The organism is Paraburkholderia sp. CNPSo 3076 (genome assembly GCF_026343935.1).
GTDB lineage: Bacteria > Pseudomonadota > Gammaproteobacteria > Burkholderiales > Burkholderiaceae > Paraburkholderia > Paraburkholderia nodosa.
On record NZ_JAPMAL010000023.1, the window covers coordinates 1 to 113,663 of the forward strand.

Sequence of the window (113,663 nt, forward strand, 5' to 3'; positions counted from 1 at the left end):
GCCCGCGACCTCACGCGCCGTGACGCCCCCGGCGCCGCCCACTGCACCCGCCGGGACCGCTGTGGCGCCCGCGACGGCGCCTGTCACCCAGGGCGCTGTCCAGTGGGAGCTGCAGGTCATGCGCGACGGCCAGCAAATCGACGCGTTCAATGGCACGACCTCGATCGGCCAGGCGCACACGGACACGCATCACAAGGTCGTCTCGCACAGCGTGGGCTGCAAGGATCAGCCTGCAGGCAGCATCGATCTGTCGCGCACGATCACCGTTTCGCCGCTGCAGGTGCGCGCGAACCTGGTCGTCCTGTCGGTCGAGGCGCAGGAAACGCTCGAAAACGACGCCGCGCCGACTACGCCCGAAGGCTGCCGGCTGCCGCCGCAGCCGCGCCAGGTGAACGCGAACCATCCGGGCCTGATCGTGCCCGACGGGCAGTGGGTGACCTGGCAGATCGTCGACCAGAACCCCTCGCTTGCGTACCGGGTGCGCGCGACGCTCGCGCCGCCATCCGCACAGTGACCGCTCCGATCCAACACACGACCCGGCGTGACCCAATCTGTTAGAAAAAACGCATGCGAAATCCCGAACAACCGCTCATCGACACCTCACTGAGCAAAGACTTCGTCGCCGTGAGCTGGAATCTGCACAAGGGCCGCTCGCCGCTGGGCTTCGAGGCCTGGGAGGCCATGCGGCGCTGGGTGCAGTCCACCCATGCCGACGCGTGGTTTCTGCAGGAAGCGATGGCCCGCCGCTTGCCGCAACCGGTGCTCTCCTCGGCCTTCGGCGCGCAGCTGGGCGACCCGCTCGACGACGTCTGGCACTGCCAGGCCACTGAAATCGCCACCGCGCTCGAATTGCAGATCGCCCTCGGACCCAACGTGTTCAAGCCTTCATGGCGGCACGGCAACGCGATTCTCTCGCCGCATCCGCTCGATCTGGGCGGACGCTGGGACATCTCCGCGCACCGTTTCGAGCGGCGCGGGCTGCTCGTTGCGCGCGCAAACGTCGCCGGACAGTCCGTCACGCTGCTGTGCGCGCACCTTGCGCTCACGCGCAGCGCGCGGCTGCGGCAGATGAACTGGATCGCGCACTGGATCGTGAAGGAAGCGCCGCAGGGGCCGCTCGTGCTGGCGGGCGACTTCAACGACTGGCGCAACGACTCCGTGCCGCTCTTCGCGGAGCACGGGCTGCAGGAAGTCGCGACGCTGCTCGGCGAGCCGGCGCGGACCTTTCCGGCCTTCTCGCCGGCGCTCGCGCTCGACAAGATGTTCGTGCGGGGCCTCAAGCCCGTCGAGCTGATCCAGCCCGCGCAGGAGACCGCCTGGCTCTCCGATCACCTACCGTACATGGCGCGCCTGCGGCTCGAAGACTGACGCGCTGGGCAGCGGCGCGCGGGTCACCCGAAGCATCCGCGCGACACTCATCCGATCGCGGCCACTGGCGCGCGCAAGCCCGCGCTAATATGTCGCGTCGCGCGCGCCGCGCGTTTCGTCAGGTGTCCTCAGATGCATTACCTCGCCACGTTGCTGCAGATCGTTGTCGTCTATCTGTTTGCCCTCATCAGCCCCGGCCCGAACTTCTTCATGGTCACGCAGCTTTCGCTTGCCGGCCGGCGCGGCCTGGGTGTCGCTTCGGCGGCGGGCGTGGGCGTTGGCTCGACGCTCTGGGCGGCGCTCGCCATGCTCGGCTTCGCGGCCGTGCTGCAGCACATCGACTGGCTCTACAACGGCGTACGCGTGGCGGGCGCGCTCTATCTCGTCTGGTTCGGGCTCAAGCTGCTGCGCTCCGGCGTGCGCCGCGAGCTGGCCGCCGCGGCGCACGCCGCCGTCGCACCGCCGCCTGTTGCCGACCGGCGCGCGTGGCTGCGCACCTGGCGCGCGGGACTCATCACTTGCCTCACGAACCCGAAGTCGTGCGTATTCTGGACCAGCGTGTTCGCGGCTGTGTTTCCGGCGCATCCGCCGCTCTGGTTCTATGGCGTCGCGCTCGCCACGGTCGCCACGATGTCGTTCGGCTGGCATTGCAGCCTCGCCTTCCTGTTCGCCGACGACCGCACCCAGCGCGGCTACCGGCGCCTGCGCCGCCCGATCGACGCGTTTTGTGGCGCCGCGCTGATCGGGCTCGGCGTGAAACTCGCGGCCGACCGCTAAGGGCGCGCTCATGCGCCTCGCGCGCCGCGGCGCACCGTCGCACCACCGTTGCAGCGTCGAAAATGGCGCCATTGCGCGCGCATCGGCGCCTAAAAGCCGCGCCTAAAAGCCGCGCCGAAACTGCCCCGTCAGCAGGGTCAATGCTGCGGGCTGTCAGACCTTCCGGTATCATTTAGCCGAAAATTCGCACACGCCGATCGCGTTTTCGCAATCTGGTGCGTGTCGCCAGCGGCAAGAGAACCCGCTCTCGCGGGTCCTGGCAAGGTCCGCTCCGGCCCGCGAGGCCGGGCGAAGTTTGACCCGCCCTTTTGCCGCCGCCAGCAGACCCCGCCGTTGCGTGTTGCGCCCGCGCGCGGATGCCAGCACACCGCCGCAGCGAGCCACCCTCCCTTGCCGCGCAGGGGGACCCAACCCGGTCCAGGCAGATCGACAAGCAGGATCGACCGGGTCCTTGCGGCTCGAGCGCGGTAAAATGGCGGATTGCGCCTCGTTCGCAGCGGGGCGAACTGGCAAAACAACAGGGACTTGCCTGCCGTGGCGTAAAGCCTGGCCGCCGGGTCCCGGGCATATCGTCAAAGCTACGCTGTACTGGACAGCAGGCCGGCAGGATCGCCGCAGTCAGGCGGCGCTTGTTTCGCACTTCAGGAACCATGAGCAAATTCACCGAAGAAACCGTTCTGAGCGTCCATCACTGGACCGACACGCTTTTCAGCTTCACCTGCACGCGCGACCAGGCCCTGCGTTTCGACAACGGCCAGTTCACCATGGTCGGCCTCGAAGTGGACGGCAAGCCGCTGATGCGCGCGTACTCGCTCGCGAGCGCCAACTACGAAGAGCATCTGGAGTTTCTCAGCATCAAGGTGCCGGACGGCCCGCTCACGTCGCGCCTGCAGCACCTGAAAATCGGCGACAAGGTGCTGATCGGCAAGAAGCCCGTCGGCACGCTGGTGGCCGACAACCTGCTGCCCGGCAAGGTGCTGTGGCTGCTCTCGACCGGCACGGGCCTCGCGCCGTTCATGTCGATCATCAAGGACCCGGACATCTACGACCGCTTCGACAAGATCGTGCTCACGCACACCTGCCGTTTCGTCGACGAACTCGCGTACAAGGACTTCATCACCGAGGAACTGCGCGAGCATGAATACCTCGGCGAGATCGTGCGCGAGAAGCTGGTGTACTACCCGACCGTCACGCGCGAAGTGTTCGACAACCGCGGCCGGATCACCGAGCTGATCGACACGAAAAAGCTGTTCGAAGACCTCGATCTGCCGTCGTTCTCGCCCGAGCGCGACCGCATCATGCTCTGCGGCAGCACGCACATGCTGCGCGACACCGTCGAGCTGCTCGAAAAGGCCGGCCTCACGGAAGGCAGCAACAATCAGCCGGGGCATTACGTGGTGGAAAAGGCGTTCGTCGGTTAAGCGCCCGCGCAAAGTCGCTCGCAACGCGAAGAACCGGAGCCCGGCGCTCCGGTTTTTTTTCGCCTGCGCATTTTTATTTGGCCGTTTATTTTGTCGTTGATGCAGTTACAGTTGTCACACAAATGAGATACCTTTCCTGTCAGTATTTTTCCTACATGACAAGGACACGCGACCTCATGCTGCATCTGAAGTTTGACCGCTAACCCTTGTCCAGCCTGAAGTTTTTCTTTTTTTAAGATATTATCGCAGCGCAACATTGGACACACTGATACGTTTCCAGGGGCAGAGCCAGGTTGTTACTGGTTGTAAATTTCGTTACGCTGCGCCGTGCTGTTCACCGTCACGCCGGGGAGGCCAAATCCCGACGGACGTCTGACAGCAGGAACCGGTTCCTGAACGGGGGAATGATGGATACGTCGAGATACGCCGCGCCGCACGCGCGCACGCCCGTCGGCGATGCGCCGCGCGCCGCTCATGGCGTCGACGGCCTCGCCTTCCTCGCATGGTCCGCTGCCGCCGACGAGGCGGCCACAGTGGCCGCGCTCGAAGACCTCAACCGCGCGCATCGGCAGATTGCCGCGCCGGCGCGCGGCGCACGCCGGCGCGGGAGCCGCGCGCTTGCCCACGGCAGCGCCGCCCAGTCCATTCACGCCGACGAAGCCGCCCGCCACCGGCTCGCGCGCGATCTGCACGACAGCGTGGGCGCGGAACTCGCCGCCACGCACTTCGCGCTCGCCAACGTCCGCACCTGGCTGCCCGCCAACGCCCCGCCGCAATGCGCCGAGGCGCTAGCGCTCGTCGCCCGCTCGCTCGAAGCCGCCACCGGCGCGATGCGCCAGGTGCTCGACGGCCTGCATGCGCCGCACCTCGACGCGGGCCTGGCGCCCGCGCTCTCGTGCTGGGTGCGCGGCTTCGCGGCGCGCACGGGCCTCGCCGCCCGCGTGGCCGGCGCCAGCGACGACGCGCGCCTCGCCCGCCTGCCCGCCGAGGCCGCGCTCGCAGTGTTCCGCGTCGCCCAGGAGGCGCTCGCCAATGTGGCGCGCCACGCGCAGGCCACGTGCGCCGAGGTGCGGCTCGAAAGCACGGCGCGCCACCTCACGCTCACCATCGCCGACGACGGCATCGGCCTCGCGCGCGTCGCACCCCGCACGCGCCGCAGCCTGCCAAGCGCTCACGGCGACGACAACGCCGACAAGCTTGAGAGCCGCTCCGGCCACTACGGCCTCGCCGGAATGCGCGAGCGCTGCGCCGCCTTCGGCGGCTCGCTGCGCGCCGTCAAGGGCGGCATCGCGCGCACGCATCACGACGACGTCCAGCAGGAAGCCGCTCCGCGCGGCACGACCGTGCGTGCGCGCTTCGCGTGGGACGCGCTGCTCGCCGTCTCCCAATCCGCCTCGCCCCTCCTCAACAAAGAAGGCGCCCGCTCATGACCCATCGCATCCTGCTCGTCGACGACCACGCCGTCGTGCGCCAGGGCGTTCGCCAGTTGCTGCTCGACCGCGGCATTGCCGCCGAGGTGATCGAGGCGCAAACGGGCGCCGAGGCGCTCGCGGCGATCGCGAAGCATGTGTGCGACGTGGTCCTGCTCGACATCTCGCTGCCGGACATGAACGGCGTGGAGGTGCTCAAGCGCGCCAAGAAAAAGGCGCCGCGCGTGCCGGTGCTGATGTTCTCGATGTATCGCGAGGATCAATACGCGGTGCGGGCGCTGAAGGCGGGCGCAGCCGGCTATCTCTCGAAGACGGTGGACGCCGCGCAGATGACCGCCGCAATCCAGCAGGTCGCCGCGGGCCGCAAGTACGTGAGCCCGGCCATGGCCGAAGCGCTTGCCGACTACGTGCTGGTGGATGGCGAACAGCTGCCGCACGAGAAGCTCTCCGACCGCGAATACCAGACGCTGTGCATGCTAGCCTCGGGCAAGCGTCTCACCGACATCGCGCACGCGCTCTCGCTTTCGGTGAAGACGGTGAGCGTCTACCGCACGCGCCTGCTCGAAAAGATGAAGCTCACCAACAACGCCGAGCTGACCTTCTATGTGATGAGCAACCGGCTGGTCGACCTCTCGCCTACTGTCAGCGCCTGAGAATCCGGCGCCCCCTGCGGCATCAAGGCGGCCCTCTCGCCACAACCCGTTGATCCGGAAATGAACTTCGCGGTTTGCGCAGGTCCCGGCAAGGATCGCGCTCGGGCGTCGCGGATTGCGGCGGAATCGTCCGCGTCAAACGAGCGTTTCCGACCCTGCTCGACCGGTCTCGCGCACGACTTCCGCTAAAATTAAGGGTTTCCCCCAAAGACATCCGGCACGCGAAGCCAGCGCAGGCGGGCGTGGGTCAACCACGGCTCCAGTTCCTCGCCTTCGCGCGTTTTACGTGGAGTTCCCCGCCAAATGTCCCTCTTTCGCAAGAAGAACGTCGAGCACATGTTGCAGGCGAGCGCCCAGGGCGCTGGCCTGAAAAAAGCACTCGGCGCGCTCGACCTCACCTTTCTCGGCATCGGCGCGATCATCGGCACCGGCATTTTCGTGCTGACCGGCACGGGTGCCGTGCAGGCCGGCCCGGCGCTCATGGTCTCGTTCCTGATCGCGGCCGTGGCCTGCTGCTTCGCCGCGCTCGCGTATGCCGAGTTTGCCTCGACCATTCCCGTGGCCGGCTCGATCTACACCTATTCGTATGCGACGCTCGGCGAGCTGGCCGCGTGGGTGATCGGCTGGGACCTGATGCTCGAGTACGGGCTCGCCACCTCCGCGGTCTCGGTGGGCTGGTCGGGCTACCTGCAGTCGCTGCTTTCCGGCTTCGGCCTGACGCTGCCCGCCGCGCTCTCGGCCGCGCCCGGCGCCGTGCCCGGCGTGCACACGCTCTTCAATCTGCCCGCCTTCCTCGTGATGATGGCGATCACGGGGCTGCTTTCCGTGGGCGTGCGCGAATCCACGCGCATCAACAACATCATGGTGGCGATCAAGGTGACCGTGGTGCTGCTCGTGATCGCCGTGGGCGTGTTCCACGTCACCCCCGCGAACTGGCATCCGTTCATGCCCAACGGCTGGCGCGGCGTGTTCGGCGCCGCGGCCGTGATGTTCTTCGCATTCATCGGCTTCGACTCGGTGTCTTCCGCCGCCGAGGAAGTGAAGAATCCCAAGCGCGACCTGCCCATCGGCATCATCGCCTCGCTCGCCGTGTGCGCGGTGCTCTACGTCGCCGTGGCGGCGGTCGTGACCGGCATCGTGCCCTCGCCGCGCTTCGCCCATGTCGGCCACCCGGTTTCGTTCGCGCTGCAGGCGGTGGGCGAGAACTGGGTCGCGGGCTTCATCGATCTGGGCGCCGTGCTCGGCATGCTCACCGTGATCCTCGTGATGAGCTACGGCCAGACCCGCATCATCTACGCGATGTCGCGCGACGGCCTCTTGCCCGCCAAACTCTCGAAGGTGCATCCGCGCTTCGCCACGCCGTTCTTCACGACCTGGCTCGTCGGCGTTTTCTTTGGCCTGATCGGCGCGCTCGTGCCGCTGAACGTGCTCGCCGAGTTGATCAACATCGGCACGCTCGCCGCATTCTCGATGGTGTCGATCGCCGTGCTCGTGCTGCGCCGCACGCACCCGCACCTGCCGCGCGCGTTCCGCTGCCCGGGCGTGCCCGTGGTGCCGATTCTCGCGGTGGGTTCGTGTCTGTTCCTCATGATCAACCTCCAGCCGCTCACGTGGATCGCGTTCCTGGTCTGGACCGCGTTCGGCCTCATCGTCTACTTCGGCTATTCGCGCCGCCATTCGCGTCTCGCGCACGCACCTCACGAGCACGTGCATCACGACTGATACGCGCGCGATCTTCGCGGCGCTCCGATCCCGCTTCGATCCCGCTTCGATCCCGCGTCGATCCCCTTTTGAACGCTGCACTGCAACGCAACGGCCCGCCCCGAGTCATCGAGGCGGGCCGCTTTTTTCACTTGCTGCAAGCCTTCTGGAGGGTAAAACCCCGCGCAGCGAAATTCGGCAAATTGTGCTCTACTGTCCGGGCGTCACCCCAAAGGCTTCACTGAACAGCAAGGCACCAGCCGGACCCAGATTCCGCTCCACCCGTATTTGTCCGATCCACCCGAAGCGCCCCGCGTGGTTTGCGTGGCGCCGTGCGTTGCGCGCGCAAAGAGGCGCAACGCGTTAGACGGGCGAGTTTGACTGCGGGCGGTTATGGCGGTCGATTCAGTGTGAAAAAGCGGGCCCAGGCAGGTCTCTATCCCATCATCTGGTATGGGACCGGAGCCACGCGCAGCGCCGTGCTCCGGTCGACATTGGAGACAATCAATGGCGATCAGTATTAGCCTCACGGTCAACGGCGCGCCCGTGACCGCCGAGGTCGAACCTCACACGCTTCTCGTCCAGTTCCTGCGCGAACAGCAGCGTCTCACCGGCACGCACGTCGGCTGCGACACCGCACAATGCGGAGCCTGCACCGTCCACCTGAACGGCCGCGCGATCAAGTCGTGCAACCAGCTCGCGGTGCAGTGCGACGGCATGGAGGTGACGACGATCGAAGGCCTCGCGAAGAATGGCGAACTGCATCCCATGCAGGCCGCGTTCCGCGAATGCCACGGCCTGCAATGCGGTTTCTGCACGCCCGGCATGGTGATGTGCGCGACTGCGCTCGCCGCGGCCAAGCCCGACCTCACCGAAGCGGACGTGCGCGAAGGGCTCGACGGCAACTTCTGCCGCTGTACGGGCTATCACAACATCGTGAAGGCCGTGGTCGCGGGCGCGCAGGCAATGCGCGCGGGCGCCCCCGCTGCCGCCACGACCGCGTGACTCGGGAGGCCACCATGAACGCACCCGAACCCAATCGCATGATCGGCGCGCCCGTCAAGCGCAAGGAAGACTACCGCTTCCTTACCGGCGTCGGCCAGTACACCGACGACGTCGTGCTGCCCGCACAGACCTACGCCGTGTTCGTGCGCTCGCCGCACGCCCATGCGCGCATCAAGCGCATCGACATCGACGCCGCGAAGGCATCGCCCGGCGTCGTGGCCGTCTTCACCGGCGCGGACCTCGCGGCGGAAAACGTGGGCGGCCTGCCATGCGGCTGGCTCATCCACAGCATCGACGGCACGCCCATGAACGAGCCGCCGCATCCGGTGATCGCGCACGAGAAAGCGCGCCACGTGGGCGACCAGGTCGCGCTCGTGATCGCCGATTCGGTCAAGGCGGCGAAGGATGCCGCCGAACGGGTCGAGGTCGATTACGAAGCGCTGCCTGCCGCCGTCGACACGGCGCACGCCGCCGACGCGGGCCAGCCGCTCGTGCACGACGGCGTGCCGAACAACACCTGCTACACGTGGGGCCACGGCGACAAGGCCGCGACCGACGCCGCCTTCGCGCAGGCCGCGCACGTGACGACACTCGATATCGTCAACAACCGGCTCATACCGAACGCCATCGAGCCGCGCGCCGTGAACGCGAGCTACGCGCAGCACGACGACAGCTACACCGTGTACGTGGCGAACCAGAACCCGCACGTCGAGCGCCTGCTCATGGCCGCGTTCGTGCTCGGGCTGCCGGAAACGAAGCTGCGCATCGTCGCACCCGACGTGGGCGGCGGCTTCGGCTCGAAGATCTTTCTGTATGCCGAAGATGTCGCGCTCACGTGGGCCGCGAAGAAAATCCGCCGCCCGGTGAAGTGGACCGCCGAACGATCGGAGTCCTTCGTTTCCGATGCGCACGGCCGCGACCACGTGACCAAAGCCGAACTCGCGCTCGACAAGGACGGCAAGTTCCTCGCCATGCGCGTACACACCACGGCGAACATGGGCGCGTATCTCTCGACGTTCGCCTCGAGCGTGCCGACCATCCTCTACGCCACGCTGCTCGCGGGCCAGTACACCACGCCCGCGATCTACGCCGAGGTAAAGGCCGTGTTCACGAACACGGTGCCCGTGGACGCGTACCGCGGCGCGGGGCGCCCGGAAGCGACCTACGTGGTCGAGCGTCTGGTGGAAACGGCCGCACGCGAGATGAACCTCGACCCGGCCGAAATCCGCCGCCGCAACTTCATCACGAGCTTCCCGTATGCCACGCCCGTTGGCCTCACCTACGACACCGGCGACTACGAAGCGTGCCTCGGGCGCGCGCTGGAACTCGCCGACGTGAAGGGCTTCGCCGCGCGCCGCGACGCATCGAAGGCCCGAGGCTTGCTGCGCGGCCTTGGCTACTCGTGCTACATCGAGGCGTGCGGGCTCGCGCCGTCGAACATCGCGGGTGCGCTTGGCGCGCGCGCGGGCCTCTTCGAAGCCGGTGAAGTTCGCGTGAACCCGACCGGCTCCGTCACCGTGTTCACGGGCTCGCACAGCCACGGCCAGGGCCACGAGACGACCTTTGCGCAAGTCGTGGCCGATCGCCTCGGCGTGCCGATCGAACAGGTCGAGATCGTTCACGGCGACACGGGCCGCATTCCGTTCGGCATGGGCACCTATGGCTCGCGCTCGATCTCGGTGGGCGGCTCGGCCATCATGAAGGCGCTCGACAAGATCGAGGCGAAGGCGAAGAAGATCGCCGCGCACATGCTCGAAGCGGGCGTGGAGGACATCGAGTTCGCCGACGGCGTGTTCCGCGTGGCGGGCACCGACCGCACGAAGACCTTCGCTGAAATCTCGCTCGCCGCGTACGTGCCGCACAACTATCCGCTGGAGACGCTGGAACCGGGCCTCGACGAAAGCGCGTTCTACGATCCGACCAACTTCACCTATCCGTCGGGCGCGTATCTCTGCGAAGTCGAAGTCGATCCCGAGACGGGCGAGACGCGCATCGAACGCTTCACCGCGGTGGACGATTTCGGCAACGTCATCAATCCGATGATCGTCGAAGGCCAGGTGCATGGGGGGCTCGGCCAGGGCATCGGCCAGGCGATGCTCGAACAGTGCGTGTACGACAACGAGAGCGGTCAGTTGCTCTCGGGCTCGTATATGGACTACGCGATGCCGCACGCGTCGGATGTGCCTTCGTTCACGGTGGAAACCGCGAAAGGCACGCCGTGCACGCACAATCCGCTTGGCGTGAAGGGCTGCGGCGAAGCCGGTGCGATCGGCTCGCCGCCCGCCGTCATCAACGCGATTCTGGACGCACTTGGCTCCCTGGGCGTGAAGGACCTGCAGATGCCGGCCACGCCGCATCGTGTATGGCAAGCGATCCAGGCCGCGCAGGCCCCTTCACAACCTTGAGCGGAGGCGCTCCATGTACGCATTCGACTATCAGCGCGCAAGCGACGCGCAAGGCGCCGTGAAATCCCTCGCGGCCGACGCCGACGCCAAATTTCTGGCCGGCGGCCAGAGCCTGCTCGCGGCGATGAAGCTGCGGCTCGCCCAGCCCACCACGCTCGTGGACGTCACGCGCATTCCCGAGCTGAAAGCCGTGCAGGTGGACGGCAAGGTGGTGAAGGTGGGCGCGGCCGTGTGCCATGCCGACGTCGCCGAAAACGCGCAGATCCGCAGCACGCTGCCGGCGCTCGCGGACCTGGCGGGCATGATCGGCGACCGCCAGGTGCGCGCGCTCGGCACGCTGGGCGGCTCGCTCGCCAACGACGATCCGGCCGCCGACTATCCGGCAGCGGTGCTCGCGCTGAACGCGACGGTGGTGACGGACCGGCGGCGCATCGCAGCGGACGACTTCTTCCTCGGCATGTACGAAACGGCGCTGGAACCCGACGAGTTGATCGTGTCCGTCGAATTCCAGGTGCCCGAACGCGCGACCTACGAGAAGTTTCGCAATCCTGCGTCGCACTTCGCGCTCGCGGGCGTGTTCGTCGCGAAGTACGCCGGTGAGACGCGTGTGGCGGTCACTGGCGCCGGGCCCTCGGTATTTCGCGCGAGCGCGCTGGAAAGCGCACTGAAGACGAACTTCGCGCCCGAAGCCGCACGCGCGGTGAAGATCCCCGCCGACGACCTCAACACCGACCTGCACGCGAGCGCGGCATACCGCGCGCACCTCATACCGGTGCTGGCGGCGCGCGCGGTGGCGAAGGCCAACGGCTAGGCTTGTCCCGAGGGCGAGCGCTCCCATGTGGACGTGGGAGCGCTCGCCGCCTTTGATTCGCGTTGACAGAAGCCCGAATGCAATCCGCCTCGATCGACGACACCCTCGCACAACTCGAAGCGCGCGGCTACTTCGCGAGCCGCGAACTCGCCACGGCGCTCTTTCTTGCGCTGCGCATGGAACGGCCGCTGTTTCTCGAAGGCGAGCCGGGCGTGGGCAAGACCGAACTCGCAAAGGCCGCGGCGGCAATGCTCGGCACGACGGTCTTGCGCCTGCAATGCTACGAAGGACTCGATACGGCGAGTGCGCTGTACGAGTGGGACTATCCGCGCCAGATCATGGCGCTGCGACTTGCCGAAGCCGCCGGCGAAAAGCCCCGCAACGACACGCTCTATCGCGACGAATTTCTGCTCAAGCGCCCGCTGCTCCAGGCGCTGCAACCCGACCCGCACAGCCCGGGCGCGCGCCGCGTGCTGCTGATCGACGAAATCGACCGCGCCGACGAACCGTTCGAAGCCTTCCTGCTCGAACTCCTTTCGGATTTCCAGGTATCGATTCCCGAATACGGCACCGTGCGCGCGAGTACGCCGCCGCTCGTCGTGATCACGTCGAACCGCACGCGCGAAGTGCACGACGCGCTCAAGCGGCGCTGTCTTTATCAATGGCTCGGCTATCCGGACCGCGCGCGCGAACTCGCAATCGTGGCCACGCGCGCGCCGGAAACCGCGCCGGAACTGCAGCAGCGCGCCGTGGCGTTCGTGCACCAGTTGCGCACGATGGACCTCTTCAAGGCGCCCGGCATTGCGGAAACGATCGACTGGTGCCGCGCGCTTAGCGCACTCGCCGTGACGGAACTCGATCCGCAGTCGGTGCAGGACACGCTAGGCGTGCTGCTGAAGTACCAGGACGACCTCGCGCAGCTCGACGCGCAACGCATCGCGCAAACGCTCGCGCTCGCGGAGTGAGCACGATGCCCTCCGCCCTATCGTCCCTGTCGCCCGAAACCCGCACGACATCGCCCGCCGCCATGCCCGCCCTCGCGCCCGTGTTCGCGCGCAACGTCGTGCATTTCGTGCGCGTGCTGCGCGGCGCAGGCCTGCCGCTGTCGCCTTCGCGCGCCGTCGATGCGATCGAAGCGCTGCGCCACATCGACCTCGGCCGCCGCGACGACGTGCATGCGGCGCTCGCCGCGCTCCTGACGAGCGCGCCCGACGAGCGCGAGATCTTCGACGCCGCCTTCGCGCTCTTCTGGCGCGATCCGGATTTCGAAGGCAAGCTGCGCGCGCTGTTGCTGCCGAAGGTGCAAGGCGGCGTACCGCCGCCGCGCCGCAACAACCGCCTCGCCGACGCGCTCGCGGCGCGTCCTGCCCATCGCCCCGGTGCCAGGCCCCCCCCCTCGCACGAAGAACACGAGTTGCGCGCACACGCCACGTTCAGCGCCGAAGAGCGCCTGCGCCAGCGCGACTTCGACACGCTCACCGCCGACGAATGGCGCGCGCTGCGCCACCTGATCCGCGCGCGCCGCCTGCCGCTCGCCACCGTTCGCACGCGGCGCCTGAAGGCATCGTCGCGCGGCACCCACGCCGATCTGCGCGCGAGCGCGCGCCACGCGGTGCGGGCGGGCGGCGACTGGACCGTGTGGAAATATCGCGCGCCCGTGGAGCGCAAGCTGCCGCTCGTGCTGCTGCTCGACATTTCTGGCTCGATGAGCAGCTACTCGCGCGCGGTGCTCTACTTCTGCCACGCGCTGCTGCAGTCGCGCGAACGCCTGCAGGTGTTCCTGTTCGGCACGCGCCTGACGCACGCCACGCGCGCGCTGCGCGAACGCGACCCCGACGTCGCGCTCGCCCAGCTCGCCACCCAGGTCGCGGACTGGTCGGGCGGCACGCGCATCGGCGCCACGCTCGCGGAGTTCAACCGCCGCTGGGCGCGCCGCATGCTCGGCGGCCGCGCGACGGTGCTCATCGTTACCGATGGGCTCGATCACGATGCATGCAGCCTGCTCGGCGAGGAGATGGCGCGTTTGCACCGCTTCGCGCATCGCGTGGTCTGGCTCAATCCGCTCTTGCGTTACCGCGATTTCGCGCCCAAGGCGCGCGGCGTGCAGGCGATGCTGCCCCACGTCGACGCGCACTACCCCGTCCACAATCTCGACAGCCTCGAAGCGTTCGCGCGCAGCCTGTGCGAAGCCGCGCCGATTGGGCATGCGCCTCGAACGGCACCTCATCTGGCAAAACCGGCACGCGCATTGCACACGTCGCAGGAGCGCCCGGCACAAGGAGAAACACGATGGAGCTGACCGAAAGCCACACGCTGCCGGTGCCGCAACAGCGCGCCTGGGAAGCGCTCAACGACACGGCGATCCTCAAGGCGTGCATACCGGGCTGCGAAAGCATCGAAGCCGACGGCGAGAACGCCTATGCCGTCGCGCTGACCGCCGCAGTAGGCCCGGTGAAGGCGCGCTTCAAGGGCCGCATGCAGCTCGCCGATATCGACGCACCGAATAGCTACACGATCGTCTTCGAGGGTCAGGGCGGCGCAGCGGGCTTCGGCAAGGGCGACGCGCACGTGAAACTCGAATCTGCCGGCGACGAGTCGACCACGCTCACTTACACCGCGAATGCCCAGGTGGGCGGCAAGCTCGCGCAGATCGGCTCGCGGCTCGTGGACGGCGCGGCGCGCAAGATCGCCGGCGAGTTTTTCAAGCGTTTCGGGGAACAGCTGGGCGGCGAGGCGCAGCAAAATACCGGCGAAGCGGCGGCACTTGCCGCCAGCGACGCACAAGCCCAGCCGCAAGGCGAAGGCGCAGAGGAAACACCGAAGAGGAAACGATCATGGACAGCGTGGATCTCGAAGTCCTGAAATCCAGCGTGCACTGGCTCGACGCAGGACACCGCGCGCTGCTGGTGACAGTGGTGAAAACGTGGGGCTCGTCGCCGCGCCCCGAAGGCGCGATGCTGGTGGTGCGCGACGACGGCGTCGTGGTCGGCTCCGTTTCGGGCGGCTGCATCGAGGACGATCTCATCGACCGCGTGCGCCGCGAAGGCGTGACGATCACCAGGCCCGAAGCCGTGAAGTACGGCATCACGGCAGAAGAGGCGCATCGTTTCGGACTGCCATGCGGCGGCACGATCCAGCTCGTGCTCGAACCGCTCTCCGAAGCCTCGGGCATTCGCGAACTGCTCGAAACCGTCGAGCGCGGCGAACTCGTTGCGCGCACACTCGACATGCCGACCGGGCGCACCACGCTCGGCCCCGCGAAAGCGACCGATGGCGTGGACTTCGACGACGCGCGCCTGCTCACGATCCACGGGCCGCGCTACCGCATGCTGGTGATCGGCGCGGGGCAGCTCTCGCGCTATCTCTGCCAGATCGCGGTGGGGCTCGATTACCAGGTGACCGTGTGCGACCCGCGCGAGGAATACACCGACACCTGGGACGTGGCCGGCACGGCGCTCGTACGCACCATGCCCGACGACACGGTGCTCGACATGAAGCTCGACGAACGCTGCGCCGTGATCGCGCTCACGCACGACCCGAAGCTCGACGACCTCGCGCTAATGGAAGCGCTCAAGACGCCCGCGTTCTACGTGGGCGCGCTGGGCTCGCGGCGCAACAACGCGGCGCGGCGCGAGCGGCTCAAGGAGTTCGACCTGAGCGAAGCGGAACTCGCGCGGCTGCATGGACCGGTGGGCATTTACATCGGCAGCCGCACGCCGCCGGAAATCGCGGTGTCGATCCTCGCGGAAGTCACGGCGGCGAAGAACGGCGTGTCGCTCCCGACCATTCTCCAGGTGGAAGGCGCAAAAGCCGCACGCGAACAGGCGGCAGGAGCGGGATCGACGTGCGATGTGTGAGGCCGCTTCGCTGCTGCCTTCACGCGTGAGGCGAGCGCCCGTCGTGGTCGACCTCGCGCCGTTGCTCCCGGTCTTTCCGGCGTTCACGTCTTAGCATCGACGCGCGCAGCGATCTGAGCATGCGCGTCCATCCCGAAGGCCGCGGATCGGCCAGCATGCTCAACGCGCGCGCATAGTCGAGCGTGAGTCCCGGCGTCCACGCCATCGCGCTCACCACGAGCGCCGCCATCACGCCGCGCCAGCGCTCGCGCAGATACTCCACGCCCAGCAGGATCATCATGAGCCGCACCATCGCCCGTCTCCGGCAGCCGCGTATGAAAACGCATCGTACTGCGGTGCGGCGAGGGATCGCCCCGAACGTGCGCGGCCAATGCGGCTTCGAGCGCCTGACTACGCGCCCCAAAAAAAACTGCGGGCCGCGACTTTCGTCGGCGGCCCGCAGTACGGGTTGCTTCGATGGGCGGCTCACGCCGCCTCGCTTCACTCGAGCGTCACGGCATCAGCCGAACAGCTTCATCGCCTGCGCGAGCGTGTTGGTCACGCCCCATACGAGCGGCACCAGCACGTAGAGCCAGAAGACCGCCATCAGCGCCTTGTTCGACGATTTCGGGGCAGCTTGAATAGACATTGCGCGTTCCTCCTTATTTACCGGCGGCGAGTTGCGTCTCGCTCATGTGATGCTTCGCCTCCACGCGGCGCACGAGCAAATTGCAGATGAAGCCGATCACGAGCAGCGAAGCCATGATGTGCACGGTCATCGTGTACGCGTCGGCCTTCGCCACGCCGTGCGCGACCTGGTACGCACGCACGTAGTTCACGAGCACCGGGCCCGCCACGCCCGCCGCGGCCCACGCGGTGAGCAGACGGCCGTGAATGCCGCCGACGAACGCCGTGCCGAACATGTCCGCGAGATACGCGGGCACGGTCGAGAAGCCCCCGCCGTACATCGAGAGAATCAGGCAGAACGCGAGCACGAAGAACACGATGTTGCCGCTCTGCGCGAATTGCGGCACCGCGTAATAGAGCACCGCGCCGAACACGAAGAAGATGAAATAGGTGTTCTTGCGGCCCACCCAGTCGGAAGCCGAAGCCCACACGAAGCGCCCGCCCATGTTGAAGAGCGAGAGCAGGCCGACGAAGCCCGCCGCCGCGCCGGCGCTCACGGTGTCCTTGAAGCTTTCCTGGATCATGACCGAGGCCTGGCCCAGAATGCCGATGCCGGCCGTCACGTTGAGGAACAGCACGAGCCAGATCAGGTAGAACTGCGGCGTCTTGAGCGCCTGGTCGATATGCACGTGCTGGTTAGACACGAGCTTCTTGGCCACGACGGGCGGCGTCCAGCCCGCGGGCTTCCAGTCCGGCGCGGGCACGCGGATGGTGATGGCGCCGATCGTCATCGAGATGAAGTACGCCACGCCGAGCACAACGAAGGTCTGGGCGACGCCCACGCTCGTGTCGCTCGCGAAATGCTTCATCAGCATGACGGAGAGCGGCGCGGCGATCATCGCGCCGCCGCCGAAGCCCATGATCGCGAGGCCGGTTGCCATGCCGCGGCGGTCGGGGAACCAGCGGATCAGCGTCGAAACCGGCGAGACGTAGCCGAGCCCGAGGCCGATGCCGCCGATCACGCCGTAGCCGAGATAGAGCAGCGCGATCTGATGCAGATACACGCCGAGCGCGGAAACGAGGAAACCACCGCCAAAGCAGCACGCGGCGGTAAACATCGTGCGGCGCGGGCCCACACGTTCGAGCCACTTGCCGCCAAACGCGGCGGAAAGGCCGAGAAAGACAATGGCCAGCGAGAAAATCCAGCCAAGCGTGGTGAGCGACCAGTCATCGGACGCGGACTGCGTAATGCCGATCACCTTCGTGAGCGGCGCGTTGAACACGGAAAACGCGTAGGCCTGGCCGATGCACAAATGCACGGCCAGCGCGGCGGGCGGCACCATCCAGCGCGAAAAGCCCGGCGGGGCGATGGTCGCCTCTTTGGAAAAGAAAGGTGCGCTTTGCGCACCGCGCGTCGAATCTGCAACGCTGCTCATGGGATCTCCCGAGTCGACCAGAGGTTGAGCGCGCGGGGTGAGCGCTCGCTCTGGTCGCATCCAAAATGGCTGTTGGTAGGCGTGGTCTTTCGTGCTCTTTTTATGCGCAAACGCATAGAACACTTAATTGCCGCTTGACGGCTGCACGAACCTTAGTCCCCAACCGTCGCCTTGGCAATATGAGGTAAACATACATATGCCATACAACGGCCCGCGCGACGCCGTGTTTCCTCGATTGTTGCGTGCGCAGCAAATCAGCGGGGACGCCGTATGACGCCGTGGAGAACCATGCGGGCGGCCATTTCGTTGCGCGGCCCAGAATTTAGACTCAATGCTCGATACAGGGTCCCCTGCGGGCGGTGTGCGGGCCATCCGCTTGACAAGCGGGTTACATGACTTTTAAGTGGCAGGAGTAGCGCCTATCCGCGACCCGCCACCTGCCGAGCCCCCCATGCGCCTCGCTCTCGCTCTTTGCCTAGCCGTGCTCGGCCCCGCCACGGGAACCTTCGCCGCCGACCTGCGCCCGGGCGTGGCGCAGCTCACCCCGGTGCCCCTCGAAGCGGGCACGCTGAATCCGGCAGGCAGCGCCGCGCAGGCGCCCTACACCAACGAAGCGGAAACGCAGACCTTCACCGTCAATGCGGACGGCTCGTACACCAAGCTCGACTCGCTCACCCTGCGCGTGAACACGGAGGCCGGCATTGCGCGCGCGGGCCAGTATTACGTGTGGTTCAACCGCGAGATGGCCCACGTGGACGTGCTCGAAGCGTGGACCGAGGACGCCCAGGGCGGGCGTCACGACGTGCGCCCAGAGCAGATCCGCGACGTGCAGGAAGTGCGCTCGTTCGACGCCCCGATGTTCCAGGACGTCCAGGACAAGGTGATCGTGTTCCCGGCCGTGGAGCCGGGCGCGCGCGTGCATCTCACGTGGCGCAAGTTCCAGCGCGTGCCGCTCGTGCCCGGCTGGTTCAGCGACTTCACGCCGCCCGACCTCGCGCCCACGCACAACTTCCGCGTGATCTACGACCTGCCCGCGAAAGTCCCGCTCTACGCCGACGCGCGCGGCCTCATCGTGCTGCCGCCCGCCACGGTGAACGGCCGCACACGCTACGAGTACCGCTACGACAAAGCGAATTTCGAGCGCCTCGAATATGGCTCGGTCGCCTACGTGAGCTACGGCGACCGGCTGATGGTGTCCACCTTCCCCGACTACGCGGCCTTCGCAAAGGTCTATCGCGAGGCGGCGGCGGATCCAACCGTGCGCGACCCGGCCATCGTGCGCCTTGCGCAGACACTCACGGCGCACGACGACACCCCGCGCGCCAGGGCGCAAACGCTCTACGACTGGGTGCGCCGCAACATCCGCTACGTGGCGATGAATATCGGACGCGGCGAGATCGTGCCGCACCGCGTAACCGACGTGCTCGCGAACCGCTACGGCGACTGCAAGGACCACGTCGCGCTCTACGGTGCGCTGCTCGGCGCCGTGGGCATCCGCAGCGTGCCGGCGCTCGTGAACAGCGGCACGGTCTACTCGCTGCCGAGCGTACCCGGCTTCGGCGTGATCAATCACGTCATCACCTGGCTGCCCGATTTGCAGATGTTCGCGGATTCCACGGCGAGCAACATCGAGTTCGGCTATTTGCCGTCGACGGACATGGACCGCGAGGCCGTGCTCGCCGGCGACGGCACGCAGGTCCGCACGCCCGCCACGGCCACGACCACGCGCGAGAGCGATCTCGACATCACGGTCGCGCCCGACGGCTCGGCGCGCTTCATCTACCGCTTGCAGGCAGAGGGCTGGTCCGCCGAACAGACGCGCAGCGTGCTGCGCCTGCAAACGCCGGCGCAGCGCGAAGAGTCGCTGCAATGGGAGCTGCGCAACGCCAATCTGCGCGGCAGCGCCACGCTCGCCTCCAGCCCGCTCGAGGCCACGGCGGGTCCGCTCGTGCTCACGCTCACGGGCACCTTCGACGGCTTCGTCGACCCTGAAATGACCACGCCCGTGCCCACGCTCACGAGCTTCGTGGGCGGGCTCGACGCGAATCTGCGCTACTGGCTCGGCGAATCGCGGCGCACGCAGCCCTTCGTGTGCCGCAACGTGGTAATGACCGAGCGCACGCGCATCGTGCTGCCGCCGGGCATGCGCGTGCTCGACGTGCCCATGCCGCAGCACGCCGACAACCGTTTCATCGATTTCACTTCGCAGTACGCGCTCGACCCGCAGGCGAATGTGCTGCGCGTCACGCGCACCGGTCAAACGCATTTCGCGAGCGATGTATGCAGCGCCGACGATTTCGCGCAGATGCGCCCCGCGTTCGAGACGATGGCACGCGACCTGCGCGCGCAGTTGATCGTCAAGCCGTCGGCCCAGGGCGCCGCGCTGGATAGTCCGGCAAGCGCGCAGTGAGCCGGCGCACGACGTTCACACGGGCCAGAGCGGCCCTTCCTGCATCGCGCCGATCTGCTCGCGCAGTTCGAGAATGCGCTCTTCCCAGTAGCGCTGCGTGTTGAACCACGGGAAGGCGGCCGGAAACGCGGGATCGTGCCAGCGGCGCGCGAGCCAGGCCGAGTAGTGGATGAGACGCAGCGTGCGCAGCGCTTCGACGAGATGCAGCTCGCGCGGCTCGAAATCGCAGAAGTCCTCGTAACCGGCGAGCAAATCCGCCATCGCACGCGAAGCGCCTGCGCGATCGCCGGGCAAAAGCAGCCACAAATCCTGGATAGCGGGACCCATACGGCTGTCGTCGAAGTCCACGAAATGCGGCCCGGCGTCGGTCCAGAGCACGTTGCTCGGATGGCAGTCGCCGTGCAGGCGCAACGAGCGCGTTTCGCCTGCCCGCTCGAATGCCGCCTCCACGCCTTCGAGCGCGAGCGTCACCGCGGTCCGCCACGCCTCGCGCAGGTCCTCGGGCACGAAACCGTGTTCGAGCAGATACGTGCGCGGCTCGTAGCCGTAGGTTTGGATGTCGAGCGTGGGGCGTGCCTGGTACGGCTGGGTCGCGCCCACGGCGTGAATGCGGCCGATGAAACGGCCTAGCCATTCGAGCGTGTCGCTGCGGTCGAGATCAGGCGCGCGGCCGCCGCGCCGCTCGAACAGCGAGAAGCGAAACCCGTCGAACTCGTGCAGCGTGCGCCCTTCGAAGGCGAGCGCAGGCACGGCTGGAATCTCGCGCGCGGCGAGTTCGGCGACGAATGCGTGCTCTTCGAGGATCGCCTCGTCGCTCCAGCGCCCGGGGCGATAGAACTTGGCGATGAGCGGCGGCCCGTCTTCCACGCCCACCTGGTACACGCGGTTCTCGTAGCTGTTGAGCGCGAGCATGCGGCCATCCGTGCGGTGCTCGGCTGGGATCAGCACGCCATCGACGGCGTCGAGCACGCATTCGGGCGTGAGGCGCGCGTAGGGCGCGGCTTGCTGGTCGCCGGGACCGGAAGGGCCGCCCGGGACAGGTGAAGGATCGTAATTCATACCCGCAATTGTGCCTCTTGCGGGCAGTGCCGGCGAGCAATCGGTGCACACGGCAGACACGATGAATACAAACGCGGGGCACAACCCTGCGACGAGACGCAGCGCCTCGTCAACGTGTCACAGGGCCCAGGCTCAGTGGATCTGCGCGCCGGCGGGCATGACGTGCTCGCCCGTATCGATCAGATCTTCAAGAAAAAAGGGCTCGGTGTTGAGCTGCGCCGACGTGCCGGGCTCCCCGGCATACCACGTCACCATCGCCATGTCGCCGAGAATGCGCATCACGATGCCGCGTGCGCCCTGGGGCACGGCGATATGAACGGTACGGACGATAGAACCGATTTGCATGATGTTTCCCCGTTACCTCGCTACCTTCGCCAGTTCCCTCGAAGGAAGACCGGTCGGCATGCTGACAAAAAAACCGATGCGCACCATCGGTTGCGCGCGCATCCAAACTCGCCTCGGGCGACCCGCTCGCGCCGCGCGCTTAAGCACGGCCGGACCCTTGGCATCCCCATTGTTGCTTGTTTGAGCGCGCGAGCAAAGCGAAAAAATAGGGGGGTGTATCAACGGCGGCGGGCTCACGGCGCCCTGTGCCGCCACAGCCCCGCCCCGCTTCGCTCACGCATCTTACGAAAACCTGACTGTAACAGATGGTAAACCCCATTCTTCGCAACCTTGCTAGGGCAGTCCCTGAAAAAGTACGCTGATGCAGGGGGACTGGCGCTATAGTCCTGTCCCAACCGTGCACCACAAAGGCCCGGCGCAGCACAGGCAAAGACCTCACGCGCGCCATGATAGCCGGCCACGATACCGATAACCTGAACGCTCGCCACCGCGGCCAGACCAGCCGCGCGAGCCAGACTCCGCCACCAGCGAAGGAACCCGCCGTTCCATGTGGATCGTTCGACTCGCGCTCAAGCGCCCGTACACGTTCGTCGTGCTCGCGTTGCTGCTTTTGATCGTCGGGCCGCTGACGATCCTGCGCACGCCCACGGACATCTTCCCGAACATCGACATTCCGGTGCTCTCGGTGATCTGGACCTACACGGGTCTGCCCGCCGACGAGATGGAAAAGCGCATCGTGCTCAACTACGAGCGCGGCCTTTCCGTGGCGGTGAACGATATCGAGCACACCGAATCGACGTCGCTGAACGGCATCGCGGTCGTGAAGATCTTCTTCCAGCCGCATGCCAATATCCAGGAAGCGCTCGCCGAAGTCACGGCGCTGTCACAGGCGCAGCTGCGCTCGCTGCCGCCCGGCATCCAGCCGCCGTTCATCCTGCGCTACAACGCCTCGACGGTGCCGATCCTGCGGCTGTCGCTTTCCTCGCCGCAGCTGACCGAGCAGGCGTTGTTCGACTACGGCAACAACTTCCTGAAGACGCAGCTCGCGACCGTGCCGGGCGCCTCCGCGCCGCTGCCCTATGGCGGCAAGCAGCGGCAGATCATGGTCGACATCAACCAGCGCGCGCTGCAGCAGCACAATCTCTCGCCCATGGACGTGGTGAACGCGATCACCGCGCAGAACCTCATCCTGCCTTCGGGGACGGCCAAAATAGGCGCGACCGAATATTCGGTGACGATGAATGCAAGCCCCGACAGCTTGGCGGGCCTGAACGACATTCCCGTGAAAACCACGGCGAGCGGCACGATCTACATCCGCGACGTGGCACACGTGCGCGACGGCTACGTGCCGCAAACCAATATCGTGCGCGTGGACGGCCAACGCGCCTCGCTGCTCACCATCAACAAGAGCGGCAATACGTCCACGCTCGAGATCGTGGACCGCATCAAGGAGATGATGCCGACGCTGCGCAATCTCGTGCCGAGCTCGCTCAATATCGATCCGGTCGCCGACCAGTCGGTCTTCGTGCGCGCCTCCGTGCAGGGCGTGCTGCGCGAAGCGCTCATCGCGGCGGCCCTCACGGCGCTCATGATCCTGCTGTTCCTCGGCAACTGGCGCGCCACGCTCATCATCGCGATCTCAATTCCGCTTTCGATGATCACCTCGGTGATCGTGCTCGCGGCGCTCGGCGAGACCATCAACATCATGACGCTCGGCGGGCTCGCGCTCGCGGTCGGCATTCTGGTTGACGACGCAACGGTCGCGATCGAGAACATCAGCCAGCAACTGGAACAAGGCAAGACGCTGGAACAGGCGATTCTCGACGGCGCGCATCAGATCGCGATTCCCACGCTCGTCTCCACGCTCTCCATCTGCATCGTGTTCGTGCCGATGTTCCTGCTCACGGGCGTGGCGCACTACCTCTTCATTCCGCTCGCGGAAGCCGTGGTGTTCGCGATGCTGGCGTCGTACTTCTTCTCGCGTACGCTCGTGCCCACGCTCGCGAAGTACCTGATGCGCCATCATCACAAGGCCGCCGACCTGCATCACCTGCATGGCACGACGCGCAATCCGTTCATGCGCGTGCACCTCGCGTTCGAGCGCGGCTTCGAGGGGCTGCGCGAGCGCTATCGCGTGTTTCTCGCGGCGCGGGTGAAGCATCCTGTGTGGTTCGTCGTGGCGTTTCTCGCCTGCTGTGGCGCGTCGCTGCTGCTCATGCCGTTCCTCGGGCGCGACTTCTTTCCGCAGGTCGATGCGGGCACCATCGCACTGCACGTGCGCGCGAAAACGGGCATGCGTGTCGAGGAAACCGCCGTGCTCGTCGACCGTATCGACAAGCGCGTGCGCACGCTGATTCCGCCGGGCGAGCTGCATTCGATCATCGACAACATCGGCCTGCCGGTCTCGGGCATCAACCTCTCGTACAGCAACACGGGCACCATCGGCACGTCCGACGCCGACGTGCTGATCTCGTTGAACGAGGACCATCATGCCACCGCCGGCTACGTGCGCCTCTTGCGCCGCACGCTCAACGACGAGTTTCCGGGCGTGCAGTTCGCCTTCCTGCCCGCCGACATCGTGAGCCAGACGCTGAACTTCGGCATGCCCTCGCCCATCGACGTGCAGATTGTGGGCCGCGACGTGGCCGGCAACCGCGCGTTCGCGGCGACGCTGCTCGCGCGGCTACGCGGCGTGCCCGGTTTCGCCGACGCGCGCATCCAGCAGCCCGCGGACCTGCCGCGCATCTTCATCGACGTGGATCGCACGCGCGCGCAGCAGGCGGGCTTCACGCAGAAGGACGTGGCAAGCGACCTGCTCATCACGCTCTCGGGCAGCCAGCAGACCACGCCCACGTTCTGGCTCAATCCGATCAACGGCGTGAGCTACAACGTCGTGACCGAAGCCCCGCAATACACGATCGATTCGCTGCAATCGCTCGCCAACATTCCGCTCACCGCGAACGGGCGCAGCAACATACTCGGCTCGCTCGCGAGCATGCAGCGCATATCGGGCGACGCGGTGGTCACGCACTACAACGCGCAGACCACCATCGACATTTACGGCACCGCCGACGGGCGCGATCTGGGCGCCGTTTCCGACGACATCGCGAAGATCATCGACCAGACGCGCAGCGAACTGCCGAAGACGTCGAGCATCAAGCTGCGCGGCCAGGTCCAGACGATGAACGATTCGTTCTCCGGACTGTTCGGCGGGCTCATCTTCGCGATCGTGCTCGTGTATCTGCTGATCGTCGTGAACTTCCAGTCGTGGCTCGATCCGTTCATCATTATCACGGCGCTGCCGGGCGCGCTCGCGGGCATTGTCTGGATGCTGTTCCTCACGCACACCACGCTGTCCATTCCGGCGCTCACGGGCGCGATCATGTGTATCGGCATCGCCACGGCGAACTCCATTCTCGTCATCAGCTTTGCGCGCGAGCAGTTGCGCCTGCACGGCGACGCGGCGCGCGCCGCGATCGAAGCGGGCTACACGCGCTTTCGCCCGGTGCTCATGACGGCGCTCGCCATGGTGATCGGCATGGTGCCGATGGCCATCGGCCTTGGCGAAGGCGGCGAGCAGAACGCACCGCTCGGGCGCGCGGTGATCGGCGGCCTCGCGGTGGGCACGCTCGCCACGCTGATCTTCGTACCGGTGGTGTTCTCGCTCATCTACCGCAAGCTCGGCGAGCGCCGCCAGCGCGCCAGTGAAAACGTGGTGCCCAAATCATGAATACCCTGTCATGACGAATCATTCGCAAACGCCTTCGCCGCAAGAGCCGTCGCCTCATAAACTGCGGCGCTGGCCCATCGTGCTCGTCGCGCTCATCGTGCTCGGCCTCGCGGCGCAGGGCATCTGGTCGCGCCACAGCGCGCACGCGGCGCTCGAACGCGAGGCAAAAACCGCGAGCACGCTATCCGTCCAGGTGGTCACGCCGCAGCGCTCGACGCGCGCGCTCGACCTCGTGCTGCCCGGCAATGTGCAGGCCTTTCTCGATACGCCGATCTACGCGCGCACGAGCGGTTACCTGCGCAAGTGGTACTTCGACATCGGCGCGCACGTGAAGGCGGGCCAGCTGCTCGCCGAAATCGACGCGCCCGAAGTGGACGACCAGTTGCGCGCCGCGCGCGCCGATCTCGCCAACGCCGAAGCGAACTACGCGCTCGCGAAAACCACGGCCGACCGCTGGACGCAGATGCTGCAAACGCGCTCGGTGGCGAAACAGGACGCCGACGAGAAAGTCGGCGACATGCTCGCGAAAAAGGCCACGCTCGACTCCGCGCGCTTCAACGTTTCGCGGCTCTCGCAGCTGCAGTCGTACGAACGCGTGACGGCGCCCTTCGACGGCATCGTCACGGCGCGCAACGTGGACGTGGGCGCGCTTATCGACGCCGGCAACGGCGGCACCTCGCAAAAGGAGCTGTTCCATCTCGCACAGGCCGACCGTCTGCGCGTGTACGCGAACGTGCCGCAGGCTTACGCGCAGCAGATCCGCGTGCAGCAGCACGCGTACCTCACGCTCAACGAGGAGCAGGACAAGCACTTCCCTGGCGTCGTCGCGCGCACGGCGGGCGCGGTCGACGCGCAGCAGCGCACCATGCTGGTCGAAGTCGATGTGGACAACCGCAGCGGCGAGCTGCTGCCCGGCGCCTACGCGCAGGTCCACTTCGCGCTCGACGGCTCGGCCACGCCGATCACGCTGCCCGGCAACGCCTTCCTGTTCCGCCCCGACGGCGTGAAGGTGGCGACCGTCGATGCGCAAGACCGCGTGAAGCTCGTGAAGGTCACGCTCGGCACCGACTTCGGCACGCGAGTGGCGGTGGCGGCGGGGCTCACGGGCGACGAGCGCGTGATCGTCAATCCGCAGGACGCGATCGTCGACGGCACGCCGGTGCGCATCGTGCAGCAGCACGGCGAGCACGAGGCCGGTGCGGCGCATGGCGCGAGCGGTGCGGGCAGGAACATGGGCAACAACGCGCTGGCGCAGGGCGAATGATGAAGCACGCGCGGATTCGGCTGTTCGCGTTGGCCATGCTTGCGGCGCTCGGCGGCTGCAAGGTAGGCCCCGACTACGTGCGCCCGACGATGCCCGTGGCCGCGACGTTCAAGGAACTCGAAGGCACAGGCTGGACGCTTGCGCAGCCCGCTGATAGTGCGTCGCGCGGCGCGTGGTGGACGATCTATGAGGACGCCAGGCTCGACGCACTCGAAGTCCAGGTCGAAAGCGCGAACCAGAACGTGCAGGCCGCGCAGGCGCACTTTCGCGCGGCGCGCGCGAACGTTGCGCAGCAGCGTTCGCGCTTTTTCCCGCTCGTGACGGCGAGCGGCGACTTTTCGCGCTACCGCACCTCGCAGAATCTCCTGTACACGTCGAAAGCCGGTCAAACGATCAACGACTACTCCGTGGGTATCGACGCCACCTGGGAGCCCGACATCTGGGGCCGCGTCGCGCGCAACGTCGAGGCCGCGAAAGCGAGTGCGCAGGCGAGCGCCGCCGACATGCAGGCCGTGCTGCTTTCGATGCAGGCCGAAGTCGCGACCGACTACTTCGAGCTGCGCGGCATCGACCGCGAACGCCAACTGCTCGACGACACGATCAAGGCCTACCGCGAATCGCTCGAACTCACGCAGAACCGCTACGCGGGCGGCATCGCCACCGACGCCGATGTGGGCCAGGCGCAAACGCAGCTGCAGACTACCGAGGCGCAGGCGATCGATCTCGGCGTGCAGCGCGCGCAGCTCGAGCATGCCATCGCCATCCTCATCGGACAGTCGCCTTCCACGTTCACGCTCGCTGCCGCGCCGAAGGAGGCCTACGCGGTGCGCGCGATCGCGAGCCCGCCGGGCGTGCCCTCGACGCTGCTCGAACGGCGCCCCGACATCGCGGCGGCCGAGCGCCGCGTCGCCGCTGCGAACGCGCAGGTGGGCGTGGCGACGGCGGCGTTCTTCCCGAGCCTCATGCTCGCGGTCACGGGCGGCCTGGAGGCGACCAACTTCAGTCAGTGGCTCGTCGCCCCCGCGCGCTTCTGGTCGCTCGGGCCGACGCTCGCGGGCACGCTGATCGACTTCGGCGGACGCGAGGCGGTACGCAACGAAGCGCGCGCCCAGTATGACGAGAACATCGCGCAGTATCGCCAGACGGTGCTCGACGCCTTCGGCGAGGTCGAGGACAACCTCGCGGCGTTGCGCGTGCTCGAGCAGGAGGCGACGGCCCAGGACCGCGCGGTGGATGCCGCGCAGCGCACGCTCGTCACCATCAACAATCGCTATTTGAGCGGAGCGATCACGTATCTCGACGTGGTGGTCGCGCAAACCACGGCGCTCACCAACGAACGCCAGGCCGTGGCGATCTCGCGCCGGCGCATGGCGGCGAGCGTCGCGCTCGTCAAGGCGCTGGGCGGCGGCTGGAGCGCGGCGGATTTGCCGGGCGACGCGGCGCTGGTCCACCCGGACGATGCGCAAAAAGCGCAGCCCGCCAGCGGGCCGCAAGGCGCTTCGCCAAGCGCGGCTCGCAGCACGCAGCCGGCCGCCTCGCGCGCGCCGGGCTAACCAGTCACGCAGTCGCATCAGGCACCCGGCCTGCGGCGCTCGACAACGCCATTTGCCCAACAGGCGTATCGTTGCGCCTTTGCAATATTGCTGGAGATCCTGTCGTGACTGCATCACCGGGCGCCCCGCGCACTTCCGCGCCCTCCGCCGTTCCGTACATCGAACGCGGCACCCCCGGATTCTGGCGCGCAAGCCTCGCGCTGCTGTTCGCCGGCTACGCCACCTTTTCGCTTCTCTACTGCGTGCAGCCGCTCCTGCCCGCGTTCTCCGAAACCTTCGGCGTGAGTCCGGCGCAGAGCAGCCTCTCGCTCTCGTTCACGACGGCCGCGCTCGCCATCGCGATCTTCGTCGCGGGCTTCGTCTCCGAAGGCTGGAGCCGGCGCGGCATGATGACCGCGTCGCTGTGCGCCTCGTCGCTGCTCACGCTCGCCACCGCCTTCGTGCCGCACTGGCACCAGCTGCTCGTGCTGCGCACGCTCCAGGGCATCGCGCTCGGCGGTGTGCCCGCCGTGGCGATGGCCTGGCTCGCCGAGGAAATGCACCCGGACGGCCTCGGCCTCTCGATGGGCCTCTACGTGGGCGGCACGGCGATCGGCGGCATGGCGGGACGCGTAATCACGGGCATCGCCACCGACCTGTTCGGCTGGCGCGCGGCCGTGGCCGTGATCGGCGTGCTCGGGCTCGCCTCCATGTTCGCGTTCCGTTCGCTCCTGCCGCCCTCGCGCCACTTCGTGCCGAAGAGCGGCCTCGGTTTCGCGCATCATCGCGCGGCGCTGCTGCGCCATTTCGCGCGGCCGGGCCTGCCCATGCTGTTCGCCATGGGCTTCGTGCTGATGGGCAGCTTCGTCACGCTCTACAACTACATCGGCTATCGCTTGATCGCGGCGCCTTATCACATGAGCCAGGCGGCCATCGGCGCGATTTTCCTCGTCTATCTGACCGGCGTGGTCGCCTCGCCGTGGTCGGGCCGCATGGCTGACACGTTCGGGCGCGGCCGCGTGCTGATCGCCAGTCTCGCGCTGATGCTCACGGGCGTCGTGCTCACGCTGTTCACGCCGCTCTCGGCGATTGCGGCGGGCATCGCCTGCCTGACCATCGGCTTCTTCGCGGGGCATGCGGTGGCGAGCGGCTGGGTCGGCCGGCTCGCGCGCGAAGCGAAGGGCCAGGCCGCGGCGCTTTACCTGCTCGCCTATTACCTCGGGTCGAGCGTGATGGGTTCGATCGGCGGACACTTCTGGGCCGTCGCGGGCTGGGGCGGTGTGGCCGGCCTCGTGATCGTGCTGCTGGTCGTGGGGCTCGCGCTGGCGCTCACATTGCGCGCGCGCGAGCGGGCCGGAGCGGCCTGAGCCCGCTAAGCCGCCCGCGCGGCATGCAACGTGCGCACTCGCACCTTTGTGTGGCGCGCGCGATTGCAATCGAAAGATGTTCGTAATATTCAGACGACTCGCGAATTGCGGTCCGTGCGCATCGCACCGCAGCGGAACGCCGCTTCTGGCGGGCTTTTGCGACGCGGCATGAGATTCACGGCGAGCACGGCGGCGCATACGCGCGCCGCCGTGCTCGCGGCCCTCACCTATACTCGATTTCAGGCTTGGGGCCGCAGCGTCATGCGACTGGCATGGCGACGAGAACGACAACCACTGCGAGCCTTCGTCGCCCATACGATAAGGAGACGAGCATGGAAGGTTATTTCACGATCGGCGATTTCGTGATGATCATCCCGATGGCCCTCGCTGGCGCGCTCTTTCTTGGCGCCGTGCCGTGCGCGACGGAATTCAGACACAACACGCTGCGCGTGATCGGCGCGCTGATCGGCGTACTCGCGGCCGTTGCGCTCGTCGAGACACTGCCGGCGCTGATGTAGCGGACGTTTGCCGTACGCTTCGTACGCACGGCGGCTCGTGATGCGCCGGCGCGCGAGGTGACGAAGCGGCAGCCTCGCGGCTCGAAGCGCCGCGGCTTGCGCGCACGCGCCCCACTCGCACGCCCCCCTCCCTCTCAGCCGGGCTCGACGCCCGGCTGCAAGCCCTTGAACTGACGCAGCGCAGCGGCCAGATAGCCCGTTCGCGCGGCAGCGCCTGTGGCCTCTTCGGCGTGCACGAGCGCGGGCAGCGCCGTCCACGGCAGCGTCGGACGCAGATGATGCTGGCGATGCAGATGATGATTCATCAGCAGCACGCCCAGCGCGCGCGGCACGCGAAAATCCCGCGCGCGTCCCGGTTCGTCGAGCGCGACGCCGTAGTGCGGCAGGTTGTCGGCAAGCGAGAGCCACAGTCCGCGCAGGTACATCGCCGCGAGTAGCACGGGCCAGGCCTTGCCGTAGAGGGCGAACGAAGCCGCATAGAGGGCGAGCGACGCAAGCCAGTCGCGCCGCGCGCGGCGGCGCCTCACAGGATCGGCGGCGTGGTTCGCGAAGAGCCGCTGCACCTGCACGCCTTCGCGGCCGTGCGTGCCCACGCTGCGCGCAATGACGGCGCGCGCGAGCCGCACCGGCACAAACGCCAGAAGCGGCAGCAGCAATTCGGCAAGGTACAGGCCGCCCATCAGCCGCCCGTAGTACGCCACGCGCCGCCGCCAGCGCGGGCCGCTCGCGTGGTGCGTGTCGTGCACATCGGGCCGGTCGAACGGCTCGCGCGTGAAGCGGTGATGCATCAGGTGTCCGAAACGCACGGCGTCGAACGGCATCGCCAGACCAATCGAGAGCGCGCGGGCGAGCCACTCGTTCACGCGCCGGTCGCGCGCCAGTTGTCCGTGTATGCCTTCGTGAATGAGACCCCAGTGGATCGGCGTGGCGAGCACGACGGGCGCAAGCGTCGCCAGCAGCGCGAGGGTCGGTCCGCCCGCCGCGTCCAGCAAGAGCGGCAATCCGATGAGTTCGTGGCTAAGCGCCGTGAACGCGAACGCGATCAGCGCGGCGTTCATGCGGGCCGCCGTTGCGGGCTGGGGTGGGTGGGTTGGCCGCCTGGCGGGTTCAGCGCGGGTGGCGGACGGGGAAAGCGCTTCGGATTCGGCGCTCAAGGACTCCATGGTGATTCCTCGCGGCAAAGGCTGCCGCGACGTTAGCAGGGCCACATGACAAAGCGAAGAACGGCGCGCCGTGCGGCCATGGCCGATCTGCGCCCGATCGTTCGCGCATAAAAAAACCGTCTCGCGAGGAGACGGTTCTTTGCACCGGGAAGCGGGCAGAAGCGTGCCGCTCAGACGGGCTGATCGGTCGACGGCTTCTCCCACAGGTTCACGCCGCCTTCGGTCGCATAACGGTCGATTTCCGCGAGTTCTTCCTGCGAAAACTCGAGGTTCTTCAACGCCGCGACGTTCTCGCGCACCTGGTCCGCGCGGCTCGCGCCGATCAGCGCCGAGGTCACGCGGCCGCCGCGCAGCGTCCAGGCGATCGCCATCTGCGCAAGGCTCTGGCCGCGGCGCAGCGCGAGGTCGTTGAGCTTGCGCACGTGCTCGATGTTCTGCTCGCTCAGGTGCTCGCTCTTGAGCGAGCCGCCGCCCGGGCGGTTCACGCGCGCGTCTTCGGGCACGCCGTTCAGATACTTGTTCGTGAGCACGCCCTGCGCGAGCGGCGTGAACGCAATGCTGCCCGTGCCCAGGTCCTCGAGCGTGTCGAGCAGTTCTTCCTCGACCCAGCGGTTGAGCATGTTGTACGACGGCTGGTGAATGAGCAGCGGCACCTTGTATTCGGCGAGCAGCCTCGCCATTTCGCGCGTCTTCGCGGGCGAATACGACGAGATGCCGACATAGAGCGCCTTGCCCTGCTGCACGGCCGTGGCCAGCGCGCCCGCGGTTTCTTCGAGCGGCGTTTCCACGTCGAAGCGGTGCGAATAGAAGATGTCGACGTAGTCGAGGCCCATGCGCTGCAGGCTCTGGTCGAGGCTCGCGAGCACGTACTTGCGCGAGCCGCCGCCCTGGCCGTACGGACCCGGCCACATGTCCCAGCCGGCCTTCGACGAGATCAGGAGTTCGTCGCGGTAGGGACGGAAATCGTCCTTGAAAATGCGGCCGAAGTTGGTTTCGGCGCTGCCATACGGCGGGCCGTAGTTGTTCGCGAGGTCGAAGTGCGTGATGCCGAGATCGAACGCGGTGCGCAGGATATCGCGCTGGGTCGAGATCGGCGTGGTGTCGCCGAAGTTGTGCCACAGACCGAGCGACAGCGCGGGCAGCTTGAGCCCCGACTTACCGCAAAAGCGGTACTGCATGTCCGAATAGCGTTCTGAGGCTGCTTCGTAAGCCATGGTCTGAATCCTCGGCGAAAACGGGAAGTGAGCGATGGGATGGGTGCGACGCGCCGTGGGGCGCGACGCTCACGTGAGGCAGCTATGTTAGCCAATCCGCCCAAGCCGTGCAGATGCCCACTATGCGGGAAAGGGGATGGACAGCGCGTGTCAGGCCGGTGGAAAAACCGCACCCTGGACGCGCCGCGGCCACTCGCCTACACTGCGGCGTCCATCCTTTGCGAGAGGTTGTTCATGGCCAAAGCGATTTCGATCGCGCTCATCGCCTGTGGCGTCGTCCTGTTGTACTTCGGCGGCCAGTCGCTCCATTCGTTCGCGAACGACATGTCGCGTCTCTTCACCGGCGCGCCCACCAACCGCACGATCCTGCTGATTGGGGGCGGCATCGCCGCGACGCTCGCGGGCATCACCGGGCTCGCGATGTCGGGGCGCCGGCGCTAGGCGCAAGCACGGCGGCGTCGGCTCAGAACCTCACCTCGGGCTTCGACGCCGAGCGCGTGCCCGGCAGCGGCACGTTGCTCGCGCCGTGATAGGTGTACACGAGCGAAAACTTCACCTGATCGCTCTGGTTTTGCCCCGCCGAATGCAGCGTGTTGCAGTGGAAGAAGACCACATCGCCGGCGGCGAGCGTCGGGGCGATGGCGCGATCGATCCACATCTTGTTCTCGGGCAGGTCGGCGCGGAAAAATTTCGCGGCGTCGAACTTGTCCGAGGTGAACGGCGCGTCGTGCGAGCCCGGCACGAACCACAAGCCGCCGTTTTCCATCTTCTCCGGCCCGAGCGCGAGCCAGACCGACACGAGGTCATCACGCTCGAACGACCAGTAGCGCGCGTCGCGGTGCCAGCCCGTGAGGCTGCCGTAGTGCGGGTGCTTCGTCATCATGCAGTTGTGATGCGCGCACGAGAGGACCGGCTCCTCGCCGAAATACAACTCCATCCACCCCGCAATTTCCGGCGACGTGGCCCATTCGCGATACAGCGCGTGGCGCGAGTACGCGTCGAGCAGGCGCCGCACCGTATGGCCACCAGGGGCGTCCTTCGATTCGGGCGCGCCGGGGTAGCGCAGATCGGCTTCGAATTCGAGCGGCGCGGCGGCCGCGTGCAACTGCTCCTGCGCAACCCGCTTGATCGCCTCACAGCGCTCGGGCGAGACGAGCCCCGGCACGACCACGAAGCCGCGCTCGCGCAGCGCCTGCACCTGTTCTTTCTTTGAATGGACTGACATGGGACTTCCGTTATGCGATCTCGATGCGAGCAAGGGCCGCAGCCTGCGTTCGTCGCTTCGTTAAGCGACCAGGGCTGAGGCGTCGGCGCGCGCCGACTCATCGATTGTAAAGCGTGCCGGCACGGCGGGAAGGACCACGCGCTCACACGAGGTGGCTCCATGCGCGCCGCAAATCGAGCTGCACGCGAATGGCGCGCACGCACCGCGATGAGGACAAAGGGCGGGATCGTGTGCATCAAAGACGCGCAGGGCCGGGTATTAACCGACTTTCTGCCGTCATGATTCGCGTGTAGCCTGCCGTGATGTTGTTTTACTTTGCCGAATTCTCATCGCACGCACGGATCGCCGTGAACGCCTTGCCACCCAAGGCGCTCCAACAGAAGAATCCGTCGCGTCGCGTCTTACGCCGCGCCATGCGGCCTGTCTCCCGTCCACCCAGATCGTGACGCCCTGAAAGACAGGCACGTTTGCTGCTCGATGCAAAGCGTCGCGCAAGGCGCACCTCGAACCCGATTGATCAACCGCCATGCATACCCTCTTCGATACTCAACGCATGACCCACGCCGCCCACACAGCCCTGAAAGCGGCACGCCCCGCCCGCCGTCACCTGGTGCGCGCACTGCGACACCACGCCGCCCGCACCCGCGCGCTCACGCAACAAGTGCGCGAAGTGAAGCCCGTCGACAATATGCGCAGCTGGTTCCACTCGTTCTTCGCCGTGCTGCGCATGCGCTCGGGCACGCGTCACTTCTCGCTGCGCACGCTGCTCTATCGCCCGAATGCGCCGCTGCGCACGCTCGCCGCGCCTTCCACGGTTCATGTGGCGCGCAGCACGCGCAAGCCGCGCCGGATGGCCGCGAGCAGCGCGGGCTGGTTCGGCTTCGCGATGCGCTGAGACCCACGCCGCGCGATCCGCAGAAAACAAAAACCCCGCATGGGCTTGCGCCCTGCGGGGTTTTTCTTAGCTCGAGCCGGCGCGAGGCCGGCTTTTGCGAACGCTTACGCGACGGCTGCGCTGACCGGCTCCGTGCCGGCGGCTTCGGCGAGAGCCAGCGCCTTGTCGGTCGCTTCCCACGAGAATTCCGGCTCTTCGCGGCCGAAGTGGCCGTAAGCGGCGGTCTTTTCGTAGATCGGACGCAGCAGGTCGAGCATCTGGATGATGCCCTTCGGACGCAGGTCGAAGTGTTCGCGCACGAGCTTCGTGATGGTCGCGTCCGACACCTTGCCGGTGCCGAACGTGTTGACCATGACCGAGGTCGGCTCAGCGACGCCGATTGCGTACGACACCTGGATCAGGCAGCGCGACGCGAGCCCGGCGGCCACGATGTTCTTCGCAACGTAGCGGCCAGCATAGGCTGCCGAGCGGTCCACCTTCGACGGATCCTTGCCCGAGAACGCACCGCCGCCGTGCGGGGCTGCGCCGCCGTAGGTATCGACGATGATCTTGCGGCCCGTGAGACCGCAATCGCCCTGCGGGCCGCCGATCACGAAGCGACCGGTCGGGTTCACGAGGAACTTGATGTCGCCCTTGATCAGCTCGGCCGGCAGCACCGGCTTGATGACTTCTTCGATCACGGCTTCGCGCAGCGTGCCGAGGTCGATGTCCGGCGAATGCTGCGTGGAGAGCACGACGGTGTCGATGGCGTGCGGCCTGCCGTCGACGTAGCGGATCGTGACCTGCGACTTCGCGTCCGGACGCAGCCAGGGCAGACGGCCGTCGCGGCGCAGGTTCGACTGGCGCTCGACCAGACGGTGCGACAGGTGGATCGGCAGCGGCATCAGCTCGGGCGTTTCGTCGCACGCGTAGCCAAACATCAGGCCCTGGTCGCCGGCGCCCTGGTCGAGGTTGTTGTCGTGCGCGCGGTCCACGCCCTGGGCGATGTCCGGCGACTGCTTGTCGTAGGCGACGAGCACCGCGCAGCCGCGGTAGTCGATGCCGTAGTCGGTGTTGTCGTAGCCGATGCGCTTGATGGTGTCGCGCGCGACCTGGATGTAGTCGACGTTGGCCGTCGTGGTGATTTCACCGGCGAGCACGACGAGACCCGTGTTGCAGAGCGTTTCCGCTGCAACGCGCGAGTACTTGTCCTGCGTGAGGATGGCGTCGAGGATCGCGTCCGAGATCTGGTCGGCGACCTTGTCCGGATGGCCTTCGGAGACGGATTCGGAGGTGAAGAAATAGTCGTTTGCCACTTGTCTAGCTCCTTGTAGCTGGTGACGGTTGAGTTCACGTAGCCAGCTTCGGGAGCTTTGAAGCGGCGACGCTTTAGCGGAATTGCTGCCCGGCTGCCATGATTCGCGATCGATCACGCGTAGTTCACAGCCCACCGGCTTCGCCCCGCAAGTTGTCTATTAACTCGGCGAAGCCCTTATTATAGCGACTTCCTTAAATTGTCGCAGAGTACCCTCGCGTGCCGTTCGTCGCCTTCTCCACAGTTCGCAAGCCCTGCCGCGGAGTTGCCGCATGCTAGGCAAACTCGGCTCCCGTTTCGCCATCGGCTTGCTCAAGCTGTTCGCGATCCTGCCCTATGGCTTCGTCGCGCGTCTGGGCGACGGCCTCGGCTGGCTGCTCTACAAGATCCCGAGCCGGCGCAAGCGCGTCGTTCATACGAATCTGCGCCTGTGCTTCCCCGAGTGGAGCGACGAAAAGCGCGAGGAAGTGGCGGGGCTGCACTTCCGTCACGCCATTCGCAGCTACATGGAGCGCAGCGTGCAATGGTTCGCCTCGGCGAAGAAGCTCGAAAAAATCGTCGAGCTCGACAGCGAGATCGATCTCACCGATCCGAACCTGCCGCCTACGCTCTTCCTCGGCCTGCATTTCGTGGGTATCGAGGCGGGCTCCATGTTCCTCAACTACTCGCTGCACCGGCCGTGCGGCTCGCTCTACCAGCCGTTCTCGAACCCAGAATTCGAGGCCGCGGCCAAGGCGGGACGCAGCCGTTTCGGCGCGGAAATGGTGAGCCGCGCGGACAGCGCGCGCGCCGTGCTGCGCTGGCTGCGCGACAAGAAGCCCGTGATGCTCGGCGCCGACATGGATTACGGCATGCGCAATTCCACGTTCGTGCCCTTCTTCGGCGTGCCGGCGTGCACGCTCACGGCGGTGGGGCGTCTGGCGAAGGTGGGTCATGCGCAGGTCGTACCGTTCATCGGCGAGGTGTTGCCCAATTACAAGGGTTATCGGCTCAAAGTGTTCAAACCTTGGGAAAATTATCCAACCGGCGACGACGACCTCGACGCACGCCGCATGAACGCCTTCCTCGAAGAACAGATTCCGCGCGTTCCCGAGCAGTACTACTGGGTCCACAAGCGCTTCAAGACGCGGCCGCCAGGCGAGCCGAGCGTATACAGCTGAACGTCGCACACACGATCGAGGCCCGGGTTTTCGCCCGGGCCTCGCTTACAATAACGGCATGAAACTCAAATTCACCAAGATGCACGGCGCGGGCAACGACTTCGTCGTGCTCGACGGCTACAGCCAGGACCTCGCGCTCACGCCCGAGCGCGTGCGCGCGCTCGCCGATCGCCACTTCGGCATCGGCGCGGACCAGTTGCTGCTGGTCGAGAAGCCGACCGTGGAAGGCGTGGACTTCCGCTATCGCATCTTCAATTGCGACGGCGGCGAGGTCGAGCACTGCGGCAACGGCGCGCGCTGCTTCGTGAAATTCGTGCGCGACCGCAAGCTCACCGATTCGAACCGCGTGCGCGTGCAGGTACAGAAGGGAACGATCACGCTCGTCGTGCAGGAAAACGGTGAAGTCGTCGTCGACATGGATCGCCCCGAGTTCGAGCCGGCGCTCGTGCCGTTCAACGCGAACGGCCTCGAAGGCCGCCGCGAAGGCAACGACACGCTCTGGCCGCTCGACGTGAACGGCGCACGGCGCTGGGTGTCAGTCGTCTCGATGGGCAACCCGCACGCGGTGCAGGTCGTGGACGACGTCGAGGCGTACCCGGTGAAGGCTGAAGGCGCGGTCATCGAAACGCATGCGCGTTTCCCGAACAAGGTGAATGCCGGTTTCATGCAGATCGTTTCGCGCCACGAAGTGAAGCTGCGCGTATTCGAGCGCGGCGCGGGCGAAACACTCGCGTGCGGCACGGGCGCGTGCGCGGCCGTGGCGGCGGGTATTCGCCGCGGGCTGCTCGACACGCCCGTGAAGGTGCATACCCACGGCGGCCTGCTGACCATCGCCTGGGACGGCGCGCGCAACGAATCCGCCGCGCTCACCATGGCGGGCCCGGCCGCCACGGTGTTCGAAGGCGAGATCGAGCTGGCCGACTAGCGCGCACCATCGGCGTCGTGCGGCGTGCGCAACGAGAGAACGTCGCGCCGCACGAATACGCAAAAACAATCAACCGCATGACAGCCTGCGCGCCGCAGTGCGCGCCTCACAACTACAACGCGTCCACAACATGAACGATCGCGAAGTTGCCGACTATCTGCTCGCCCACCCCGATTTTTTCGTTGAGCACGCCGAACTGCTCGCGACGATCAAGCTAGGCAATCCGCACGGCAAGGCTGCCGTCTCGCTGCAGGAACGCCAGATGGAAATGCTGCGCGAGAAGAACAAGCATCTCGAGCGGCGTCTTTCGGAGCTGCTTCGCTACGGTCACGAGAACGATTCGATCGCCGCGAAGTTCAACCGCTGGACCACGCGCATGATCGCCGAGCGCGATCCGTACGCGCTGCCGCGCTCGATCACGCAGAACCTGCGCGACGTGTTCGACATGCCGCAGGCCGCGCTGCGCGTGTGGGACGTGGCCGAGGCCTACAGCCAGGCCGATTTCGCGCGCCATACCGGCGAGGAAGTGCGCATCTTCGCGAACAGTCTCGACACGCCGTATTGCGGCGCGAACACCGGCTTCGAGGCCGCGCAATGGCTCGACTCGAGCGACGGCGCCGCCGAATCAGTCGCGATCATCGCGCTGCGCGCCCCCGCTGTGGCCTCGAACGACGCGCCAGTGGGCGAAGCCTTTGGCCTGCTGGTGATGGGCTCGCCCGACGCGCGCCGCTTCCACGAAGGCATGGCCACCGACTTTCTCACGCAGATCGGCGCACTCGCGAGCGCAGCGCTCTCGCGCCTGCTGCCGCACTGACACCCGTCCAGGCCGCACGACGTGAACCCAACCGATCCGATCGCCGACTACCTCGCGACGCTCGAACACGAGCGGCGACTCTCGGAGCACACGCTGCGCGGCTACACGCATGAACTCGACGAGCTGAAGAAGCTCGCCAACGGCAAGCCGCTCGAAACGCTCACCCCCGCGCAAGTGCGCGGCGCGGTGGCGCGCGCGCATGCGGGCGGTCTCTCGGCGCGCTCGATCGCGCACCGGCTATCGGCGTGGCGCGCCTTCTATCGCTGGCTCGCGGGCCGCATCGAAATGGACGCGAATCCCGTGGCCGCCGTGCGTGCGCCCAAGCGCGCCAAAACACTGCCGAAGGCACTTTCCGTCGACGACGCCGCGCATCTCATGGAAGCGCCCGCCATCGCCGGCGCGCAAGAAGGCGGCCCCGAGGCGTTGCGCGACCGCGCGATGCTCGAGCTGTTCTACTCGTCGGGGCTGCGTCTCGCCGAACTCGTGGGACTCGACGTGCGTTACGTGAAGCGCGATGGCTACGAATCGGCGGGTTGGCTCAAGCGCGACGCCGCCGAAGTCGAGGTACTGGGCAAGGGCAACCGTCACCGCATGGTGCCGGTCGGGCGCAAGGCGCTCGACGCGCTCGACGCCTGGCTCGCCGCCCGCAGCGCCTTCGTGAAGCACGACGACGCCCCGCTCTTTCTCTCCGTGCGCGGCAACCGCATGGCGCCGGGCGTGGTGCGCGAGCGCGTGAAGCGCGCCGCCATCGCGGCGGGCATCCCGGCGAACGTGCACCCGCACGTGCTTCGGCACTCGTTCGCCACTCATCTGCTGCAGTCGAGCGGGGACCTGCGCGCCGTGCAGGAACTGCTCGGCCACGCGAGCATCTCGGCCACCCAGGTCTATACGTCGCTCGACTTTCAGCATCTCGCGAAGGTCTACGACACCGCGCATCCGCGCGCCAAGAAGCGCGATTGATACGCCACGGCGCTCGCGCAACGCTGCGCGACACCAGTGCCGTTACCCTGCATCGAACCCATCATGAATATCGTCACCCTCAAGCCGTCCAAAGAAAAATCCCTGCTGCGGCGCCATCCGTGGGTCTACGCGAACGCGATCGACCGCGTGGAAGGCAAGCCCGCGCCAGGCGCCACCGTCATCGTGCGCGCGGCCGATGGCCGCTTTCTCGGGCGCGCCGCCTACAGCCCGCATTCGCAGATCCGCGCGCGCGTGTGGAGCTTCGACGAAAACGAGCCGATCGACCACGCGTTCTTCAAGCGGCGCGTGCAGCGCGCCGTGGCCGACCGCCGCGCGATGGTGAGCGGCACCGGCGCGGTGCGCCTGATCTTCGGCGAGGCCGACGGCCTGCCTGGCCTGATCGTCGACTACTACATCGAGGATGGCGGCGACGGCCGCGGCCAGCTCGTGTGCCAGTTCATGGCGGCGGGCGTCGAGGCGTGGAAGGAGGCGATCGTCGCCGCGCTCACGTCGGCCACGGGCTGCCCGAACGTCTACGAGCGCTCGGACGTGTCGATCCGCGAGAAGGAAGGGCTCGAACAGATCACCGGCCTGCTCGCCGGCGACGAACCGCCCGCAACGATCATCACGAGCGAGAACGGCGTGCGCTATCACGTGGACGTGCGCAACGGCCACAAGACCGGCTTCTACGTGGATCAGCGCGACAACCGCGCGCTCGTGCAGACGTACGCGCGCGAGCGCGAGGTGCTCAACTGCTTCTGCTACACCGGCGGCTTCTCGCTCGCGGCCATGAAGGGCGGCGCGAAACGCGTGGTGTCGATCGACTCCTCGGGCGAAGCGCTCGCCACGGCGCAGAAGAACGTCGAGGCGAACGGCTTCGACGCAGCGCTCGCGGCCTGGCTCGACGCCGACGCCTTCAAGACGCTGCGCCGCCTCTACGACGAGGGCGAGCGCTTCGATCTCGTGGTGCTCGATCCGCCCAAGTTCGCGGCCTCGCGCGAACACGTGGACCGCGCCGCGCGCGCCTACAAGGACATCAATCTTACGGGTTTCAAGCTGCTGCGCCCGGGCGGTCTGCTGTTCACGTACTCGTGCTCGGGTGCGATCGATTCGGCGCTGTTCCAGAAGATCGTGGCCGGCGCCGCCGCCGACGCCAGGGTGGACGCGCGTATCCTCAAGCGCCTTGGCGCGGGTGTGGATCACCCGCTGCTCACGGCGTTCCCGGAAGGCGAATATCTGAAGGGCCTGCTGTTGCAAATCGCCTGAGACGGCCTTACTTGAGCTTTTTCGGCGGCGCGCTGGAGCACCTTTCGAACCGGGCGTTCGCGCCCCGATTGGGTCTCGCGCCCGGCCGCCGCATGCGGGCGCAGCGCAGATATGTTTCAATAGGAAGTTATGTTGTAACACTCGAAGGCAGCGACAGCACGAAGCGGCGCGCCTGAACGTACCCCTCGAACACCTACCAGGCAGACAGCATGGCAACCAGCATGATTCCCGTCACCATCCTGACCGGCTTTCTCGGCAGCGGCAAAACCACGCTGCTCAAGCGCATCCTGAACGAGAAGCACGGCATGAAGATCGCCGTGATCGAGAACGAGTTCGGCGAAGAGAACATCGACAACGAAATCCTCGTGCAGGACAGCACCGAGCAGATCATCCAGATGAGCAACGGCTGCATCTGCTGCACGATTCGCGGCGACCTCGCGCGCGTGCTCGGCGACCTCGCGCAACAAAAGCGCGACGGCAAGCTGGACTTCGACCGTGTGGTGATCGAAACCACCGGCCTCGCCAATCCGGGCCCGGTCGCGCAGACGTTCTTCATGGACAACGAGATCGCCGACGAATTCCTGCTCGACGCGATCATCACGCTCGTGGACGCCAAGCACGGCAACCATCAGCTCGACGAGCACGAAGTGGTGCAGCGCCAGGTGGGTTTCGCCGACCGCCTCTTCATCACGAAGGCCGACCTCGTCGACGAAAACGAACTCGCCGACCTGCGTCATCGCGTGCTGCACATGAACCCGAAGGCGCAGATCCGCCAGGTGAATTTCGGCGAGGCCGACATCAAGGAAGTGTTCGACCTGCGCGGCTTCAACCTGAACGCCAAGCTCGAAATCGACCCCGACTTCCTCGCCGAAGACGATCACGCTCACGCGCATCACGATCATGACCATGATCACGCGCATGATCATGACCACGCCGATTGCGACCACGATCACGGCCAGTGCAACCACGAAGGCCACGATCACGCCCACCACCATCACGCGCACCACGACGACAAGATCAAGTCGTTCGTCTACCGCAGCGACCGTCCGTTCGATCCGAACCGCCTGGAAGACTTCCTCGGCGGCATCCTGCAGATCTACGGCGAGCGCCTCTTGCGCTACAAGGGCGTGCTCTACATGAAGGGCGTGGACCGCAAGGTGGTGTTCCAGGGCGTGCATCAGATGATGGGCAGCGACCTCGCCGCCAAGTGGCTGCCGATCGAGAAGAAGGGCAGCAAGATGGTGTTCATCGGCATCGAACTGCCGCAGGACCTCATCACCGACGGGCTCGACGCCTGCCTCGCCTGACAGACTTCCCCGCTTTTCCCGATACGCCCGGCCCGCTGCCGGGCGTTTTCGTCTGGAGTTTGTGCACTGCGACGCGGCCCGGGACTGAGTTTGCGGCCCGCGCAAAGAATTCTGCCGGTTTCGTGCGTCAAATAACGTACCCGACCATCGCTTTTTCACGATTGGCGCGTTATATTTTCTGGATATCGACCGGTTCACAAACGGCCTGGTGACAGGCGGGCCACCGCAGGGATTTCCCGCTTGCGGCGCGAGTTTGCGGTTCGGTTACAATACGGCCCCACTGGAAGAGAGGTGCCCCGGAATTCAGCCGAGGGACGCCCCGCCGGCAGCGCATCGCGTCGCAGCGCGCAGTCGGTACGATATATGCCTCAGGAGCATCTGATGACCGGTTTCCAGAGGAGTTCGGCCCCGCAGCGGCGCTTCGGGCGTCACGACAGTTCATCGTCCGTGCCCGCCAGCGCGCATATAACGGCGCGGTAACTGCGCCTGGCAAAGTGGTAAAGGTTGGTAAAGGCCACCGCGGCCACTGCGGGCAACACAAAAGTGCAGGCAAGATGTGCCAGTTTTGCCTCACTCATTGAAGAAGCAAGCCAGATGACGACGAAACGACTCTTGACCGAAGCCGAAATCCTGAAGATGAGCGACAAGGATTACATGAACGAGGATCAGCTCGCCTTCTTCAAGAACCGGCTCGAACAGCTGCAGGCGGAAATCCTCCGCAATGCGGGCCAGACCACCGAGAATCTGCGCGAAACCGTGATCGTTCCCGATCCGGCCGACCGCGCGACGATCGAAGAAGAGCATGCGCTCGAGCTGCGTACGCGCGACCGCGAACGCAAGCTGCTCAAGAAGGTGCAGCAATCGCTCGCTCGCATCGATTCCGGCGACTACGGCTGGTGCGAAGAAACGGGCGAGCCGATCGGCATCCCGCGTCTGCTCGCGCGTCCGACCGCCACGCTCTCGCTCGAAGCGCAAGAGCGCCGCGAACTGCGCCAGAAGCTGTTCGGCGATTGAGCTTTTTTCTGGCCGCGCAGCCCTGCTTGCGCGGCTAGCGACTTGCCTTCCCTGTCGAAGCGCACGGAGCCCCGTGCGCTTTTTTCTTTTGCGCGCGCCGTTGCACGCCCGGCCGCCGTGCCGTTTTCTGTGCCCGCGGGCCTTGATATGCCCATCGCCGCCCTAAACTCCAGGTGATATGCGCTCGCGGCGCCCGAGAGGCGCGCGCAGCGCACCCGGATTCAGGGCGGCGGCGCCCGCAGCGCGCACGACGCGCGGGCACCGCGGCGCCCACCCAAAAGCGGCAGGCACACCACCTTCGCATCCAACCCGGCATCAACGGTAAAAAGGAACGCACATGGAGCAATTTCACGGCACGACGATCGTATCCGTGCGGCGCGGCGACAAGGTCGCGCTCGGCGGCGACGGCCAGGTCACCCTCGGCAACATCGTCATGAAGGGTGGCGCGAAGAAGGTCCGGCGCATTTACGGCGGCAAGGTCATGGTCGGCTTCGCCGGCGGCACCGCCGACGCGTTCTCGCTGCTCGACCGCTTCGAAGCCAAGCTCGAAAAGCATCAGGGCAACCTCACGCGCGCCGCCGTCGAACTCGCCAAGGACTGGCGCACCGACCGCATGCTGCGCCGCCTCGAAGCCATGCTGATCGCCGCCGACCCGACCACCACGCTCGTGATCACCGGCAACGGCGACGTGCTCGATCCCGAAGAAGGCATCTGCGCGATCGGTTCGGGCGGCGCGTATGCGCAGGCCGCGGCCCGCGCACTCCTGGAGAACACCGAACTCTCGCCGCGCGAGATCGTCGAAAAATCGCTCGAGATCGCGGGCGACATGTGTATCTACACGAACCACAATCGCGTGATCGAAACCATCGAATAACTCGCCAACCGACCGCACAGACGAGAAGGAATCAGGATGAGCACCATGACCCCCGCCGAGATCGTCTCGGAACTCGACAAGCACATCATCGGCCAGGCGAACGCGAAGAAGGCCGTGGCCGTCGCGCTGCGCAACCGCTGGCGCCGCCAGCAGGTCGCCGATCCGCTGCGCCAGGAAATCACGCCGAAGAACATCCTCATGATCGGGCCGACGGGCGTCGGCAAGACCGAAATCGCGCGCCGTCTCGCGAAACTCGCGGACGCGCCGTTCATCAAGATCGAAGCGACCAAGTTCACCGAAGTGGGCTACGTGGGCCGCGACGTGGACAGCATCGTGCGAGACCTCATCGAAATCTCGGTGAAGCAGACGCGCGAAACCGAAATGCGCAAGGTGCGCAGCAAGGCCACGGATCAGGCCGAAGACCGCATCCTCGACATCCTGCTGCCGACGGCGCGCCCGGTAGGCTTCGGTTCGTCCGATGCGGCGAGCCACGCCGAAAGCGGCGACAACGCCACGCGTCAGACCTTCCGCAAGCGCCTGCGCGAAGGCCAGCTCGACGACAAGGAAATCGAGCTGGACGTCGAGCAGCCGCAAGTGGGCATGGACATCATGGGCCCCCCGGGCATGGAAGACATGACCGAGCAGATCCGCTCGATGTTCGCCAATCTGGGCGGCGGCAAGAAGACGCGCCGCAAGCTCAAGGTGAAGGAAGCGCTCAAGGTCCTCACCGACGAAGAAGCGGCGAAGATGCTCAACGACGAAGAGGTCAAGCAAAAGGCGGTACAGAACGTCGAGCAGAACGGCATCGTGTTCCTCGACGAAATCGACAAGATCGCCTCGCGCAACAACGAAGGCAGCGGCGGTGAAGTTTCGCGTCAGGGCGTGCAGCGCGATCTGCTGCCGCTCGTGGAAGGCACGACCATCAACACGAAATACGGGATGGTGAAGACCGATCACGTCCTGTTCATCGCGAGCGGCGCGTTCCATCTTTCGAGGCCGAGCGATCTGATTCCCGAACTGCAGGGCCGTTTCCCGATTCGCGTGGAACTCGACTCGCTCTCCGTGAAGGACTTCGAAGCGATTCTGGTCGCGACCGACGCGAGCCTCGTGAAGCAGTATCAGGCGCTGCTCGCAACCGAGGACGTGCAACTCGATTTCGCCGAAGACGGCATTCGCCGCCTCGCGGAAATCGCCTTCTCCGTGAACGAGAAGACCGAGAACATCGGCGCGCGCCGTCTCTACACGGTGATCGAAAAGCTGCTGGAAGATGTGTCGTTCGCGGCCGGCAATCACGCGGGCCAGAGCGTGAGCATCGACGCAGCCTATGTCGACAAGGCGCTCGGCGAAGTGGCGCAGGACGAAGACCTGTCGCGTTACGTGCTCTAAACGTTACGCATGGCGCATGAAAAAGGGACCCCGCGGGGTCCCTTTTTTTTTGCCGCGCCGGGCTGTGCTTACTGGCGCACCGGGCGCTTCGCGAGCTTGCGCTGCAGCGTGCGCCGGTGCATGTTGAGCGCGCGCGCCGTGGCCGAGATATTGCCGTTGTGCTCGGCCAGCACGCGCTGGATGTGCTCCCATTCGAGGCGCGCGACCGAGAGCGGCGCCGGGTGCTCGATGGCCTCTTCGGCCTGCATGGCGCTCGCATCGCTTTGGAGTGCCGAGAGAATCATCTCGACGTTGGCGGGCTTGGCCAGATAGTTGTCCGCGCCATCCTTCACGGCCTGCACCGCCGTGGCGATGCTCGCATAGCCCGTGAGCACGAGCATGCGTGCGTCCGGCTGCAGCTCGCGCAGCGGCGCGATGAGCGACAGGCCTGAGTCGTTGCCGAGATGCAGGTCCACGGTGATCTGCGAGAACTTCTGCTGGTTGGCGCAGCGAATCGCCTCTTCCGCATTGTGTGCCTGCTTCACCTCGAAGCCGCGCCGCGTGAGGCCGCGCGTGAGGATGTCGGAGAACACTTCGTCGTCGTCGATGACCAGAAAACTCATATCGCTCATGCCTGATTCTCCGTGTTGTTACGCGGCGTCGGGCCGGGTCGGCCCCTCGCCTGATCCAATCTCCGAACCCGCGGGCGCTGCGCCCTCGCGCGCCGCCGCCGCGGGGCTCGCCTGACCCACCTTGACCTGCTTCGCCGGCAGGCGCAGCACCGCACGGGTGCCACGCGGGCGGCGCGGGCGCATGCCGCTGCCGGTTACGACGCCGGCCGGCGTCTCGTCGTCCGCGCCGCTCACTTCGCCCGACGCGCTGCCGGGCGGCGTGACGTCGTTGAGCTCGATCGAGCCGCCAAGCCGCGCCGCCGACGAAAACGCCAGATACAGCCCGACGCCGTGACCGCCCTGGGTGCTGTCCACGGGCGCGGCGCCCAGCGAGGCACGCAGCGATGACGGAATGCCGGGCCCCGCGTCGCAAACTTCGAAATCGACGTAACCGGCTCGCGCGGCCGCATAGGCGCGCAGCGTCACGAAATCGCGGCTGGCGCGCGCGGCGTTGTCGAGCAGGATGGTGAGGATCTGGCCGACGGCGACGGTGTCGTCGAGGGCGAAGTCGCCCGGCCCATTGTCGAGGACTTCGAACTTCACGTGCGGATGGCGCAGGCGCCATTGCTCGACGAACGGCCCGAGCCATTCGCTCACGACCTGGCGCGCGCCCGTGGACGACGCGCGGCTCCTCAGCCGTGCGAGCGCCGAGGTGCAAAGCGAGATCTGCTTGTCGAGCAGTTCGAGGTCGGCGGCATACGGTTCGAGGCCCTCGTCCGTTCGCGCGACGTCGCGCAGCTCCTCGGTGAGCATGGCGATGGTCGAGAGCGGCGTGCCGATCTCGTGCGCCACGGTGGCGGCCTGCACGCCCAGCGCCACGGCGCGCTCGTCGCGCAGCAGGCGCTGCTGCGCGTCGCCGAGCGCCGTGTCGCGCTGGCGCAGCGCACGCGACATACGCGCGACGAACCACACGATCAAGCACACGCTCACCATGAAGTTCACCCACATGCCCGCGCGATAGTAGTCGAACAGGTTGGCGGGATTGTCGAGATTGAGCGGCACGTTGTCGAAGCCGAGCAGCACATAGCAGGCCACTGCGAAGGCCGCGAGCCAGGCAGTGAGATACCACGGCAGCACGGCGGCCGCGATGGCGAGCGAGGGCAGGTACAGCGAGACGAACGGATTGGTCGTGCCGCCGGAAAGAAAGAGCAGCGCGGAAAGCGCGCCGAGATCGACCCAGAGCTGGCCGAACAGTTCGAGATTCGACTCGGGACGATCCTGCGTGACGCGCAGCCAGGTCACGCCGTTGAACGCCACTTCCATGGCGATCACGAACAGCATGGCGGGCAGCGGCAACTGCACGCCGATGAAGAGCTGCACGAATGCGATCGTACAGAGCTGGCCGATGATGGCGAGACTGCGCAGCCAGAACAGATGGCTGAGATTGACACGAGCACTGACGGTTATGCGATGCATGCTGTCAGTTTACCGGTTAAGACTTATCTGATTCATCATCTTGAAAGGGTTTGCTTCAATCTATGTCATCCGCCGACCACATTCGCCTCGGCGCTTTCTGACAAGCAAGACGGAACAATGCAAGCCTCGCCTCCTGACGTACTTCACACTGTGCGCAATCTCTTTCTCGATTTCATCGACGCTGCCACCGCCAGTGGAACCGACAAGGCGACCGATGCGTCCGCACACGAATTGCTGCCCGCCACGCGCGCCAAGCTGCGCGGCCTGGACAACGACACGCTCGTGCTCATCGCCGCTCGCGCACAGGACAGCGCCCTGGCGCAAGAAGCCGTACGCCTGAGCGCCGCGATCGCCCGGCTCGCACCGGAGCGGGCCGCCGCGTGGTTCGCAGCGGGCCTCGCGCTGCAGTTTGCAAACCGTCACGCCGAAGCGGTAGAACCTTACCGCCACGCGCTGGGAATCGCGCGTACGTTTCCAAATCTGCGCAACAATCTTGCAACAGCTTTGATGCAGATCAATTTTGGAGACCGCGAGATTCTGCCGCTGCTCGAAGAAACGGTCGCCGAAGAGCCCGACAACGTCAACGCCTGGATCAACCTTGCCCGCGTGTTCGCAACCGATACCGACACGGCGCGTCCACTCCGCGCCAGCTGCCGCGCGCTCGACCTCGCGCCGCAAAGCCCGCTCGCCCTGAACAATCATGCGATGGCCTGCAAGGAAACGCAGCAGTGGGTCGAGGTCGAACGCGCCGCGCGCGCCGCCTGCCAGTATGCGCCCAACGACGCATCGCTACGCTTGAACCTGTCGATGACCCAGCTTCTGCGCGGCAACGATGCCGAAGGCTGGCCCGGACACGAGATGCGCTGGCAGGGGTCGAGTGAGCTGGCCATGGGCCCGCCCGGTGTTCCCGAAGCCCGAGTGGCGAGGCGAGCCGCTCGCGGGCCGCACATTGCTGGTATGGGGCGAACAGGGCATGGGCGATCTGCTGCAATTCTGCCGCTACGTGCCCATTTTCGGCACCGAGGAAGCCACGATCCCGGGCCCCACGGGTTATCTCAAGGCCGATCCCGAGGCGGCGGCGCGCTGGCGCGAACACCTTGCGGGTGAAAAGCGCCTGAAGGTCGGGCTCGCGTGGACGGGCAGCCTCACGCACAAACGCAACCCGTTTCGTCGCGTCGGGCTCGAGCGGTACGCCCGGCATTTCGGCGGCATCGAGGGTGTGGCGTTCTATTCGCTGCAGCCCGGCGTAGGGCAAGACATCGCCGCGGCGCGCGACGCGGGGTTCGGGGTGGCCGACTTCAGCGCTCAGCGGAAGACCTTCGACGACACCGCCGCGTTCGTCGACGCACTCGACCTGGTGATTTCCGTGTGCACGTCGAGCGCACACCTTGCGGGCGCGCTCGGCAAGCGCGCCTGGGTGCTGCTGGACGTGAATCCGCATTGGGTTTGGCTGCTGGATCGGCGCGACAGTCCGTGGTATCCGAATACCCGGCTGTACCGTCAAAAGGCGTTCAGACAGTGGGAGCCCGTGCTCGACGAAGTCGGCGCCGATCTCGCGGCGCTCGCGCAGAGTGCGCAACGCAGCGCGTAAGTCAGCGCGCACTTCATGGCATAGCGCTCCTGCCCTTCGGCGCGGCGCCCGCCGCCGGAGCCGCCGCGGCCGCGAGGCATTCGGGGCAGAGGCAGCGCCCGCGCGGGTCCAGCTCGCTCGCGGGCAACGCGGGCAGCGACTTGCACCAGCAATCGAAGGGTTCGGTGTTCCTGCCGCAGTCGAAGCTGTTCCCGCAGCGCGGGCAGCGGGCGCTTTTCATGCCGGTGGCGGGCACGGCGGAGGCGGTCATGGCGCGCACTCCTCTCGAAGCCATGGGTTGGCGACAAGAAGATGATGCCACAGCCCGCGCGTGCGTCCTGCGCCTCGCTTTTCAGGTCTGCCATTTCCTGCCGATTTCGCCCCGTTTTGCGGCGCTGCCGATGCGCCCGCGCCCGTGTTGCGCATGTGCCTCGCCGAGCGCGAGATGCGCGTCGTTTTCCCCGCCCTTTTCTCTGCTGCACCGCGCCAGTCCTGTACAATCCGGCCTGTTTCGACCGTTTTGCCGCCGCGTATTTCGTCCGCGGATCTTCGTCCGCGAGTTTCGTCTGTTTTTCGTCCAGCCTCCGCCGCCATGTCCGAGCCCATCGACCTTTCGCAGATCGCCCCCACCCTGAAAGCCGAAATTCTGGCCGAAGCGCTGCCTTACATTCGCCAGTATCACGGCAAGACCGTCGTCATCAAGTACGGTGGCAACGCGATGACCGAAGAGCGGCTCAAGCAGGGCTTCGCGCGCGACGTCATCCTGCTCAAGCTCGTGGGCATCAATCCGGTCATCGTGCACGGCGGCGGCCCGCAGATCGACACGGCGCTCAAGAAGATCGGCAAGCAAGGCACGTTCATCCAGGGCATGCGCGTGACCGACGAAGAAACCATGGAAGTCGTCGAGTGGGTGCTCGGCGGCGAGGTGCAGCAGGACATCGTCACGCTCATCAACCACTTCGGCGGCCACGCGGTCGGTCTGACCGGCAAGGACGGCGGCCTGATCCACGCGCGCAAGCTGATGATGCCGGACCGCGACAACCCCGGTCAGTACATCGACATCGGCCAGGTGGGCGAAGTCGAGGCCATCAACCCGGCGGTCGTGAAGGCGCTCCAGGACGACGCGTTCATTCCGGTGATCTCGCCGATCGGCTTCGGCGAAGACGGCCTCTCGTACAACATCAACGCGGACCTCGTGGCGGGCAAGCTCGCGGTGGTGCTCAACGCCGAAAAGCTCGTGATGATGACGAACATCCCGGGCGTGATGGACAAGGCGGGCAATCTGCTCACCGACCTCTCGGCGCGTGAAATCGACGCCCTCTTCGAAGACGGCACGATCTCGGGCGGCATGCTGCCAAAGATCTCATCGGCGCTCGACGCGGCCAAGAGCGGCGTGCGCTCGGTGCACATCATCGACGGCCGCATCGAACACTCCGTGCTGCTGGAAATCCTGACCGAACAGCCGTTCGGCACGATGATCCGCTCGCACTAAGCCCCTTCCTCCCGGCGGCGGCGCCGTGCCGCCGCCGCGTCTCACGTCCGCGATGACCGACTCCAGCCTTCATGCCACGCGAGCCCGGCGCCGGCCGCGCCGCGTCGCCCGCACAGCGGGCGGCCCCAGCTATGGCGCCCCCACCTTGCGCGGCCCGGTCTGGCTCTTCGACCTCGACAACACGCTGCACAATGCGTCGCGCGCGATCTTCCCGGCCATCAACGCCGGCATGACGCAGTACATCGTCGACGCGCTCGGCGTGAGCCGCGACGAAGCCAATCATCTGCGCACGAGCTACACGCGCCGCTACGGCGCGACGCTGCTCGGCCTCACGCGCCATCATCCGATCGATCCGCACGACTTCCTCAAGGTCGTGCACACCTTCGACGACCTGCAGGGCATGCTGCACGCCGAGCGCGGCCTCGCCCGCACGCTCGCCGCCCTGCCCGGACGCAAGATCGTTCTCACCAACGGCCCCGAGGACTACGCGCACGCGGTGCTCGCGGCACTCGGCATCGAGCGGCTCTTCGAACGCGTGATCGCCATCGAAGGCATGCGCTCGCGCAGCCACTGGCGCGCCAAGCCCGACTGCGCGATGCTGCGCGGCACGCTGCGCCGGGCGGGCGTGGCGCTCGCCGATGCGATCCTGATCGAAGACACGCGCAGCCACCTCAAGCGCTACCGGCGCCTCGGCATCCGCACCGTCTGGATCACCGGGCATTTGCCGCCGCACCTGCCGGGCACCGGCAGGCCTCACTATGTCGATCGTCGCATTCGTTCGCTAAAATCCCTGAAACCAGGCCTGCAGTCGGGACGCTCGAAGTAAAACGGGGGAGCGCACACCCAGAGGCCAACGCCAGGGACGATATCCATGCAGCCGACACAAACGCGTGAAGCAGTCGAAGCAGCAGATTCGCCGGGCGCGGCCCGCCGCGCCCCCCGCCCGAAACCGGGCGAACGCCGTATCCACATTCTCCAGACGCTCGCCAGCATGCTCGAGGCGCCGCGCGGCGAAAAAATCACGACCGCGGCGCTGGCCGCGCGCCTGGGGGTTTCCGAGGCCGCGCTGTATCGCCATTTCGCGAGCAAGGCCCAGATGTACGAGGGCCTGATCGATTTCATCGAGCAGACGCTCTTCGGGCTCATCAACCAGATCGTCGAAAAAGAGCCGAGCGGCGTCCTGCAGGCGCGTGCGATCGCCCTGATGCTCGTCAATTTTTCGACACGCAACGCCGGCATGACCCGCGTACTGACCTGCGAAGCCCTCGTGGGCGAGCACGAGCGCCTCGCCGAGCGCGTGAACCAGATGCTCGATCGCGTCGAGGCGTCGCTGCGCCAGTGCCTGCGCGTCGATCTCGCGCAGGAGGCCGAGCGCAAGGCGCTTTCGGGGTCTGACCATGTCAACGCGAAGCCTGCCGCCAAGGGATACGATCCAACGGTCCGGGCGAATCTGGTCGTGCGCTATGTGATCGGTTGCTGGCATCGCTATGCGCAAAGCGGCTTCACTCGTTCACCGAGCGAGCACGCCGACGAGCAGATCCGCATCATTCTTCAATAGCGCGACCGCGCGGCGTCTTTCCGCGGCGGTGGCTCGCGTCGCTACCAGGAGAACCGTCGCATGAACCGTCCCGTTCCTCCCCTCGGCCTGCCGCCCATCCTGATGGGCCTGTCCGCCCATTGGGGCTGGCTCGTCGCGCGCGGCAGCGCCGCCATCATCTTCGGCGTGCTCGCCTTCTCGCTGCCCGGTCTCACCGTGCTCACGCTCGCCATCGTCTGGGGCGCCTACGCCATCGTCGACGGCGCGTTTGCGCTCATCTACGGTGCGCGCGGCGGCGGCAGGCGGCGCTGGACCTACGTCATCATCGGTCTGATCGGCGTGATCGCGGGCCTCGTGGCGTTCTTCTGGCCCGGCGAGACCGCCATCGTCCTCGTGATGATCATCGGCGTGTGGGCGTTCTTCACGGGCATCTTCGAAATCGTCTACGCGATCCAGTACCGGCACGCCATCGCGCATCCGTGGGCGGTCGGGATTTCGGGGCTGCTCTCGGCCACGGTGGGCTTCTTCTTCGCGATGTTCCCCGGCGCGGGGGCGCTCTCGCTGATCTGGGTGATCGCCGCCTATGCGGTCCTGTACGGCCTCCTGATGATCATCGCGGCCTTGCAGCTGCGGCGCTGGCGCAACGCGCATCCTTCTGCGCCCGGGAAGTGATAAGGCTTCGCAGCCTCGCGCGGTGCGCGGGCACGTGAAGCGGCGGTGCCAAGGCGCCGGGCGGCAGCGCGGCGCCCGGCCCGCCTTGCCCGTGCGCCGCGTCGCTTTGCACTTTTTCCGATATACTCTGCGTTCCTTTTGCAATACCCACGCGCCGATTTGCTGACTCGATTGCGGGCGCGTGAACTCCAAAGGCCTGGGCCCCGGAGTTCGATATAAATGCGGCTAAAGAGGTCGTCAGCTGCGCCAATCCTTTCGCACTCCGCGCCCGCCGACACCGTTTAGCCGCCCGAAAAACCAAGGCGGAACGAATGGAATCGATCGGCATCGTCGCTCCTCAAACACTGCATTTCGACGAGCCTCTGCAACTGCAGAACGGCACGGCACTGGCTGGGTACGACCTCGTGGTCGAAACCTACGGCACGCTCAACGCCGCGCGCAGCAACGCGGTGCTCGTCTGTCACGCGCTCAATGCGTCGCACCACGTGGCGGGCGTCTACGCGGACGATCCCAAAAATGTGGGCTGGTGGGACAACATGGTCGGCCCGGGCAAGCCGCTCGACACCAATCGCTTCTTCGTGATCGGCGTGAACAATCTCGGCTCGTGCTTCGGCTCGACCGGCCCGATGAGCATCGACCCGGCCACCGGCCAGCCTTACGGCGCGAAGTTTCCGGTCGTGACCGTCGAGGACTGGGTGGACGCCCAGGCGCGCGTGGCCGATCGCTTCGGCATCGAGAAGTTCGCCGCGGTGATGGGCGGCAGCCTCGGCGGCATGCAGGCGCTCGCATGGAGCCTGCGCTATCCGGATCGCCTCGGCCACTGCATCGTGGTCGCCTCCACGCCCAAGCTCTCGGCGCAGAACATCGCGTTCAACGAGGTCGCGCGCTCGGCTATCCTCTCGGACCCCGACTTCCATGGCGGCGACTACTACGCCCACCACGTGAAGCCGCGCCGCGGCCTGCGCGTGGCGCGCATGATCGGCCATATCACCTATCTGTCCGACGATGACATGGCCGAAAAATTCGGCCGGGCGCTGCGTCGTGCCGAAGGCGCCGAGAACGCATACAACTTCAACTTCGACGTGGAATTCGAAGTGGAGTCGTACCTGCGCTATCAGGGCGACAAGTTCGCCGACTACTTCGACGCCAATACCTACCTGCTGATCACGCGCGCGCTCGATTACTTCGACCCCGCCAAGGCGTATGACGGCGACCTCACGCGCGCGCTCGCGCACACGAAGGCGAAATATCTCGTGGCGAGCTTCGCGACCGACTGGCGTTTCGCGCCCGCGCGCTCGCGCGAACTCGTGAAGGCGCTGCTCGATCACAAGCGCCAGGTGACCTACGCGGAAATCGACGCGCCGCATGGTCACGACGCCTTCCTGCTCGACGACGCGCGCTATCACAATGTGGTGCGCGCTTACTACGAACGTATTGCTGCTGAGGTGGGCGCATGAACCAGAGCGCTTTCGACAGTCTTTCCGCCCGTCCCGACTTTCGCACCATCGCGCGCTGGATCGAACCGCGCGCGAAGGTGCTCGACCTCGGCTGCGGCGACGGCTCGCTGCTTTCGCTGCTCACCGAGGAGCTGGAGTGCACGGGCTACGGCATCGAGATCAACGACGCGGGCGTGCTCGCTTCGGTGAAGAACGGCATCAACGTGATCCAGCAGAATCTGGAAGACGGCCTGCGCCTGTTCGAGGACGCGAGCTTCGATTTCGCGGTCCTCTCGCAAACGCTGCAGACCATTCACCAGACGGCCGCCATCCTGCGCGAGACGGCGCGCGTGGGCAAGGAGTGCATCGTCTCGTTCCCGAACTTCGGCTACTGGCCGCACCGGCTCTCGGTGCTGCGCGGACGCATGCCGGTTTCGAAGTCGCTGCCCTATCAGTGGCACAACACGCCGAACGTGCGTGTTCTCACGGTGAAGGACTTCGAGGCGCTCGCGCCCGAGGTGGGCATCGAAATTCTCGACCGCGCCGTGCTGCATGGGGGTCAGACCGTTCGATGGGGTGTGAACTGGCGTGGTAGTCTTGCGGTCTATCGCGTGAGAAAAAAATGACGCCGTGCGCGGCGTCGCGTGTTTTTCTGCCCGACCGGTTCGCGAGGAACCGCACCCAACACCGCCGCCGCTAACGACGACATGCAGAATCCGCCCCACGAGGCACCCGCTCTTACCGCTCACGAATCCCACCCCGGCTGGCGTGCGTATCTGAATACGCACATGCTGATCTGCGTGTTCCTCGGCTTTACCTCCGGGCTGCCGCTCTTCACGCTCGTCTATCTGGTGCAGGCGTGGCTGCGCTCGGAGGGCGTCAATCTCAAGGAGATCGGCCTCTTCGCGCTGATCCAGTTCCCCTACACCTGGAAGTTCGTCTGGGCGCCGCTCATGGACCGCTACGTGCCGCGCCTGCCCGGCTGGCGCCCGGGGCGGCGGCGCGGCTGGATGCTCGTCACGCAGATTCTCGTGGCGCTCGCCATCGGCACGCTCGGCTACGTTTCGCCGAAAGACTCGATCTGGACCGTGGCCGCGCTCACCGCGCTGGTGGCGTTCTTCGGCGCGAGCCAGGACATCTCCATCGACGCCTATCGGCGCGAACTGCTGACCGATACGCAGCAGGGCCTCGGCAACGCCGTGCACGTGAATGCCTACAAGATCGCGGCGCTCGTGCCGGGCTCGCTCGCGCTGATCCTCTCCGACCACCTGCCGTGGAGCACCGTGTTCGTCGTGACGGCGGTGTTCATGATTCCCGGCATGATCATGACGCTCGTGGTGAAAGAACCCGAAGTGCACGGCGCGCCGCCCAGGAACCTGCGCGAAGCGATCGTGCAGCCGTTCGCCGAATTCGTGCGCCGCGATGGTCTCGCCGCGGCACTGTTTGTGCTCGCCTTCATCTTCCTCTACAAACTCGGCGACACGATGGCGACCACCCTGTCCACATCGTTCTTCCTCGACATCGGCTATTCGCGCACCGAGATCGGCGTGATCGCCAAGATGACGGCGTTCGGTGCGAGCCTCGCGGGCGGCATTATCGGCGGCGTGGCGCTCGTGAAGATCGGCATTGGGCGCGGGCTGTGGATCTTCGGTTTCCTGCAAATGATTTCTACTCTGGGTTTCGCGTGGCTCGCGCAGCTCGGCGCAGGGTCGCCCTCGCTCGCCGCCATCTACGATGCCGTGCTCGCCGTGAGCCACGCGGTTTCGTGGGCCGCGAGTCTCTTCGGCGCCACCGTGCAGTTCACGCTCGACCCGCGCGCCGTTGCGCTCGCGCTCGTGTACGGCTTCGAGACCTTTGCAACGGGGCTCACGCTCGCCGCGTTCACTGCCTATATTGCAAGCACGACCGATCCGCGTTACACCGCCACGCAGTTCGCACTCTTCACGAGCCTCGCCTCCGTGCCGCGCACGCTGGCCTCCGCCGCAAGCGGCTACGTGGTCGCGAAGATCGGCTGGTTCGACTATTTCATCGTCTGCACGGTGCTCGCGGTACCGGGTATGCTCCTGCTCATTCGTATTGCCCCGTGGAGAATCCGGTCGTGAGCACGCATGAGACCGCCGCGCAAAGCCAGCGTGCGCTGCAGCGCAGCGGCGCACGCGCTCGCGCACTCGTGCTGGCGCTCGCCGCGGCATTGCCGGGCCTTTCTGCATGGAATGCGCGGGGTGCCGAGAACCCGGCCGCCACGAGCGCCCCGGCGGCCTTGCCGGGCAACCCTGCCACGCCGCCAGCAGGCAGCGCCGCGAGCGCAGGCAATGCCGCAACCAATCAGGCGAACGGCGCGGCGAACAACGCGAACGGCGCAACAAACAGCGGCGCGAACGCAAGCGCCTCGCCGGGCAGCGTCGCCCCCGGCGCGCCGAACACCGGCCGCGTGGTGCGCTTCGGCAACGCCGCCGTATATCGCAACCTGATTCCTTCGCCGATGCTCGAAGCGCAGGCCACTGCCGAGTTCAACGAGATCGTGCGCGGCGCGGCCCATTCGAACCGCCTCTATGCCGAAAGCGATCCGCACGTGCAGCGCGTGCGGGCGTTCGTCGACCGGCTCGCGCCTTACTCGTTGAAGTGGAGCGATCGCGTCAAGAACTGGAAGTGGGAAGTGGCGGTGATCCGCTCGAACGACATCCGCATGTATGCGCTGCCGGGCGGCAAGATCGTCGTGTACGGCGGCCTGCTCGACCGCGTGAAGCTCAACGACAACGAGTTCGGCATGCTGCTCGGCCACGAGATCGCACATGCGGTGCGCGAGCACGTGCGCGAGCGCCTTGGCGAACAACAGGCCGCGCAGATCGAATCGGGCTCCGTGCCGCAGCTATTCGGGCTCGCGGATCTCGGCGTGTTTCCGCTCGGCATCGGCTCGCAGCTCGTGGAGATGCACTACGCCCACGCCGACGAAACCGAAGCCGACGTGATCGGCAGCGATATCGCCTCGCGCGCGGGCTTCGATCCGCGCGCGGCGCTCACGCTGTGGGACAAGCTCGCGGTGGCGACGCGCGCCGACCGCGACCAGGGCTTCATCTACGTGCATCCGTACACGCCCGCGCGGCGCGCCGATATCGCCAAGCGCCTCGCCGACATGATGCCGCTCTACGCAAAGGCCATCGGCAAGCCGCTCGACGAGTTGCCCGACTACCAGGGCATCCCGGCGGTGCAGAAGCGCAAGGTGGTGTCGGCGCCCTGAAAGCGGTTTCACAGCGCGGCGCGGTGAGCGTCAGCTCTTGACCTTGTAGTCGTAGTCGATGGTCAGCGGCGCGTGGTCGCTGAACTTGATGTCCTTGAAGATCGACGTCTTTTTCGCCTTGTGCGCAACGCCGGGCGTCGCGATCTGATAGTCGATACGCCACCCCACGTTCTTCGCATACGCCTGGCCGCGATTGCTCCACCACGTGTATTGCTCGGGACGCGGGTCGAGCGTGCGGAACACGTCCACGTAGCCCACGTCGTCGAAGAGGCTCGTGAGCCATGCGCGCTCTTCGGGCAGGCAGCCGGAGTTCTTCTGGTTGCCCTTCCAGTTCTTGATGTCGATTTCCTTGTGGACGATGTTCACGTCGCCGCACAGGATCACTTCGCGCTCACGCTTGAGTTCCGCGAGATGCGGCATGAATTCGTCCATGAAGCGGTACTTCGCGGCCTGACGCTCGTCGCCGCTCGAGCCCGAAGGCACGTACACCGAAATCACCGACAGCTTGCCGAAGCGCGTTTCCACATAGCGCCCTTCCGGGTCGAACTCCTCGCTGCCAAAGCCGATGATGACGTCGTCGGGCTCGTGGCGCGAATAGACGCCCGCGCCGCTATAGCCCTTCTTCACCGCATGCTGGAAGTAGCCTGTGAAGTCGTGCGGGGCGAGGAATTCGGGCGTCATGTCGTCCTGCGAGCACTTGATTTCCTGCACGCAGAGCACGTCGGCCTTCTGTTCGCCGAACCATTCGAAAAAGCCCTTCTTCGCCGCCGAGCGGATGCCGTTCAGATTCGCGGTGATCACACGCAACATGTCTTCTTTCCTCTTGATTGTGCGTTGCCTCGCACGGCGCGCCGAACCGGACCTGCGCTGCACCCCGCGAGGGAATTGGGTCGGCCTCAGTCGATCTTGAGACCCTTGAGTTCGGCCTTGGCCGGCGGAAATTCGAGCTTCAGACTTTCCATCAGGCGCAACAGCAGTTCGGCGACCATGAGGTTGCGATGCGACTTCGAGTTCGCGGGAATCACGTACCACGGCGCGTATTCCGTGGAGGTGGCCGCGAGCGCGTCGTGGTATGCGGCCTGATAGGCGTCCCAATGCTTGCGCGCTTCGAGATCGGATACGTCAAATTTCCAGTGCTTGGTGGGGTCGTCGATGCGCGCCTGGATGCGGCTGCGCTGCTCGTCCTTCGAGATGTGCAACATGCACTTGATGATCGACGTACCGCTCTGCGCGAGCAGCGCCTCGAAATGGCGAATCTGCCGGTAGCGGCGCTCGCACTCGGCCGTGTCGATCTGGCCGATCACGCGCGGCACGAGCACGTCTTCGTAGTGGCTGCGGTTGAAGATTGCCAGTTCGCCCGCCGCGGGCACCTGCAGGTGCACGCGCCAGAGAAAGTCGCGCGCGGCCTCGATGGGCGTCGGCGCGCGAAACGGCACGATGCGCAGGCCGAGCGGATCGACCTCGTGAAACACGCCGCGGATCGTGCCGTCCTTGCCGCTCGTGTCCATGCCCTGCAGCACGAGCAGCACGCGCTGATGGCGCTGCGAATGCAGGCGCTCCTGCAACACGTCGAGCTTGTTGCCGATCTCGGCGAGCCGGTTGCGGTCGCCGTCCTTGCTGCCGCTCGAAAACGGTTTCACGGCGGGGTCGAGCGCGCTCAGCGAGAACGTCTCCGGCTTCTTGTCGCTGAAGTACGGCACGCGGTAATCGTCGAGACTCGGGATATGGGACATGCGTTGTTCTCCTCTCTCTCGTGAATTTGACGGCGCCAGCGCCGTTGCCGGCCTGAAGCGGCAAGGCGGCGCCGCACTGCTACGCACGACGCCGCCTCGCAAGCATGCCCGAATCAGGCCGGCTTAAGTCAAACTCAGCCCAGCTTCTTCTTCAGCAGCTCGTTGACCTGCTGCGGATTCGCCTTGCCCTTGGTGGCCTTCATGGCCTGGCCGATCAGCGCGTTGAACGCCTTTTCCTTGCCGGCGCGAAATTCTTCCACCGACTTCTGGTTAGCGGCGAGCACCTCGTCGATGATCGCTTCGAGCGCGCCGGTGTCCGAGATCTGCTTGAGGCCCTTCGCTTCGATGATGCGGTCGGCAGCGTCGACGTCCGCGGCCTTCTCGTCCCACATCGCCTGGAACACTTCCTTGGCGATCTTGTTCGAGATCGTGCCGTCGGCGATGCGCGCGAGCAGCACGGCGAACTGCGCGGCCGATACCGGCGAAGCGGCGATGTCGAGGCCTTCGCGGTTGAGCTGCGACGAGACTTCGCCCATTAGCCAGTTGGCGGCGGCCTTGGCTTGCGCCGCGCCCGCCTTCGCCACGACCGCTTCGAAGTAAGCCGCCATCGCCTTGCTCGACGTCAGCACGTTCGCGTCATACGGCGTCACGCCATACTGCTCGATGAAGCGCGTTTGCATCGTCGCGGGCAGCTCGGGCAGCTCGCCCTTCACGCGCTCGACCCACGCGGCATCGATCACGAGCGGCATGAGGTCGGGGTCGGGGAAATAACGGTAATCGTGCGCGTCTTCCTTGCTGCGCATCGAACGCGTCTCGCGCTTGTCCGGATCGTAGAGGCGGGTTTCCTGCACCACCGTGCCGCCGTCTTCGATCAGCTCGATCTGGCGGCGCACTTCATACTGGATCGCCTCTTCGAGGAAGCGGAACGAGTTCAGGTTCTTGATCTCGGCGCGCGTGCCGAATTCCTTCTGGCCGACCGGACGCACGGACACGTTCGCGTCGCAGCGGAACGAGCCTTCCTGCATGTTGCCGTCGCAAATGCCGAGCCACACGACGAGCGTGTGCAGCGACTTCGCGTACGCAACCGCTTCGGCGGCGCTGCGCATTTCGGGTTCCGTGACGATTTCGAGCAGCGGCGTGCCGGCGCGGTTCAGGTCGATGCCCGTCATGCCCGCGAAGTCTTCGTGCAGCGACTTGCCCGCGTCTTCTTCGAGGTGCGCGCGCGTGAGGTTGACGGTCTTCTCGTAGGCTTCCTTGCCGGCCTTTTCGTTAGCCGGGACCTGGATCGTGATCTGGCCGCCCTGCACGACCGGAATCTCGTACTGGCTGATCTGATAGCCCTTCGGCAGGTCCGGATAGAAGTAGTTCTTGCGCGCGAAGATGCTGCGCGGCGCGACCGTCGCGCCGATCGCGAGGCCGAACTGGATCGCGCGCTCAACGGCGCCGCGGTTCATCACCGGCAGCACGCCCGGCAGCGCGAGATCGACGGGGCAGGCCTGCGAGTTGGGCGCGGCGCCGAACTGCGTCGATGCGCCGGAGAAGATCTTCGACGCCGTCGACAATTGCGCGTGCGTTTCGAGACCGATAACAACTTCCCACTGTGTTGCCATGTTCATACCCCTGCCGGCGCCTTGCGATGCCAGTCGGTCGCGCGCTGGAAGGCGTCGGCGACCTGCAGCATGCGGGCCTCGTTGAAATAGTTGCCGACGATCTGCAGACCGACGGGTCGCTGCGCGTTCACACCCGCGCCGAAGCCGCACGGCACGCTCATGCCGGGCAGGCCCGCGAGGCTCGTGGAAAGCGTGTAGATGTCCGCGAGGTACATCTGCAGCGGATCGTCGCCCTTCGCGCCGAGGTCCCATGCCACGCTCGGGGCGACCGGCCCCATGATCACGTCGCACTGCCTGAACGCTTCCTGGAAGTCTTGCGCAATGATGCGGCGAATCTTCTGCGCTTGCAGGTAGTACGCGTCGTAGTAGCCATGCGAAAGCACGTAGGTACCCACCAGAATGCGGCGTTTCACCTCAGGGCCGAAGCCCTCGGCGCGCGACTTCTTGTACATGTCGAGCAGATCGCGGTATTCGGCCGCGCGGTGGCCGAAGCGCACGCCGTCGAAGCGCGAGAGGTTCGACGAGGCTTCCGCCGGGGCGATCACGTAGTACACGGGAATCGACAGCTCGGTTTTCGGCAGCGTGACTTCCACAAGCGTGGCGCCGAGCGACTCGTACGTCTTCAGCGCGGCGTCGATGGCAGCGCGCACGTCGTCGGCGAGGCCCGCGCCGAAGTATTCCTTCGGCAGGCCGATGCGCAGGCCCGCGAGCGGCTTGTCGGCGCTGGCGTCCTGGCTCCACGTCTGGCCGACGAAGCGCGTGTAGTCCTCGTGCTCGTGCGTGAGGCTGGTCGAGTCGCGCTCGTCGAAGCCGCCCATGGCGTTCAGGAGCAGCGCGCAATCGCTGGCGCTGTGCGCGAACGGGCCGCCCTGGTCGAGCGACGAGGCGAACGCGATCATGCCGTAGCGCGAGACGCGGCCGTAGGTGGGTTTGATGCCCGTCACGCCCGTGAACGACGCCGGCTGGCGAATCGAGCCGCCGGTGTCGGTGCCGGTCGCGGCGGGCGCGAGGCGCGCGGCGACGGCCGCGGCGGAGCCGCCCGACGAGCCGCCCGGCACGGCCTTCGTGTCCCACGGGTTCTTCACGGCGCCGAAATGCGAGTTCTCGTTGGACGAGCCCATCGCGAATTCGTCCATGTTGGTCTTGCCGAGGCAGACCATGCCCGCGCGCTCGAGCCGCTCGACCACGGTCGCGTCGAACGGGCTCACGTAGTTTGCAAGCATCTTCGAGCCGGCGGTCGAGCGCCAGCCGCGCGTGACGAACACGTCCTTGTGCGCGAGCGGAATGCCCGCGAGCGGGCCGGCGTGGCCCGAGTGCAGGAGCGCGTCGGCGGCCTTGGCCTGGGCGAGCGTCAATTCGGGATTGACGTCGACGAAAGCGTTCAGGTCTTGATGCGCATCAATCCGGTCCAAAAAGTGCTGGGCCAGCTCGACTGCGGAGCACTCCTTCGCAGCCAGTGCGGCGCGCAGTTCGGTCAAGCTTTTGTCATGCATTGCGTGATTCCTGGAAGAACGTCACGGCGTGGTCGAAATCAGATCGTTGCGCCGTCCGGAAGCGGCTCGACCGACGTTGGCAAACGTGTCGGCCACTGCTCGGAAAACCCCGGAAAACTCGGGAGTCCGTGCCTTTTCGAACGGTTCCGACGACTCGAAAGGATTCGAAAAGGGCGAAAAAATCCTGCGCGTTTACTCAATCACGCGCGGTACAAGGTAAAGTCCGTCCTGCACCGCGGGCGCGGGACGCTGCAGCGCTTCACGGTCCACGATTTCGGTCACGGCGTCCTCGCGCAGACGCAGCGCGACGTCCTCGATCTGCTCGATCGGGTGGGCAAGCGGGGCAATGCCGGTCGTGTCCACGGCCTGCATCTGCTCGACGAGGCCGAAGAAGTCGTTCAGGCGTTCGAGCGTATTGCCGGCTTCGGCGTCGGCCAGTTCGAGGCGCGCAAGATGCGCGATGCGCTTCACATCGTTCAGGGTCAGGGCCATGCGGTCACCGGAAAAAAGGGGCTGCGGCAGTGCGGAAATTCGGTGCTGCAACAGCGGTTTATCGCGCCGGATCCGGCTCTGGAGGAAAGCTTCGATGAGGTCAAAAACTGCCTTCCGGATCCTGCAAAACAGGCAAAATTATAAGGTATCATTACGCGTTCGACCCAAACCCGGACCGCCTTGCATCCGCCTTTCAGTTCTGACCGCAGCACAATGCGGCCAGACAAGATCAAACGGGCGGCGCAGCCAGGCTGCCTCCGGTAACCATCCCCGCAGTCTCAGGCCCCTCGTGGCGCCCCTTGCGACGCCCTCCGCCGTGATTTCGGAGTGCTCTCGCGGCGGAGCATGTCGCCCTGAGGCTGTTAATTTTTCCGCTGCCGCCCTCGCCCACGAAGCTGGAAGGACGGCCACAAGCGAGACAGGATTTTTGAATGTTCGGTTTTCTGCGTAGCTACTTCTCCAACGACCTGGCGATCGACCTCGGCACCGCCAACACCCTGATCTACATGCGCGGCAAGGGCATCGTCCTCGACGAGCCCTCGGTCGTCTCCATTCGCCAGGAAGGCGGCCCGAACGGCAAGAAGACGATTCAGGCAGTCGGCAAGGAAGCCAAGCAGATGCTCGGCAAGGTCCCGGGCAACATCGAAGCCATCCGCCCGATGAAGGACGGCGTGATCGCCGACTTCACCGTCACCGAGCAGATGATCAAGCAGTTCATCAAGACGGCGCACGAGTCGCGCATGTTCTCGCCGTCGCCGCGCATCATCATCTGCGTGCCGTGCGGCTCGACCCAGGTCGAGCGCCGCGCGATCAAGGAAGCCGCGCACGGCGCGGGCGCCTCGCAGGTCTACCTCATCGAAGAACCGATGGCCGCCGCGATCGGCGCGGGCCTGCCGGTTTCGGAAGCCACGGGCTCGATGGTCGTCGACATCGGCGGCGGCACGACCGAAGTGGGCGTGATCTCGCTCGGCGGCATCGTCTACAAGGGCTCGGTGCGCGTGGGCGGCGACAAGTTCGACGAAGCGATCGTCAACTACATCCGCCGCAACTACGGCATGCTGATCGGCGAACAAACCGCCGAAGCCATCAAGAAGGAAATCGGCTCGGCCTTCCCGGGTTCCGAAGTCAAGGAAATGGAAGTGAAGGGCCGCAACCTGTCGGAAGGCATTCCGCGCAGCTTCACCATTTCGAGCAACGAAATTCTCGAAGCGCTCACCGACCCGCTGAACCAGATCGTCTCGTCGGTGAAGATCGCGCTCGAACAAACGCCGCCGGAACTGGGCGCCGACATCGCCGAGCGCGGCATGATGCTCACGGGCGGCGGCGCGCTGCTGCGCGACCTGGACCGCCTGCTCGCCGAAGAAACCGGTCTGCCGGTGCTCGTGGCCGAAGATCCGCTCACCTGCGTGGTGCGCGGCTCGGGCATGGCGCTCGAGCGCATGGACAAGCTTGGCAGCATCTTCTCTTACGAGTAAGCGCGCCGCGCACCGCTGCGCTCGCCCGCGGCGCGGTTTCGGCGTCGCCGTGCCACTGATGGCGTGGCGGCGCGCGCGCCGCCACGGCGCCCGCAACGGGGCGTCCTTCGGGGCGCCGAAGTTTCACGCTTCGTTGTGCCCTCCGTTACACCCTCTGTTTCACCGAACCGCACACGCCCCCGGCGCCGACCATGGAATACAGTCCGCCGCCCCTCTTTAGACAGGGCCCATCGGCACTCGCACGGCTGATTTTCTTCGTCGTGCTGTCGCTCGCGCTCCTCGTCTCCGACGCGCGTTTCAAGACGCTCGAAATCGTGCGCGGCGTGCTCGGCGCGGGCCTCTACCCGTTGCAACGCGCGGCCCTCGTGCCGCGTGACTTCTTTATGGGCGCCGCCGATCTGGCCGTGACGAGTTCCACGCTGCGCACCGAAAACACCCAGCTGCACGCGCGCAACCTCCAGCTCTCGCAGCAGGCCAACGAGGCCGCTTCGCTCGCAGCCGAAAACGCGCACCTGCGCGCGCTTCTGCAGCTCTCGCAGCGCATCGGCGCGCAAACCACGCCAGCGGACATCCAGTACGACACGCGCGACCCGTTCACGCAGAAGGTCGTGATCGGCGGCGGCGCGCAGCAGGGTATCCAGAACGGTTCGCCGGTATTGAGCGAGGACGGCGTGATCGGCCAGATCACGCGCGTGTTCCCCATGCAGTCCGAAGTCACGCTCGTCACCGACAAGGACCAGGCCGTGCCGGTCGAAGTCGTGCGCACGGGCCTGCGCAGCGTGATCTACGGCACGGCGAAGGGCGACCTGCTCGATCTGCGCTTCGTGCCGATCAGCGCCGATCTGCAAGTCGGCGACGAACTCGTGACGAGCGGACTCGACGGCATCTATCCGCAAGGTCTGCCGGTCGCGAAGGTGTTGCGCGTGGACAAGCAGGCCGACACCGCGTTTGCGCGCGTGGTCTGCCTGCCGCTCGCCGCCGTGCGCGGGGCGCGCCAGGTGCTCGTGCTGCACTATGTCCCGCAGGTGCCGCCCAACCCGATCGCCGCCGAAGAAGCCGCAGCGGCCGCCGAGGCGAAGGACGCGAAGAAGAAGCCCGCCAAGGTCGCGGACAAGAAGAGCGACAAGAAAGCCGAGGACGCGAAGGCGAAACCCGCCGCCGCTGCATCCGGCGCGGCGCCGGCCCCGGCGCAGCAGGCGAAGCCTGCAGCGAACGCAGCCGCAGCCGACACCAGGCCGGCGGAGAAAAAGCAGCTCGAAAGAAGGCCTAGGGAGAGCCTGCGGGAAGAGGCAGCGAAGGCCGTCGAGAAAGGGGGCCATTGATGCCGCGTCCGCAATACATTCTGCAGCCGGTCAATCCGTACTTCATCGTTTTCAGCCTCGCGGCGGCGTTCCTGCTGAACCTGCTGCCCTGGGGCAAGCTACCCGGCGTGCCCGACTTCGTCGCGCTCGTGCTGCTGTTCTGGAACATTCACCAGCCGCGCAAGGTCGGCATGGGCGTCGCGTTCTTCCTCGGGCTCCTGATGGACGTCCACAACGCGAACCTGCTCGGCGAGCACGCGCTCGCGTACACGCTGCTTTCGTATGGCGCGATCACCATTCACCGCCGCGTGCTGTGGATGTCGATCGGCCTGCAAATGTTCGCCGTCACGCCCATGCTGGTCGGCGCGCAGGTCGTGCCGTTCGTGATCCGCCTGCTGATGGGCGCGTCGTTTCCTGGCTGGGGTTACCTCATCAGCGGCTTCGTCGAGGCCATCCTCTGGCCGATCGCGAGCGTGCTGCTGCTCCTGCCGCAGCGCCGCCCCGTCGATCCCGACGACACCCGGCCCATTTGAGCGGCGCGCCGCTCGCCGCTGGAAGACTCGCTTGACTACCTCTTACGCACCCCGGCCCGCCGTTCCTCGCGATTGGAACCGCGGAGCCTGGGTCTGACAGCATGACCGAATTCAAGGACACCCAGCAGCAGCTCACGAAGTTCCGCCTGCGCGTCGCGGCGGCAGGGCTGTTCGTGTTCGTCTGCTTCGGGCTGATCGCGTTCCGCTTCCTCTATCTGCAGGTCTGGAACCACAGCAAGTACTCGCTGCAGGCGGACGAAAACCGCATTTCCGTCGCGCCGATCGTGCCGAACCGCGGCATCATCACCGACCGCAACGGCGTCGTGCTCGCGAAGAACTACTCGGCGTACACGCTCGAAATCACGCCCTCGAAGCTCACCGACACGCTCGACGACACGATCGACCAGCTTTCGACCGTGATTCCGATCGATGCGCGCGACCGCCGCCGCTTCAAGAAGCTGCTCGAAGACTCGAAGAACTTCGAGAGCCTGCCGATCCGCACGCGCCTCACTGACGACGAAGTCGCACGCTTCACGGCCCAGCGCTTCCGCTTCCCCGGCGTGGAAGTGCGCGCGCGCCTGTTCCGTCAGTATCCGCTCGGGCCCACGGCCGCGCACGTGATCGGCTATATCGGCCGGATTTCGCAGCGCGACCAGGAGCGCATCGACGATCTCTCCGACAAGAACGACAGCGATCCCGAGCACTACGATCCGCGTCTTGACGCGAACAACTACAACGGCACCGACTACATCGGCAAGATCGGCGTCGAGCAAAGTTACGAGACCGAACTGCACGGCCTGACCGGCTTCGAGGAAGTGGAAGTGACGGCGGGCGGCCGCCCCGTGCGCACGCTCTCGCGCACCCAGGCTACGCCCGGCAACAACCTCGTGCTGTCGATCGACATTGGCCTGCAACAGGTGGCCGAGCAGGCATTCGCGGGCAAGCGCGGCGCGCTCGTGGCGATCGAGCCGTCCACGGGCGACGTTCTCGCGTTCGTCTCGGCGCCGAGCTTCGACCCGAACTCGTTCGTGGATGGCATCGACCAGCAGACCTGGGACGAACTCAACAACTCGCCCGATCACCCGCTCCTGAACCGTCCGCTGCACGGCACCTACCCGCCGGGCTCGACCTACAAGCCGTTCATGGCGCTCGCCGCGCTCACGCTGCACAAGCGCACGCCGCAGTGGGGCTTCTCGGACCCCGGCTACTACATGTTCGGCGGCCATCGCTTCAACAACGACGTGCGCTCGGGCCAGGGCTGGATCGACATGAACCGCGCGATCATGGTGTCGAACGACACCTACTTCTTCATGCTCGCGCACGACCTGGGCGTGGACAACATCGCGAACTTCATGAAGCCGCTCGGCTTCGGCCAGCTCACCGGCATCGACATCGCGGGCGAGGCGCGCGGCATCCTGCCCTCCACCGAATGGAAGCGCAAGGCGTACCGCAAGCCCGAGCAGCAGCGCTGGTACGAAGGCGAGACGGTCAGCCTGGGTATTGGCCAGGGCTACAACTCGTTCACGATCCTGCAGCTCGCGCACGCCACGGCCACGCTCGCGGACAACGGCATTCTGATGAAGCCCCACCTCGTGAAGGAGATCGAGAATCCGATCACGAAGCAGGAGCGCCTCACGGTGCCGAGCGAAAGCGGGCGCCTGAACGTGAGCCAGGCCGATATCGACGTGGTGAAGCGCGGCATGGAAAACGTGACGATGAATCCCTCGGGCACGGCCTACCAGGTGTTCCGCAACGCGCCGTACACCTCGGCGGGCAAGACCGGCACGGCGCAGGTGTTCTCGCTGCAGGGCGGCAAGTACAAGGCGCATGCGCTCGCCGAAAATCTGCGCGACCACGCGCTCTTCATCGCGTTCGCGCCAGCCGAGAAGCCGCAGATCGCCGTCGCGCTGATCGTCGAAAACGGCGGCTGGGGGGCGCAGGCCGCAGGCCCGATCGCGCGCCGCGTGCTGGATTACTACCTCGTCGATCGCTTGAAGCCTGGCGTCGAACAGGCGGCCGTGAACGCGGCGGCTTCGGCCACGGAGGACGCGTCCGCGCCCGTGATCGGCGCGCCGCCCGACGCGGCGTCGGCGGCGTCGGCGGCATCGGCGGCGTCTGGGGCCGCCTCGGCCACGCCCGCCGTGCAGCCTGTACGGGTCGCCGCCGGCTTCACGCCGCTGCCGATTCCCGGCGCGGCATCTGCGGCCGCGGCGGCTTCGGCGGCGGCTTCGCAAGCCTCGGGCGCGGCCGCTGCTGCGCCTGCCTCCGCTGCCGGTCCGGCTACGGCCTCCGGCGCGGCGGCGCGGCCCACGCCCGCCACGGGCGCCGCCCGCCCCGCGCCCGCTTCCGTGCCCCGCCACTTCGGCCCTGGCCCCCATCGCCCGCGCCGCCCCGCCAGCGCGAGCGACGCGGCCACGCTCGCACCGCCGCCCAAGCCCGCAACGGGCGGCATCGACGAGTAAGGAGTCACTATGCCTTTCCTCCAGTTCGACAAGATCGACAAGCGCGCCGTGCTCGACACGCTGCGCAAGATGTTCCTCGGCTTCGACCGCCCGCTCGCGCTCACCGTGTTCCTGCTGCTGTGCGTGGGCATCGTCACGCTGTACAGCGCGAGCCTCGACGTGCCGGGCCGCGTGGAAGACCAACTGCGCAACATCATGCTCACCTTCGTGCTGATGTGGGCGCTCGCCAATGTGCCGCCCAACACGCTCATGCGCTTCGCGGTGCCGATGTATACCTTCGGCATCGCGCTGCTCATTGCCGTGGCGTTATTCGGCCTCACGCGCAAGGGCGCAAAGCGCTGGATCAACGTGGGCGTCGTGATTCAGCCCTCGGAAATCCTCAAGATCGCCACGCCGCTCATGCTCGCCTGGTACTACCAGCGCCGCGAAGGCGTGATGCGCTGGTACGACTTCGTCGTCGGCTTCGTGATCCTGCTCGTGCCCGTGGGGCTCATCGCCAAGCAGCCGGACCTCGGCACCGCAGTGCTCGTGTTCGCGTCGGGCCTCTTCGTCATCTATTTCGCGGGGCTCTCGTTCAAGCTGATCGTGCCGGTGCTGATCGCGGGCGTGATCGCCGTGGCCTCGATCGCGGCGTTCCAGGACAAGATCTGCCAGCCGCAGGTGAACTGGCCGCTCATGCACGACTACCAGAAGCACCGCATCTGCACGCTGCTCGACCCGACCTCCGATCCTCTCGGCAAGGGCTTCCACACCATCCAGGCCGTGATCGCGATCGGCTCGGGCGGCCCGCTCGGCAAGGGCTGGTTGAAGGGCACGCAGTCGCACCTGGAGTTCATCCCCGAAAAGCACACCGATTTCATCTTCGCGGTGTTTTCCGAAGAGTTCGGCCTGGCGGGCGGCCTCGTGCTGCTCACGCTCTACATGTGTCTGATTGCGCGCGGGCTCTATATCGCCGCGAACGGCGCGACGCTGTTCGGGCGATTACTGGCCGGTTCGCTCACGATGGCGTTCTTTACCTATGCGTTCGTCAACGTCGGCATGGTGAGCGGCATCCTGCCCGTGGTGGGCGTGCCGCTGCCATTCATGAGTTATGGCGGCACGGCGCTCACCACGCTCGGCGTGGCGATCGGACTCATCATGAGCGTGGGACGCCAGAAGCGTTTGATGCAGAGTTGAGGGCACGGCGGGCGGCTATGCCCGCTCGATCGCAGTACTTCAAAAAAAACGCGCCGGCATTGTCCGGCGCGTTTTCGTTTCGGCGGTCGCTTTCTGGCGCTTACTGCGTGGGCACCGACTTCATCAGCTGCGCGCTCAACTGCTGATACTTCAGGCGCGCCACGGGATCGCCCTGGGCCGCCGCCGCGGCATAGTACGCGCGTGCGACGTTGAGGTTCTTCGGTACACCGTCGCCGCCGCGCTCGTAGAACGAGCCGGTTACGTATTGCGCGGTCATGTCGCCGCCCTCGGCGGCCTTCTTGTACCAGTAGAACGCCTGCTTGTTGTCGCGCGTGGTGCCGCGACCGTCCAGGTACTGGTTCGCGAGCGCAAGCTCCGCCTGCACATGGCCCTGCTTGGCCGCCTTGAGGAACCACTGGTGCGCCTGCACGGGATCGCGCTCGACGAAGTCGCCGTCGTCGTACATCTTGCCGTACACGTACTGCGCATGCGACATGTTCGCGTCCGCCGCCTTGCGCAGCCACTTGCGGCCCTCGCCCACGTCGGCGGCCCCGCCTTCGCCGTTCACGAGCATCATCGCGTAGTTGAACTCCGCCAGCCGGTTGCCGCGCTCGGCCGCCGCCTGGAACTCGGCGCGCGCCGCGCTGAGATTGCCCGCGTTGTAGTCGGCAACGGCGTTGGCCGTTTGCGGATCGGCTTCCGCGCCCTCGGTGGCGCTAGCGGCGTCGGCGGCTGCCGCCACTCCGCTCACGCCGAGCGCCGCGGCCGCGAAACAGCCGATGGCGAGCGCGCGCGCGATCCGTTCAAAATGCCGTTCGAAATGCCGCCCCAAAAGCGCTTTCGGACGCTTCATGATCTCGCCTCCTGGAGCGCCTGGCGTGTCGCGCGCACGAGCCACATCACGTCGGCGGCCAGGGCGATGAAGCTGAAGCCCATCTCGCGATACTGCCTGGCGCCGGCCGCATCCATTGCGAAGATGCCCGCTGCGACGCCCGCCTCGCGCGCGGCCGCGACGATGCGCTGCACGGCGGCAACCACGTCCGGATGCTTCGAGTCGCCGAGATGGCCGAGGCTCGCTGCCAGATCGGCGGGACCCACGAACAGGCAGTCGACGCCCGGCACCTGCGCGATCTTCTCGACATCGGCCAGCGCCGCCGCCGACTCGATCTGCACGATCGTCGCGATCTGCGCGTTCGCGCCCTGAAGATAATCGCGGCGCATGCCGTAGGCCGCCGCGCGTACCGCGCCCGCCACGCCGCGCTGGCCGCCGGGCGTGCGCGCATCGGGGTACTGCGTGAGGCTCACGGCGCGCGCCGCTTCTTCAGCCGAGGCCACGTTGGGGAACATCACCGTGCGCGCGCCCGCGTCGAGCACGTGCTTCACGAGCCACGGCTCGCTGTCGGGCAGACGCACCACGGGCTCGGTGGGCAGATGCGCGGCGGCGATGGCGCGCAGTTGCGCGATGGTGTCGGCGCTGTCGTTGGGGGTGTGCTCCATGTCGATCAGCAGCCAGTCGAAGCCGGCGTGCGCGAGCGCCTCGGCGGCGGTCTCGCTGCCCATCGACAGCCATAGGCCGAATAGCGGGTCCGCCTCCTTGAGGCGTTCCTTGAGGGGATTGGTGAAGGTGCTCATCGCCGTGCTCCCGGCGAGACTGCGGGGCGCACGCGCCAGGCGCGGGCGGTGTCGCCCGGCAGCGCGGCAGCCGGCAGGTCTCGCTCCGTTATGTGTTTGTCGGGCCGCGCGCGGGGATGCGCAGGCCTTGCGGCAATGATCATACCGCGACAAAAACCTGGCGGTCGGCACGGAAAACCCGCCTTGCGCGGGCCGCCGGAGCGAGGGTGAGGCGGGGCCCTGCGCGCGTCAGTCGCGCGTGACTTCGGCCCAGCAGTTCGGCGTCTCGTACAGGCGCAGCTTGTGCAGGCGCAGATTCACGCCATAGTGCGCGTCGTACACGTTCGCGAGAATGTCGAACGCGATGGCGGCGAGGTTTTCCACGGTCGGAATGCGGTCGATCACGACCGTCTTGTGGCCCGGCAGCGTTTCGAGAAAGCCGCGCACCTGCGTGTCGCCCGCGAAGACGAGGAACGCGTGATCCCACAGATCGACGAGATGCTGGTTCGCGAGCGACTTCACATCGGCGAAGTCCATCACCATGCCGCGGTCGGGCGCGCCCTCGGTTTCGACGAGGTCGCCTTCCAGCGTGATTTCGAGCACGTAGCGATGGCCGTGCAGATTGCGGCACTGGCTGCGGTGGTCGGGGATGCGGTGGCCCGCGTCGAATTCGAGTTTTCGGGTGATCGTCAGCACGGCGCTTCTTCAGGTAAATTCGCGTGAATCAGGGAATGTTCAGGTATTTGTGGGTCTGCATCGACAGGCGCCATTGCGGATGGCGCTTGCACCAGTCGATGGCGAGCTTCGTGTTGAGGTCGCGCGAAGGGCCGTCCATGGGCTGCACGAGAAAATACTCGAAATCGAGCTTCGCATAGTCGGCGAGACGCTGGTTTTCCTGCGGCACGACAACCTTCAACTCGTTGCCCTTCGTGACGACGAGCGGCGCGTCGGCCTTCGGGCTCACGCAGATCCAGTCGATCGTTTCCAGCACCGGCAGCGAGCCGTTCGTTTCGATCGCGATCTCGAAACCGGCGGCGTGCAGCGCGTCGACGAACGGCGCGTCGATCTGCAGCATCGGCTCGCCGCCCGTGCACACCACAAAGCGGTTGCCCTCGCCTTCTGGCCACAGCGAGGCGATCTTCGCGACGAGCTCTTCCGGCGTGCGGAATTTGCCGCCGTTCTCGCCATCGGTGCCGACGAAGTCGGTGTCGCAGAAGCGGCAAACGGCTTGCTCGCGATCTTCCTCGCGGCCCGACCAGAGATTGCAGCCGGCGAACCGGCAGAACACGGCCGGACGCCCGGCGTTCGCGCCCTCGCCCTGCAACGTGTAGAAAATTTCCTTTACCGCGTAAGTCATCGTGCAGCCTGGTTCTGGCTCATGCGCGCAAGGCGCGTGCAAAGCCGGTTGGTCTCGGGCGCGAAATCATCGTGTCGGCGGGGGGCGCGCCGCCCGCGCGCGGCCCTGGCCATATTCTTCACCGCGAAAGTCACGCGTGCGGCCCGAGGCTCACGCTCAGACCGGGGCTTCCGTCACGTTCTCGCCGGCGAGATACGCTTCATAGCCGCGCTTGCGCAACTTGCACGCCGGGCACTCGCCGCAGCCGAAGCCCCACGCGTGAAGCTCGGCGCGCTCGCCCACGTAGCAGGTGTGCGTTTCCACGCGGACCATGTCCACCAGCGCTTCGCCGCCCAGCTGTTCGGCGAGCCGCCATGTATCGGCCTTGTCGAGCCACATGAGCGGCGTTTCCAGCACGAAGCGCGTGTCCATGCCGAGATTGAGCACCACTTGCAGCGCCTTCATCGTGTCGTCGCGGCAGTCGGGGTAGCCCGAGAAGTCCGTTTCGCACATCCCGCCCACGAGCACCTTGAGCCCGCGACGATAAGCGATCGCCGCAGCGATCTGCATGAACATCAGGTTGCGGCCCGGCACAAAGGTGTTCGGCAAGCCGCTCGCGGCGGTTTCGATCTCGATTTCGCGCGTCATGGCCGTGTCGCTAATCGAGCCTAGCACCGACAGATCGATCATGTGATCGTCGCCGAGACGCTCGCCCCATTCGGGGAACGTGCTGGCGATCGCCGCGCGAAAGCCCTCGCGGCATTCCAGTTCGACGCGATGACGCTGGCCGTAATCGAAGCCGAGCGTTTCGACGCTCTCGTAGCGGTCGAGCGCCCATGCAAGGCACGTGGCCGAATCCTGGCCGCCGGAAAACAGTACGAGCGCGCCCTTGGCTTCTGTTCGAGTCACCGTGAAACTCCGTGTATGAGGTTTCCGCGCGAATGCCTTCGTTGCTGGCTTGTGTTGCTCGATGCGCCCGAGCGGACCGGCAGGGACAACCCCCGCGCCGGCTCATGCAGTATAGGCCGGGGCCTCTACACGGGCATCGGCGCACCCTTATACCCTGGATACCGCCGATGTCTGGAATGCGAACCGCAAGACAATGAGCGCAACGAAAAAGCCCCAGGAATCGAACGATCTCCTGGGGCTGCATTCTGGTGGCCTGGGACGGAATCGAACCATCGACACGCGGATTTTCAATCCGCTGCTCTACCAACTGAGCTACCGGGCCAACGAAGAAAAAAGATTATAGCGATGAATGTGGCGTTTGCCAAGTGGCTTTCACAAAATTGATGCGTCTGGCCACGCCGCTTACTTTCATACGTTCATTCGCCCTTGCTCTTGCCGAGGTCCACGCCGAGCTGCTTGAGCTTGCGATACAGGTGCGTACGCTCAAGCCCCGTTTTTTCGGCCACGCGCGTCATGCTGCCGTTCTCGCGCGCGAGGTGGTACTCGAAGTAGGCGCGCTCGAACGCATCGCGCGCATCACGCAGCGGGATGTCGAACGAGATCGATGCGGTTTGCGTGGCCGCGCCCGCCTGCATGCCATGCACGCCGTCGGCGCCCAGCACCGGCAGCGCCGCCGCCGATGCCACGACCGCCGGTCCGCCCGCAGCCGTCTTCCCCGCCGCCGCCGATGTGGCCGGCGCGACCGGCGCGGCCGTGCCGCGCGCGAGCCCCTGCTCGACCGCCTTCAACAGCTTTTGCAGCGCGATCGGCTTTTCGAGGAAGTTGAGCGCGCCAATCTTCGTCGCCTCGACGGCGGTGTCGATGGTCGCGTGCCCCGACATCATGATGACCGGCATCGTGAGATGCCCCTGCGCGGCCCATTCCTTGAGCAGCGTCACGCCATCGGTGTCCGGCATCCAGATATCGAGCAGCACGAGGTCCGGCACGTGGCGCTGCCGGAAGTCGCGCGCCTGTTGCGCATCTTCCGCGAGCTCCACGACGTGTCCTTCGTCGCTGAGGATCTCCGAGAGCAATTCCCGGATGCCCATTTCATCATCTACCACCAGGATGGTTGCCATTTACGCTGCCCTTGTCTGCACTGTTGCTTTTGACCCCTGCTCCGCTTCGGCACGCGCCTGCCCCTCCCCGGATCGGCCGGGTCCGGGCGTGGCGGCATCGTCTGCCAACTGGAGAAAGAGAATCGAGATCTGCGCGCCTTCGATCGCGTCGCCCGCTCTCATTCGATTGCGGATGTCGATGCGCGCGCCGTGCTCGTCGACGATCTTCTTGACCATCGCAAGCCCGAGTCCTGTTCCTTTGGCCTTGGTCGTCACATAGGGTTCGAACGCGCGCGTGAGGATGCGCGCCGGGAAACCCGGGCCGTTGTCCGATACCGTGAGACGCACCGCCACGTGCGTGCGGCCTTGCGCGTCGGGGTCTCCGTATTCTACGGCGCGGGTCTCGAGCGTCACGCGAGGATTCTGCGTATCGGCCACTGCGTCCTGCGCGTTTTGCAGCAGGTTGTGGATCACCTGGCGCAATTGCGTCGCGTCGCCGCGTATCACCGGCAAGTCGGAGAGCTCGACCTTGATCGCGCTCTTGCCTTCTTCCGCGCCGTAGAGCGTGAGCACTTCGCTCACGAGATCGTTGAGCTGCAGATGCGCGAGCACGGCCGGCGGCGTGCGCGCGTAATCGCGGAAGTCGTCGACCATCTGCTTCATCGCCGCGACCTGATTGACGATCGTGGTCGCGCCGCGCCTGAGCACTTCGGCGTCGGTTGGCGCGAGCTTGTCGGTGAGCTTCATCTGCAGGCGTTCGGCCGAGAGCTGGATCGGCGTGAGCGGATTCTTGATCTCGTGCGCAAGACGCCGCGCGACTTCGCCCCACGCGACCGAGCGCTGCGCCGAGATCACGTCAGAGATGTCGTCGAACACCACCACGTAGCCCGAGGTCTGCATGTCGCCCGCGTCGCGGCCCGTGTCGGATACGAGGCGCGCGCCGCGCACGAGCAGCGTGAGCGGATCGGTCTCGCCCGGAATCGGCACGGAAAACTGCTGCTGCCAGTGGCCGCGCCCCTGATCGCCATCGCCGCGCGAAGCTTCCTGATCGGCGAAGGCCTTGCGCACCATCGCGCCGAACTCCGTGAGCGCGCCGATATGATCGAGCGCGACGCCGAGCTCCGTCTGGAACGGCTGACGGAAGATGCGCTCGGCACCGGGGTTCGCCGTCGTGAGGCGGAACTGCCGGTCGAACACGAACACGCCCGCCGTGAGGTTCGCGAGAATGCTTTCGAGGTACGCCTTCGAATGCTCGAGCGCGACGCGGTTCTTCTCCACGGCCTGGCGAGCTTCGGAAAGCTGGCGCGTCATCGCGTTGAACGACTGCGTAAGGAAGCCCAGTTCGTCGCGCGACTTGATTTCGCGCTTGGGCGTGTAGTCGCCCTCCGTCACTTCCTTCGTGCCCTGCGCGAGCAGGAAGAGCGGCCTCGCAAGCTGGTTGCCGAGCGCGAGCGCGAGCATCATCGCGACGAAGGTGGCGAGGAAGAGCGCGAGCGTGAGCGTGCCGATATACATCTTGCGCAGGCCCGTGCGGCCCAGCGCCTTCTCCTGATACTCGCGATACGCGCGCTGCACGGCGTCGGCATTGCGCGCGAGCGCGGACGGCACCGGCTGCTCGAGCTGCAGGAAGCGCTCGACCGGCTGCAGATCCGTTGTGTTCGCATCGGGAATGCGCGTGACCACGCGCAACCGGAGCGCGCCCTTCGAGCCAAGCTGATGCGGGTCGCCATCCACTTCGCCCTCGATCGCCGCATAGCCGCGCCCACGTGCCTGATCGATCATGAGCGACGTGGGCATGTCGGCGGGCATGAGCGACGAGAAGTTGCTCGACGCCTGCGCCACCACGTGCATGTCGGGCGCCGCGCCCGACATGCTGCGCACCGGCTCGACGATCATCGCGTCCTGCACGCCGAACTGGTCGCGCGCGCGCAGGAGCGTGAGCGTCGTGCCCGCGGCGTCGCCGCTCGCGATCTGCTCGGCCATCAGACGGCCCTTGGTTTGCAGGTCGGAGAGCGAGGCGTCGAGCATGCCGCGGCCGAGATTCAGGCCGGCGGTGAGCGCGGTTTCCACGTTCACGTCGAACCACGACTCGATCGAGCGCGAGACGAACTGATACGAAACGATATAGATGATGCCGCCCGGCACCACGCCCACGAGCGCGAAGAAGAACGCGAGCTTGGCGAGCAGCCGCGTGCCGAACTTGCCGCGCCTCAAGCGCACGACGATCACGATCATGAGCGCCGTGACCACCGACAGGAAGATCAGCGCGACGATGATATTGGCCGCGTAGAGCCAGCCGTAGTAGCGGTCGAAGAACTCGGTGTTCGCGCTCGCCGCGGCGAGCAGGACGAGCAGCAGCGTCGCGGTGAACGCGACGGTGGAGACGAGCAGCTTGACGACGACGCTGCTGAAGCTGGTGGCGCGGCGTACTTTATCTAGCACGTTCGGTCACCGTGAAGTTGAAGCGCTTCCAGTCGGAAGCGAGGTTCCAGTCGCGGTTGTTCACGGCGTCGATCTGGAACGGCTTGGGCATCAGCGCGACGTCGAGCTGCATGCGCACCGAGGCCGTGTACGTTTCGCCGGCATGCACGTCGTTGCGGTCGATCACGTGCCACGAGGTGACGTGCTTGATGACCGCGAGCGCGTCCGCGAGCGTCGAGAAGCCGAGCTGCAGACCGCCGCTCGACACGCGGTACTCGCGCGTGAGCGGCTGGAACGACAGGCGAATGCTTTGCGAAATGCTCACCGGCTGTTCGTCGAACCAGTACCAGCGCGCGCGCGTGAGCTCGAAGTCGGTGGTGAAGTAAAGCGGAATGCCCTTGTTGACCGCGTCTTCCAGGCTGCTGTTGAGGTCGAAGTCGAAACGGGCGTCGAGGCTCCAGCCGTTGCTGTCGGCCTGGAGCGACGCGCGCTGCACCGAGATCGAGTCGGCGCGAGCCGGCGCGGCGGCCACCAGGCCGACGACGGCAAGCATCAGCCAGATCAGGGCCGCGAGCCGCAGCGGGAAGAAGCGTTTGATGGTCACCGTTTCTGAAAGCGCGCGTAGAAGAATCCGTCGTGATCTGCGGTGCGATCGGGAACGGGAAAGCCAGTTGTCGTCACTTCGGCCGTTGCAGCGGCCTCGTGCCGCGCCTCGCCGGCTGCGCCGTCTTCTGGCCCACGGGCCGGCGCGCCGAACGCCTCGGGCAGCAGCTGCCCCGGGGCGTCCAATCGTACCGCATCCGCATGGGTGCTTTCAAACCGGCGCGCCTGCGCCTCGCCTTCCTCGGGGAAGATCGAGCAGGTCACGTAGAGCAGTTCGCCGCCCGGCTTCACGAGCGGCCACAGCGCATCGACGATGCGGCGCTGCTCGGCGGCAAGCGCCGCGATGTCGCTCTCGCGGCGCAGCCAGCGAATGTCCGGATGGCGGCGCACGATGCCCGAGGCCGAGCACGGCACGTCGGCGAGGATGCGATCGAAGCCTTCGCCGTCGTGCCACGCGGCAGGATTGCCCGCGTCGCCGACCACGATCTTTGCGCGCCGCATGGGGTGCGCGGGATCGTCTTGCGGAAAACCGAGGCGCGCGAAGTTTTCGCCGATGCGCGCGGCGCGCGTGGCGTCGCTTTCGAGCGCAACCAGGTCGATGTCGGCAAGCTCGAGCAGATGGCCGCTCTTGCCGCCGGGCGCCGCGCACGCGTCGAGCACGCGCATGCCGTCACGCACGTCGAGGATTTGCGCGGCCACTTGCGCGCCGGCGTCCTGCACGGACACGTCGCCCGCGAGAAATCCGGGGATGCGATCCACCGGCAACGCAGCGGCGAGACGCACGGCGTGTTCGCCGATCTGCGTGGCGGCGATGTTTTCAGCGGCGAGCCGCCGGACGTATTCGGCAGCGCTCGCACGGCGCGCGTTCACGCGCAGCGTAAGCGGGCCTTGCGTGTTGCCCGCGGTGAGAATCGCCTGCCACTGGGTGGGCCACGCGGCGCGCACCGCGTCGATCCACCAGCGCGGATAGTTCCAGTAGGCGGTTTCATCGGCCCCTGCTGTGGCAAGCGCGGTGTCGCGCTCGCGCAAAAAGCCGCGCAGCACCGCATTGACGAGCCCCTTCGCGAACGCGACCTCGCGGCGCGCAGCCACGGCGCGCACGGCCTGATCGACGACCGTAAACGGCGTGTAGGCCGCGCTCGCCTCGTCTTCGGCGAGCAACGCCAGCGCGCAGGCCAGCAGGTTCGCGACGAGCGGCGGCGGCGCCTTGCTCACGCGCTGCCGGATCAGCCAGTCGACCGTGCCGAGCCGCCGCATCGTGCGGTACGCGATGTCCTGCACGGCACCGCGAGCCTGCGGCGCGAAGTCGGCAGGCAAGGCGGCGAAGGCGCTCGCGAGCGCGGCGGGCAGCGCCGCACCGGTGCGCACCGCGCCGATCGCATGCGCGGCCTGGTCGAGCGCAAAGCCCAGCGATTCGGGGGCCAGGTGCACGGCGTGGCTGCGCGCCGGCGCTGCGCCCGGCTGGCGCGAGGGCGATGCGGAACTCTTTTTGCCGTGAGACGGCTTGCTGGGTCGCCGGGATGGGCTCGATGTCATGAAGAAACCGGATGCGGGCCGCGGTGAAGTGCGGCGTCAATGATGCACAAGCGAGCCATTGTAGCGTGGCGAGCGCGCAACACTGCCAGCCGGCGCGATTCCCGTTGACGGTACCGCGCCCGCAGGCAAACGGCGGCGAAAAGCGCAGAGATACATATTGGCGGATACCGACTAACGGCTCGCCGCATGATGGCGACAGAAAACGCCCCTCCCCCTGCGTCGTAGCGGCCATCATGAAACTACTCGGGAAGAAACAAGACTTCGCGTTCCTCGCCTTCGTTGCGCTCTTTTCCGTGTACCAGCAGGGACGCGGAAAGCTGTTCTCGCCCTTCTGGGACTACAAGGTGTACGCGTACGCGCTGGATCAGTTCAAGCGCGGCGCGAACCCGTATACCCCGCACGGACTTCCCTTCGTCTATCCGCCCCTCTTCCTGAATCTCTTTTCGCGCATGCCGTTTCACTGGCTCTATCTGGCATTCGTTGTCGCGTCGCTGATCTATCTCGCCTACAGCATCCGGCATGCGGAATTCGTCGTCGCGGGTGCGTTGGGGTTTCTGACCGGCGGCGCAGGCGTGGGCGGCATCCTCACGGGGAATTTTGCGATCTTCGGCCACTTGCTGATCATTGCGCTTTTTTATGCGGCTTCGCGGAACGCTTCACCGCATTCTTCGCAGCAAAGCGGCAACGCGACGGCAAAGTATTGCGCGCTGGCTTTTTTCATCGCCCTGTTTGCCTCCATCAAGATCTATTTCCTGACCTACGCCGTCGTGTTCTTTTTTATCCCCAAAGGCACGCGTTACTTCTTCGCCGTGCCCTTGTGTGTTGCGCTCGCAACCATCGCGCAGCTCGCGCTGGAACCGCGTCTGTGGACCGATTTCGAAACCCTGCTGCGCTGGCAGATGCTCGCCCAGAACGATTCCGGGCTCGTGCTGTTCGGGATACTCGAACAACACGTGCGCGCGTTATCGACCCTGGAGGACGTCCTGTTCTACGAACTGGTGGTCGTGGCGCTGTTCGCGTACGCGGTCAATCCATTGCGCGGGCGACGGCTCATGGTTGCGGAAAACGAAAGCGTGCCGGGCAGGCTGTTCTATGTGCTCGCGTTCTGTCTTGCGCTGAATCCGAGAATGAAGGAATACGACATCGCGCCGTTTTTTGCGTGCTGCTACGTTTCGCTCTTCCAGAGCAGCAACGACGCTAACCGGATGGATCGCGTGTTTTTCTACGCCGTACCACTGACGTTCATCGCCGCGTGGATCGTCGTCAAGTTCGGGCACGTGTACTACGCGCTCGACGTGTCCTGGTTCATCGGCGTTTATTTCGTGTTCTTCGTGGTTTCGCTGCGTCAACGGGCATTGCGGGTTTCGGCCCGAGCGGTCGCTCGACACGTGGACGGCGACGCCGCGGCGACAGGCTGAATAAAAAACGCCTCCGAAGAGGCGTTTTTTTGTTACCCGTCACCGGTCGTCGCTTTAGCGTCCGCCGCCAGCAGCCATCTCCATCAAGCGGCGGATGCGCTCTTCCGTGGCCGGGTGCGTGCTAAAGAGGTTCTGCAAGCCGCCGCCGGAAAGCGGATTCATGATCATCATCTGCGCCGTGGCCGGATGCTGTTCGGCCGCCGGGAACGGAATGCCCTGCGCGTAGCGGTGGATCTTGTCGAGCGCGGAGGCGAGCGCCTGCGGATCGCCGGAAATCTCGGCGCCGCCGCGGTCCGCCTCGAATTCGCGCGCACGCGAAATCGCCATCTGGATCAGCGCGCCCGCGATCGGCGCGAGCAGCGCCACGGCAATGCTCGCGATGGGGTTCGCCGGGCGGCCGTTTTCGTCGCGGCCGCCGAAGATCATCGCGAAATTGGCGAGCGCCGAGATCGCGCCGGCCATGGTGGCCGAGATGGTCGAGATGAGAATGTCCCGATGCTTCACGTGCGCCAGCTCGTGCGCCATGACGCCGCGCATCTCGCGCTCGGACAGCACGCGCAGAATGCCGGTGGTCGCCGCGACCGCGGCGTGCTCGGGGTTGCGGCCCGTGGCGAAGGCGTTGGGCGCGTCCTCGTTGATGAGGTAGACGCGCGGCATCGGCAAGCCCGCCCGCGTGGCCAGATCGCGGACCATGCGATAGAACTGCGGCGCCGTGGTCTCGTCGACTTCCTGTGCGTTGTACATGCGCAGGACCATCTTGTCCGAATACCAGTACGAGAAGAAGTTCATGGCGAGCGCGAAGAACAGCGCCAGCACCATCCCGCGATGCCCGCCGATCAGCCCGCCAATCACGATGAAAAGGGCCGTAATCGCGGCCATCAACATCGCGGTTTTGACCCAGTTGAACATGTGCTGTGCTCCTTCACCCGCGAGGGGATCAAATCGATCGTTGAACGCCCGCCGCCAGCCGGTCAGCTAGCGCCAGGCGAGCGCATTGTAAGCGATTTGTTAGATATGGGCAGATGCGAAAAATTCAATCTCAGTGCGTGGCGGTCGCGAGCTTCAGGCCCAGCCCGACGAACGCCGAACCGACTGTGCGGTCGAGCCACTTCTTCACGCCCGGCTTGCCCGAGAAGCGCTGCGTGACGCTGCCCGCCACCCACGCGACGAAGCTGTTCCAGACCGTGCTCATCAGCAAGAACACGGCGCCGAGCGTGAGGAAAGCGAGGGCCTTGTGCTCCGTCCCCGTGGTCACGAACTGCGGGAAAAACGAGACGAAGAACAGCACCACCTTCGGGTTGAGCACGTTGGTGCAGAAACCCGCAACGAACAGCTGCCGCAGCGGGCGCGGCGCGGCCGCAGGCGGCGTGGCTGGCGCGGCGCCTTCGGCGGCGGGCTTGGCCTCGTGCTTCGTGAGCACGAGGCGCACGCCGAGATACACGAGATAGATCGCGCCGACGATCTTGATGACCGTGAACGCCGTGGCCGACGCCGCGAGCAGCGCGGTCAAACCGAACGCGCAGGCGAGCGTGTGCACACAGCAGCCCGCCGAGATACCCAGTGCGGAAACGAGGCCCGCGCCGCGGCCCTGCGCGACGCTGCGGCCGACGATATAGGCCGTGTCGGGCCCCGGCGTCACGTTCAGGAGAAATACGGCGACGACGAAGAAACCGAAATGGGTAATGCCGAGCATGACAACCTCAAAATCGAAAAACGCGCTTCAAACGTCATTGATTCTAGCGCGCCGGGAACCGCGCGGCACTTGACCTCGCGGTCGTTTTCAGGCGTTGGCGTCCAGGCCATGGCGCGAGCCCTGGCTCAGGCCGCTGGGGTCTCGGGCAACTGGAACCTCTGCCCCGCCGCCAGCTGCATACCAGCCAGGAATTCACGCGCGGGCAGCCGCTTGCCGCCCGGCTTTTGCAGCTGCATGAGGCGCAGCGCGCCCTCGCCGCAGGCCACCACCACGCCCGCCGGGCTCACTTCGAGAATTTCGCCCGGCTCGCCGGCGGCGCCCGCCGGACGCGCTACCGGCTCGGCGGCCCACAGCTTGAGCTGCGCGCCGTCCAGCGTGGCCGCGCCGCCCGGGAACGGGTCGAACGCGCGAATCTGCCGCGCGAGCGCCACCGCTGGCCGGCGCCAGTCGAGCGCGGCTTCCTGCTTGCCGATCTTTTCGGCGTAGGTCGCGCCCTCTGCGGGCTGCGGCGTGGCGGGCAGCGCGCCGTCGCGCTCGAGCGCGACGAGCCCATCCACGATCAGCTTTGCGCCGAGTTGCGCGAGGCGGTCGTGCAGCGTCGCCGTGGTGTCGCCCGGCGCGATCGGCGTGCGCACCTCGGAGATCATCGGGCCGGTATCGAGCCCCGCGTCCATCTGCATGAGCGTGATGCCGGTTTCGGCGTCGCCGGCTTCGATCGCGCGATGAATCGGCGCCGCGCCGCGCCAGCGCGGCAGGATAGACCCATGAATGTTGATGCAGCCGCGCGGCGGGATATCCAGCACTTCCTGCGGCAGCAACAGCCCGTAAGCCGCGACCACCATCACGTCGTGCGGCGTGGCGCGCAGCAGATCCAGCGCCGCGGCGGCTTCCTGCGGGTACTTGCCCGTGCGGCGCAGCGACGGCGGCTGGGCGACGGCCATGCCGTGCTCCTGCGCATAGCGCTTGACCGGGCTTGCCTGGAGCTTCATGCCGCGGCCTGCTGGGCGGTCGGGCTGGGTCAGGACGAGCGGCACGGCAAAGCCCGCTTCGTGAATCGCCGCGAGCGCCGCGGCGGCGAATTCCGGCGTGCCGGCGAAGATGACGCGAAGGGTGTGGCTCATGGGCGCTCGGTGCTCAGTTCGCTGAAAGCGGGTTGATGAAGAAAGAGGCGGCGCGGATCGCGATTACATCGCGCGTTCGAGCTTCTTCATCTTGCTGCGGATGCGCGTCTGCTTGAGCGACGAGAGGTATTCGACGAACACCTTGCCCATCAGGTGATCCATTTCGTGCTGGATGCACACGGCGAGCAGCCCTTCGCAGTCGATCTCGTAGGTCTCGCCCTTTTCGTTCATCGCGCGCACGCGCACCTTTTCCGCGCGCTCGACTTCATCGTAGATGCCCGGCACGGAAAGACAGCCTTCCTCATGCACTTCGCGCTCGTCGCTCGACCAGAGGATTTCCGGGTTGATGAACACGCGCAGTTCGTCGTGCGCGTCGGAAACGTCGATCACCACGACGCGCTCATGCACGTCGACCTGGGTGGCCGCGAGACCGACGCCCGGCGCGGCGTACATGGTTTCGGCCATGTCGGCGACCAGTTTGCGGATGCGGTCATTGACCACCTCGACCGGCTTCGCGACCTTGTGCAGACGCTTGTCCGGGTAATGAAGAATGTTCAGTAGAGCCATGATTTGACGGGTTTCTCGTTGGGCGCCTGAAAGAGCCAGGAACAGGGAACGATGCGCGGCCTGGCCATTCGGCCAGCTTGCGGGTCCCAGGCCGGATACGGAGGATATCTCCTCATATTCGGACGAAAGGGCCGCAATTCAACGTTGAACGCGCTTATCGCCCGTGCGGACGCGCTGCGTGCGAAGGCGTGCGCGCAATGCCACGGGTAAAGACGCCACGGTGTATTTCGGATGGTGAAAATTTTATCACGAGGTGCGGCAAACCGTCCGCGCCCGGGGAACGCAATGCCGACGACCTTGCCGATACCTGCCGAGGAACTGGCCGCCTGGCTGCGCCTCGGCCTCGCACGCGGCCTGAGGCCCGCTGCGCTGCGTGCGCTGCTCGGCGCGTTCGGTCTGCCTCAAAACGTGCTGGCCCAGCCGTTCGCCGCACTCGCCGCGGTGGCGGGTGCGCAAGCCGCCCACGCCGCCCTCGCCGAGCCCCGGCCGGACTTCGCGGCACAACTCGAAGCCCTGCAGGCCTGGCGAGCGGGACCCGGCAACGCGCTCATCACGCTTGCCGACCCGGCCTATCCGGCCCGCCTGCTCGACATGCCCGATCCACCGCCGCTGCTCTATGCAAAGGGCCGGCTCGAACTGCTCCACGCAAGCGCGGTAGCCGTCGTGGGCAGCCGCAACGCCACGCCACAGGCCGTCGAAGACGCAGCGCGCTTCGCGCGCATACTCGCCGCGTCCGGTCTCACCGTCGTCTCGGGGCTGGCGCTCGGCGTGGACGGCGCCGCGCATCGCGGCGCACTCCACGAGCAGGGCGGTACCGTCGCCGTGATCGGCACCGGCGCGGATCTCGTCTATCCCCCAGCCCATCACCCACTCGCCATGGAGATCGCCGTACACGGCGCACTCGTCTCCGAATGGCCGCTCGGCACCCCGGCGCGCTCGGCGAACTTCCCGCAGCGCAACCGCGTGATTGCCGCACTCGTCGAAGGCGTGGTGGTGGTCGAGGCCGCGCAACGTTCCGGCTCGCTCATCACGGCAAGGCTCGCCAACGAAATGGGACGCGACGTATTCGCGCTGCCCGGCTCGATTCACGCGCCGCTCACGCGCGGCTGCCACGGGCTCATCAAGCAGGGCGCGCAGCTGGTCGAATCGCCCGAAGAAGTGCTCGATGCGCTCAATGTTGGGCAACCCCCGGGTGCCGGGCGCGCACTCGCGTCGCTGCGGGAACAACGCCGGCAGAAGGTCCCGGTTCCCTTCGATCGCATCCAGCGCGACGACACAAGCGAGACGCCACAGTTGGCGCTCGAATTTCCCCGTCCCGAGCCACCGCCTGCGCATCGCGCTGAAGCACGAAAATCGCTTGCCAGCCTTGGCGCCGAAGCCCGATGCCTGCTCGAAGCGCTCGGTCACGCGCCGGCCACGGTTGAAATCCTCGCTCAGCGCACCGACATGGCCGAAGCGGTGCTGCAAGGCACGCTGCTGCAACTCGAACTCGCGGGACACGTCGACGCCTTGCCCGGCGGCTGGTTCGTGCGGGCATCGCGCGGCTGATGCCGCGGATTGGGGGAGCATCACCGCCCGCGCGCCGCCGTGATACATTCGCGCCAAATACCTCGCTCTATATATAAGAGAACGCAAGGAACGACCATGCCCGCGCTAGACCTCGACACCGACGCCGACCAGATCGCCGAGCGCGTCAGCAATCAGGACACGCTGTTCGTCGCGTGCCTGTGCGCGCAGTGGTGCGGGACGTGCCGCGACTACCGTGCCACGTTCGACCGCATCGCCGAGGCGCATCCCGACGTCTGCTTCGCGTACATCGACATCGAAACCCATGCCGATCGCTTCGACGATCTCGATGTCGAGAACTTCCCGACCATCCTGATCGAGGACGGTCACGCCACGCGCTTTTTCGGCACGGTCCTGCCGCACGCCGCCGTGGTCGAGCGCATGCTCTCGGACCTCAGCGCGCTGCCGGGCGTGTCCGACGCGCCCAAGCTGCGACCCGCGCTGGCTGTAGTTTGAGCGCAACCCACATCTGACCCCGCTCAGGCACACCGCTTGCCGCGCGGCGTGGCGCGCCCTTATGATTGGGCGCCCTGGCGGGTGCGCGGGTGTCGTCATGAGATGACGCAAAAATCGACGCCGACGCGCCATGTGCTATAAAGCGGTCGAGAACGGCCCCCCGAGCGGGGCAGCAACGCCGGGCATCGCGCCCAAGCGCCCATTCAGGTGGCATCGGCCCCGGGGCGCCAACCGGATACACCCACAAGCAACCAGTCATGTCCAAAGCTCTGATCATCGCCGAGAAGCCATCCGTCGCGAACGACATCGCGCGTGCGCTGGGCGGTTTTACCAAGCATGACGAGTACTACGAGAGCGACGACTACGTACTCTCGTCGGCAGTCGGCCATCTGCTGGAAATCGCAGCGCCGGAAGAATACGAGGTCAAGCGCGGCAAGTGGAGCTTCGCTCACCTGCCCGTGATCCCGCCGCACTTCGACCTGAACCCGATCGCCAAGAGCGAATCGCGGCTCAAGGTGCTCAACAAGCTGATGAAGCGCAAGGACGTCACGCAACTCATCAACGCCTGCGACGCGGGGCGCGAGGGCGAGCTGATCTTCCGCCTCATCGCGCAGCACGCAAAGGCGAAGCAGCCGGTCCAGCGCCTGTGGCTCCAGTCGATGACGCCGCAGGCGATCCGCGACGGCTTCGCGAACCTGCGCAGCGATCACGACATGCAGCCGCTCGCCGACGCCGCCCGCTGCCGCTCGGAAGCCGACTGGCTCGTCGGCATCAACGGCACGCGCGCGATGACCGCCTTCAACAGCAAGGGCGGTGGCTTCTTCCTCACGACGGTTGGCCGTGTTCAGACGCCAACCTTGTCGATCGTCGTCGAGCGTGAAGAGAAAATCCGCCGTTTCATCCCGCGTGACTATTGGGAAGTGCGAGCGGAGTTCGTCTGCGCGGGTGGCTTCTATGAAGGCCGCTGGTACGACCCGAAATTCAAGAGGGACGAATTCGATCCGGAAAAGCGCGACTCGCGCCTCTGGAGCGTGCCGGCCGCCGAGAGCATCGTCGCCGCCTGCCACGGCCGCGAAGGCACGGTCAGCGAGGAATCGAAGCCGTCCACCCAGCTCTCGCCCGCGCTCTTCGACCTGACGAGCCTCCAGCGTGAAGCCAACGGCCGCTTCGGCTTCTCGGCCAAGAACACGCTAGGCCTCGCTCAGGCGCTGTACGAAAAGCACAAGGTGCTCACCTATCCGCGTACCGACGCGCGCGCGCTGCCCGAGGACTATCTCGAAACGGTCAAGCACACGCTCGAGATGCTCAAGGAGAGCAACAACTACCTGCCGCACGCCAAGCAGGTGCTCGACAAGGGCTGGGTGAAGCCGAACAAGCGCATTTTCGACAACTCGAAGATCAGCGACCACTTCGCCATCATCCCCACGCTGCAGGCGCCGAAGTCGCTCTCGGAGCCCGAACAGAAGCTGTACGACCTCGTCGTGAAGCGCTTCCTCGCCGTGTTCTTCCCGGCGGCGGAATATCGCGTCACCACGCGTATCACCGAAGTCGCAGGGCATCACTTCAAGACCGAAGGCAAGGTGCTGGTCGAGCCGGGCTGGCTGCAGGTCTATGGCCGCGACGCGGGCGGCGACGACGCCAACCTCGTACCGGTGAAGAAGGACGAGAAGGTCAAGACCGACAAGATCGCGGCGCACCAGCTCGTGACCAAGCCGCCTGCGCGCTACAACGAAGCGACGCTGCTCTCGGCCATGGAAGGCGCGGGCAAGCTCGTGGACGACGAAGAGCTGCGCGAGGCCATGGCCGCCAAGGGCCTCGGCACGCCGGCCACGCGCGCGGCGATCATCGAGGGTCTGCTCGGCGAAAAGTATCTCGTGCGCGAAGGCCGCGAACTGATCCCCACGGCCAAAGCGTTCCAGCTCATGACGCTGCTGCGGGGTCTCGACGTGAAAGAACTCACCGCGCCGGAACTCACTGGCGAATGGGAGTACAAGCTTTCGCAGATGGAGCGCGGCAAGCTCCCGCGTGACGCGTTCATGCAGGAAATCGCCCGCATGACGCAGACCATCGTGAAGCGCGCGAAGGAATACGACTCGGACACGATTCCCGGCGACTACGCGACGCTTCAAACGCCGTGTCCGAATTGCGGCGGCCAGGTGAAGGAAAACTACCGCCGCTTCGCATGCACGAAGTGCGAGTTCTCGATCTCGAAGATTCCGGGCGGCCGTCAGTTCGAAATCCCCGAAGTGGAAGAACTGCTCCAGAACAAGACGATAGGCCCGCTCTCGGGCTTCCGCAGCAAGATGGGCCGGCCGTTCTCGGCCATCCTCAAGCTCTCGTTCGACGACGAAATCAAGAACTACAAGCTCGAGTTCGATTTCGGCCAGGACTCCGGCGCGGAGGATGGCGAAGCGCCCGACTTCTCGCAGCAGGAGCCGGTGGGCGCGTGCCCGAAATGCAAGGGGCGCGTGTACGAGCACGGCATGAGCTACGTGTGCGAGCACTCGGTTGCGAATCCGAAGAGCTGCGATTTCCGCTCGGGCAAGGTGATCCTGCAGCAGGAGATCGCACGCGACCAGATGGCCAAGCTGCTGGCCGAAGGCCGCACCGACTTGCTGACTAATTTCAAGTCGTCGCGGACGGGCCGCAACTTCAAGGCTTTCCTCGTCAAGCAGCCGGACGGCAAGATCGGCTTCGAGTTCGAGAAGAAGGAACCGAGCGCGAAGACGGCGGCCAAGAAAACCGCGAAGAAGTCGGCTTCCGCATCGGCTGAGGCCACGGACGATGCCGCGAACGACGCGGCGGATTCGGCAGAAGAAGGCAAGGCGAAGCCCGCGCGCAAGACGGCGGCCGCCAAAGCCGCACCGGCGCGCAAGACCGCCGCACGCAAGACACCGGCACGCAAGACGGGGTCATAAAGCCGTCCTTTCGCGGGCCGGCACCGGCCCGCGCGCAAGCAGGCAAAAAGGCGCAGCTTCTCACGAAGCTGCGCCTTTTTTATCGGCCGATGAACGCGGATAACGGGCTTATAGCGGCGAAATCGCCGAAGTCCGGGTACGCGCCGCCGAAGCGCGCGCGGCCTTCGGTGCACGCTCGCCGTCCATGCCGTTGTGCTCGCCGTCGTGCAGGCTCCCGCCCGGCGCGGGCTGCACGCCATCGTAGTCGTCGCTCGCAACGCCATTGCGAGCCGCGACAGCGGGGCGCGCGAGGCCGTCCTTCACCCACTGCTCGCCGAGCTGGCTGTTCGGCGTCTGGCTGAAGTGCTCGACGAGGTGGTCGATAAACGTGCGCACCTTGGCCGGCAGGTGACGGCGGCTCGGATACGCGACGTTGATCTCCACCTGCGGCAGGCGATAGTCGCCAAGCAGCCGCACGAGGCGCCCGCGCGTCATGTCGCGGCCGATCAGATAGCTCGGCAGGATCGCGATGCCCATGCCGAGCAGCGCGAACTGGCGCAGCATCTCGGTGTTGTTCGCCACGATCACGTTGGTCGGGCGCACGCGGATTTCGCCGTCCGGACCGGTGAACACGCGCTCGTCACCCCAGTACTCGGAGGGCAGCGAGAGGCTCGGGTGCTCCATGAGGTGCTCGGGGCGCGTGGGCGTGCCGTGCTTTTCGAGGTACGCGGGCGTGGCGCACACGGTCATGCAACCCGTGGTGAGGCGGCGCGTGACGATACTGGCGCTGCGCATCTGGCGCGCGGTTACGACGCCCAGATCGAAGCCCTCTTCGACGAGATCGACCTGACGGTCCACCAGCGTGACGTCGGGAATGACCTGCGGATAGCGCTGCGTGTACGTCTGCAGCACCGGAGCGAGATTGTGGAGCCCGAACACGACCGGCGCGACGATACGCAGCGTGCCGACGGGTTCGTGATTGCGCGCGACAACCATCTGTTCGACATCCTCGAGCTCATCGAGAATCTGGCGGGCGCGCTCGAGATAGACCTGACCCGATTCGGTCAGGGAGAGACTGCGGGTCGTGCGATTGAGCAGACGCGTGCCGAGTCGACCTTCGAGGTCGGCAACATGCCGCGTCGCAACCGCGTTGGAGATATCCATCGCAGAAGCAGCCCGGGCGAAACTGCCGAGGTCGGCCACTTTGACGAATACTCGCATCGACTGCAAATGATCCATGAGACAACTCCTGCCTGTTACTACCCCGCTGTTAATCAGCGGAGGAAACCGCGAATTCTCCTACGACAGCAGAAATCCTGCAGAAGTTGCCTCCGAAGCCCTTATTTTCTTTACGAATTCTTCGACTGCACCCCAAAATGCATTAACAGCGGTCCGATTGTTACCTCGAACGAAACAATTTTGCGCGTTGCAGCGAAATAACCGCTCGGGCGCCGAACAGACGGGCCTCTGCACTGCACCAATGCATTCGACCCCGGAAATAAAAATGGCCGCCCGAAGGCGGCCATTCAGTCAGCGAGTGCTCACATCACATGCTTACAGACGCGTTTCCAGCGCCTTGCGAGCGTCCTTCAGCACTTGCGGCAAGCCATGAGCAAGCTTGTCGAACAGTTCGGCGTGCAGCGCGAGTTCGGCGCGCCAGGCGTCGGCGTCCACCGAAATCACCTGCTCGAACTGCTCCTGCGTAAAGTTCAGGCCGCTCCACTCGAGATCGCCGTAGCGCGGCGACACGCCGAAAGCGTGCTCGTCGCCCGCGGCCTTGCCCTCGATACGGCGCACCATCCACTCGAGCACGCGCATGTTCTCGCCGAAGCCCGGCCACACGAACTTGCCGTCCGGCCCCTTGCGGAACCAGTTCACGCAGAAGATGCGCGGCACCGTTGCGCCGGCGCTGGCGAGGCGTTCGCCCACGTCGAGCCAATGGCCGAAGTAGTTGGCCATGTTGTAGCCGCAGAACGGCAGCATCGCGAACGGATCGCGGCGCACCACGCCCTGCTGCCCCGCGGCCGCGGCCGTGGTCTCCGAGCCCATGGTCGCGGCCATGTAGACGCCCTCGGTCCAGTCGCGCGCCTCGGTCACGAGCGGCACCGTGGTCGAACGGCGGCCGCCGAAGATGAACGCATCGATGGCCACACCCTTGGGGTTCTCCCACTCGGGATCGATCGACGGGCACTGCGACGCGGGCGCCGTGAAGCGCGCGTTCGGATGCGCGGCCTTGCGGCCGGTTTCCTTGCCGATGGCGGGCGTCCAGTCGTTGCCCAGCCAGTCGATCGCGTGCGCGGGCGGCTCTTCCGTCATGCCTTCCCACCACACGTCGCCGTCGTCGGTGAGCGCGACGTTCGTGAAGATCACGTTCTCCTTGAGCGTCGCCATGGCGTTGAAATTGGTCTTCTCACCGGTGCCCGGCGCCACGCCGAAGTAGCCGGCCTCCGGGTTGATCGCGTAGAGACGGCCATCAGGGCCGGGCTTGATCCAGGCAATATCGTCGCCGATCGTGGTGATTTCCCAGCCATTCATGGCGGGCGGCGGAATCAGCATGGCGAAGTTGGTCTTGCCGCACGCCGACGGGAACGCCGCCGCGACATGGTACTTGCGGCCTTCCGGCGAACGCACGCCGAGAATCAGCATGTGCTCGGCGAGCCAGCCTTCGTCGCGGCCCATGGTCGAAGCGATGCGCAGCGCGAAGCACTTCTTGCCGAGCAGCGCATTGCCGCCGTAACCGGAGCCGTAGCTCCAGATCTCGCGCGTTTCCGGAAAGTGGACGATGTACTTCGTCTTGTTGCACGGCCACGGCACGTCCTGTTCGCCTGCGGCGAGCGGCGCGCCCACGCTGTGCACGCACGGCACGAACGGGCCGTCTTCGCCGAGCACGTCGTACACGGCGCGGCCCATGCGCGTCATGATGCGCATGTTCACGGCCACGTAGGGGCTATCGGAAAGCTCCACGCCGATATGCGCGATGGGCGAGCCGAGCGGGCCCATCGAGAACGGCACGACGTACATCGTGCGGCCGCGCATCGAGCCTGCGAACAGGCCGTCGAGCGTCGCGCGCATTTCGGCAGGCGCGACCCAGTTGTTGGTGGGGCCGACGTCCTCTTTGGTGGGCGAGCAGATAAAGGTGCGGTCTTCCACGCGCGCGACGTCCGAAGGGTCGGAGCACGCGAGATACGAATTCGGGCGCTTCTGCGGATTGAGGCGGCGCATCGTGCCGGCCTCGACCATCTGCGCACACAGGCGGTCGTATTCTTCCTGGGAGCCGTCGCACCACACGATGCGATCCGGCTGCGTATGCGCTGCGATTTTCTGCACCCAGTCGATCAATTTCCGGTGCCGGACCCAGGCGGGCACCTGTGCGGCGGCCTGGGCTTGGTAGTCGGGATGGTTCATCGAGCTGTCTCCATTTTTAGAGCTGTAAAAAAGGAATCGGCCCTCTTAGACGCTGCACGCGAGAGGCGCAACTCATGCGAACCGAATGTCGATGGCAGATCAACATGCGAATCGGTTCGCGCAGTTGGGCAGGTCGTCAAGGTCCTTTAGCCTGGGGTTCGAAACCGTCTGTAAAGCGGCTTGCATCGGAGCCCGACAAGCTGTTAAAAGTTGCAAATTCGCGGCTGATTACCGCGTCAAAAAACCTGCGTGCGTAGCCTCGGGCTTGCGCAATTGCAATGCCTGCTGCTGCACGCGGCGAGCGACGTGAAGGCTCCCTATATTCATACCAGCCTTCCCGGCGCTGCATAGTGGGATAACCACCAGATGTACACCGAAGTCGCGCTACGAAAGGCGCGATGCATAACACGCAAAACAACCCGCTGCCATGAAAATTGCCATCCTTGACGACTACCAGGACGCCGTCCGCAAGCTCGACTGCTTTCAACTGCTCGCCGACCACGAGGTCAAGGTTTTCAACAACACGGTGCGCGGCCTCGGCCAGCTCGCCAGCCGCCTCGCCGAAGTCGACGCGCTTGTCCTGATTCGCGAACGCACCCGCATCACCTCGCAACTGCTCGACAAGCTCCCGCATCTGCGCATGATCAGCCAGACGGGCAAGGCCGGTCCGCACATCGACATGGAGGCCTGCACCGAGCGCGGCATCGCCGTACTCGAAGGCACCGGTTCGCCCGTCGCGCCCGCCGAACTCACGTGGGCGCTCATCATGGCCGCGCAGCGCCGCATTCCGCAGTACGTCGCCAACCTCAAGCAGGGCGCGTGGCAGCAGTCGGGCCTCAAGACTTCGGCGATGCCGCCCAACTTTGGCCTCGGCCAGGTGATGCGCGGCCAGACGCTCGGCATCTGGGGCTACGGCAAGATCGGCCGGCTCGTGGCCGGCTACGGCAAGGCCTTCGGCATGCGCGTGCTGGTGTGGGGCCGCGAGCATTCGCTCGAAGCGGCGCGCGCCGACGGCTACGAAGCCGCCGCAAGCCGCGAGGCGCTGTTCGAAGAGAGCGACGTGCTGTCGCTACATCTACGCCTGCACGATGACACTCGCGGGATCGTCAAGCAGGAAGATCTGCTGCGCATGAAGCCTACGTCGCTGCTCGTCAACACGAGCCGCGCGGAGCTGATGGAAGAAAACGCGCTGCTCGGCGCGCTCTCGCACAACCGGCCGGGCATGGTCGCGATCGATGTGTTCGAGAGCGAGCCGATCCTGCAGGGCTACAGCCTGCTGCGCATGGAAAACGTGATCTGCACGCCGCACATCGGCTATGTGGAGCGCGAGAGCTACGAGCTGTACTTCGGCGGGGCGTTCCGCAATATCCTCGCGTTCGACGCGGGCGATCACGTGAGCGTCGCGAACCCCGAAGCGCTGCAGGGCGGCCGCCGCAAGTAAGCGCGGCTGCACGGGGCGGCGCGCGGCGCCCTTCGTGCGACTTTCCGGTAGCTTTTGATCCGGCCGCGTGCGCTCAGGCGTTCGCGGCCGCTTCCATGACCTCGGGCAAACGCGCGAGGAAACGCTCGCCGTCCACGCGGCCGAGGTTGTAGGCATGCTGCATCTGCTGTGGGCTCGTATAGTCCCAGCTCGAGATCGGCACCCTGGCCGACGGCTGCACGTAAAGGCGTTGCTGCACGCCCTGCGCCGCCTGATGCCGCACGACGAACATCTGTGGACGCGGATAGAGCCGCGTCACCATCACCAGCACACGGCCGGGCGTGTCGTCGAGCGCGCCGACCGGCACGTTGTCGACCATGCCGCCATCGAGCACCGGGCGGCCGTCGCGCCGCAGCACCGGCGTGAACGGCGGCGTGCATGACGACTGCAGGATGAGATCGGCCAGATCCTCCACGCTCGCGCATTCCTGCGCCGTCACGAACTCCGGATGAAACCCGAGCTTGCGGCCGAGCGTGGGGTGCAGCGTCTTGCGGATGTGTTTTTCGATGTTGTACGCAATGAGACCCGCCGCCACGGCGCTGCGCGCGCCGAGCCAACGCGGCACATGCGACACGCCGATGCGGATCTCAGGCGCGTCCTGGAGCTGCGTGAACGGCTCGCCGTAGATGTCGAGCAGCGCCTGGCGATAGATGCGGTAATGCGGAAACACCGACTCGCCGCGCAGCAGATTGCCCCAGTAGGCGTTGCGCTTGTTGTGGCGCAGCGCATCCTCGTAGTAGCGCATGACCCAGTCGGCGTCGCGCGTGTAGAGCATGCACGCGGTAGCGGCGCCCGCCGAAATACCCGTAATGACGCGCGGGCGAATGCGCAGTTCGGGCTGGACGATGTCCCAGAACCCCGCCTGCCACCAGCAGCGATTGCCGCCGCCGGCGAAAACCACCTGATCGAACATGCCTTCTGCGTCCTTCGAAGCGACCGAAACCGATCGGAAGCACCAAGCTTAATCGAGCAGCGCGTAGGTCGAGGTCGCGTGAACCGCCATCCGGCCGTCTTCGTCGTAGAGTTCTATTTCACCGAACACCAGATTACGGCCCATGCGCAGCACGCGCGCCGTCACGAGCACGTCGCCTTTGCGCACCGCGCGCATGAAATTCGTGTTCAGCGCGACGGTCGTCATGGGCTTGAAGCCGCCGAGCGCGGCCGTGATCGCGACGATCATGGCCGTATCCGCCGCCGCCATGAACACCTGGCCGCAGATCACGCCGCCCGAATGGCGCAGCTCGCCGGAAAACGGCAGGCGCAGGGTGGCGCTGTCTTCCGAGACCTCGACGGGCTTCATCCCGAGCGCGCGCACCCACGGGGCCAGCACGCGCTCCAGCAGCGCGTCGATTGCGTTGTCGTCCATCGTTTGCCTTTGTGGATTGCCGTGCGACGATTCCAGCCGATTGCCACCGACCTCGGCCAGCTTCGGCTTCGGCAAACAGGCGGTGCACAGCGACTGGCTTGAAACCTGGCTTGATGCCAGGAGTGGCGACATCATACCGGGACAGCACGGCCCCCGTGGTAATGGCGCAAACGCCGGCGCAGACGGAGCCTGCGCCGCATCGACAAACTATTTTTGGATAATTTACAGAGAGGGCTTGCCAAGTCCCTAAAAGTCCTGCATAATCTTTCTTCTGTTGGGGGCGTTAGCTCAGTTGGTAGAGCAGCGGACTCTTAATCCGTAGGTCGAGTGTTCGAGTCACTCACGCCCCACCAGCGAATTCAGCCAAAAAGCCCGATCCTTGCGATCGGGCTTTTTGCATTTCTCCCCGACCACAGGCCTGAATTACTTCGCGCGCCTCACGTGACGCGACGCCTGCTTCGGACGCGGCAGCCAGCGGCCAAGCGCCTCGAAGCCGTCGAGCTGGCGCAGCAGCGTGTCGACGGTCGAAAGCTGAACGTGTGTCAGATGGTTTTGCTTCAGAAGCGCATGCAGGCGCTTGCGCCAGTACGCGACACCCATCACCGGCATTTCGAAATCGCCAGCCAGCGACGGCGGCATCACGCGCGCGATGTGCGCGATTTCCTGTTCGACGAATGTCATGGCTATCCCCGTTGGTCCTGCCGTGGTTTCTTATCGTATGAAGTACTGTAGGACGCTCCGGGGCGCTCGCCAGCCTACCCGTATGGATAGGTAACAAATAGTCCGACTAAATTGGAATCGACGCCGCCGAAACCGGCGCCTCGCTGCCCCACTCTCGCGCTTCATCGTTCACCGGCAGGCCAGTCATTCACCTTCCATGCTTGCCAGGTCCATCACCGCCATAGGCGGCGAGAAATTTCGGAATCCAGATTATTTCATTCCGAACGAGCTGCCTCGCTTTTCGGGCTCTTCCTATCGGGTCTGGCTGACTAGCTGTTGATCATAGTCAGGTTAACCGACCCGACGATGCTGGACGAGGATCTGAACCAGCTACTGGTCGGCCGCACGCTTGGCGTGATTGGCGGCTTCTTCTTCGGCGTCACGCTCGCGACCCAGATCCTCTAGCCGCCAGCGCTCAGAGGAACGGCTTGCCGTCCACCTGTTCATAGACGACTTTGCCGTCGTCGTCCTCGAACTGCTCCAGGTAGTTACGGGCGCCGCACAGCGGACACCGGAACAAGGGCCCCTGCCCTTCGTTCTTGATCACGACCTCGCTTTGTTCCCACGGGGTGCCACACGACTGGTTGCGGCAAACGAATGTACTCGACATGCAGACTCTCCTGACTGTTACCGGTGCAAAGCCTACCGCAAGTGCGGCCCGCGCGCCGCAAATCTCCGACTCCCGCCGCGATTACGCTGCCAGGCTGTTCACTTCTTGAGCAGTTGGCCGCCCTTTTGTTCCGGCCTGACGCAATCGCGCGATGGCTCGCGTGGTCCGCGCACCGCGCATTTGCATGACGCGCGTGTGCCGTGCCGCTACCGCACGGCACAACGCCGCGGCGCCGCCGCGCAGGCATGGTTCTCGCGTTAGCGTGCCGCGGTAGCGCGGCCTCGCCGCGTCCATCCATATCGAGATCGAGAACACAGAGGAGCACGCAGATGAATCACGCGGACATGCAATTCCTGACCACCGAATTCCCGTACAAGAAACAGTATGGCAACTTCATCGGCGGCGAGTGGGTCGCGCCGCTCGGCGGCGAGTATTTCGACGATATTTCGCCCATCACCGGCCACGCGTTCACGTCCATCCCGCGCTCGCGCGAAGCCGACATCGAACTCGCACTCGACGCCGCACACAAAGCCAAGGCCGCCTGGGGCAAGACCTCGCCCACCGGGCGCGCCAATATCCTCAACCGCATTGCCGATCGCATCGAGCAGAACCTCCACACGCTCGCCGTGGCCGAGACCATCGACAACGGCAAGCCGCTGCGCGAAACGCTCGCCGCCGACATCCCGCTCGCCGCCGACCACTTCCGCTATTTCGCGGGCTGCGTGCGCGCGCAGGAAGGCGGCATCTCCGAGATCGATCACGATACGGTCGCGTATCACTTCCATGAGCCGCTCGGCGTGGTCGGCCAGATCATTCCGTGGAACTTCCCGATTCTCATGGCCGCGTGGAAGCTCGCGCCGGCGCTCGCGGCCGGCAACTGCGTGGTGCTCAAGCCCGCCGAGCAGACGCCCGCGTCGTTCCTCGTGCTCGCCGAACTGATCCAGGACCTGCTGCCGCCCGGCGTGCTCAACGTGGTGAACGGCTTCGGCCTCGAAGCGGGCAAGCCGCTCGCCTCGAACAAGCGCATCGCGAAGATCGCCTTCACGGGCGAAACCACCACGGGCCGCCTCATCATGCAGTACGCGAGCCAGAACATCATTCCCGTAACGCTGGAACTGGGCGGCAAGAGCCCGAACATCTTCTTCGCCGACGTGCTCGACCACGACGACAGCTTTTTCGACAAGGCGCTCGAAGGCTTCGCGATGTTCGCGCTCAACCAGGGCGAAGTGTGCACGTGCCCGTCGCGTGTGCTCATCGACGAGAAGATCTATGACCGCTTCATGGAGCGTGCGCTCAAGCGCGTAGCGGCGATCCAGCAGGGCCACCCGCTCGACACGAAAACGATGATCGGCGCGCAGGCCTCGCAGGAGCAGCTCGAGAAGATCCTCTCGTATATCGACCTCGGCAAGCAGGAAGGCGCGCAATGCCTGATTGGCGGCGAGCGCAACAGCCTCACGGGCGAACTCGGCGAGGGCTATTACGTGAAGCCCACTGTCTTCCGCGGCCACAACAAGATGCGCATCTTCCAGGAAGAAATTTTCGGACCCGTGGTGTCCGTCACGACCTTCAAGACGGAGGAGGAAGCACTGGAAATCGCCAACGACACGCTCTACGGCCTCGGTGCAGGCGTGTGGACGCGCGACGGCACGCGTGCCTACCGCTTCGGCCGCGCGATCCAGGCGGGGCGCGTGTGGACCAACTGCTACCACGCTTACCCGGCGCACGCGGCGTTTGGCGGCTACAAGCAGTCGGGCATCGGGCGCGAGAACCACAAGATGATGCTCGACCACTACCAGCAAACGAAGAACCTGCTCGTGAGCTATAGCGAGCAGCCGCTCGGGTTCTTCTGATCGCGCTGTGTGCCCTGTGCGTCGCGCACGGTGTTTTGCGGTCGAGCGGCCGCAGCCGCGCGCGACGCCCCTTCGTTGCACCTTGAGAGGAGCGTCGCAACATGGTCGAACGCGTTACCGCCACGCCGGCCGCGCTCGCGCTGATCGAGCAGTTGGCGCGCGAGCACGGGTCCCTGCTCTTTCACCAGTCGGGCGGCTGCTGCGACGGCAGCGCGCCCATGTGCTTTCCCGTCGGCGAGTTCATGGTCGGCAATGCCGACGTGCAGTTGGGAGAAATCGGCGGGATGTCCTTCTATATGACGGAGGCGCAGTTTGAGTACTGGCAGCACACCCAGCTCATCATCGACGCCGTGCCAGGCAACGGCGGCATGTTTTCGCTCGAACGACCCACGGGCCTGCGCTTTCTTACGCGCTCGCGGCTCTACGACGACGAAGAGAACGCGTGGCTCGAGGCGCATCCGGTGACGCGCGTGAGCTTGTGAGGCTCAGGCGCCCGGCACGCCAGGGGCGTCGCACGGAGCGTGGTGCTATCTTGGTTCGCAGGCGCTGCGCATTCGCGCGGCCATCGCACCGGGAGACGCCATCATGCAAAACCACGACGTGAAACTCCTCACCCTCGAGCCGATGGACCTGCTCGCCGTCAGCCACGTGGGTCCGTACATGAAGATCGGCGACGCGTTCTACACGCTCGCGCAATGGCTCGGCGAGCGCAACGTGCGCACGTCGGGCTCGAAGATGGTCGGCATCTATTACGACGATCCCAATACGGTCGAAGAATCGAAGCTGCGCTCAAAGGCGGCGCTGCATCTGGGGCAGGAAACCGATGTGGAGGTCATGGCGCCAGTCGAGAAGTTCCAGCTGCGCGGCGGCGAGCACGCGATGATGCTGCACAAGGGGCCGTATCAAGGGCTCGGCCAGGCGTGGATGTGGTTTTACAACGAAGGATTGCAGAAGCTCGGACGCACGCCGGACTTTTCGGCGCCATCGTTCGAGGTATATCTGAATACGCCCGATGAGGCGACGCCGGATGACCTGAAGACGGAGCTTTATATCCCGCTCGCGTGAGGCGCGCGATTCGCACGGTTTGAACGATGCCGCCGGGACGTTTTCCAGCGGCATCTTCGTTTCCGATGCGAGGGTTCTAAGGTTTTAATAACGTATGTATACGTAAACGTAGTAATAGTTAACAAGCCCCTGGGTATTCTGTGGATAACCCCGGAAAACCATTGAGTAAACAAGGCTGTGGAAAAAACATAACCGTGCGGGCGTTAACGGGACAACGCCAGGCAGCTGCTGGCAACTTTTCCACACTTTGCGCGCAGTCGAAGTTATCCCCGATTCATGCACAGTGATTTCCAGGGGTTTTCCGGGAGTTATCCGCTGGGGGCTGTGGATAGTGCAGGACGCGAATTCCCGCTGTCTTCCAGACAAAAAATAGCGCCTCCAAAGGCGCTTTTTCGCTGTTGAAAATCGCGACGTTAAATCGGGCCTCGCAATCTCGAATTTACGGTCTATAACTTCTGCGAGTAGGCCAGCACGTGACTGTTGATCAAATTGCGCCATGGCCCGAGTGTCGCTCGAAAACGTGAAATAGTGAGAATCGCGAAGGCCACGCAGGCCTGCTCGTTCACTCATGGAGGCGCCGGATGAAACGCCGTGAACTGCTGGCCGTGCTAGCCGCGGGCGCAATGACCCAAGTTTCCACCGGCCAGGCGCAGGAGAGCCCGGCGAAGTACACCAACGAGATCACACTGCCCAAGCCCAAAATCTCCGGCACGGTCTCCCTCGAGGATGCCATCCAGCGCCGCAGGTCCGTACGCACGTTCCGGTCCGACCCGCTGCCTGTCGAGACCATCGGCCAGCTGCTGTGGGCCGGCCAGGGCGTCACCAGCGCGGACGGCAAGCGCGCGGCACCTTCGGCCGGCGCCCTGTATGCGCTTGAACTCTACGCGGTGACCCCCGCGGAGGTGATGCACTACCTGCCTCACGGCCACCGGGCCGAAACGCGAGCGACACCCGATATGCGCCCCAAGCTGAAAGCGCTTGCGCTAAACCAGGCATCTGTCGGGGCGGCGCCGGCCTTGCTCGCGGTGGCTGCCGATCCCAGCCGGCTCAAGCAGCGGTATGGCGCGAGAGCCAGTGTATATAGCGACCTCGAGGCCGGACACGCCGCCCAGAACATGCTGCTGCAGGCCGTCGCGCTCGGGCTCGTCGCCGTGCCCGTGGGCGCGGTCGACGGGCCGCAGGCAGCCCAGGCGCTCGGTTTGCCTTCCGGGCAGAGCGTCGTCTACGTCATCCCGGTGGGCTTTGCGGTTTGAATTGCGGCGTGAGGATGTACAAAAAACAAACGCCCGGTTTTCCGGGCGTTTGTTTTTCAATCACGGCGGCAGCAGACGATCAAACGTCGATATTCCCCGCCCGCAGCGCATTGCTTTCGATAAACGCACGACGCGGCTCGACATCGTCACCCATGAGCGTCGTGAAGATGCCATCGGCGGCGATCGCGTCCTCGATCTGCACGCGCAGCAAACGGCGCACCGTCGGGTCCATCGTCGTTTCCCACAGCTGCCCGGGGTTCATCTCGCCAAGCCCCTTATAGCGCTGCTTCGACACGTTGCGCTCGGCATCGGCGATCAGCCACTTCATCGCGCTCTTGAAGTCGTTCACGGCCATGCTGCGCTCGCCGCGCTTGATTACAGCGTTCTTGCCGATCAAGCCCTTGAACGTATTGGCCGTGTTCACGAGCTGCTGATAGTCGGCGGTGAGCTGGAACTCCTCGTCGATCACCGAGACCTTCACGTTGCCGTGATGGCGGCGCTCCACGCGCAGCGAACGTTGCTCGCGCACCTGGTCGTACATCGGCACCACGCTCACCTCAGGCTTGAGCGGATCGTCGCGCAGCTGCGCTTCGAGCGCACGCGCCGAAGCCTCGGTCGAGGCTTCGCTCGACAGGTCGATCGCTACGCCATCCATGATCGCTTCGAGCGCGCGCTCGTCGTACAGACGCGAGAGACGATCCACCACGCCGCGCGCAAGCTGGTACGAGCGCGCGAGTTCGCCAAGCGCGTCGCCGGAGATCGGCGTCGCACCTTCGTTCGGCACCAGCTCCGAGCCTTGCAGCGCGAGACGCAGCATATGTGCGTTGAGCTCCGAATCGTCCTTGAGATAACGCTCGTCCTTACCCGCCTTGAGCTTGTACAGCGGCGGCTGCGCGATATACACGTAGCCGCGCTCGATCATCTCCGGCATCTGGCGATAGAAGAACGTGAGCAGCAGCGTGCGAATGTGCGCGCCGTCCACGTCCGCGTCGGTCATGATGATGATGCGGTGGTAGCGCAGCTTCTCGAGGTTGTAGTCGTCCTTGCCGATGCCGCAGCCGAGCGCGGTGATCAGCGTGACGATCTGCTCGGAAGACAGCAGCTTGTCGTAGCGCGCCTTTTCGACGTTCAGCACCTTGCCGCGCAGCGGCAGGATTGCCTGGAACTTGCGATCGCGGCCTTGCTTGGCCGAGCCGCCAGCCGAATCGCCCTCGACGATATAGACCTCCGACTTCGCCGGATCCTTTTCCTGGCAGTCCGCGAGCTTGCCCGGCAGGCCCACGCCGTCGAGCACGCCCTTGCGGCGCGTCATTTCGCGCGCCTTGCGCGCGGCGTCACGAGCTCGCGCGGCGTCGACGATCTTGCCGCAAATGGTCTTCGCGTCGTTCGGCGTTTCGAGCAGGAACTCTTCGAGCGCCTTCGCCACGACGTCTTCGACGGGCGCGCGCACTTCCGAGGAAACCAGCTTGTCCTTCGTCTGCGAGCTGAATTTCGGCTCCGGCACCTTCACCGAAAGCACGCACGACAAACCTTCGCGCATGTCGTCGCCCGAGGTTTCCACCTTGGCCTTCTTTGCGATTTCGTTGTCGGCGATGTACTTGTTGATGACGCGCGTCATCGCCGCGCGCAGGCCGGTCAAGTGCGTGCCGCCGTCGCGCTGCGGGATGTTGTTCGTGAAGCACAGCACGCTTTCGTTGTAGCTGTCGTTCCACTGCATCGCCACTTCGACGCCCACGCCGTCTTTCTCGCCCTGAATGTAGAAGATGGTCGGGTGCAGGACCTGCTTGGCCTTGTTGATGTACTCGACAAAGCCCTTCACGCCGCCCGCGAAGGCAAAATCGTCTTCCTTGCCCGTGCGCTGGTCGGTCAGGCGAATGCGCACGCCGTTGTTCAGGAACGAGAGCTCGCGAATACGCTTGGCGAGAATGTCGTAGTGGTACTCCACGCTGCCGAAGATGGTTTCGTCGGCCATGAAGTGCACTTCGGTGCCGCGATTTTCGGTGTCGCCGAGCAGTTGCATGGGCGAGACCGTGTGGCCGTCGCGCTCTTCGAGCACACGGTTCTGCGGCACGCCACGGTGAAATTCCATGAAGTGCTTCTTGCCGTTGCGGCGCACCGTGAGACGCAGGAAGCTCGAGAGCGCGTTCACGCACGACACGCCCACGCCGTGCAGGCCGCCCGAGACCTTGTAGCTGTTCTGGTCGAACTTGCCGCCCGCGTGCAGCTCGGTCATCACGATTTCGGCGGCGCTGCGCTTCGGATCGTGCTTGTCGTCCATCTTCACGTCCGTGGGAATGCCGCGGCCGTTGTCGGTGATCGAGATGGAGTTGTCCGCGTGGATCACCACGCGGATGTCGTTACAGTAGCCGGCGAGGGCTTCGTCGATCGAGTTGTCCAGCACTTCGAAGACGAGATGGTGCAGACCGGTGCCGTCCGACGTGTCGCCGATGTACATCCCGGGCCGCTTGCGCACTGCCTCCAGACCTTCGAGGATCTGGATCGACGAGGCGCCATAGCTGCTGTTGTCGGGTTGCGAGTTGTTCGTATCAGTCATGGAATTTTCCGGTTCTGCGTACTGCCTGTGTTACTGCTCGAGACTTTTTCAAAAAGCCATAAAAACGCCAAAGGGGCGCAGCGCCCCCTGGTGTTCTTCTTCTGTCGCGCTTTTTAGATGCGCATCGGCATCACCACGTACTTGAATTCCTCGTTCTCGGGAATCGTGATGAGCGCGCTGGAGCTGGCGTCGCCGAGGCTCACTTCCAGCGTGTCGACCTTCAGGTTCGCGAGGACGTCGAGCAGATACGTGACGTTGAACCCGATGTCGATGGTGTCGCCCTGGTAGGCGATTTCCAGCTCTTCCTGCGCCTCTTCCTGGTCGGCGTTGGTCGACATGATCTTGAGCTGGCCCGGCTCGATGATGCAGCGCACGCCCTTGAACTTGTCGGACGTGAGAATCGCCGCGCGTTGCAGCGAGCGTTGCAGTTCTTCGCGGCCGATCTGGAAGGTGTTCTTGTGCGCCTTCGGGATCACGCGCTGGAAGTCGGGGAACTTGCCTTCCACGAGCTTCGAGACGAGCTCGACCTGGCCGAACGTGAACTTCACCTGGGTCGAACCGATGTCGATCTTCAGCACGTCGTCGATGTCTTCGAGCAGGCGCTGGAGTTCGAGAATGGTCTTGCGCGGGATGATGACTTCCTGGCGCGCGAACGAGCCTTCGATCTTCATCGACGAGAACGCGAGACGGTGGCCGTCGGTCGCGACTGCCATGAGCTGGTCGCCGTCCACGACGAGCAGCATGCCGTTCAGGTAGTAACGGATGTCCTGCTGCGCCATGGCGAAATACACCATGCCGAGCAACTGGCGGAATGTCTTCTGCGGCACCGCGAGGTTCGCGCCGAAGTCCCTGGCTTGCGCCACCGTGGGGAACTCGTCCGCGGCGAGCGTTTGCAAGGCGAAGCGGCTCTTGCCCGACTGCACCGTGAGGCGCTTGTCGGCGAGCGTGAGCGTGACCTGGCCGTCGGGCATGGCGCGCAGGATGTCCAGCAGCTTGCGCGCGGCGACGGTCGTGGCCACCTGGTCGTTGCCGACGCCGAAGTCGGCGGTCGTGGTGATCTGCAACTCGAGGTCGGTCGACAGGAACGAGACGTCGGAACCGGTTTTGGTGATCAGCAGATTGGCGAGGATCGGCAACGTGTGGCGGCGTTCGACAATGCCGCTCACCGTTTGCAGCGGCCTCAGCAGGTTATCGCGTTCGGTCTTGACCAGTTGCATAGAGTTCCTTCGTTGATGTGACGGTCTGCGCGCCCGCCTGGCGCCGGTTTTGCCGACATGACCCCACGTATGTCACGCGACCCCGGCGCCGCTCTGGCGGTTAATGCAGCACAGGCCGCGGCGTGGTTCCCGCCCCGGACCGCCGGGCGGTTAAACCCATATTGTGCCTGAAAACGGACCACTTCCCTAAATTGGGGGCGATCCGCGAAATAAACAAGGCAAACCTTCGGGTTGCGGCCGTCCGCCCCGCCATTCCGGTGCCGCCTGGCTGTGTATTACCCCTTCAGCGTCTGCTCGAGCACGTGCAGCTCATGATTGAGCTGGGCGTCCTTGGTGCGTTCGTCGGCGATCTTGCGCACGGCGTGCAGTACCGTGGTGTGGTCGCGGCCGCCGAACAGCTCGCCGATTTCCGGCAGGCTCTTCTGCGTGAGCTCCTTGGCCAGATACATGGCGATCTGGCGCGGGCGCGCGATGTTCGCCGGGCGCTTTTTCGAATACATGTCGGCGACCTTGATGCTGTAGAAGTCCGCCACCGTCTTCTGGATGTTTTCGACCGAAATCTGGCGGTTCTGCACCGTCAGCAGGTCCTTGAGCGCTTCCTTGGTCAGCTCGATCGAGATCTCGCGGCCGTGGAACTTCGAATACGCGAGGATCTTGCGCAGCGCGCCTTCGAGTTCGCGCACGTTCGAGCGCAGGTGTTTGGCGACGAAGAACGCCACGTCCTCGTTCAGGCTCACGCCTTCCGACTGCGCCTTGCGCATCAGGATCGCCACGCGCATTTCCAGCTCGGGCGGCTCGATCGCCACGGTCAGGCCCGAGTCGAAGCGCGAGATCAGGCGGTCGTCGATACCCGAGATTTCCTTCGGATACGTATCGCTCGTGATGATCACCTGCGCCTTGTTGGCGACGAGCGCCTCGAACGCGTAGAAGAACTCTTCCTGCGTGCGCGACTTGCCCGAGAAGAACTGAATATCGTCGATCAGCAGCAGGTCGAGCGAATGGTAGTAACGCTTGAACTCGTCGAACGCCTTGCGCTGGTAGGCCTTCACCACGTCGGACACATACTGTTCGGCGTGGATGTAGCGGATGCGCGCGCCCGGCTTGTCGAGCAGCAGCTGGTTGCCGATCGCGTGGATCAGGTGGGTCTTGCCGAGGCCCACGCCGCCGTAGAGGAACAGCGGGTTGTATGAGATGCCGGGGTTGTCGGCGACCTGGATCGCGGCGGCGCGCGCGAGCTGGTTCGCCTTACCCGTCACGAAGTTGTCGAACGTGAGCACCGGGTTGAGCTTCGAGCGCTCGTAGGTCGGGTCCGGTTCGCCGCTCGAAGCGGCCGCGGCCGCCCCCTGGCCCGGACGCCATGTGCGGCGGCCGGCGGCGGCTTCGTTGGCGTCGAGGCTGGGCAGATCGAGGTCGGCGGCGTCTTCGGCGGTGGCCTGCGCGGCGGCGGCCGACGCGGCTTGCACCATGCCCGCGAGTCCCGTCCCGCCAGTCAAGGCGGACGGCTGCGGCGCGGCGGCTGCGCTCATGACCGACGCTGCCGCAGACGCGGCAGCCAGCGGCGCGCGCGACGCGGCGGGTGCCGCTGCGACGTGAGGCGCGCGCATGCCCGCCTTCGGATCGAGGACGAACTGCACGTCGACCGGGGTCTGCCAGAAGTCGCGCGCCAGATCGGTAATCCGGCCCGAGAACTGGCTCTTGACCCAGTCGAGCTTGAAACGGTTGGGAGCGGCTATCTGCAGCGTGTTCGCCGCAGCATCGAAGGCAACCGGGGCCAACGGTTTAATCCACGTCACGTACTGCTGGGGCGTTAGCTCACGCTCCAGTAGTGCGGAACAGTGTTGCCAGAATTCGTTCATCGAGTTGCTGTGGTCGTTTTGTTTGCATGCGTTGCGGTCGCTCCGCTCTTGTCGCACAAACGCGACGAGGCCCTGACGAGGCGACGGCAATGGCTCCGGAAGCCCGCGCGGCAAAGGTCTTGCGGCAAGCAGGCGGGCCGGAGCGGCATGCAGGATTCTTGGGATAGGCGAGATTCTAACGCCGAAATACCCTCACCAGGAAGTTATCCACAGGGACGGATCAACGCACGCTCGTTCGTGCCCTCGCCACGGTCGATGCAGGCGCTGCGCGCCCGGTCAGAAGGTTCGATCGCCTAACCTATTGACGGCCAACGAAAAACCGGCTTAAATAGCGGGTTCCTCGAAAACCAATCCCTAGTACCACCGGCCATTGCCTTTTTCCGCGATGCTCGCCGCGGTCAAAACTCAACAGTGAGAGCAACATGAAACGTACTTTCCAACCTTCCGTTACCCGTCGCAAGCGTACCCACGGTTTCCGCGTGCGCATGAAGACCGCTGGTGGCCGCAAAGTGATCAACGCACGTCGTGCGAAGGGTCGCAAGCGCCTCGCCGTCTAAGTCGGGCAGCATCGCTATCAGCGAAATCACGGGTAGCGGCCCGCTCGCGAGCACGGCGAACAGGACGAACCTGGTAACTGATCGGGGCGTCATGCCGTCGCGAACGCAAGCCGCTTTTCCGAAAGCCGCAAGGCTACTGAAAACGGATGAGTTCTCATCCGTTTTTCGTTTGCGCCCCTGGCGCCGCACCGAGCACTTCGTCGTGTACGGGCGGCCCACCGGCAACGAGGCGCGGCTCGGGCTCGTGATCGGCAAGAAGTACGCACCGCGCGCGGTCACGCGCAACCTGGTGCGCCGGATTGCCCGCGAAGCGTTTCGTGTGCGCCGTGCGCAGTTCGAAGGTTTCGACCTGCTGCTGCGCCTGCATACGAAGTTCGACCGCAAGGCACGGCCGGCCGCGTCTTCGCCGGGGCTCAAAGCTTTGTGCCGCGGCGAGATCGAGACGCTGCTCGAAAAGGCCGCGCGCGAAGTCACGCGGCGTGGCAGTGCTGCGCCTGCGACATCTGCGCGCACCCCTTGCGCGGCGCAGGCTGCGGCGCCAAATGGGCAGGCAGCCGGGGAACCGGCGCAGACCCAGGCCAGTAAAGATTTGCCGCCGGACGAGAGCAAGACCCGCGCATCATGAGCGGGGCGCGCGAGTCCGGCATATCCGACGTCGCCGCCGCGCAAGCGGCACGTGGTTCGTCATCGAACGCGGCGAAGCCAGGCCGCAACGCCATGCAAACGGTATTGATCGCACTGCTGCGTTTCTACAAGCTCGCCGTGAGTCCCCTCCTCGGCAGCCGGTGCCGTTTTTATCCTTCCTGTTCGGATTACGCACGCGAGGCAATCCAGTATCATGGCGCCGCGCGTGGGACTTACCTCGCCGCGCGGCGGCTGTGCCGCTGCCATCCGTTTTCGGCGGGCGGCGTCGATCTCGTCCCGCCTGCATCTCCGAAAAAGCGCTGACGCGCCATTCCATCGACACTGAGACAACGCATGGATATCAAACGCACCGTCCTATGGGTCATCTTCTTCATGTCAGCTGTCATGCTGTACGACAACTGGCAGCGCGACCATGGACGCCAGTCGATGTTCTTCCCGAACGCGACGCAAACGCAGACGCAAACCGCCGCAGGCGGCCCTGCGCCGGCTAGCGCCGCCAACGGCGCGTCCGACCTGCCGACGGCCGCTGCCGCGGGCCAGGCGCCGACGAACACCGCCCAGCCGGCTGCAGCCGCAGCACAGCTCGTTCACTTTCGCACCGACGTCTACGACGGCGTGATCGACACGCGTGGCGGCACGCTCGTGAAGCTCTCGCTCGTGAAGGAAAGCGCCGACGGCAAGGGTCCCGACCAGTACATCACGCTGTTCGATCACACGAACGACCACACGTACCTCGCGCGCACTGGCCTGCTCGGCGGCGACTTCCCGAACCACAACGACGTGTTCACGGCGGTCGAAGGCCCGCGCGAGCTGACTGGCGACGCCAACTCCTTCCAGGTCGCGCTGCAGTCGCCCGAGAAAGGCGGCGTGAAGGTCACCAAGACCTACACGTTCACGCGCGGCAGCTACGTGATCGGCGTGGACTGGAAGGTGCAGAACGTCAGCGGCGCGCCGGTTTCGCCCACGCTCTACATGGAAATCGTGCGTGACAGCCAGCCGGTCGAAACGCCGCGCTTTTCGCACACCTTCATCGGACCGGCGGTGTACTCGAACGAGCATCACTTCCAGAAGATCACGTTCGGCGACATCGACAAGAACAAGGCCGACTTCGTGACCCAGGCCGATAACGGCTGGATCGCGATGGTGCAGCACTACTTCGCGACCGCGTGGATTCCGCAGCAAGGCGCCAAGCGCAGCATCTACGTCGAGAAGTTCGACAACTCGCTCTATCGCGTGGGTGTGAAGCAGCCGCTCGGCACGATCGCACCGGGTGCGACGGACACCGTGCAGGCTCGCCTCTTCGCGGGTCCCCAGGAAGAGCGCATGCTCGAAGGCATCGCGCCGGGTCTGGAGCTCGTGAAGGACTACGGCTGGGTGACGATCATCGCCAAGCCGCTCTTCTGGCTGCTCGAGAAGATCCACGGCTACGTGGGCAACTGGGGCTGGTCGATCGTGCTGCTCACGCTGCTCATCAAGGCCGTGTTCTTCCCGCTCTCTGCCGCCAGCTACAAGTCGATGGCGCGCATGAAGGAAATCACGCCGCGCATGCAGGCGCTGCGCGAGCGCTTCAAGAGCGACCCGCAGAAGATGAACGCGGCGCTCATGGAGCTCTACAAGACCGAGAAGGTGAATCCGTTCGGCGGCTGTCTGCCGGTGGTGATCCAGATCCCGGTGTTCATCTCGCTGTACTGGGTGCTGCTCTCGTCGGTGGAAATGCGTGGCGCGCCGTGGATTCTCTGGATTCACGACCTCTCGCAGCAGGACCCGTTCTTCATCCTGCCGGTGCTGATGGCCGTCTCGATGTTCGTGCAGACCAAGCTGAACCCGACGCCGCCGGACCCCGTCCAGGCGAAGATGATGATGTTCATGCCGATCGCGTTCTCGGTCATGTTTTTCTTCTTCCCGGCCGGCCTCGTGCTGTACTACGTCGTGAACAACGTGCTGTCGATTGCGCAGCAGTACTACATCACGCGCATGATGGGCAAAGGCAAGAAGAAGGCCGCCTGAGTGCCGGGGCGGCAGTGATGCCGCCACCTGAATCAGGGCTCGAAAAAAAGCCGTCCGGTGCGAACCGGACGGCTTTTTGCATGGTTGGAGCGCCATTTCCTTGACGGCGCAGAGCGCAGCGTTCGTGTGTGCGCGTTAGTTCTTCTCGGCGTCGCCGTAGAATTGGGCGACCAGTTCCTGCACGAGATAGCGGTGATGGGCGCTGAGCGACTCGATTTTCGAGGCCAGTTCGAGCGTTTCCTCGGAAACCGGATATTTGCCGTCAGGCTTGCGGGGCCGCGGCACGGTCGAGCCCGCCTTGCCCGGAGGACCGTAGTGCAGCCAGTGGATGTCCACATCGAACCATTTCGCCAGCGTCTCCAGCTTGTCCTGCGTGGGAATGGTGCGGCCACTCAGCCATTTGTGAGCGGTTTGCGGCGAAACCGGATGTTCGCCGTGATGGCGCAGATTGAACCGGTTCGCCAGGTCGGTGCTGCCGCGTAGTTTTTCGGGTGCGCGCTTCATCGCGAACCTGAGACGTTCGGCAAAGGCGGCTTTTTCGTCGGATGTCGGCATGGGCCAGATTGTGCGGCCCGAAATAGCCGAAGATGACAACCAGTTAGGCTACATTTAACGTATAAAAGCGAGAATTCACCTGCTTCTGGCTTCCGTATGACTTCGGTCGAGATCCCCACGAATTCCCTTGTGGAAAGCCGTTGGCGGGATTTGGCGCTCGAATTATCTGAAATCTGACAGAATTCCTTAAGACTAATCTTAGCTAATTTAAGATAAAGCGAGACGATTCTCAGCCGGGTTGCCAGCCGGAAAACGCCCTGTCCGGCGCGTTACAATGCCTCGCGTTTTGCGAGTGCTCGCAAGACCGCAGTGAGTCCGCGCACGCCATCCCGATTCCAGCCCTGCTCTACGGTCCGCCCATCATGCTCGCCACCGATTCCGATCCCATCGTTGCCATTGCTACTGCGCCCGGACGCGGCGGGATTGGTGTCGTGCGCGTCTCGGCCGGCCGCGCCGGCGCGGCGGCGACGGTCGCGTTGATGCAGGCCCTCACAGGCCAGGAGCTGGTTGCGCGCCACGCGAGCTACGTGCCGTTCCTCGACGGCGCCGGCACTGTGCTCGACCGGGGGATCGCGCTGTCGTTCCCCGCGCCGCATTCGTATACCGGCGAGCACGTACTCGAACTGCAGGGCCACGGCGGCCCGATCGTGCTGCAACTCGTTTTGCAGCGCTGCATCGAGGCCGGCCGCGAGTTCGGGCTGCGCCTCGCCGAGCCTGGCGAATTTACGCGGCGCGCGTTCCTCAACGACAAACTCGATCTGGCCCAGGCGGAAGCCGTGGCCGATCTGATCGAGGCGAGCACCGAAGCGGCGGCGCGCTCGGCCGGCCGCTCGCTCGACGGCGCGTTCTCGCGCGACATTCACGCGCTCGTGGACGACGTCGTAACGTTGCGCATGCTCGTGGAGGCGACGCTCGATTTCCCCGAAGAAGAGATCGACTTCCTCGAGGCCGCGGACGCACGCGGCAAGCTCTCACGCATTCGCGATCAGCTCGACCACGTGCTCTCCGAAGCGCGCCAGGGCGCGCTGCTGCGCGAGGGACTTTCGGTCGTGCTCGCGGGACAACCCAACGTGGGCAAGTCGTCGCTGTTGAACGCGCTGGCAGGCGCGGAACTCGCGATCGTGACGCCCGTGGCCGGCACGACGCGCGACAAGATTTCCCAAACCATCCAGGTCGAAGGCATCCCGCTGCATGTGATCGACACGGCCGGTTTGCGCGACACGGAGGACGAAGTCGAGAAGATCGGCATCGAGCGCACGTGGAGCGAGATCGGCCGCGCAGACGTGGTGTTGCATCTGCTCGATGCGCGCACGGGCATGAACGCCGAAGACGAGACGATCGCCGCGCGCTTTCCCGCCGGGGTGCCGGTCGTGCGCGTGCTCAACAAGACCGACCTGACCGGTGTGCCGCCCGAAGTGGCGAAGCGTCGTGCCGGGAACGGCAGCGAAGTCTGCGAGTTGCGTCTTTCGGCAAAACAGGGCAACGGCGTCGGGCTGCTGCGCGCCGAGTTGCTGCGCATTGCGGGCTGGCAGGCGGACGCGCAAAGCGTCTACCTCGCGCGCGAGCGGCATCTCATCGCGCTGCGTGCGGCGCGCGAGCATCTCGCACACGCGGCGGCGCACGCCGACCAGAATTCGCAATTGCTCGATCTGTTCGCCGAAGAGCTACGGCTCGCGCAGGAATCGCTGAATTCGATCACTGGCGAATTCACCTCCGATGACCTGCTGGGCGTGATTTTCAGCCGCTTTTGTATCGGGAAGTAACCCGCAAGCGCACCCCGCCCTATTCTTCTTCAGCCTGGAACAATCCCTTCGAAGCCCGAGGGTTAACCCTCGTCGGCAATCCTCCTAGACTTTCGCTCATCGGATGCAGGCATGTTGTCGCACCGAATCAAAAGCCGAAGGAGGTAGTTAGCATGAAGTCCCTGATCCAGACCGTAGCCGTTGCCGTTGCACTCGTGGTGCCGATGGCATCGTTCGCACAATCGAATGCGCCCGTGACCCGCGCCCAGGTGCGCGCCGAGCTCGAGCAGCTCGCGAAGGCGGGCTGGCGTCCGGGCGCAGGGGCGGACCCGCACTATCCCGACGATCTTCTCGCAGCCGAAGCCAAGGTAGCCGCCGCGAACGGCGCAACGAGCGGCTACGGCGGCGCGGCAGCCGGCAACTCGGATGCAGGCCGCCCGGCGGTGCCCAAGGCCGACTGGAACGCGATGTATAACCATCCGTAACACGGCAATATCGCTGAAACGCTTGCCATCATCTCCTGCAGGCGTTTCGCATACCTGAACGAATACCTCCGCCGTCGTTGAAGCGACGGCTTCGCTCGGGCCTTCTGGACCGGGCGCTTTTTCCAGCGACCGTCAAGCAAATCGGCGACGCTGCTCAAAAGCAAAGCTTGTTCAGCCTCACCTCTGCGCACTACGAGCTAACCGCCAGGTCATTTAATTCGTAGTGCGATCTATCTTCAAGTTCACAAGCAGGCGATCGTCTTGCGCGCGCCTCAACGCTGCCGCTCGCTAACGCGCCCCGCTCTGCCTCCATAAACGCACAACTGCCGCGGTGTGCGGCTGTAATTTGTGGACACACATCGTTGCTTTTCCAAACCTTTGCCTCGGCATGGCTCGCCGACAATCGGCGGTATAGGAGAACGACGATGAAAACACTCTTCTGTGCAATTGCTCTGGTTGGCTTGTCAGCCGGCCTCACGGGTTGTGTGGTGGCGCCGCCGTACGCGTACGCGCCTGCGCCAGCCTACGGCTATGGCTATGGCTATGGCTATGGCTATGGCTATGCGCCGGGCTACTATGCGGCGCCGTCGGTAGATATCGGGGTTGGCGTGGGCGGCTATTACGGCCACGGCTGGCGACGTTAAGGGGACCGTAACAAGCCGTCTGAAAGGTTGATGTCTGACGTATGAACTTGACCTATCCGATGTGATAGCTGGACACGCGCCGCCGCCGAACTAAAGTGGCGGGACAGGTTTTCACAAGACGTTGGGCCAGCGCACGGGGGCAACCATGAGATTCATCGACGACGAGATCGCGCATATCACGCGTGTAATGGCGCCCTCGTTATCTGCTGGCACGACGCCGGCTGTCTTTTCATTCGATTACTGGTACGCGCGCCTGTGCGCATTGCTCGACCTTGCCCAGATTACGCCGTCCCAGTTCCGCACCGTCGACGCGCTCATGGTCGAACTCGAATCGCGCCAGGCTGCCACCGGCGCAGCGGTGCGCGAGGCGCTGGCCGCCTGACTCACCGGTTCACGCGTTTGCTTCGCAAGCGCGCCGCGCCGCGAATTCCCGCTTAACCTCGCCATGTCACCCGAGCATGGATTAGCCCGCGCGAGCGGGCTTTTTTCTTTTCCGGGGCGCTCGCAACGGGCTGGCAGACGTAAAAAGACCGCGGCAGGGGCCGCGGTCAAGAGCTTGCCATCAGGCATCCTACGCGGCGCCGAGGGGTGGTCGCCGCCACACCATTCTCGCGGCTCGCCCAAGGCGCAGCAACGCTTCGCGCCCCGATTTGACAATCCTTAACGTTTCGGCCGACCTGGTGCGCGCTCTTGAAAACGTCGCGTGCCCCCTGCATGTAGAGCCCACTTTTTTCGGAGATTCAGATCGTGGGCAGACGACCTTCCTTCATTGACGATCTGGCTCGCGGCGTCCCTCCCGACGGCGCGGGCCAGCGCCCGGGCTTCGACGACGACGCGCTCCTCGACGCCTATTCGCGCACCGTGATCGGCGCGCTGGAGCGCGTGCAGCCGGCCGTCGCGCATATTGCCGTCGAGCGCCGCGCATCGGGCCCGGCCCCCGCGC

At 65.6% G+C, this 113,663-nt stretch carries 101 protein-coding genes, 2 tRNA genes and 2 pseudogenes (1 of these 105 running past the window's edge); 64 read left to right on the forward strand and 41 right to left on the reverse strand.

The features are described 5' to 3' along the window. The first annotated feature begins 61 nt into the window (after positions 1–61). The 14 genes from M3A49_RS25535 (at position 62) to M3A49_RS25600 (ending at position 15,428) form a co-directional block, all read left to right on the forward strand. Positions 62–514: a hypothetical protein gene (locus M3A49_RS25535; RefSeq protein ID WP_266231633.1), complete on the forward strand. Its 453-nt coding sequence runs from the start codon at positions 62–64 to the stop codon at positions 512–514. A 53-nt stretch (positions 515–567) separates the two neighbouring features. Continuing rightward, complete coding sequence (locus tag M3A49_RS25540; protein ID WP_266231557.1) at positions 568–1,368, forward strand: endonuclease/exonuclease/phosphatase family protein; 801 nt, start codon at positions 568–570, stop codon at positions 1,366–1,368. A 132-nt stretch (positions 1,369–1,500) separates the two neighbouring features. Then, entirely contained in the window at positions 1,501–2,145 is a 645-nt protein-coding gene (locus M3A49_RS25545; protein ID WP_266231558.1) for a LysE family translocator, read from the forward strand. A 650-nt stretch (positions 2,146–2,795) separates the two neighbouring features. Continuing rightward, a complete protein-coding gene (locus M3A49_RS25550; protein WP_266231559.1) occupies positions 2,796–3,566 on the forward strand; it encodes a ferredoxin--NADP reductase in 771 nt (256 codons plus the stop codon). Between the two features lie 407 nt (positions 3,567–3,973). Further along, positions 3,974–4,996 (forward strand): sensor histidine kinase, encoded by a 1,023-nt coding sequence (locus M3A49_RS25555; protein WP_266231560.1) that lies wholly within the window; start codon positions 3,974–3,976, stop codon positions 4,994–4,996. Beyond that, positions 4,993–5,649 carry a response regulator transcription factor RqpR gene (gene rqpR, locus M3A49_RS25560; protein WP_254357025.1) on the forward strand — a complete coding sequence of 219 codons (657 nt, stop codon included), beginning with the start codon at positions 4,993–4,995 and terminating at the stop codon, positions 5,647–5,649. The genes M3A49_RS25555 and rqpR overlap by 4 nt, the downstream gene beginning before the upstream one ends. 303 nt (positions 5,650–5,952) lie before the next feature. Next, the gene (locus M3A49_RS25565; RefSeq protein ID WP_254357024.1) at positions 5,953–7,371 is read left to right on the forward strand and encodes an amino acid permease; all 1,419 of its coding nucleotides are present in this window, start codon (positions 5,953–5,955) and stop codon (positions 7,369–7,371) included. A gap of 486 nt (positions 7,372–7,857) precedes the next feature. Further along, positions 7,858–8,355 carry a (2Fe-2S)-binding protein gene (locus tag M3A49_RS25570; RefSeq protein ID WP_266231561.1) on the forward strand — a complete coding sequence of 166 codons (498 nt, stop codon included), beginning with the start codon at positions 7,858–7,860 and terminating at the stop codon, positions 8,353–8,355. 14 nt (positions 8,356–8,369) lie between these two features. Next, the gene (locus tag M3A49_RS25575; protein ID WP_266231562.1) at positions 8,370–10,760 is read left to right on the forward strand and encodes a xanthine dehydrogenase family protein molybdopterin-binding subunit; all 2,391 of its coding nucleotides are present in this window, start codon (positions 8,370–8,372) and stop codon (positions 10,758–10,760) included. A 13-nt stretch (positions 10,761–10,773) separates the two neighbouring features. Then, on the forward strand, positions 10,774–11,571 hold the full coding sequence (locus tag M3A49_RS25580) for an FAD binding domain-containing protein (protein WP_266231563.1): 798 nt from the start codon (positions 10,774–10,776) through the stop codon (positions 11,569–11,571). 77 nt (positions 11,572–11,648) lie between these two features. Then, the gene (locus tag M3A49_RS25585) at positions 11,649–12,536 is read left to right on the forward strand and encodes an AAA family ATPase (RefSeq protein WP_266231564.1); all 888 of its coding nucleotides are present in this window, start codon (positions 11,649–11,651) and stop codon (positions 12,534–12,536) included. A 62-nt stretch (positions 12,537–12,598) separates the two neighbouring features. Next, a complete protein-coding gene (locus tag M3A49_RS25590; RefSeq protein ID WP_266231634.1) occupies positions 12,599–13,870 on the forward strand; it encodes a vWA domain-containing protein in 1,272 nt (423 codons plus the stop codon). After that, positions 13,861–14,433: a CoxG family protein gene (locus M3A49_RS25595; protein ID WP_266231565.1), complete on the forward strand. Its 573-nt coding sequence runs from the start codon at positions 13,861–13,863 to the stop codon at positions 14,431–14,433. The genes M3A49_RS25590 and M3A49_RS25595 overlap by 10 nt, the downstream gene beginning before the upstream one ends. After that, positions 14,406–15,428 (forward strand): XdhC family protein, encoded by a 1,023-nt coding sequence (locus M3A49_RS25600; protein ID WP_266231566.1) that lies wholly within the window; start codon positions 14,406–14,408, stop codon positions 15,426–15,428. Before M3A49_RS25595 ends, M3A49_RS25600 begins: the two co-directional genes overlap by 28 nt. Before the next feature lie 19 nt (positions 15,429–15,447). Here M3A49_RS25600 and M3A49_RS25605 read toward each other — a convergent pair whose 3' ends face one another. The 3 genes from M3A49_RS25605 to M3A49_RS25615 form a co-directional block, all read right to left on the reverse strand. Further along, complete coding sequence (locus M3A49_RS25605; RefSeq protein ID WP_416339007.1) at positions 15,448–15,720, reverse strand: hypothetical protein; 273 nt, start codon at positions 15,718–15,720, stop codon at positions 15,448–15,450. A gap of 207 nt (positions 15,721–15,927) precedes the next feature. After that, positions 15,928–16,056 (reverse strand): MFS transporter small subunit, encoded by a 129-nt coding sequence (locus M3A49_RS25610; protein WP_254357020.1) that lies wholly within the window; start codon positions 16,054–16,056, stop codon positions 15,928–15,930. A 13-nt stretch (positions 16,057–16,069) separates the two neighbouring features. Continuing rightward, a complete protein-coding gene (locus M3A49_RS25615; protein ID WP_266231567.1) occupies positions 16,070–17,470 on the reverse strand; it encodes an OFA family MFS transporter in 1,401 nt (466 codons plus the stop codon). 451 nt (positions 17,471–17,921) lie between these two features. Between M3A49_RS25615 and M3A49_RS25620 the strand changes: the two genes are divergently transcribed. Beyond that, the gene (locus M3A49_RS25620) at positions 17,922–19,880 is read left to right on the forward strand and encodes a DUF3857 domain-containing transglutaminase family protein (RefSeq protein WP_266231568.1); all 1,959 of its coding nucleotides are present in this window, start codon (positions 17,922–17,924) and stop codon (positions 19,878–19,880) included. A 15-nt stretch (positions 19,881–19,895) separates the two neighbouring features. On the opposite strand, the gene M3A49_RS25625 is transcribed toward M3A49_RS25620, so the two are convergent. After that, the gene (locus tag M3A49_RS25625; RefSeq protein WP_416339011.1) at positions 19,896–20,948 is read right to left on the reverse strand and encodes a serine/threonine protein kinase; all 1,053 of its coding nucleotides are present in this window, start codon (positions 20,946–20,948) and stop codon (positions 19,896–19,898) included. 123 nt (positions 20,949–21,071) lie between these two features. After that, the gene (locus tag M3A49_RS25630; RefSeq protein WP_028203174.1) at positions 21,072–21,284 is read right to left on the reverse strand and encodes a hypothetical protein; all 213 of its coding nucleotides are present in this window, start codon (positions 21,282–21,284) and stop codon (positions 21,072–21,074) included. 547 nt (positions 21,285–21,831) lie between these two features. On the opposite strand from M3A49_RS25630, the gene M3A49_RS25635 reads away from it, so the two are divergent. The 5 genes from M3A49_RS25635 to M3A49_RS25655 all read left to right on the forward strand — a co-directional run bounded on the left by M3A49_RS25635 (position 21,832) and on the right by M3A49_RS25655 (position 29,695). Beyond that, positions 21,832–25,014: an efflux RND transporter permease subunit gene (locus M3A49_RS25635; protein WP_266231570.1), complete on the forward strand. Its 3,183-nt coding sequence runs from the start codon at positions 21,832–21,834 to the stop codon at positions 25,012–25,014. 10 nt (positions 25,015–25,024) lie between these two features. Next, complete coding sequence (locus tag M3A49_RS25640) at positions 25,025–26,278, forward strand: efflux RND transporter periplasmic adaptor subunit (protein WP_266231571.1); 1,254 nt, start codon at positions 25,025–25,027, stop codon at positions 26,276–26,278. Then, the gene (locus M3A49_RS25645; protein WP_266231635.1) at positions 26,278–27,831 is read left to right on the forward strand and encodes an efflux transporter outer membrane subunit; all 1,554 of its coding nucleotides are present in this window, start codon (positions 26,278–26,280) and stop codon (positions 27,829–27,831) included. The genes M3A49_RS25640 and M3A49_RS25645 overlap by 1 nt, the downstream gene beginning before the upstream one ends. 104 nt (positions 27,832–27,935) lie before the next feature. After that, the gene (locus M3A49_RS25650) at positions 27,936–29,177 is read left to right on the forward strand and encodes an MFS transporter (protein ID WP_266231572.1); all 1,242 of its coding nucleotides are present in this window, start codon (positions 27,936–27,938) and stop codon (positions 29,175–29,177) included. A gap of 332 nt (positions 29,178–29,509) precedes the next feature. After that, a complete protein-coding gene (locus M3A49_RS25655; RefSeq protein WP_028203177.1) occupies positions 29,510–29,695 on the forward strand; it encodes a hypothetical protein in 186 nt (61 codons plus the stop codon). Between the two features lie 134 nt (positions 29,696–29,829). Here M3A49_RS25655 and M3A49_RS25660 read toward each other — a convergent pair whose 3' ends face one another. Both M3A49_RS25660 and mgrA read right to left on the reverse strand, forming a co-directional pair. Further along, positions 29,830–30,858: a fatty acid desaturase family protein gene (locus tag M3A49_RS25660; RefSeq protein ID WP_266231573.1), complete on the reverse strand. Its 1,029-nt coding sequence runs from the start codon at positions 30,856–30,858 to the stop codon at positions 29,830–29,832. Between the two features lie 170 nt (positions 30,859–31,028). Then, positions 31,029–32,072 carry an L-glyceraldehyde 3-phosphate reductase gene (gene mgrA / locus M3A49_RS25665; protein ID WP_266231574.1) on the reverse strand — a complete coding sequence of 348 codons (1,044 nt, stop codon included), beginning with the start codon at positions 32,070–32,072 and terminating at the stop codon, positions 31,029–31,031. A gap of 234 nt (positions 32,073–32,306) precedes the next feature. Between mgrA and M3A49_RS25670 the strand changes: the two genes are divergently transcribed. Beyond that, positions 32,307–32,513 (forward strand): DUF3185 family protein, encoded by a 207-nt coding sequence (locus M3A49_RS25670; protein WP_069264683.1) that lies wholly within the window; start codon positions 32,307–32,309, stop codon positions 32,511–32,513. 22 nt (positions 32,514–32,535) lie between these two features. On the opposite strand, the gene M3A49_RS25675 is transcribed toward M3A49_RS25670, so the two are convergent. Continuing rightward, positions 32,536–33,297, reverse strand: a complete 762-nt coding sequence (locus M3A49_RS25675) for a phytanoyl-CoA dioxygenase family protein (RefSeq protein ID WP_266231575.1) — start codon at positions 33,295–33,297, stop codon at positions 32,536–32,538. A 526-nt stretch (positions 33,298–33,823) separates the two neighbouring features. On the opposite strand from M3A49_RS25675, the gene M3A49_RS25680 reads away from it, so the two are divergent. Then, the gene (locus M3A49_RS25680) at positions 33,824–34,192 is read left to right on the forward strand and encodes a hypothetical protein (RefSeq protein ID WP_028203181.1); all 369 of its coding nucleotides are present in this window, start codon (positions 33,824–33,826) and stop codon (positions 34,190–34,192) included. Positions 34,193–34,296: 104 nt separating this feature from the next. Here the strand turns inward: M3A49_RS25680 and metK are convergent, their stop codons facing one another. Beyond that, positions 34,297–35,487 carry a methionine adenosyltransferase gene (gene metK / locus M3A49_RS25685; protein ID WP_254357009.1) on the reverse strand — a complete coding sequence of 397 codons (1,191 nt, stop codon included), beginning with the start codon at positions 35,485–35,487 and terminating at the stop codon, positions 34,297–34,299. A 271-nt stretch (positions 35,488–35,758) separates the two neighbouring features. Here metK and M3A49_RS25690 point away from each other — a divergent pair, with 271 nt between their 5' ends. From M3A49_RS25690 to hslU, 9 genes are all read left to right on the forward strand, one after another. Further along, positions 35,759–36,646, forward strand: a complete 888-nt coding sequence (locus tag M3A49_RS25690) for a lipid A biosynthesis lauroyl acyltransferase (RefSeq protein ID WP_266231576.1) — start codon at positions 35,759–35,761, stop codon at positions 36,644–36,646. Positions 36,647–36,704: 58 nt separating this feature from the next. Further along, positions 36,705–37,571: a diaminopimelate epimerase gene (gene dapF / locus M3A49_RS25695; RefSeq protein ID WP_266231577.1), complete on the forward strand. Its 867-nt coding sequence runs from the start codon at positions 36,705–36,707 to the stop codon at positions 37,569–37,571. 130 nt (positions 37,572–37,701) lie between these two features. Further along, positions 37,702–38,385, forward strand: coding sequence for a DUF484 family protein (locus M3A49_RS25700; protein ID WP_266231578.1), 684 nt, complete (start codon positions 37,702–37,704; stop codon positions 38,383–38,385). Between the two features lie 21 nt (positions 38,386–38,406). Continuing rightward, on the forward strand, positions 38,407–39,345 hold the full coding sequence (gene xerC / locus M3A49_RS25705) for a tyrosine recombinase XerC (protein ID WP_266231579.1): 939 nt from the start codon (positions 38,407–38,409) through the stop codon (positions 39,343–39,345). 63 nt (positions 39,346–39,408) lie between these two features. Further along, the gene (locus tag M3A49_RS25710; protein WP_266231580.1) at positions 39,409–40,611 is read left to right on the forward strand and encodes a class I SAM-dependent rRNA methyltransferase; all 1,203 of its coding nucleotides are present in this window, start codon (positions 39,409–39,411) and stop codon (positions 40,609–40,611) included. Positions 40,612–40,832: 221 nt separating this feature from the next. Then, entirely contained in the window at positions 40,833–41,918 is a 1,086-nt protein-coding gene (locus M3A49_RS25715; protein ID WP_254357030.1) for a CobW family GTP-binding protein, read from the forward strand. A 594-nt stretch (positions 41,919–42,512) separates the two neighbouring features. Continuing rightward, positions 42,513–42,932, forward strand: a complete 420-nt coding sequence (dksA, locus tag M3A49_RS25720) for an RNA polymerase-binding protein DksA (protein WP_028203189.1) — start codon at positions 42,513–42,515, stop codon at positions 42,930–42,932. Positions 42,933–43,269: 337 nt separating this feature from the next. Next, positions 43,270–43,806, forward strand: coding sequence for an ATP-dependent protease subunit HslV (gene hslV / locus M3A49_RS25725; protein WP_028203190.1), 537 nt, complete (start codon positions 43,270–43,272; stop codon positions 43,804–43,806). 36 nt (positions 43,807–43,842) lie between these two features. Further along, a complete protein-coding gene (hslU, locus tag M3A49_RS25730) occupies positions 43,843–45,192 on the forward strand; it encodes an ATP-dependent protease ATPase subunit HslU (protein WP_266231581.1) in 1,350 nt (449 codons plus the stop codon). Positions 45,193–45,260: 68 nt separating this feature from the next. Here the strand turns inward: hslU and M3A49_RS25735 are convergent, their stop codons facing one another. Next, entirely contained in the window at positions 45,261–45,803 is a 543-nt protein-coding gene (locus tag M3A49_RS25735; protein ID WP_254357002.1) for a response regulator transcription factor, read from the reverse strand. 18 nt (positions 45,804–45,821) lie between these two features. Beyond that, positions 45,822–47,258, reverse strand: a complete 1,437-nt coding sequence (locus M3A49_RS25740) for an ATP-binding protein (RefSeq protein WP_266231582.1) — start codon at positions 47,256–47,258, stop codon at positions 45,822–45,824. A gap of 150 nt (positions 47,259–47,408) precedes the next feature. On the opposite strand from M3A49_RS25740, the pseudogene M3A49_RS25745 reads away from it, so the two are divergent. Next, positions 47,409–48,849, forward strand: a pseudogene (locus tag M3A49_RS25745) (hypothetical protein). A gap of 13 nt (positions 48,850–48,862) precedes the next feature. Here the strand turns inward: M3A49_RS25745 and M3A49_RS25750 are convergent. Beyond that, positions 48,863–49,099, reverse strand: coding sequence for a cysteine-rich CWC family protein (locus M3A49_RS25750; RefSeq protein ID WP_028203193.1), 237 nt, complete (start codon positions 49,097–49,099; stop codon positions 48,863–48,865). Positions 49,100–49,420: 321 nt separating this feature from the next. Between M3A49_RS25750 and argB the strand changes: the two genes are divergently transcribed. From argB to M3A49_RS25790, 8 genes are all read left to right on the forward strand, one after another. Further along, entirely contained in the window at positions 49,421–50,320 is a 900-nt protein-coding gene (gene argB / locus M3A49_RS25755) for an acetylglutamate kinase (protein ID WP_028203194.1), read from the forward strand. Positions 50,321–50,372: 52 nt separating this feature from the next. Continuing rightward, positions 50,373–51,146 (forward strand): pyrimidine 5'-nucleotidase, encoded by a 774-nt coding sequence (locus M3A49_RS25760; protein WP_416339008.1) that lies wholly within the window; start codon positions 50,373–50,375, stop codon positions 51,144–51,146. A gap of 45 nt (positions 51,147–51,191) precedes the next feature. Then, entirely contained in the window at positions 51,192–51,878 is a 687-nt protein-coding gene (gene slmA / locus M3A49_RS25765; RefSeq protein ID WP_266231583.1) for a nucleoid occlusion factor SlmA, read from the forward strand. Positions 51,879–51,938: 60 nt separating this feature from the next. Next, entirely contained in the window at positions 51,939–52,529 is a 591-nt protein-coding gene (locus M3A49_RS25770) for an HdeD family acid-resistance protein (protein ID WP_266231584.1), read from the forward strand. Positions 52,530–52,840: 311 nt separating this feature from the next. Further along, positions 52,841–53,986 carry a homoserine O-succinyltransferase MetX gene (gene metX, locus M3A49_RS25775; RefSeq protein WP_266231585.1) on the forward strand — a complete coding sequence of 382 codons (1,146 nt, stop codon included), beginning with the start codon at positions 52,841–52,843 and terminating at the stop codon, positions 53,984–53,986. Next, positions 53,983–54,591, forward strand: coding sequence for a methionine biosynthesis protein MetW (gene metW / locus M3A49_RS25780; protein ID WP_028203199.1), 609 nt, complete (start codon positions 53,983–53,985; stop codon positions 54,589–54,591). Before metX ends, metW begins: the two co-directional genes overlap by 4 nt. Before the next feature lie 81 nt (positions 54,592–54,672). After that, positions 54,673–56,067: an AmpG family muropeptide MFS transporter gene (locus M3A49_RS25785; RefSeq protein WP_254356995.1), complete on the forward strand. Its 1,395-nt coding sequence runs from the start codon at positions 54,673–54,675 to the stop codon at positions 56,065–56,067. Continuing rightward, entirely contained in the window at positions 56,064–57,203 is a 1,140-nt protein-coding gene (locus tag M3A49_RS25790) for a M48 family metallopeptidase (RefSeq protein ID WP_266231586.1), read from the forward strand. Before M3A49_RS25785 ends, M3A49_RS25790 begins: the two co-directional genes overlap by 4 nt. Positions 57,204–57,233: 30 nt before the next feature. Here M3A49_RS25790 and M3A49_RS25795 read toward each other — a convergent pair whose 3' ends face one another. The 5 genes from M3A49_RS25795 to gatC all read right to left on the reverse strand — a co-directional run bounded on the left by M3A49_RS25795 (position 57,234) and on the right by gatC (position 62,531). Next, entirely contained in the window at positions 57,234–58,013 is a 780-nt protein-coding gene (locus tag M3A49_RS25795; RefSeq protein ID WP_254356993.1) for an exodeoxyribonuclease III, read from the reverse strand. 86 nt (positions 58,014–58,099) lie between these two features. After that, entirely contained in the window at positions 58,100–58,936 is an 837-nt protein-coding gene (locus tag M3A49_RS25800) for a PPK2 family polyphosphate kinase (RefSeq protein ID WP_266231587.1), read from the reverse strand. A 134-nt stretch (positions 58,937–59,070) separates the two neighbouring features. Further along, positions 59,071–60,546, reverse strand: coding sequence for an Asp-tRNA(Asn)/Glu-tRNA(Gln) amidotransferase subunit GatB (gatB, locus tag M3A49_RS25805; RefSeq protein WP_266231588.1), 1,476 nt, complete (start codon positions 60,544–60,546; stop codon positions 59,071–59,073). Between the two features lie 2 nt (positions 60,547–60,548). After that, positions 60,549–62,039: an Asp-tRNA(Asn)/Glu-tRNA(Gln) amidotransferase subunit GatA gene (gene gatA, locus M3A49_RS25810; protein WP_266231589.1), complete on the reverse strand. Its 1,491-nt coding sequence runs from the start codon at positions 62,037–62,039 to the stop codon at positions 60,549–60,551. 192 nt (positions 62,040–62,231) lie between these two features. Beyond that, the gene (gatC, locus tag M3A49_RS25815; protein WP_028203206.1) at positions 62,232–62,531 is read right to left on the reverse strand and encodes an Asp-tRNA(Asn)/Glu-tRNA(Gln) amidotransferase subunit GatC; all 300 of its coding nucleotides are present in this window, start codon (positions 62,529–62,531) and stop codon (positions 62,232–62,234) included. A gap of 431 nt (positions 62,532–62,962) precedes the next feature. On the opposite strand from gatC, the gene M3A49_RS25820 reads away from it, so the two are divergent. The 5 genes from M3A49_RS25820 (at position 62,963) to rodA (ending at position 69,478) form a co-directional block, all read left to right on the forward strand. Continuing rightward, positions 62,963–64,006, forward strand: coding sequence for a rod shape-determining protein (locus M3A49_RS25820; protein ID WP_004189550.1), 1,044 nt, complete (start codon positions 62,963–62,965; stop codon positions 64,004–64,006). Between the two features lie 191 nt (positions 64,007–64,197). Then, entirely contained in the window at positions 64,198–65,328 is a 1,131-nt protein-coding gene (mreC, locus tag M3A49_RS25825) for a rod shape-determining protein MreC (protein WP_266231590.1), read from the forward strand. Further along, complete coding sequence (mreD, locus tag M3A49_RS25830) at positions 65,328–65,840, forward strand: rod shape-determining protein MreD (RefSeq protein WP_069264625.1); 513 nt, start codon at positions 65,328–65,330, stop codon at positions 65,838–65,840. Before mreC ends, mreD begins: the two co-directional genes overlap by 1 nt. 101 nt (positions 65,841–65,941) lie before the next feature. Further along, positions 65,942–68,302: a penicillin-binding protein 2 gene (mrdA, locus tag M3A49_RS25835; protein ID WP_266231591.1), complete on the forward strand. Its 2,361-nt coding sequence runs from the start codon at positions 65,942–65,944 to the stop codon at positions 68,300–68,302. A 9-nt stretch (positions 68,303–68,311) separates the two neighbouring features. Next, a complete protein-coding gene (gene rodA, locus M3A49_RS25840; RefSeq protein WP_266231592.1) occupies positions 68,312–69,478 on the forward strand; it encodes a rod shape-determining protein RodA in 1,167 nt (388 codons plus the stop codon). Positions 69,479–69,578: 100 nt separating this feature from the next. Here rodA and M3A49_RS25845 read toward each other — a convergent pair whose 3' ends face one another. From M3A49_RS25845 to rsmB, 10 genes are all read right to left on the reverse strand, one after another. Then, entirely contained in the window at positions 69,579–70,331 is a 753-nt protein-coding gene (locus tag M3A49_RS25845; protein ID WP_266231593.1) for a tetratricopeptide repeat protein, read from the reverse strand. Then, positions 70,328–71,110 (reverse strand): HpcH/HpaI aldolase family protein, encoded by a 783-nt coding sequence (locus tag M3A49_RS25850; RefSeq protein WP_266231594.1) that lies wholly within the window; start codon positions 71,108–71,110, stop codon positions 70,328–70,330. The genes M3A49_RS25845 and M3A49_RS25850 overlap by 4 nt, the downstream gene beginning before the upstream one ends. 228 nt (positions 71,111–71,338) lie before the next feature. Continuing rightward, a complete protein-coding gene (queD, locus tag M3A49_RS25855; protein ID WP_028203213.1) occupies positions 71,339–71,782 on the reverse strand; it encodes a 6-carboxytetrahydropterin synthase QueD in 444 nt (147 codons plus the stop codon). A 31-nt stretch (positions 71,783–71,813) separates the two neighbouring features. Then, complete coding sequence (gene queE, locus M3A49_RS25860) at positions 71,814–72,446, reverse strand: 7-carboxy-7-deazaguanine synthase (RefSeq protein WP_266231595.1); 633 nt, start codon at positions 72,444–72,446, stop codon at positions 71,814–71,816. A 156-nt stretch (positions 72,447–72,602) separates the two neighbouring features. After that, entirely contained in the window at positions 72,603–73,334 is a 732-nt protein-coding gene (queC, locus tag M3A49_RS25865; RefSeq protein WP_028203215.1) for a 7-cyano-7-deazaguanine synthase QueC, read from the reverse strand. A gap of 246 nt (positions 73,335–73,580) precedes the next feature. Continuing rightward, positions 73,581–73,656 (reverse strand) — tRNA-Phe (locus M3A49_RS25870). A 94-nt stretch (positions 73,657–73,750) separates the two neighbouring features. Continuing rightward, entirely contained in the window at positions 73,751–74,452 is a 702-nt protein-coding gene (gene esaR, locus M3A49_RS25875) for a response regulator transcription factor EsaR (protein ID WP_254358054.1), read from the reverse strand. Continuing rightward, complete coding sequence (locus M3A49_RS25880; protein WP_266231596.1) at positions 74,453–76,873, reverse strand: sensor histidine kinase; 2,421 nt, start codon at positions 76,871–76,873, stop codon at positions 74,453–74,455. Then, a complete protein-coding gene (locus M3A49_RS25885) occupies positions 76,863–77,456 on the reverse strand; it encodes a DUF4390 domain-containing protein (protein WP_266231597.1) in 594 nt (197 codons plus the stop codon). The genes M3A49_RS25880 and M3A49_RS25885 overlap by 11 nt, the downstream gene beginning before the upstream one ends. Continuing rightward, the gene (gene rsmB, locus M3A49_RS25890; RefSeq protein WP_266231598.1) at positions 77,453–78,991 is read right to left on the reverse strand and encodes a 16S rRNA (cytosine(967)-C(5))-methyltransferase RsmB; all 1,539 of its coding nucleotides are present in this window, start codon (positions 78,989–78,991) and stop codon (positions 77,453–77,455) included. The genes M3A49_RS25885 and rsmB overlap by 4 nt, the downstream gene beginning before the upstream one ends. Before the next feature lie 233 nt (positions 78,992–79,224). Here rsmB and M3A49_RS25895 point away from each other — a divergent pair, with 233 nt between their 5' ends. Further along, a complete protein-coding gene (locus M3A49_RS25895) occupies positions 79,225–80,409 on the forward strand; it encodes a hypothetical protein (protein WP_266231599.1) in 1,185 nt (394 codons plus the stop codon). 54 nt (positions 80,410–80,463) lie between these two features. Here the strand turns inward: M3A49_RS25895 and htpX are convergent, their stop codons facing one another. The 4 genes from htpX to def all read right to left on the reverse strand — a co-directional run bounded on the left by htpX (position 80,464) and on the right by def (position 83,790). Further along, positions 80,464–81,318, reverse strand: coding sequence for a zinc metalloprotease HtpX (gene htpX / locus M3A49_RS25900; RefSeq protein WP_254358050.1), 855 nt, complete (start codon positions 81,316–81,318; stop codon positions 80,464–80,466). A 130-nt stretch (positions 81,319–81,448) separates the two neighbouring features. Further along, complete coding sequence (locus M3A49_RS25905; protein WP_254358049.1) at positions 81,449–82,102, reverse strand: LysE family translocator; 654 nt, start codon at positions 82,100–82,102, stop codon at positions 81,449–81,451. 125 nt (positions 82,103–82,227) lie between these two features. Continuing rightward, entirely contained in the window at positions 82,228–83,223 is a 996-nt protein-coding gene (fmt, locus tag M3A49_RS25910) for a methionyl-tRNA formyltransferase (RefSeq protein WP_266231600.1), read from the reverse strand. A 63-nt stretch (positions 83,224–83,286) separates the two neighbouring features. Beyond that, on the reverse strand, positions 83,287–83,790 hold the full coding sequence (def, locus tag M3A49_RS25915) for a peptide deformylase (RefSeq protein ID WP_266231601.1): 504 nt from the start codon (positions 83,788–83,790) through the stop codon (positions 83,287–83,289). A gap of 285 nt (positions 83,791–84,075) precedes the next feature. Here def and dprA point away from each other — a divergent pair, with 285 nt between their 5' ends. From dprA to M3A49_RS25930, 3 genes are all read left to right on the forward strand, one after another. Then, entirely contained in the window at positions 84,076–85,338 is a 1,263-nt protein-coding gene (dprA, locus tag M3A49_RS25920) for a DNA-processing protein DprA (RefSeq protein WP_266231602.1), read from the forward strand. A gap of 96 nt (positions 85,339–85,434) precedes the next feature. Further along, entirely contained in the window at positions 85,435–85,812 is a 378-nt protein-coding gene (locus M3A49_RS25925; protein WP_028203226.1) for a thioredoxin family protein, read from the forward strand. Positions 85,813–86,069: 257 nt separating this feature from the next. Beyond that, entirely contained in the window at positions 86,070–88,730 is a 2,661-nt protein-coding gene (locus M3A49_RS25930) for a DNA topoisomerase III (protein WP_266231603.1), read from the forward strand. A gap of 108 nt (positions 88,731–88,838) precedes the next feature. Here the strand turns inward: M3A49_RS25930 and M3A49_RS25935 are convergent, their stop codons facing one another. After that, positions 88,839–89,948, reverse strand: coding sequence for a LysR family transcriptional regulator (locus tag M3A49_RS25935; protein ID WP_028203228.1), 1,110 nt, complete (start codon positions 89,946–89,948; stop codon positions 88,839–88,841). Positions 89,949–90,263: 315 nt separating this feature from the next. Further along, positions 90,264–92,114, reverse strand: a complete 1,851-nt coding sequence (locus M3A49_RS25940) for a phosphoenolpyruvate carboxykinase (GTP) (protein WP_266231604.1) — start codon at positions 92,112–92,114, stop codon at positions 90,264–90,266. 427 nt (positions 92,115–92,541) lie between these two features. On the opposite strand from M3A49_RS25940, the gene M3A49_RS25945 reads away from it, so the two are divergent. Continuing rightward, complete coding sequence (locus tag M3A49_RS25945) at positions 92,542–93,555, forward strand: D-2-hydroxyacid dehydrogenase family protein (protein WP_028203230.1); 1,014 nt, start codon at positions 92,542–92,544, stop codon at positions 93,553–93,555. A gap of 73 nt (positions 93,556–93,628) precedes the next feature. On the opposite strand, the gene M3A49_RS25950 is transcribed toward M3A49_RS25945, so the two are convergent. Next, positions 93,629–94,507, reverse strand: a complete 879-nt coding sequence (locus M3A49_RS25950; RefSeq protein ID WP_028203231.1) for a patatin-like phospholipase family protein — start codon at positions 94,505–94,507, stop codon at positions 93,629–93,631. A gap of 48 nt (positions 94,508–94,555) precedes the next feature. Next, positions 94,556–94,960: a PaaI family thioesterase gene (locus M3A49_RS25955; protein WP_028203232.1), complete on the reverse strand. Its 405-nt coding sequence runs from the start codon at positions 94,958–94,960 to the stop codon at positions 94,556–94,558. Between the two features lie 277 nt (positions 94,961–95,237). Between M3A49_RS25955 and M3A49_RS25960 the strand changes: the two genes are divergently transcribed. Further along, positions 95,238–95,313 (forward strand) — tRNA-Lys (locus M3A49_RS25960). 70 nt (positions 95,314–95,383) lie between these two features. Here the strand turns inward: M3A49_RS25960 and M3A49_RS25965 are convergent. Together M3A49_RS25965 and M3A49_RS25970 are read right to left on the reverse strand one after the other, a co-directional pair. After that, positions 95,384–95,641, reverse strand: coding sequence for a hypothetical protein (locus M3A49_RS25965; protein WP_254336824.1), 258 nt, complete (start codon positions 95,639–95,641; stop codon positions 95,384–95,386). A gap of 454 nt (positions 95,642–96,095) precedes the next feature. Further along, positions 96,096–96,290: a hypothetical protein gene (locus M3A49_RS25970; protein ID WP_028203235.1), complete on the reverse strand. Its 195-nt coding sequence runs from the start codon at positions 96,288–96,290 to the stop codon at positions 96,096–96,098. Between the two features lie 329 nt (positions 96,291–96,619). Here M3A49_RS25970 and adh point away from each other — a divergent pair, with 329 nt between their 5' ends. The 4 genes from adh (at position 96,620) to M3A49_RS25990 (ending at position 100,458) form a co-directional block, all read left to right on the forward strand. After that, positions 96,620–98,140 (forward strand): aldehyde dehydrogenase, encoded by a 1,521-nt coding sequence (adh, locus tag M3A49_RS25975; RefSeq protein ID WP_266231605.1) that lies wholly within the window; start codon positions 96,620–96,622, stop codon positions 98,138–98,140. Positions 98,141–98,241: 101 nt separating this feature from the next. Beyond that, a complete protein-coding gene (locus M3A49_RS25980) occupies positions 98,242–98,622 on the forward strand; it encodes a DUF779 domain-containing protein (RefSeq protein WP_254358040.1) in 381 nt (126 codons plus the stop codon). Positions 98,623–98,725: 103 nt separating this feature from the next. Next, entirely contained in the window at positions 98,726–99,205 is a 480-nt protein-coding gene (locus tag M3A49_RS25985; protein ID WP_254358039.1) for an AraC family transcriptional regulator, read from the forward strand. Between the two features lie 581 nt (positions 99,206–99,786). Further along, a complete protein-coding gene (locus tag M3A49_RS25990) occupies positions 99,787–100,458 on the forward strand; it encodes a SagB/ThcOx family dehydrogenase (RefSeq protein WP_254358447.1) in 672 nt (223 codons plus the stop codon). A gap of 79 nt (positions 100,459–100,537) precedes the next feature. On the opposite strand, the gene gyrB is transcribed toward M3A49_RS25990, so the two are convergent. From gyrB to dnaA, 3 genes are all read right to left on the reverse strand, one after another. Then, positions 100,538–103,012, reverse strand: a complete 2,475-nt coding sequence (gyrB, locus tag M3A49_RS25995; protein WP_254358448.1) for a DNA topoisomerase (ATP-hydrolyzing) subunit B — start codon at positions 103,010–103,012, stop codon at positions 100,538–100,540. 113 nt (positions 103,013–103,125) lie between these two features. Then, positions 103,126–104,229 (reverse strand): DNA polymerase III subunit beta, encoded by a 1,104-nt coding sequence (gene dnaN, locus M3A49_RS26000; RefSeq protein ID WP_254358449.1) that lies wholly within the window; start codon positions 104,227–104,229, stop codon positions 103,126–103,128. Between the two features lie 275 nt (positions 104,230–104,504). Further along, complete coding sequence (dnaA, locus tag M3A49_RS26005; protein WP_254358450.1) at positions 104,505–106,085, reverse strand: chromosomal replication initiator protein DnaA; 1,581 nt, start codon at positions 106,083–106,085, stop codon at positions 104,505–104,507. 422 nt (positions 106,086–106,507) lie between these two features. On the opposite strand from dnaA, the gene rpmH reads away from it, so the two are divergent. From rpmH to yidC, 4 genes and pseudogenes are all read left to right on the forward strand, one after another. Further along, a complete protein-coding gene (gene rpmH / locus M3A49_RS26010; protein WP_026120950.1) occupies positions 106,508–106,642 on the forward strand; it encodes a 50S ribosomal protein L34 in 135 nt (44 codons plus the stop codon). Between the two features lie 91 nt (positions 106,643–106,733). Continuing rightward, positions 106,734–107,156, forward strand: a pseudogene (gene rnpA, locus M3A49_RS26015) (ribonuclease P protein component); the annotation flags it as partial. A gap of 203 nt (positions 107,157–107,359) precedes the next feature. After that, entirely contained in the window at positions 107,360–107,590 is a 231-nt protein-coding gene (gene yidD, locus M3A49_RS26020; RefSeq protein WP_028203242.1) for a membrane protein insertion efficiency factor YidD, read from the forward strand. A 30-nt stretch (positions 107,591–107,620) separates the two neighbouring features. Next, a complete protein-coding gene (gene yidC, locus M3A49_RS26025) occupies positions 107,621–109,294 on the forward strand; it encodes a membrane protein insertase YidC (protein ID WP_266231606.1) in 1,674 nt (557 codons plus the stop codon). Positions 109,295–109,429: 135 nt separating this feature from the next. Here yidC and M3A49_RS26030 read toward each other — a convergent pair whose 3' ends face one another. Continuing rightward, positions 109,430–109,849, reverse strand: a complete 420-nt coding sequence (locus M3A49_RS26030) for a helix-turn-helix domain-containing protein (RefSeq protein WP_028203244.1) — start codon at positions 109,847–109,849, stop codon at positions 109,430–109,432. Positions 109,850–110,211: 362 nt separating this feature from the next. Between M3A49_RS26030 and mnmE the strand changes: the two genes are divergently transcribed. The 5 genes from mnmE to M3A49_RS26055 all read left to right on the forward strand — a co-directional run. Beyond that, positions 110,212–111,612 carry a tRNA uridine-5-carboxymethylaminomethyl(34) synthesis GTPase MnmE gene (gene mnmE / locus M3A49_RS26035; protein ID WP_266231607.1) on the forward strand — a complete coding sequence of 467 codons (1,401 nt, stop codon included), beginning with the start codon at positions 110,212–110,214 and terminating at the stop codon, positions 111,610–111,612. 152 nt (positions 111,613–111,764) lie between these two features. Further along, entirely contained in the window at positions 111,765–112,076 is a 312-nt protein-coding gene (locus M3A49_RS26040) for a DUF4148 domain-containing protein (RefSeq protein ID WP_266231608.1), read from the forward strand. A gap of 425 nt (positions 112,077–112,501) precedes the next feature. After that, positions 112,502–112,720, forward strand: coding sequence for a hypothetical protein (locus M3A49_RS26045; protein ID WP_266231609.1), 219 nt, complete (start codon positions 112,502–112,504; stop codon positions 112,718–112,720). A 145-nt stretch (positions 112,721–112,865) separates the two neighbouring features. Further along, positions 112,866–113,102: a hypothetical protein gene (locus M3A49_RS26050; protein WP_266231610.1), complete on the forward strand. Its 237-nt coding sequence runs from the start codon at positions 112,866–112,868 to the stop codon at positions 113,100–113,102. 365 nt (positions 113,103–113,467) lie between these two features. Next, positions 113,468–113,663 carry the beginning of a S1C family serine protease gene (locus tag M3A49_RS26055; protein WP_416339009.1) on the forward strand. 830 nt of this gene lie beyond the right edge of the window, so only the first 196 of its 1,026 coding nucleotides appear in the window; it begins with the start codon at positions 113,468–113,470; the stop codon falls past the right edge of the window.

Excerpts from the sequence above, each read along its gene's own strand:
- mgrA (WP_266231574.1), bottom strand. The coding sequence starts at position 32,072 with ATGGCTTACGAAGCAGCCTCAGAACGCTATTCGGACATGCAGTACCGC.
- M3A49_RS25740 (WP_266231582.1), bottom strand. The coding sequence starts at position 47,258 with ATGCATCGCATAACCGTCAGTGCTCGTGTCAATCTCAGCCATCTGTTC.
- yidC (WP_266231606.1), top strand. The coding sequence starts at position 107,621 with ATGGATATCAAACGCACCGTCCTATGGGTCATCTTCTTCATGTCAGCT.
- M3A49_RS25940 (WP_266231604.1), bottom strand. The coding sequence starts at position 92,114 with ATGAACCATCCCGACTACCAAGCCCAGGCCGCCGCACAGGTGCCCGCC.
- M3A49_RS25845 (WP_266231593.1), bottom strand. The coding sequence starts at position 70,331 with ATGAAGCGTCCGAAAGCGCTTTTGGGGCGGCATTTCGAACGGCATTTT.
- M3A49_RS25965 (WP_254336824.1), bottom strand. The coding sequence starts at position 95,641 with ATGACATTCGTCGAACAGGAAATCGCGCACATCGCGCGCGTGATGCCG.
- M3A49_RS25680 (WP_028203181.1), top strand. The coding sequence starts at position 33,824 with ATGCATACCCTCTTCGATACTCAACGCATGACCCACGCCGCCCACACA.
- mreC (WP_266231590.1), top strand. The coding sequence starts at position 64,198 with ATGGAATACAGTCCGCCGCCCCTCTTTAGACAGGGCCCATCGGCACTC.
- M3A49_RS25610 (WP_254357020.1), bottom strand. The coding sequence starts at position 16,056 with ATGTCTATTCAAGCTGCCCCGAAATCGTCGAACAAGGCGCTGATGGCG.
- M3A49_RS25850 (WP_266231594.1), bottom strand. The coding sequence starts at position 71,110 with ATGAGCACCTTCACCAATCCCCTCAAGGAACGCCTCAAGGAGGCGGAC.
- M3A49_RS25990 (WP_254358447.1), top strand. The coding sequence starts at position 99,787 with ATGAAACGCCGTGAACTGCTGGCCGTGCTAGCCGCGGGCGCAATGACC.
- mnmE (WP_266231607.1), top strand. The coding sequence starts at position 110,212 with ATGCTCGCCACCGATTCCGATCCCATCGTTGCCATTGCTACTGCGCCC.
- gatA (WP_266231589.1), bottom strand. The coding sequence starts at position 62,039 with ATGCATGACAAAAGCTTGACCGAACTGCGCGCCGCACTGGCTGCGAAG.
- M3A49_RS25700 (WP_266231578.1), top strand. The coding sequence starts at position 37,702 with ATGAACGATCGCGAAGTTGCCGACTATCTGCTCGCCCACCCCGATTTT.
- fmt (WP_266231600.1), bottom strand. The coding sequence starts at position 83,223 with ATGAGCCACACCCTTCGCGTCATCTTCGCCGGCACGCCGGAATTCGCC.
- M3A49_RS26030 (WP_028203244.1), bottom strand. The coding sequence starts at position 109,849 with ATGCCGACATCCGACGAAAAAGCCGCCTTTGCCGAACGTCTCAGGTTC.
- M3A49_RS25675 (WP_266231575.1), bottom strand. The coding sequence starts at position 33,297 with ATGTCAGTCCATTCAAAGAAAGAACAGGTGCAGGCGCTGCGCGAGCGC.
- M3A49_RS25565 (WP_254357024.1), top strand. The coding sequence starts at position 5,953 with ATGTCCCTCTTTCGCAAGAAGAACGTCGAGCACATGTTGCAGGCGAGC.
- M3A49_RS25925 (WP_028203226.1), top strand. The coding sequence starts at position 85,435 with ATGCCCGCGCTAGACCTCGACACCGACGCCGACCAGATCGCCGAGCGC.
- M3A49_RS25640 (WP_266231571.1), top strand. The coding sequence starts at position 25,025 with ATGACGAATCATTCGCAAACGCCTTCGCCGCAAGAGCCGTCGCCTCAT.
- M3A49_RS25540 (WP_266231557.1), top strand. The coding sequence starts at position 568 with ATGCGAAATCCCGAACAACCGCTCATCGACACCTCACTGAGCAAAGAC.
- M3A49_RS25935 (WP_028203228.1), bottom strand. The coding sequence starts at position 89,948 with ATGGATCATTTGCAGTCGATGCGAGTATTCGTCAAAGTGGCCGACCTC.
- M3A49_RS25660 (WP_266231573.1), bottom strand. The coding sequence starts at position 30,858 with ATGGAGTCCTTGAGCGCCGAATCCGAAGCGCTTTCCCCGTCCGCCACC.
- M3A49_RS25970 (WP_028203235.1), bottom strand. The coding sequence starts at position 96,290 with ATGTCGAGTACATTCGTTTGCCGCAACCAGTCGTGTGGCACCCCGTGG.
- M3A49_RS25760 (WP_416339008.1), top strand. The coding sequence starts at position 50,373 with ATGACCGACTCCAGCCTTCATGCCACGCGAGCCCGGCGCCGGCCGCGC.
- M3A49_RS25605 (WP_416339007.1), bottom strand. The coding sequence starts at position 15,720 with ATGGTGCGGCTCATGATGATCCTGCTGGGCGTGGAGTATCTGCGCGAG.
- hslV (WP_028203190.1), top strand. The coding sequence starts at position 43,270 with ATGGAGCAATTTCACGGCACGACGATCGTATCCGTGCGGCGCGGCGAC.
- M3A49_RS25945 (WP_028203230.1), top strand. The coding sequence starts at position 92,542 with ATGAAAATTGCCATCCTTGACGACTACCAGGACGCCGTCCGCAAGCTC.
- dprA (WP_266231602.1), top strand. The coding sequence starts at position 84,076 with ATGCCGACGACCTTGCCGATACCTGCCGAGGAACTGGCCGCCTGGCTG.
- yidD (WP_028203242.1), top strand. The coding sequence starts at position 107,360 with ATGCAAACGGTATTGATCGCACTGCTGCGTTTCTACAAGCTCGCCGTG.
- M3A49_RS25615 (WP_266231567.1), bottom strand. The coding sequence starts at position 17,470 with ATGAGCAGCGTTGCAGATTCGACGCGCGGTGCGCAAAGCGCACCTTTC.
- metW (WP_028203199.1), top strand. The coding sequence starts at position 53,983 with ATGAACCAGAGCGCTTTCGACAGTCTTTCCGCCCGTCCCGACTTTCGC.
- M3A49_RS25635 (WP_266231570.1), top strand. The coding sequence starts at position 21,832 with ATGTGGATCGTTCGACTCGCGCTCAAGCGCCCGTACACGTTCGTCGTG.
- mrdA (WP_266231591.1), top strand. The coding sequence starts at position 65,942 with ATGACCGAATTCAAGGACACCCAGCAGCAGCTCACGAAGTTCCGCCTG.
- adh (WP_266231605.1), top strand. The coding sequence starts at position 96,620 with ATGAATCACGCGGACATGCAATTCCTGACCACCGAATTCCCGTACAAG.
- M3A49_RS25570 (WP_266231561.1), top strand. The coding sequence starts at position 7,858 with ATGGCGATCAGTATTAGCCTCACGGTCAACGGCGCGCCCGTGACCGCC.
- rodA (WP_266231592.1), top strand. The coding sequence starts at position 68,312 with ATGCCTTTCCTCCAGTTCGACAAGATCGACAAGCGCGCCGTGCTCGAC.
- M3A49_RS25985 (WP_254358039.1), top strand. The coding sequence starts at position 98,726 with ATGCAAAACCACGACGTGAAACTCCTCACCCTCGAGCCGATGGACCTG.
- M3A49_RS25580 (WP_266231563.1), top strand. The coding sequence starts at position 10,774 with ATGTACGCATTCGACTATCAGCGCGCAAGCGACGCGCAAGGCGCCGTG.
- def (WP_266231601.1), bottom strand. The coding sequence starts at position 83,790 with ATGGCTCTACTGAACATTCTTCATTACCCGGACAAGCGTCTGCACAAG.
- slmA (WP_266231583.1), top strand. The coding sequence starts at position 51,192 with ATGCAGCCGACACAAACGCGTGAAGCAGTCGAAGCAGCAGATTCGCCG.
- M3A49_RS25575 (WP_266231562.1), top strand. The coding sequence starts at position 8,370 with ATGAACGCACCCGAACCCAATCGCATGATCGGCGCGCCCGTCAAGCGC.
- M3A49_RS25980 (WP_254358040.1), top strand. The coding sequence starts at position 98,242 with ATGGTCGAACGCGTTACCGCCACGCCGGCCGCGCTCGCGCTGATCGAG.
- M3A49_RS25630 (WP_028203174.1), bottom strand. The coding sequence starts at position 21,284 with ATGCAAATCGGTTCTATCGTCCGTACCGTTCATATCGCCGTGCCCCAG.
- M3A49_RS26050 (WP_266231610.1), top strand. The coding sequence starts at position 112,866 with ATGAGATTCATCGACGACGAGATCGCGCATATCACGCGTGTAATGGCG.
- M3A49_RS25795 (WP_254356993.1), bottom strand. The coding sequence starts at position 58,013 with ATGTTGCGTGTGATCACCGCGAATCTGAACGGCATCCGCTCGGCGGCG.
- M3A49_RS25715 (WP_254357030.1), top strand. The coding sequence starts at position 40,833 with ATGATTCCCGTCACCATCCTGACCGGCTTTCTCGGCAGCGGCAAAACC.
- M3A49_RS25950 (WP_028203231.1), bottom strand. The coding sequence starts at position 94,507 with ATGTTCGATCAGGTGGTTTTCGCCGGCGGCGGCAATCGCTGCTGGTGG.
- M3A49_RS25800 (WP_266231587.1), bottom strand. The coding sequence starts at position 58,936 with ATGTCCCATATCCCGAGTCTCGACGATTACCGCGTGCCGTACTTCAGC.
- gatB (WP_266231588.1), bottom strand. The coding sequence starts at position 60,546 with ATGGCAACACAGTGGGAAGTTGTTATCGGTCTCGAAACGCACGCGCAA.
- queE (WP_266231595.1), bottom strand. The coding sequence starts at position 72,446 with ATGACTTACGCGGTAAAGGAAATTTTCTACACGTTGCAGGGCGAGGGC.
- M3A49_RS25770 (WP_266231584.1), top strand. The coding sequence starts at position 51,939 with ATGAACCGTCCCGTTCCTCCCCTCGGCCTGCCGCCCATCCTGATGGGC.
- gyrB (WP_254358448.1), bottom strand. The coding sequence starts at position 103,012 with ATGACTGATACGAACAACTCGCAACCCGACAACAGCAGCTATGGCGCC.
- M3A49_RS25930 (WP_266231603.1), top strand. The coding sequence starts at position 86,070 with ATGTCCAAAGCTCTGATCATCGCCGAGAAGCCATCCGTCGCGAACGAC.
- M3A49_RS25690 (WP_266231576.1), top strand. The coding sequence starts at position 35,759 with ATGCTAGGCAAACTCGGCTCCCGTTTCGCCATCGGCTTGCTCAAGCTG.
- rpmH (WP_026120950.1), top strand. The coding sequence starts at position 106,508 with ATGAAACGTACTTTCCAACCTTCCGTTACCCGTCGCAAGCGTACCCAC.
- M3A49_RS25595 (WP_266231565.1), top strand. The coding sequence starts at position 13,861 with ATGGAGCTGACCGAAAGCCACACGCTGCCGGTGCCGCAACAGCGCGCC.
- M3A49_RS25710 (WP_266231580.1), top strand. The coding sequence starts at position 39,409 with ATGAATATCGTCACCCTCAAGCCGTCCAAAGAAAAATCCCTGCTGCGG.
- gatC (WP_028203206.1), bottom strand. The coding sequence starts at position 62,531 with ATGGCCCTGACCCTGAACGATGTGAAGCGCATCGCGCATCTTGCGCGC.
- M3A49_RS25670 (WP_069264683.1), top strand. The coding sequence starts at position 32,307 with ATGGCCAAAGCGATTTCGATCGCGCTCATCGCCTGTGGCGTCGTCCTG.
- M3A49_RS26040 (WP_266231608.1), top strand. The coding sequence starts at position 111,765 with ATGAAGTCCCTGATCCAGACCGTAGCCGTTGCCGTTGCACTCGTGGTG.
- M3A49_RS25585 (WP_266231564.1), top strand. The coding sequence starts at position 11,649 with ATGCAATCCGCCTCGATCGACGACACCCTCGCACAACTCGAAGCGCGC.
- M3A49_RS25905 (WP_254358049.1), bottom strand. The coding sequence starts at position 82,102 with ATGCTCGGCATTACCCATTTCGGTTTCTTCGTCGTCGCCGTATTTCTC.
- M3A49_RS25655 (WP_028203177.1), top strand. The coding sequence starts at position 29,510 with ATGGAAGGTTATTTCACGATCGGCGATTTCGTGATGATCATCCCGATG.
- M3A49_RS25545 (WP_266231558.1), top strand. The coding sequence starts at position 1,501 with ATGCATTACCTCGCCACGTTGCTGCAGATCGTTGTCGTCTATCTGTTT.
- M3A49_RS25955 (WP_028203232.1), bottom strand. The coding sequence starts at position 94,960 with ATGGACGACAACGCAATCGACGCGCTGCTGGAGCGCGTGCTGGCCCCG.
- dksA (WP_028203189.1), top strand. The coding sequence starts at position 42,513 with ATGACGACGAAACGACTCTTGACCGAAGCCGAAATCCTGAAGATGAGC.
- rqpR (WP_254357025.1), top strand. The coding sequence starts at position 4,993 with ATGACCCATCGCATCCTGCTCGTCGACGACCACGCCGTCGTGCGCCAG.
- esaR (WP_254358054.1), bottom strand. The coding sequence starts at position 74,452 with ATGGCAACCATCCTGGTGGTAGATGATGAAATGGGCATCCGGGAATTG.
- M3A49_RS25820 (WP_004189550.1), top strand. The coding sequence starts at position 62,963 with ATGTTCGGTTTTCTGCGTAGCTACTTCTCCAACGACCTGGCGATCGAC.
- M3A49_RS26045 (WP_266231609.1), top strand. The coding sequence starts at position 112,502 with ATGAAAACACTCTTCTGTGCAATTGCTCTGGTTGGCTTGTCAGCCGGC.
- dnaN (WP_254358449.1), bottom strand. The coding sequence starts at position 104,229 with ATGCAACTGGTCAAGACCGAACGCGATAACCTGCTGAGGCCGCTGCAA.
- M3A49_RS25590 (WP_266231634.1), top strand. The coding sequence starts at position 12,599 with ATGCCCGCCCTCGCGCCCGTGTTCGCGCGCAACGTCGTGCATTTCGTG.
- M3A49_RS25735 (WP_254357002.1), bottom strand. The coding sequence starts at position 45,803 with ATGAGCGATATGAGTTTTCTGGTCATCGACGACGACGAAGTGTTCTCC.
- argB (WP_028203194.1), top strand. The coding sequence starts at position 49,421 with ATGTCCGAGCCCATCGACCTTTCGCAGATCGCCCCCACCCTGAAAGCC.
- metX (WP_266231585.1), top strand. The coding sequence starts at position 52,841 with ATGGAATCGATCGGCATCGTCGCTCCTCAAACACTGCATTTCGACGAG.
- M3A49_RS25750 (WP_028203193.1), bottom strand. The coding sequence starts at position 49,099 with ATGACCGCCTCCGCCGTGCCCGCCACCGGCATGAAAAGCGCCCGCTGC.
- M3A49_RS25785 (WP_254356995.1), top strand. The coding sequence starts at position 54,673 with ATGCAGAATCCGCCCCACGAGGCACCCGCTCTTACCGCTCACGAATCC.
- M3A49_RS25895 (WP_266231599.1), top strand. The coding sequence starts at position 79,225 with ATGAAACTACTCGGGAAGAAACAAGACTTCGCGTTCCTCGCCTTCGTT.
- dnaA (WP_254358450.1), bottom strand. The coding sequence starts at position 106,085 with ATGAACGAATTCTGGCAACACTGTTCCGCACTACTGGAGCGTGAGCTA.
- htpX (WP_254358050.1), bottom strand. The coding sequence starts at position 81,318 with ATGTTCAACTGGGTCAAAACCGCGATGTTGATGGCCGCGATTACGGCC.
- dapF (WP_266231577.1), top strand. The coding sequence starts at position 36,705 with ATGAAACTCAAATTCACCAAGATGCACGGCGCGGGCAACGACTTCGTC.
- M3A49_RS25555 (WP_266231560.1), top strand. The coding sequence starts at position 3,974 with ATGGATACGTCGAGATACGCCGCGCCGCACGCGCGCACGCCCGTCGGC.
- M3A49_RS25600 (WP_266231566.1), top strand. The coding sequence starts at position 14,406 with ATGGACAGCGTGGATCTCGAAGTCCTGAAATCCAGCGTGCACTGGCTC.
- M3A49_RS25645 (WP_266231635.1), top strand. The coding sequence starts at position 26,278 with ATGAAGCACGCGCGGATTCGGCTGTTCGCGTTGGCCATGCTTGCGGCG.
- hslU (WP_266231581.1), top strand. The coding sequence starts at position 43,843 with ATGAGCACCATGACCCCCGCCGAGATCGTCTCGGAACTCGACAAGCAC.
- M3A49_RS25550 (WP_266231559.1), top strand. The coding sequence starts at position 2,796 with ATGAGCAAATTCACCGAAGAAACCGTTCTGAGCGTCCATCACTGGACC.
- rsmB (WP_266231598.1), bottom strand. The coding sequence starts at position 78,991 with ATGACATCGAGCCCATCCCGGCGACCCAGCAAGCCGTCTCACGGCAAA.
- M3A49_RS25620 (WP_266231568.1), top strand. The coding sequence starts at position 17,922 with ATGCGCCTCGCTCTCGCTCTTTGCCTAGCCGTGCTCGGCCCCGCCACG.
- mreD (WP_069264625.1), top strand. The coding sequence starts at position 65,328 with ATGCCGCGTCCGCAATACATTCTGCAGCCGGTCAATCCGTACTTCATC.